The following is a 110,275-nucleotide window of genomic DNA, read 5'->3' as shown; positions in this document are numbered from 1 at the left end:
TACACACTGCTCGGATCCGTGGTCATGCTGCTCGGCCTGCTCCTGATCGGGATCAAGGCGGGCACGTTCGACATGATGGCACTCGCCACTGACAACGGCCGGTCACTGACCGCATCCGTGCAGGTCATCGCGGTTCTGGCGATCGGGATCGGGCTCGCCGTGAAGACGCCGATGTGGCCGCTGCACAGCTGGCTGCCCGACGCCCACACCGCCGCGCCCACCGTCGGTTCCGTCCTGCTGGCCGGCGTCCTGCTGAAGATGGGTACGTACGGATTCGTCCGGATCCTGCTCCCCATCGCACCGGACGGCTTCCGCACCTTCGCCCCCTACCTCGCCGCCCTGGCCGTCGTCGGCATCATCTACGGATCCCTCGCCTGCCTCGCCCTCGCCAGGCAGGGCGCGAAGGGCGACCTCAAGCGCCTCATCGCCTACTCCTCCGTCGGCCACATGGGCTTCGTGCTGCTCGGCATCGCCACGATGACCCCGACCGGCGTGAACGGCGCCCTGTTCGCGAACATCGCCCACGGCCTCATCACCGGCCTGCTCTTCTTCCTGGTCGGCGCCCTGAAGGACCGCACCGGCACCACCGACCTCGACACCCTCGCCGAGGAGACCGGCGCCGCCCTGTACGGCAAGGCCCCGCGCCTCGGCGGCCTCCTCGCCTTCGCCGCCGTGGCCTCGCTCGGCCTGCCGGGCCTGGCCGGCTTCTGGGGCGAGATGCTGGCCCTGTTCGGCGCGTTCCGGCCCGCCGAGGGCCTCAGCCGCCCCGCCTTCCTCACCTTCATGGCGATCGGCGCGTTCGGGACGCTGCTGACGGCCGCGTACCTGCTGATCGTGGTCCGCCGCGTCTGCATGGGCGCCCTGCCCGAGAACGCCCCCCGGCTCACCGACGTCCGCAGTTACGAGTTCGCGGCCTGGACCCCGCTCGTCGTCCTCACCGTCGTCGCGGGCCTGTGGCCCAAGGCCCTCCTCGGCCTGAGCGACCCGGCCGTCCAGCAGCTCCTCGCAGGAGGCACCCGATGAGCTCCCCGGCCCAGCCTCTGGCCGCCTCGCTCGTCCAGTCCGTCGACTGGCTCGCCATCGCGCCGCCCACCATCGCGGCGGTCGTCGCACTCGCCGTCCTGGTCGCCGACCTGTTCGTCGCCGAGCACCGCAAGGCGCTCCTCGGCTGGACGTCGGTGGCGGGCCTGGCCGCCGCCACGCTGATGCTGCTGCCCCTCCTGGACGGCGACCGCAGCACCTTCTGCCTGACCCGCGACGCCGCCGTGTGCAGCTACACGGCCGACCGCTTCACCCTGGTCATCCAGTTCCTGGTCCTGGGCGGCGCCCTCCTCGCCGCCCTGCTGTCGGTCACGGCCCTCAAGGACGCCCGCAAGACGCTGCCCGAGGGGGAGTACTGGTTCCTGTTGCTGTCCTCCGCGGCCGGCGCCGCCCTCCTGCCCGCCTCCCGCGACCTGGCCACCCTGATCGTCGCCCTGGAGGTCGCGTCCCTGCCCGCCTTCGCGCTGGTCGGCCTGAAGTACGGTGACCGGAAGTCCTCCGAAGCGGCCCTGAAGTTCTTCCTGTCCTCGGTCACCGCCACCGCCGTCAGCCTCATGGGCATCAGCTTCCTGTACGCCTCGACGGGCACCCTCCACCTGACCCAGGTCGCCGACCGCATCCAGCACGTCGACGGCCAGCTCCACACGCTCGCGGACACCGGCGTCGTCCTCACCCTCGTCGGCTTCGCCTTCAAGACCGCCGCCGTGCCCTTCCACTTCTGGGTGCCCGACACCTACGTGGGCGCGCCCCTGCCGATCGCCGCCTACCTGTCGGTCATCGGCAAGGCGGTCGGCTTCAGCGGCCTGATCCTCGTCACGGTCGTGGCCCTCCCGTCCTACGCCGACGTCTGGGGCCCGGCGCTGGCCGCCCTGGCCGCGTTCACCATGACCGTCGGCAACGTCGGAGCCCTCCGCCAGCAGGCCACGCGCGCGTACAGCGCGGTACGCCTGCTCGCCTGGTCGTCCGTCGGCCAGGCCGGCTACCTCCTGGTGCCGATCGCGGCCGCCGCGTACTCCGGGGACCCCGAGAAGTCGATCGGCTCCACCGTCGCCTACGCCCTGATGTACGGCGCCGTGAACCTCGGAGCCTTCGCCGTGGCCGCGCTCGTCGGCCGCACGAAGTCCCTCAACCGCGTCGCCGACTACCGCGGCCTCTACGCGTCGAACCCCCTGTCCGCGCTGCTCCTGGCGTTCTTCCTGCTCTGCCTCGCCGGGCTGCCGCCGGGCGTCATCGGCCTCTTCGCCAAGGTCACCGTCTTCTCGGCGGCCGTCGACGCCGGCCTCGGCTGGCTGGCCGTGATCATGGCCGTCAACGTCGTCATCGCGCTGTTCTACTACCTGCAGTGGACGGCCCTGCTCTTCCGCGCCGCCGTCGAGGGCGAGGCCGGGAAGCACCGGGTGCCCGCCCCCCTCACCGCAGCCCTCGCCCTGACCGGCGTCCTCGGCATCGTCCTGTCCGGGGCGCCCCAGCTGGTCCTGCGGTTCACGGACACCGGGCTCTTCTGAGCCCGGGCCGGGAAGCCCCCCCGAGTCGAGCGCCACGCCTGGACGGCACACCGGCACGCTTTCGCCACGCGCGTGTGGGCACTCGGCCCCGCACGCGTGCGTGGCGCGTCCGAGGCCGTCACCCGTACGGTCCACAGCCGTGCCCCGCGCGCACAAGGGAACTAGTGCCTCCCACCTGGCGTTGACCAGTACGGGAGGGTCCACTGGACGTGGCACCACGGCACCAGTGACACCGCAGCGCACCAAGCAAGGGTCCCCCTGCCGCACCACTTGGAGGGCGTACCGTGCACCGCCGGCACAACGGGCTCAGGACAGCAGTCCTCCTCGGAGGACTGTCCGCACTCATCATCGTCATCGGCAGCTTCTTCGGCCGCATGGGGCTCGTGATCGCCGTGCTGGTAGCGCTGGCCACCAACGCGTACGCGTACTGGAACAGCGACAAGCTGGCCCTCCGCGCGATGCGCGCCCGCCCGGTGAGCGAGTTCGAGGCCCCGGGCCTCTACCGCATGGTCCGCGAACTGTCCACGCAGGCCCGCCAGCCCATGCCGCGCCTGTACATCTCCCCGACGGAGGCGCCCAACGCCTTCGCCACGGGCCGCAACCCACGCAACGCCGCCGTCTGCTGCACCGACGGCATCCTGCGGCTCCTGGACGAGCGCGAGCTGCGCGGCGTCATCGGCCACGAGCTCAGCCACGTCTACAACCGCGACATCCTCATCTCGTCGGTCGCCGGCGCCCTCGCCTCCGTGATCATGTTCCTGGTCAACTTCGCCTGGCTGATCCCGATCGGTCGCTCCGACGACGATGACGGCCCCGGCCTGCTCGGCATGCTGCTGATCATGATCCTTGGCCCGCTCGCGGCCTCCGTCATCCAACTGGCCATCAGCCGCTCCCGCGAGTACCAGGCGGACGCCTCGGGCGCCCAGCTCACCGGCGACCCACTCGCCCTGGCCAGCGCCCTGCGCAAGCTCGATCACGGCACGAAGCAGCTCCCGCTGCCGCCCGAGCCGCGCATCGAGACCGCCAGCCACATGATGATCGCCAACCCGTTCCGCCCCGGCCAGGGCCTGTCGAAGATGTTCTCCACACACCCGCCGATGGCGGAACGCATCGCCCGGCTCGAGAAGATGGCAGGTGGGAATCAGTGAAGACCATCCTGAACGTCATATGGCTCGTCTTCAGCGGCTTCTGGCTGTTCCTCGCCTACATGCTGGCGGGCCTGCTCCTCTGCATCACCGTCATCGGCATCCCGTTCGGCGTCGCGGCCTTCCGCATCGGCGTCTACGCGCTGTGGCCCTTCGGGTACACCACGGTCGAACGCCGTGACGCCGGCGCGCCGTCCTGCGTCGGCAACGTCCTGTGGCTGGTCCTCGCGGGCTGGTGGCTCACCCTCGGCCACATCGCCACCGGCATCGCCCTGTGCGTCACGATCATCGGCATCCCGCTGGGCATCGCCAACTTCAAGCTCATCCCGGTCTCGCTGCTCCCGCTGGGCCGCGACATCGTGCGGACGAACGAGCCGTTCGCGGTGCGCTGACCGCGAGTCCCGAGCCCGGTCTCCCAAGCGGGGACGCTCCCTCATTCCCCCGGTTTCTCCACAGACCACGGTTATCCACAGGCCCGCCCGGCTGCCGTCGGCGGCCTGCATCATGAAGCCATGACCGCGACCGGGCAATCGCAGCCCCGACCGACAGCCAGCCCCCCAACAGCCGCCCGAGAGCCTCCGCTTCCCTACGTGAGCCCGCCGTCGCGATACGAGCATCCTGACCGGCACCAGCCGGGGCAACGGCAAGCGAGAAGCCGATAACAGGGGGAGGCCCTCCCCGCCAGGAGAAGCACCCGCACGCCCCTACGCCCGACCGGCCCCCGTCCGGGCCCGCACCCACCGCCGCACCCCGTAGGCGACAACCCCCACCAGCAGCACCCCCGCGCCCACCACCACGGAAACCCCCGGCAGCGAGAACGCCAGCCCCACGCACCCGACCAGCCCCACCACCGGCACCACCCGCGCCGCCGGTGCCCGATCCAGCGTCCAGGCCGAAGCGTTGGCCACCGCGTAGTACGCCAGCACACCGAAGGAGGAGAACCCGATCGCGCCCCGGACGTCCACCGTGGCGGCCAGGACCGCGACCACCGCACCCACGGCCAGCTCCGCCCGGTGCGGCACCTGGAAGCGGGGATGCACCGCCGCCAGTGATCCCGGCAGATGCCGGTCCCGGGCCATGGCCAGCGTCGTGCGCGACACCCCCAGGATCAGCGCGAGCAGCGAGCCCAGCGCGGCCACGGCCGCACCCACCCGCACCACCGGCACGAGCCAGGGCATCCCGGCCGCCCGCACCGCGTCGGCCAGCGGTGCCGTCGCCTCCCCCAGACCACCCGACCCCAGCACCGAAAGGACAGCCACCGCCACGCACACGTACACCACCAGCGTGATGCCCAGTGCCAGCGGGATCGCGCGCGGAATGGTGCGCGCCGGGTCCCGCACCTCCTCGCCGAGCGTGGCGATCCGGGCGTACCCGGCGAACGCGAAGAACAGCAGACCCGCCGCCTGCAGCACACCGCCCGCCCCGTCCGACGTCCCGATGGCCAGCCGGCCCGCGTCGGCCCCGTCGGACACCAGACACCCGACCACCACGAGAGCGAGGACCGCCAGGACCACCGCCACGATCACCCGCGTCAGCCAGGCGGACTTCTGGACGCCGCCGTAGTTCACCGCGGTCAGCGCCACCACGGCCGCGACCGCCACCGCGTGCGCCTGACCCGGCCAGACGTAGGTGCCCACGGTGAGCGCCATCGCCGCACAGGAGGCCGTCTTCCCCACTACGAACGACCAGCCCGCGAGATACCCCCAGAAGTCCCCGAGCCGCTCACGCCCGTACACGTACGTGCCGCCCGAGGCGGGATAACGGGCGGCGAGGCGGGCCGAGGACATGGCGTTGCAGTACGCCACCACGGCGGCGACGGCGAGCCCGATGAGCAGGCCGGAACCGGCCGCGTGCGCCGCCGGCGCGAGCGCGGCGAAGATGCCGGCCCCCACCATCGAGCCGAGTCCGATGACCACGGCGTCTCCGACACCGAGCGTGCGGCGCAGCGCGGGATCCGGGGAACCGGAGAAACCCGGGGCACCGGGGGAACCGGAGGCAGTCATGCGTCGCACCCTACTGATCAGCGCAACCGGCGCATGCAGCCAGGACGTCCTCCCGACCAAGGGGGGCGTGAACGGGTGCGGCAAGGACGACGCACCCGTTCAGGCCCGACGTACGACGCACGAGCCCGGCCTGCGGGGAGCGAGATCACAGGGCCGGGACAGTGCGGGCACAGCCTGAAAGGGCAGGTTCACGGCATGACCGTCATCAGCTGGCTCATCCTGGGGCTGCTGGCCGGGGCGATCGCGAAGTTCCTGCTGCCGGGACGCGACCCGGGCGGCCTCATCGGCACCACCCTGATCGGCATAGCGGGCGCGTTCATCGGCGGCTGGATATCGGCCCGCTGGATGGACCACCCGATCAGCAAGGACTTCTACGACGGCGCCACCTGGGCGGCGGCGATCGGCGGATCGCTCGTCCTCCTGGTCGCCTACCGCCTGCTGTTCGGCAACTCGCGCGACTGACCGCACCCAAGAGGCGCCACCCACGCGCGACCGACGCGCCCGCACACCGCGAACAGCAGCGAGAAGGGCGGGCACCGAACAGGCACCCGCCCCCTCTCACCACCCCTGCGGGCCTGTGCAGACCATGGAACCCAGGGGACCCGGCGGTCCTACCGGTAGTTCACGAACTGCATCGCGAAGTCGAAGTCCTTGCCCTTAAGCAGGGTGATGACGGCCTGCAGATCGTCACGGCTCTTGGAGCTGACCCGCAGCTCCTCGCCCTGCACCTGTGCCTTCACGCCCTTGGGGCCCTCGTCGCGGATGGTCTTGGCCACCTTCTTCGCGTTCTCCTGGGAGATGCCCTCCTTGATCGACGCGAAGATCTTGTACTCCTTGCCGGAGAGCTGGGGCTCGGCCGCGTCCAGGGCCTTCAGCGAGATGCCGCGCTTGATCAGCTTGAACTGGAAGACGTCGAGGATGGCCTTGACCCGGTCCTCGGAGTTCGCCTCCATGAGGATCTTCTCGCCGGACCACGCGATCGAGGCGCCCACGCCCTTGAAGTCGTAGCGCTGCGAGATCTCCTTGGCGGCCTGGTTCAGTGCGTTGTCGACCTCCTGCCGCTCGACCTTCGAGACGATGTCGAAACTGGAGTCGGCCATGTCCTGTGGCTCCTTGTATCGGGGTGCGTATCTGCGTACCGGCGTGCGGGGCGGCCGCGGGGCCCGTTCAGGCCCTGGCCGCATCCGGACAAGCCTAGCCACCCCCCGCCCTCCGGGCGCTGATCAATCGGGTGGCGAAGCACCCCTCCACATCAGGTATCGTTTACGTCGTTGCCACGGAGCACCGCCGAAAAAAGCGGTTCGACGGGCAGCAACCCCGGCGGTGTGCCCGAGCGGCCAAAGGGAGCAGACTGTAAATCTGCCGGCTCAGCCTTCCCAGGTTCGAATCCTGGCGCCGCCACACTGGGGAAGACCCCCTCTCAACTGCGGAGACGCAGCTGAGAGGGGGTCTTTCGTTGTACCCTCCGGGGAGGCCGGGTGATGTGTCTCACCCCACTCGCCCAGCACCCCCACTCGCCCAGCACCCCCCCACCCGCGAAGTGCGCCCTCACCCACACCGGCCCCACCACACCGGCCCCTCCCCGCGCCCGAGTCCCACGCCTCCGGCAGCGGCACCATGTGGTCGACGTCCATGGCCGCGGCAGAGGTGACCTGCTGGGCGTCGTAGTAGGGCGACCAGGTGCCGCCCCTCAGCTTGCAGCCGGGTCCGGTGGCCGGTGGTTCGCCCGCCTCGGCGATCAGCACCTCGGCGCGGGTGTCGCAGTCGTCGTCGGGGTTCGCGCCGGCGTTTCAGTGAGTGAACTTGGCGCCCTGTGACCGACGCGGGACTCGGCGGCCCGGGGCAGCGCGGCGACGGCTTGGTCCAGCGGCAGGGACTTCGCGGCGGCGTGGGCGGGGCAGGACAGGGCGAAGATGCAGGCGGTGCCCATCAGGGCGGCAGCACGGGCGCGTGCCGGAGAAGCGATCACGCCGAGCAGGATGGGCGACCCGTCGTCCACCAGGGCGGTCGGGCGCGCACGGAGATCACTCGGCAGCCGTATGCAGAAACGATGCCGCACCCGAACCGGTGTCAGCCTGGTGTTGACGGCGGCCGCGACGCGGCGCGTCGTGGGTGGGCTGTGACCACGACTTCTGCGGTCCGTTCCCCAACTCACCGATGGCATGGCCCGATTGTCGGCTTGATGCACGGTAGTAGGGCTGGTCCGGCCAAGTGATCTTTCGGCGGACGGTGCGGTGCGGCTTCGCGCGGCGAGCGGCCACAGATTGACTGAGACGGGTCACGCGGCAGCCCTTGCCGGCGCGGTTCCCCTTCGCAGTTCTGAGGAGCAGTACATGGCGCAGATCACCGGCCCAGCCCCGGTCAGCTCGTTCCCTCGTCTTGGCTGGGTCGACGACCTGCTGAACCCCGCCCTGCGGTCGGCCGTGGCCGCGCTGCCGGCCGCCGAGAGCCGGGTGGCGCGGTACCACCGCGGCTGGTGCGAGGCCGACGGCACACCGGTGGAGACCGCCGCCCGCACCGGCAAGACGGTCCGCCCGGCCCTGTCCCTGCTGTCCGCCGCGGCGGTCGGCGGCAGCCCGGAACTCGCCGTACCGGGCGCGGTGGCCGTGGAGTTGGTGCACGACTTCACGCTGCTGCACGACGATGTCATCGACGGCGACGCGCTGCGCCGCCACCGGCCGGCCGCCTGGTCGGTGTTCGGCACCCCGGCGGCGGTGCTGACCGGCGACGCGCTGCTCGTGTCGGCGCTGCGGGCGCTGGCCGACGTCCCCCCGCAGCGGGCGGCGGAGGCGGTGCAGGAACTGGTCACGACGCTGCTGGAACTGGTCGAGGGGCAGAGCCGCGATGTGGCGTTCGAGAAGGCGCCGGAGGTGTCGGTGGCCCAGTACCTCGCCATGGCGGAGGGCAAGACGGGCTCGCTGATCGGGTGTTCGTGCGCTCTGGGCGGCGTCCTGGCCGGAGCCGACGCCGAACGGGTGCGGGGACTGCGGGAGTTCGGGCGCCGGCTGGGCGTGGCCTTCCAGTGCGCCGACGACGTCCTGGGCATCTGGGGCCGCACGTCGAGCAGCGGCAAGCCGGTCGGCGCCGACCTCGCGGCACGGAAGAAGTCCCTGCCCGTCGTCGCGGCCCTGAGCGGTGAGGGCACGGCGGCCGAGCGGCTGCGCGCGCTGTACGCCGCCACGCACCCCCTCGACGAACGGGACGTCGCCCTGGCGCGTGCCCTCGTGGAGGAGGCCGGTGGCCGTGAGGCCGCCGAACAGGAGGCCCGCCGCCAGGTGTCGGCCGCGCTGCGGGCGCTGTCCTGGGCCCGGCCGACCCCCGACACCTACCGGCAACTCCAGGACATCGCCTGGGCGATGACCCACCGCGAGGCCTGACCGCCGCGGGCCACGGCGGGCCGTCCGAACGGGCGGGGACAAAAGCCGTGACTTCGGTCCAAGTGGGGCGTTGTCTGTGCGGCGGCCCATCGCCGCCGCGCCCCCACCTCCAGGCCGACCGCCTTGCCCCCCCACTTGGCCGACCGCCCTGACCCACCGCCGCAGCCAAGCCGGGCGGCGCCGCCCGGCGCCCCGGCCGCTGCGAGCGGAGCCGAACGTGACGAAACACAGTGGAGTCGTGCAGCAGACCGAGACCAGCCAAGCGCTGCCGGGGAACCTCCCCGCCGTGGCCGCCTACGGATTGACGGTGGTCCGCGGCCGCCACACGGTCCTGCAGGACGTCAGCTTCAGCGTTCCCCGCGGCTGCATCGTCGGCCTGCTCGGGCCGAGCGGCTGCGGCAAGACGACGCTGCTGCGGTCCGTGGTCGGCGTGCAGCAGGCCACGGCGGGCCACGTCCAGGTCCTCGGCTACGCGGCCGGCGCCGCCCCGTTGCGCACCCGCGTCGGCTACGTCACCCAGGCCCCGTCGGTCTACGCGGACCTGACCGTGCTGGAGAATTTGCGCTACTTCGCCGCCGCCCTCGGCATGCGGGGCTGGCGCCGGGAGGACGCCGTGGTCCGGGTGGTCAAGGAGGTCGACCTGGCCTCCTACGCGGACAAGCTGGTCGCCCGGCTGTCGGGCGGCCAGTACTCGCGGGTCTCTCTGGCCGTGGCGCTGCTGAACAAGCCTGACCTGCTCGTGATGGACGAACCGACCGTCGGGCTCGACCCCATGGTGCGCCGGGAGTTGTGGCTGGTGTTCCAGCGGCTGGCCGAGGAGGGCACCACCCTGCTGGTCTCCAGTCACGTCATGGACGAGGCCGACCGCTGTGACCGGCTGCTGCTGATGCGCGCCGGGCGGCTGCTGGCCGGAGCCGACCGGGAGACGCTCCTGGAGCACACCGGCTGCGACGGCGTGGAAGAGGCGTTCATGCACCTCGTGCAGGCCGCGACCGAGGCCGAGGAGCGCGCCCGGCGGCGGGCGGCGGCGCAGAGCCTGCTGCCCACGCTGCCCGACCTGCTCGACCAGGGCGGCGCACCCGGGGCGGAACGGGCCCACTTCGCCGCGGACACCGTGCGGTGAGCGGCCTCGGGCTGGCCGAGAGGCTGCCGTTCTCGCCCACCATCACCGGCGCGACCGCGGCCCGGGTGCTCCAGCAGATTTCCCGGGACAAGGGCAGCACCGCGCTGCTGCTGGGCATCCCGTGCATGCTCATGGTGCTGCTGAAGCTGATGTTCCACGACTCGGAGGCCAGCTTCGAGCGGGTCGGGCCGCAGGTCTTCGGGATCTTCCCGGTCATCGTGATGTACCTGGTGGCGTCCGTGTCGACGCTGCGGGAGCGCACCACCGGAACCGCCGAGCGACTGCTGACGATGCCCGTGCGACGGCTGGACATCGTGCTCGGCTACAGCCTGGCCTTCGCCTTCCTGGCCCTGCTCCAGGCGGTCTTGTCCACGCTGCTGTCCATCGGCCCGCTCGGCCTGGACATCAAGGGCCCCGCGTATCTGCTGATGGTCATCGCCATGCTCGGTGCCTTGCTCGGACTGGCCCTGGGGCTGCTGGTCAGCGCCTTCGCCCGCAACGAGTTCCAGGCGGTGCAGTTCCTGCCCGCCGGGGTGCTGCCGCAGTTCCTGGTGTGCGGCCTGTTCGTGCGGCGCGACGAGATGCACGGCGCCCTGTCGGCCGTGGCCAAGGCCATGCCGATGACGTACGCCGTCCAGGCCGCGGGCGAGGCCGCCGCGCACACCGGGGTCACCGGGCTGTTCGTCCGCGACGCGCTGCTCATCCTGGGATGCGTGGTCCTGGTCCTGGTCGCCAGCGCGACCACCCTGAAGCGCTGACCGGCCGGCCCGCCCCCCGGGAACGACCGAGGGCCGCCCCGCGGGGCGGCCCTCGGCACGGTCAGGTCCCGCTAGTCACGAACGCCCCAGGAGAAGCCGCCCGAGACGGAGCCGTAGCGGGGGAACTCGAACGGCCCGAAGTGCAGCGGCCGGTCGTGGCCGCCGCCCCCGAAACCGTCGGGGCCGGGGTTGCCGATGGCGGCTGCCGCCGGCTGCGCCGAAGCGGCGGCGGCCATCACCGTCCCGCCCGCGGTGAGAGCCAGTGCGGCGAGCGACACGACAGCGATGCGGCGAACCCGCAGCGACATGAGAAACCTCCACGAGAAAAAGAAGAGAAAGAGTGGGGAAGGGAAGAGTGAACGAGCGCGTCCCAGCCTAGTCGCGAAAGTCACCTGTGCCGGCGCGGGAAATGCCGTATTCCCCCGAAGGAACGGCTGGACCCGACAGCGGAATTGATTATCGGTACGGTGTGCACCGCACTTGGAACTCGACACTCCGCGGACGCCGCAGGACGCAGAGAAAAGAAAAGAGAGAAAAGATGACCGGGATGCGCAGGGCCGCGCTCGCCCTGGGAGGAACGCTCCTCGCGTGGACCCAACCGCCCGTGCCGCCGCCACCGCCGCACTACGAGGCACCCCCGTGGCCCCTGCCCGCGCCCGGGCCCGGCCCCGACAGGGCACCGCGGGACGGCGCGGCGTACGCCCTTCCGCAGCGGTCCCGCGACAGCGCGGCTGCCGAGGTCGTCGCCGCCGTCAACCGGCACCGCGTCCAGGCCGGCTGCCGTCCCGTGCGGCTGCGGGCCTCGCTCAACCGCGCCGCCCAGTGGCACAGCGCCGACATGGCCCGCAGGCAGCGCCTGACGCACACCGGAGGCGACGGCAGCAGCCCGGCCGACCGGATGCGGGCCGCCGGCTACGACCCCGGCCACACCGCCGAGAACATCACGGCGGGCGCGCGCACGCCCGAGGCCGCCGTCCGCACCTGGATCGACAGCCCCGGGCACCGGGCCATCATCCTGACCTGCCGGTACACCCACGCGGGGGTCGGTGTCGCGCCCGGCGGCGGCGGACCCTGGTGGACGCTGGACCTGGCCACGGGCCACTGAGCGGGCCTCAGGCCAGGTCGTCGTCCCACCACCAGGCCACGTCCGGGGCACCCTCCAGCGGGCCCGGCCGGGTGTCGGACGGCTCCTCCGCCCAGGTCAGCGCGGTGTCCTCCATGGCGTCGGGCCACCGTCCGAGACTGAGGTAGCGGGGCACGCGCAGCCCCCACTCGTTGTTGCCGCGGATGCCGTGGCGCAGCCCCTGCAGATAGGCGGCGAGCTCCGGGCCCGCCGTGGGGCGGACGCGGTCGTGCAGCCGCAGGAACCGCAGCAGCACGCGGTCCCGCAGTCCGTTCGCCGCCTCCACCGCCTGCTGCAGCGTCAGGTCCCGCTCGTGCATCAGGACGGTGTAGATGTTCTGGTCGGCCTGGCCCCGGGCCTGCTCCTTGGGCAGGGAGTGCCGGTCGTTGTCGAGCCCGGCCACCAGGATGGCCATCTCCTTCAGCGCCCGTACCGCCGGTCGGTACAGGTCCCGGTCGGGTACCTCGGCGCCGTTCGCGATCTCCAGCATCGCGAAGGTCGGCTCCCCGCCCGACGACAGCAGCCGCATCGTCAGGAAGTCGTTCAGGCCGGGCATCCGGCCCAGCGCCTGGTTGCCGACCTGCCAGGCCACGCCCGACAGCCAGGCCCGGTGCGCGTGCGCGAACCTGCCCACCTGCGCGGGCGTCCCGAGCGACCGGAACAGCCGCACGATGTCCCGCAGTGCGCCGATGTACCGGTCCGCGCCGGCCGCCGTGTCGTTCTCGCAGGCCCGCTGCACCTGACAGGCCAGCGCGTTGAACTGCGCCGGGCGCGTGCTCAGCGGCCCCCGGTCGCAGCGCGCGTCGTCGAAGCCGAAGCCCCAGTAGACCCACAGAGCCGTCGCGAGCAGCCGGTCGTCGTCGGCGCCCGGGACGAACCGGGCGTAGAAGTCGGTGCTGTGCGTCGCGACGACCCAGGCCAGCTCCTTTTGCGAAGCGCACATGCCGCTGCGCCCGATCCACTCCTCGGCGCGTTTCTCGATCCGCCGGGCACGCGGGTGGACGGCGGATTCCAGCGGACAGAAAAGAGGCGGCAGTTCCACCTCGGAAACTCGAGATCCCATGGGGAAGATCATCTGGGACGGTGGGGGTACGGGCCGGCGGGAACACCCGGTCACCGGAAAAGACAGACAGGCGGCCCAGCCGATAAGCGGAAAGAAAAGGGAGGAAAAGCAGAAAGGCAAGGAGATCGGATGCTCCCTGCCACTCTCAAGATATAGCGCACGGTGGGCCTTGCGGCAAGGCCCCCGTTGTGGCGCAGAATCCTCCGCCGGAGCCCGGAACGGGCGAAAAAACAGGGGGGCTGTCGTGTTCGATGTGATCATTGTCGGTGGTGGGCCGACCGGCATGATGCTGGCCGGCGAGCTGCGGCTGCACGGGCTGAACGTGGTCGTACTGGAGAGGCTCGCGGAGCCGACCGGGCAGACACGCGCGCTCGGCCTGCACGTGCGCAGCGTCGAGGTGCTGGACCAGCGAGGTCTGCTGGAGCGGTTCCTGCGGCTCGGCACGAGGCACGAGACCGGCGGGTTCTTCGCCGGCATCACCAGGTCCTGGCCCGACGGGCTGGACACGGCGCACGCGTACGTCCTCGGCATCCCGCAGACCGTCACGGAGCGCCTGCTGGCCGAGCACGCCGCCGAGGCCGGTGCCGAGATCCGGCGCGGCCACGAGCTGGCCGGACTGAGCCAGGACGACGACGGTGTGACGGCCGAGCTGTCCGACGGCACACGGCTGCGCTCGCGCTACCTCGTCGGCTGCGACGGCGGCCGCAGCACGGTGCGCAAGCTGCTCGGCGTCGGCTTCCCCGGCGAGCCCAGCAGGGTCGAGACGCTTCTGGGCGAGATGGAGCTGACCGCCTCACCGCAGGAGTTGGCGGCCGTGACGGAGAAGGTCCGCAGGACGCACTTCCGGTTCGGCGCCATGCCCACCGGGAACGGGCTGTACCGCGTCATCGTGCCGGCCGAGGGAGTGGCCGAGGACCGCACGGTCCCGCCGTCCATCGAGGAGTTCAGGCGGCAGCTGCGGACGTTCGCGGGCACCGACTTCGGGGTCCACTCACCGCGCTGGCTCTCCCGCTTCGGCGACGCCACCCGGCTGGCCGAGCGCTACCGCACCGGCCGGGTCCTGCTGGCCGGCGACGCCGCGCACATCCACCCGCCGACCGGTGGGCAGGGGCTCAACCTCGGTCTCCAGGACGCCTTCAACCTGGGCTGGAAACTGGCCGCGCAGGTGCGCGGCCGGGCGCCGGACGGCCTGCTGGACAGCTACCACGCCGAACGCCACCCGGTGGCCGCCGCCGTGCTGGACAACACCCGCGCGCAGATGCACCTGCTGGAGCCAGAGCCGGGGCCGCGGGCCGTGCGGCGGCTGCTGACGGAGCTGATGGGGTTCGAGGAGGTGAACCGGTACCTCATCGAGAAGATCACCGCCATCTCCGTCCGCTACGACTTCGGCGAGGGCCACGAACTGCTCGGCCGGCGGCTGCGGGACGTGCGCCTGGAGCGCGGGCGCCTCTACGAGCTGATGCGCGGGGGCCGCGGACTGCTGCTGGACCGGACCGGCGGGCGGCTGTCGGTGACGGGCTGGGAGGACCGGGTCGACCATGTCGTCGACGCCGGCGGGGAACCGGACGTCCCCGCGGTCCTGCTCCGCCCGGACGGCCATGTGGCATGGGTGGGCGAGGACCAGGCGGATCTGCTCGCCCGGCTGGCACGGTGGTTCGGGACGGCGGCGGACCGGTCGGCGGTGGGGTGACGGGCGGGCCCGGGCGAGCGTTCTCGCGGAACTGGTCCAGGTGGCGCTTGACCGCCTCGCCGGTCGGCGCCACGGCGAGCCAGTCGCCGGGGTAGGTTCGTCGGCGCGCTTCCGGGCCGTCTCCTGAGCCCGCTCCGCCGTCCGCTTCGCGGGGCGGCGGGCGGCCTCCCCGCGTACGCCACAGGCCGCCCGACGCCCACCGGGCCCGAGGACGCCGTCGCCGCCTCCCCGCGCCCGCGACAGACCGACCTACTCGCTCACCTGGGCCAGTTCGATGTCGTGGTCGTCACATCGGCGCCCGAGAGCGTCACGGAGACGACCCGCGGCGGGTACTTCCGGGACGACCGGGATCACGAGGGTCTGCGTCAGCGAGACCACGATCCCGCCGAAGGCAGCACCGCGACGACGGCACCGGCCCGCGGCGGCGCGGATCTCCTGGCCCCGCCGGGTCGGGCGAGGGCGTGGGACATGGCCGGGCCTCCGTAGGGGCTGAGAAGGGCAGCGCGACCCGACCAGAGCCACTTGATCGACTAAGCAACTGGATGGAGTGGTGGCGGCGCCCGTCACCGGGCAGGGCGTACCGGCGCCGCCCGCGCGGCACACTGGCCCCATGTCCTCCCGCCGCAGAACGTGCCCCGAGTGCCGCCGCGAGATCGCCGTCGTCGCCGGGCGGTACGCGCGCCACGACCCGCCCGGCGCCCGCGAGCACGGCGAACTCACCTCGTGCCCGGGCTCCCGCCGCCACGCCCGCCCCGGTCCCGAGCAGCCGTCCCTGGACGGCTACACGGTTCCGGACTTCCCGGGCCAACTGCCGCTGTTCTAGGCGGACCGGCCGGGCCGGGTCCCTCAGTTGCCCGCGACCGACTTCACGGCGACCGACACCGGCGCAGACCCGCTGATCAGCTCCAGCGTGAGCCCGGCCGTCGCCGGGGTGTCCACCAGCTCCGCGAGGACGGCGGCCACGTCGTCGCGCGGGATCGGTCCGCGGCCCGTGTGCGCCTCCAGGCGGACCAGGCCGGTACCGGCGTCGTCGGTGAGCTGGCCGGGGCGCAGGACCGTCCAGTCCAGGGCGTCCAGACCGCGCACGTACGCGTCGGCCTCGCCCTTGGCGCGCAGGTACACGTCGAAGATCCCGTCGCCCCGGTGCTCAGGGTCGGCGCCCATCGACGACACGATCACGAAGCGCCGCACGCCCGCCCTGACCGCCGCGTCCGCGAAGAGGACCGCCGCGGCCTTGTCCACCGTGTCCTTGCGGGCCGCCCCGCTGCCCGGGCCCGCGCCCGCCGCGAAGACCGCCGCGTCGGCGCCCCGGAGCCGCTCCGCGACCTCGTCCACGGACGCCGACTCCAGGTCGAGCACGACCGGTTCGGCACCGGCCTGCCGCAGATCGTCGGCCTGTTCGGCCTTGCGGATGATCCCCGCCACCTCGTCCCCGCGTCCGGCGAGCAACCGCTCCAGCCGCAACGCGATCTGACCATGACCACCAGCGATGACAATGCGCATGCTTTCGACCGTACGCCCGGACCGCCCCGTCCGCCGCACGACCCGGGTCACCTCCGGCGGCCCGCCCGGCCCTAGTACACCTGACCCCGCCCCTGGCGCGGCAGCCCCAGCTCCACCGAGGCGGCCGAACTGCAGTACTCCCGCACCGCGCTGGTCCGCGCCACCACCCGCCCCCGGTGCACGACCACCCGGCTGTAGGCCAGCGAGAGCGCCCCCGCCAGCCCGTCCCCGCGCACCGCGAGCAACTCGGCCGGGAAACCCGCCTCCACCCGCACCTCGGGCAGCCCCAGCACGACCCGCGCCGATGAACTCACCGCGTCGTACGCCTCCTCGGGCGACAGCCCGTGGCGCGAGGCCAGCAGGAAGGCGGCCTCCAGCGGATCGCCGCGCCCCACCGGGTTGGACACGTCCCGCAGCGCCCCGCTCCCGGCGGCCACCCGCACCCCGGCCGCACGCAGCAGCCGTACCGGAGCCGTGCCCCGCCGTTCGACGCCGCAGCAGCCGCCCTGCGGCAGGCACACCACCGCGACCCCGGCCGCGGCGAGCTGGTCCGCCGTCCGCGAGGCCACCTCGGAGGGCAAACTGCCGAGATCGCCGCACGGGCTGAGCGTCACCCCGGGGCGCAGTCCGCCCGCCATCGCCGCGAGCCGGGCCAGTCGCGCCGGATCCCCGGCGTCCGTGTGCAGGTCGACGGAACAGCCGTGCTCGGACGCCACCTCCAGGACCGCCTCCACGTAGCCCGCCGGATCCGGGTCCAGGTCGGGCCGGCCGCCCACCACGGAGGCGCCCATCTTCACGGCGTCCCGCAGCACCGCCAGCCCGTCCGCCCCGGCCACCCCGGTCAGCACCCGCGGCATGGCCACCGTCGTCAGCTCCGCCAGCCCCCGCAGCGCCCGCCGCGCCTGCAGTACCGCCGCCAGCGCGGACAGCCCCTGGACGTCCCCCACGCGCACATGCGCCCGCAGCGCCGTCGCCCCGTGCCCGAGCTGGAGCAGCGCGGCCTCGGTCGCCCGGCGCTGGACGTCCTGGGGCGCGGAGGAGACCGGGCCCTCGGTGTCGGCCGACAGGGCGGTGTCGGCGTGCGCGTGCGGCTCGGCCGGGGCCGGCAGCAGCAGGTAGCCCCGCAGATCGACCCGGGCCCCGCACGCGTGCGTGCCGCCCAGGCTGCCGGCCGTGCCGACCGCCTCGATGCGCCCCTCGCCCAGCCGCACGTCCACGGTCCTGCCGTCGGTGAGCCGCGCCCCGCACAGCAGCAACGACGACGGCTCCGCCGGGCCCGGCGAGGACGACGGGGGAGGTGGTGGCTGCGGCTGGCTGTCGGGCATCGCGCTCCAGGGGCTCGGGCTGTGCACGCGAGGACGCATGATCACTCAGAGTGAGACGAGCCTAGGACGGCCTCCCGCCCGTGGCGGGGAGGAGCGCAATAGTCGTACCGGCGTGGTCCGTCGCGCCGAACGGCGGGGACGCGGGGTGCGGGAGGCACGGGCGGGGCGGCCGGGAGGGCGGTGCGAGCGGAGCGGGCAGGTACCCCGAAACGGATTTGGGCGAACGGCGGGCGACCGTGTAATGTCTTCATCGCTCGCCCCAATAGCTCAGTCGGCAGAGCGTCTCCATGGTAAGGAGAAGGTCAACGGTTCGATTCCGTTTTGGGGCTCTGGTGTGACTGGTTCCGTCGCGAGGCGGAGCCGGACCACATCAAAGCGGTGTAGCTCAGTCGGTAGAGCAAGCGGCTCATAATCGCTGTGTCACCGGTTCAAGTCCGGTCACCGCTACTCTAAGTAGCCGATTGCGGGGTCGGTCCTTCGATCGGCTACTCTTCTTGCGTTAAACAGTCCATCCGTTCGTCTTAGGAGCACTCACGTGGCTGCCACCGACGTCCGCCCGAAGATCACGCTGGCCTGCGTGGAGTGCAAGGAGCGGAACTACATCACCAAGAAGAACCGGCGTAACAACCCGGATCGCCTTGAGATGAAGAAGCACTGCCCGCGTTGCAACGCGCACACCGCGCACCGCGAAACGCGATAAAAACAGGCTCGTACACGAGGCCGCTCCCGAGAGATCGGGGGCGGCCTCGCGTCGTTGAGTGACCCATACCGGTCAGTAGAGCTACCAGGAGGTGCCGAGCCATGGCGCTCGACCAGTCCTTCGTGGGGCGGACGTACCCGCCCACCGCGCCCTACGAGGTGGGCCGTGAGAAGATCCGTGAGTTCGCCGAGGCGGTCGGGGACGCCAACCCGGCGTACACGGACGCGGAGGCCGCCAAGGCGCTCGGCCATCCCGATGTGATCGCCCCGCCGACCTTCGTGTTCTCGATCACCTTCAAGGCCGCGGGCCAGGTCGTCCAGGACCCCCAGCTCGGTCTGGACTACAGCCGAGTGGTGCACGGCGACCAGAAGTTCGCCTACCGCCGCCCGGTCCGGGCCGGTGACCGGCTCACCGTCACCTCGACCATCGAGTCGGTCAAGTCCCTCGCGGGCAACGACATCCTGGACATCCGCGGCGAGGTCCACGACGAGGCCGGCGAGTACGTCGTGACCGCCTGGACCAAGCTCGTGGCCCGCGCGGCCGAGGAGGCGTGAGCGATCCCATGACGGCGAAGATCTCCTACTCCGACGTCGAGGTCGGCACCGAACTGCCGGCGCAGACCTTCCCCGTGACCCGCGCCACCCTCGTCCAGTACGCGGGTGCCTCCGGCGACTTCAACCCGATCCACTGGAACGAGAAGTTCGCCAGGGAGGTCGGCCTGCCGGACGTCATCGCCCACGGCATGTTCACGATGGCCGAGGCGATCCGCGTGGTGACGGACTGGGCCGGCGACCCGGGTGCCGTCGTGGAGTACGGCGTCCGCTTCACCAAGCCCGTCGTCGTCCCGAACGACGACCAGGGCGCCGTGATCGAGGTCGGCGGCAAGGTCGCGGCCAAGCTCGACGACAACACCGTCCGCGTGGACCTGACCGCGACCTGCGCCGGGCAGAAGGTGCTGGGCATGTCGCGGGCCGTCGTACGGCTGGCCTGAACCGAACGAAACACCAGGTGAGGGGCGTTTCCCGGATAAGGGCGCCCCTCACGGGTTTCTCCGGGCGTCCGACCGCTTGACTTGGTTAGTGAGTGAGCACTAACTTCGATGTATGGCCAGGATGAGTGCGGAAGAGCGGCGCGAGAGCGTCATCCGGGCGGCGACGACCGAATTCGCCCGGGGCGGCTACCACGGCACCTCGACCGAGGTGATCGCCCGCCGGGTCGGCGTCTCGCAGCCGTATCTCTTCCGGCTCTTCCCCGGCAAGAAGGCGATCTTCCTCGCGGCGGTCGAACGCTGCATCGAGGACACCATCCGCACCTTCCAGGAGGCGTCCGAGGGGCTGCACGGCGAAGAGGCCCTGCACGCCATGGGCAGCGCGTACACCACGGTCATCGAGGAGCACCCCGAGCGGCTCATGATGCAGATGCAGATGTACGTCGCGGTGAAGGCCGCCGAGGAGGAGGGCGACCACGAGTTCGGCGAGTCGGTGCGCGACGGCTGGATGCGGCTGTGGGACACCGTCCATCTGCCGCTCGGGGCGGACGCCGCCGAGACCACGCAGTTCATGGCGTACGGGATGCTCATCAACTGCCTGGTGGCCATGGGATTCCCGGCCGACCACCGCGTGTGGGAGGGCATGTACCCCTCGGCGCGCGCCAAGGGCCGGCTGGAGCACTGACCGGGAAGGGCGAAAATCCGGCGCCCTTCTGTGACCGCGAAAGTTAGTAATCAATAACTAATCGATCATCGCAGCGACACGCACACAACTCCTGGGGGAGCGATGTCACAGCAGACCGCACGCCGCGGGGGAGCCATATGGGCCCTCGTCATCACCAGCGTCGCCGGATTCATGGCGGCTCTCGACAACCTCGTCGTCACCACCGCCCTGCCCTCCATCCGCGAGGACCTCGGCGGCGGACTGCACGACCTGGAGTGGACGGTGAGCGCCTACACGCTCACCTTCGCCGTCCTGCTGATGTTCGGCGCGGCCCTCGGCGACCGCTTCGGCCGCCGCCGGCTCTTCCTCGCCGGGCTCGCCGTCTTCACCGGCGCCTCCGCCGCCGCAGCGCTGGCGCCCGGCATCGACTCCCTCATCGCCGCCCGCGCGGTCCAGGGCGCCGGCGCGGCCGTGATGATGCCGCTGACCCTCACCCTGCTGACCGCGGCCGTGCCCGCCGCCAAGCGGGGCATGGCGTACGGCATCTGGGGAGCCGTCAACGGACTCGCCGTCGCCTCCGGGCCGCTGGTCGGCGGCACCCTCACCGAACACATCTCCTGGCAGTGGATCTTCTGGCTGAACGTCCCGCTCGGCCTGGCCCTGCTGCCCCTCGCCCGCCTCCGTCTCGCCGAGTCCCACGGCACCGGAGCCCCGCTCGACCTCCCCGGCACCCTGCTCGCCAGCGGCGGTCTCTTCGGCATCGTCTACGGCCTGGTCCGCGGCCCCGCCGACGGCTGGACCGGCGGCATGGTCCTGCTGGGCCTGTTCACCGGCTCCGCGCTGCTCGTCGCCTTCGTCCTCTACAGCATCCGCGCCAAGAACCCCATGCTCCCCATGCGGCTGTTCCGCTCCCGCGCCTTCTCCGGCATCAACGCGGCGAGCCTGCTGATGTTCCTCGGCATGTTCGGCTCGATCTTCCTGCTCAGCCAGTACATGCAGGGCGTCCTCGGCTACTCGCCCACCGAGGCGGGCCTGCGGATGCTGCCCTGGACCGGCATGCCGATGCTCGTCGCCCCCGTCGCCGGCATCCTGGCCGACCGCGTCGGCGGCCGCCCGGTCGTCGCCGCGGGCCTCTTCCTGCAGGCCCTGGGCCTCGGCTACATGGCCGTCGTGGCCACCGCGGACGCCTCCTACACCGCCCAGCTGCCCGCCCTGATCATCAGCGGTATCGGCATGGCCCTGTTCTTCGCCCCCGCCTCCCACCTGGTCATGTCCAGCGTCCGGGCCCAGGAGCAGGGCATCGCCTCCGGCGCGAACAACGCCCTGCGCGAGGTCGGGGGAGCGCTCGGCATCGCCGTCATGGCGTCGATCTTCTCCGCCCAGGGCGGCTACGAGACCGGCCAGACCTTCGTCGACGGCCTGCGGCCCGCCCTGGTCACGGGCTCCGCGGTGGTCGCCCTGGCGGGCGTCGCGGCCCTGCTGATCCCGGGCCGCCGCCGCACCGGACCCCAGGCCGCCCCGGCCGGACCGGCACCGGTCCTGGAGACGGCCTCCCGCTGACCCCAGTATTCCGACAAGGAGAAACGGCCATGCCCACCCTCCCCTGGACCGTGCCGAACACCCCGCCCCGCGACGCCGAGGTGCACGTCTTCGCCTCCCGGTTCGAGACCCGCACCCTGTGGGGAGCGCTGAAGTTCCTCGCCGGCACGCCCGCCGTCTGGCGCCAGGTCCGCCGCAGCCCCGGCGCCTACGGGGCGACCCTGAAGGCCAAGCCCCTGAAGCGGACCTTCTGGACCCTGTCCGCCTGGGAGTCGAAGGACGCGCTCCACGCCTTCGCCCGCGCGGGGACCCACGGGCCCACCGCCCGGGGTCTCGCCCCGCAGATGAGGGACGCGACCTTCACCACCTGGCAGGCGAGCAGCGAGGACCTGCCGATCTCCTGGTCCGAGGCGCTGCGCCGGCTGCCCTGACGGCACCACGCGCGCATGCGGCCGACGTCCGCCCGACGGCTCTCCGCACACACGCGTGCGGAGAGCCGTCGGTACCGTCTCGTACTCTTGAGCCCGTGCAGGAACTCCACGACGCCCCCCTCGCCCCGCTGACCACCTTCCGGCTGGGCGGCCCCGCGACCAGGCTGGTCACCGCCACGACGGACGACGAGGTGATCTCCGTCGTCCGCGAAGCCGACGAGACGGGGACGCCCCTGCTGCTCATCGGCGGCGGCTCGAACCTGGTCATCGGCGACAAGGGCTTCGACGGCACCGCCCTCGTCATCGCCACCCGCGGCTTCTCCCTCGACGGCACGAGCCTGGAGCTGGCGGCCGGCGAGGTCTGGACCGACGCCGTCGCCCGCACGGTCGAGGCGGGCCTGGCCGGCATCGAGTGCCTGGCCGGCATCCCCGGCTCGGCCGGCGCCACGCCCATCCAGAACGTCGGGGCGTACGGCCAGGAGGTCTCCTCCACGATCACCGAGGTCGTCGCCTACGACCGCCGCTCCGGCGAGACGGTCACCCTCTCCAACGGCGACTGCGCCTTCTCCTACCGCCACAGCCGCTTCAAGTCCGACCCCGAGCGCTACGTGGTGCTGCGCGTCCGCTTCGCCCTGGAGGACGCCGACGGCCTCTCCGCGCCCCTCCGGTACGCCGAGACCGCCCGGGCCCTCGGCGTGGAGCCCGGCGACCGCGTCCCGCTCGCCTCCGCCCGCGACACCGTGCTCAAGCTGCGCGCCGGCAAGGGCATGGTCCTCGACCCCGAGGACCACGACACCTGGTCGGCCGGGTCGTTCTTCACCAACCCGATCCTCACGGACGCGGACTTCGAGACGTTCCGCGCCCGCGTGCGCGACCGGCTCGGCGACGGGGTGGAACCGCCCGCGTACCCGGCCGGCGAGGGCCGTACCAAGACCTCGGCGGCCTGGCTGATCGACAAGGCCGGCTTCGAGAAGGGCTACGGCGACGGTCCGGCCCGGATCTCCACGAAGCACACACTGGCGCTGACGAACCGCGGTGACGCGACGACGGAGGACCTCCTCGCCCTGGCGCGTGAGGTCGTGGCCGGTGTCCACGACGCGTTCGGCATCACGCTGGTGAACGAGCCGGTGACGGTCGGGGTCAGCTTGTAGGCGCGCGGCGTCAGCGCCGGGGCCGGGGTGTCACGCAACCCGGCGCGGCGGGGTGCGGCCGCGCCCACCCTCCCCCGAGCTCTCGGCTTCGCTCGAGCAGGGGGGAACCCCCATCGCCCTCAGCGGCACGACTGCCCGCAGCCCGGGCGGAAGCACGACGCGTCCGCACCCGCGGGACGGCGCGAGGGGCCGTGTCGGGGGGTGTCCGCCCGCAGCGGTTGGCGCGTCGACGGACAGTCGGTCGGCACGCAAGTCGATCGCGCCGTTCCGAGGACGGACACCCTCCGGCGCGGCCCCGACCTCCACCCCACCGTCAGGCGAAGAGGCGCACCCGTGCTACGACACCAGCCACGCGTCCACCCCCGCCAGCAGCTTCTCCTTCACCCCCTCCGGCGCCGCCGACCCCCGCACCGACTGCCTCGCCAGCTCCGCCAGCTCCGCGTCCGTGAAGCCGTGATGGACCCGCGCGATCTCGTACTGTGCCGCCAGCCTGGACCCGAACAGCAGCGGGTCGTCCGCGCCCAGCGCCATCGGCACCCCCGCCTCGAACAGCGTCCGCAGCGGCACGTCCTCCGGCTTCTCGTACACCCCCAGCGCCACGTTCGACGCCGGGCAGACCTCACACGTCACCTGCCGGTCCGCCAGCCGCTTCAGCAGCCGGGGATCCTCCGCCGCCCGCACGCCGTGCCCCAGCCGGTTCGCCCCCAGGTCGTCCAGACAGTCCCGCACCGACGCCGGCCCGGCCAGCTCACCCCCGTGCGGCGCCGACAGCAGCCCGGCCTCACGCGCGATCCCGAACGCCCGGTCGAAGTCCCGGGCCATGCCCCGCCGCTCGTCGTTGGACAGCCCGAACCCGACCACACCCCGGTCCGCGTACCGCACCGCCAGCCGCGCCAGCGTCCGCGCGTCCAGCGGATGCTTCATCCGGTTCGCCGCGACCAGCACCCGCATGCCCAGCCCGGTCTCCCGCGACGTCGTCTCCACCGCGTCCAGGATGATTTCCAGCGTCGGGATCAGCCCGCCCAGCCGCGGCGCGTACGACGTCGGGTCGACCTGGATCTCCAGCCACCCCGACCCGTCCCGCAGATCCTCCTCCGCGGCCTCCCGCACCAGCCGCTGGATGTCCTCCGGCGCCCGCAGGCACGAGCGCGCCGCGTCGTACAGCCGCTGGAAGCGGAACCAGCCCCGCTCGTCCGTCGCCCGCAGACTCGGCGGTTCCCCGCTGATCAGCGCCTCGCTCAGCGCGTCGGGCAGCCGGACACCGTACTTGTCGGCCAGTTCCAGCACGGTCGCGGGCCGCATCGACCCGGTGAAGTGCAGGTGCAGATGGGCTTTCGGCAGCTCAGAGACATCACGTACACGCTCCATCCCAGGATCCTGCCGTACGCCTCGGCCGTCCCGGTAGCCGTTTCCCCTTTCGTGGTCTTGCTCGCACAAACAAATGGGGCACATACCGAATTCGGTATGTGCCCCAGGCCCGGAGGGCCGGCGCGGCGAACGTCAGTCCCTGGCCTCCGCCAGCAGCTTCTGGATCCGGCTCACGCCCTCGACGAGATCCTCGTCACCCAGCGCGTACGACAGCCGCAGATAGCCCGGCGTGCCGAACGCCTCACCCGGGACGACCGCGACCTCGGCCTCCTCCAGGATCAGCGCGGCCAGCTCGACCGTGTTCTTGGGCCGCCTGCCCCGGATCTCCTTGCCGACCAGCTCCTTCACCGACGGGTAGGCGTAGAACGCGCCCTCCGGCTCCGGGCAGACCACGCCGTCGATCTCGTTCAGCATCCGCACGATCGTCTTGCGGCGCCGGTCGAACGCCTCGCGCATCGTCGCCACGGCGTCCAGGTCACCGGAGACGGCGGCGAGCGCCGCCGCCTGGGCGACGTTGGAGACGTTGGACGTGGCGTGCGACTGCAGGTTCGTCGCGGCCTTGACGACGTCCTTGGGGCCGATGATCCACCCCACGCGCCAGCCGGTCATCGCGTACGTCTTCGCGACACCGTTGACCACCACGCACTTGTCGCGCAGCTCGGGCAGCACCGCCGGAAGCGACACGGCGGAGGCGCCGCCGTAGACCAGGTGCTCGTAGATCTCGTCGGTCAGCACCCACAGGCCGTGCTCGACGGCCCAGTGGCCGATGGCCTCGGTCTCCTGCTCGCTGTAGACCGCGCCGGTCGGGTTCGACGGCGAGACGAAGAGCACGACCTTCGTCTTCTCCGTACGGGCCGCCTCCAGCTGCTCCACGGTCACGCGGTAGCCGGTCGTCTCGTCCGCGACGACCTCCACCGGGACGCCCCCGGCCAGCCGGATCGACTCCGGGTACGTCGTCCAGTACGGCGCGGGCACGATGACCTCGTCGCCCGGGTCGAGAATCGCGGCGAAGGCCTCGTAGATGGCCTGCTTGCCGCCGTTGGTGACGAGGATCTGCGAGGCGTCGACCTCGTAGCCCGAGTCGCGCAGCGTCTTCGCGGCGATCGCGGCCTTCAGCTCGGGCAGGCCGCCGGCCGGCGTGTAGCGGTGGAACTTCGGGTTCTTGCAGGCCTCGATCGCGGCCTCGACGATGTAGTCCGGGGTCGGGAAGTCGGGCTCACCGGCGCCGAAGCCGATCACCGGCCGCCCGGCGGCCTTGAGGGCCTTGGCCTTGGCGTCCACGGCGAGGGTGGCGGACTCGGAGATCGCGCCGACTCGGGCGGAGACCCGGCGCTCGGTGGGAGGGGTTGCAGCGCTCATGCGCCCCATCGTTTCAGACAGGAAACGCGGGCGGCACGGGGGTTTCACAGACTGAACAACGCCGGGCAAACCCCTGAACAACAGTCCGGACACCCCGCGTCGCCAGGTCGATCTTCAGCCGATATCCCGGGACGCGACGCCCTCCCGGCAGGCGATCTTCCGCCAACGTGCCCGTCCCGCGGTCCTATCTGTTCGACGACCGGCCCCGGACCACGTACACTCTCACCTCGTTGGCCTCCCGCAGGCCGCGCCCGTCCGGTGCACACCAGGCATCCGGACGGATGCGGTACGTTGGGGGACACGCAAAGGGTCGTAGCTCAATTGGTAGAGCACTGGTCTCCAAAACCAGCGGTTGGGGGTTCAAGTCCCTCCGGCCCTGCTACACACACCTTCGCCAGGATGTGTGCGCATGTACGTACAGCAATGCACCGCCGTGCGGCTCAGACCGGGCGCGGCACGGCCACGACCCGGAATCAGGTGAGGACGAGTGACGGACGCCGTGGGCTCCATCGACATGCCTGATGCCCAGGACGAGGCGCCGGAGTCCAAGAAGGCCCGCAAGGGCGGCAAGCGCGGAAAGAAGGGCCCGCTGAAGCGGCTCGCCCTCTTCTACCGCCAGATCGTCGCGGAGCTGCGCAAGGTCGTCTGGCCGAGCCGCAACCAGCTCACGACGTACACGACCGTGGTGATCATCTTCGTCGTCATCATGATCGGCCTGGTCACCGTGATTGACTATGGGCTCAGCCACGCCGCCAAGTACGTGTTCGGCTGAGCAGCCCGCGAAGAGCGCCGAGGTACCCGGCGCTCCTTTCGCATGTTCCACCCCCATGTATCCAGGAAGAAGCAGCCACCGTGTCTGACCCGAACGTGAACGACGCCATCGAGCCTGTCGAGTCCGTCGAGGACGAGCTCGACACCGTCGAGGGCGCGGACAGCGAGGACACCGAGACCTCCGCCGAGGTCGAGGCTGCCGACGCCGTCGCGGACGACGACGCCGCCGAGGCGGAGACCGAGACCGACGAAGAGGCGGCGGACGAGGCCGACGAAGATGTCGCGGACGAGGCCGAGGAAGAGCCCGAGGACGACCGTGACCCGGTCGAGAAGCTCCGCGAGGAACTGCGGGTCCTGCCCGGCGAGTGGTACGTCATCCACACCTACGCCGGCTACGAGAACCGCGTGAAGACCAACCTGGAGCAGCGCGCCGTCTCGCTGAACGTCGAGGACTACATCTTCCAGGCCGAGGTGCCGCAGGAAGAGGTCGTCCAGATCAAGAACGGCGACCGCAAGACGATCAAGCAGAACAAGCTCCCGGGCTACGTCCTGGTCCGCATGGACCTGACGAACGAGTCCTGGGGCGTCGTCCGCAACACCCCCGGCGTCACCGGCTTCGTGGGCAACGCCTATGACCCCTACCCGCTGACCCTGGACGAGATCGTCAAGATGCTCGCCCCGGAGGCCGAGGAGAAGGCCGCCCGCGAGGCCGCCGAGGCCGAGGGCAAGCCGGCTCCGCAGCGCAAGGTCGAGGTCCAGGTGCTGGACTTCGAGGTCGGCGACTCGGTCACCGTCACCGACGGCCCGTTCGCCACGCTGCAGGCGACCATCAACGAGATCAACCCCGACTCGAAGAAGGTCAAGGGCCTCGTGGAGATCTTCGGCCGCGAGACGCCGGTCGAGCTCTCCTTCGACCAGATCCAGAAGAACTAGATTTCTTCCGGACCCACCGCTTCCGCGCAGGTCAGGCGAACGCTCCGGCGCTTGCCTGACCTGCGCGGTTTTTGGCCGCGCATCCATACCCGTTATCGTTGTGCGGTATGCCTGCATCCGGGTGGTCCCCGGAGGTGGGCAGGACCCGAACCGAAAGGACCCGGAGAGCTATGCCTCCCAAGAAGAAGAAGGTCACGGGGCTCATCAAGCTCCAGATCCAGGCCGGTGCCGCCAACCCGGCCCCGCCGGTCGGCCCCGCGCTGGGTCAGCACGGCGTGAACATCATGGAGTTCTGCAAGGCCTACAACGCCGCGACCGAGTCGCAGCGTGGCTGGGTCATCCCGGTGGAGATCACGGTCTACGAGGACCGCTCCTTCACCTTCATCACCAAGACCCCGCCGGCCGCCAAGATGATCCTGAAGGCCGCGGGCATCGAGAAGGGCTCGGGCGAGCCGCACAAGACCAAGGTCGCGAAGATCACGCGTGACCAGGTCCGTGAGATCGCCACGACCAAGATGCCCGACCTCAACGCCAACGACCTGGACGCCGCCGAGAAGATCATCGCCGGCACCGCCCGTTCCATGGGCGTCACGGTCGAGGGCTGAGCCCCAACCTCCATCAGCAGAAGTGGCAGGGCCTGCTCGGCCCGGACCACGACTCCTAAGCATCCACAGGAGCAGTAGTGAGCAAGCGCAGCAAGTCCCTTCGCGCTGCGGACGCCAAGATCGACCGGGAGAAGCTCTACGCCCCGCTCGAGGCCGTCCGTCTCGCCAAGGAGACCTCCACGACCAAGTTCGACGGCACCGTCGAGGTCGCCTTCCGCCTGGGTGTCGACCCGCGCAAGGCCGACCAGATGGTCCGTGGCACCGTGAACCTCCCGCACGGCACCGGCAAGACCGCCCGGGTCCTGGTCTTCGCGACCGGTGACCGTGCCGAGGCCGCGCGTGCCGCGGGCGCCGACATCGTCGGCGCCGACGAGCTGATCGACGAGGTGTCGAAGGGCCGTCTGGACTTCGACGCCGTCGTCGCCACCCCGGACCTCATGGGCAAGGTCGGCCGTCTCGGCCGCGTGCTCGGCCCGCGTGGTCTGATGCCGAACCCGAAGACCGGCACCGTCACCCCCGACACCGCCAAGGCCGTCACCGAGATCAAGGGCGGCAAGATCGAGTTCCGCGTCGACAAGCACTCGAACCTGCACTTCATCATCGGCAAGACGTCGTTCGACGACACCAAGCTGGTGGAGAACTACGGCGCGGCGCTGGAGGAGATCCTCCGTCTGAAGCCGTCCGCCGCCAAGGGTCGCTACATCAAGAAGGCCGCCATCACCACCACGATGGGCCCCGGCATTCCGGTCGACCCGAACCGCACCCGCAACCTCCTCGTCGAGGAGGACCCGGCCGCGGTCTGAGCCGTCAGGCTCACCCAACCGGTCACGGGCCCCGCACCTGTCACAGGTGCGGGGCCCGTTCCCTTTTCCGGTACGCGCGTGCCCGGCCTGGGTTAACGTGCGGGAACCGGATGGGAACGGGGGACGTATGCAGGGCACGACCGTGCGCCGAGCGGGCCGGGTGCTCGCCGCGGCGACCGCGCTGGCGGGACTGGCCGCCTGCACCGCCCCGGACCCCGCCGACCGCCCCGGCGAGGACCACCGCGGCCCCCGCGGCGGCTCCCTGGCCGCCCTGCGCTCCGCCGAGCGCGCCACGGAACGCGCCGGATCCGCCCGGGTCGAGTCCACCACGACCATGGGCTCGCTGATGTCCATGACCGCCGACGGCACCCTCGGCTGGCGCGACGGCATCACCGGCACCCTGACGATCACGTACACCGGCGGCACGATCGCCGACACCATGCGCCGGCTCGGCACCACCTCCATGGAGGCCCGCTATCTGCCCGACGCGTACTACGCGCGCATGGGCGAGACGTTCGCCGAGAAGGCCGGCGGCAAGCACTGGATCCGGTACGGCTACGACGACCTCGAAGCCCTCGCCGGCGGCTCCGGCGCCCCCCTCGGCGACCAGCTGCGCTCCACCACACCGAACCAGTCCGTCAAGCTCCTGCTCTCCTCCGGGGACGTCCGCGAGGCCGGCCGGGAGACCGTGCGCGGCCGGCCCGCCACACACTGGTCCGGCACCGTGGACACCGCGGACGTCACCGACGCCGCCCTGAAGAAGCAGCTCACCGAGGCCGGCGTCACCTCCGAGACCGTCGACATCTGGGTCGACGAGCGTGATCTCCTGGTCAAGAAGGTGGAGAAGGCGCGGATGGCCGAGGGTCTGATGACCCAGACCGCGCACTACGGCGACTACGGCGTGCGGGTCCGTGCCGAGCGGCCCCCTCGGTCCGACACCGGGGACTTCGAGGACCTCGTGCGGCAGGGGGCCGGGACCTCCTGAGGCCCGGAATCCGGATAGATCACTTGTGCCCCCCTGGGATAGGCTCGCCGCCTTGCTGTGCAGCAAGCATGTATTCCTTGGGGGGAATCAATGAACAAGTCCATACCCGCCGCCGGTCTCGGTGCCCTGCTGCTCGCCGCCGGCGCGGTCGGTTGCGGAGCCGGGAAGTCGGAGTCGCCGGAGATGACGCCGGCCGCCGCCGTCGCCAAGGCGGCGAAGAACACGGAGGACATCACGTCCCTCCACTACCGCATGAGCGGTACGGCGCCGGAGTCCGGCAAGGTCAAGGGTGAGGCGTCCATGCGCCTGAAGCCCACGATCGCCATGAGCATGAAGGTCTCGGCGTCCGGCCAGGCGGCCGCCGCCGGGGAGACGGAGATCCGCCTCGTCGACAAGGCCATGTACATCGGTGGGGGAGCCGAGATGGCCAAGGAGATGGACGGCAAGACCTGGATGAAGTTCGACCTGTCCGGCTCGGAGGCCGGCAAGGAGCTGGACCAGCTGGGCTCTCCCAGCCAGGCCGAGCAGAACCCGGCCGCGGAGTCCACCTTCCTCACGGGCGCCAAGGACGTGAAGAAGGTCGGCACCGAGAAGGTCGACGGCGTCGAGACGACCCACTACTCGGGCACGGTCACCCTCGCCGACCTGCGCGCCTCCCTCAAGAAGGAGGACGCACAGACCCGCGAGCGGCGCGAGAAGAGCATCAAGCAGTACGAGAAGATGGGCGTCGACAAGCTCACGATGGACATGTGGATCGACGGTGACGACCACACCAAGCAGTTCCGCACCAAGGGCGACACCGACAAGGGCCCGCTCGACATGACCATCACCTTCCTCGACTACAACGAGCCGGTGGAGATCAAGGCCCCGCCCGCCAAGGACGTCGCCGACCTCGCCGACCTGTTCAAGGACCTCGACGCGAGCTGATGCTTCGGGTCCCGCCGATCCGCCGTAAGGGCGGATTTGCTTGACGGCGACCCGTTCCCGTACGCTCCTACAGAAGCCAAAGACCGCTGGTCGTTACCGCGCGCTCGTACGAGGGCGCGGTGGCCGAAGGATCCGCTGAACGGCGGACGACCCGCGCAGGTGACACAGGAGAAGCTCCCGGAGTCCGCCGCCCCGTGCGTGCGGGAAACCGGTCGAGCTACGCCCCGTGCGCTTGCGCCGGGGCGTTTCGTTTTCCCCAGTCCTCCTTCGGGTCCGCGCGGTCCGAATCACCCGGAAGGAGGCCGAGGCTCTATGGCGAGGCCCGACAAGGCTGCCGCGGTTGCCGAGCTGACGGACAAGTTCCGCAGCTCCAACGCCGCCGTGCTGACCGAGTACCGCGGTCTCACCGTGGCGCAGCTCAAGACGCTGCGTCGTTCGCTCGGTGAGAACGCCCAGTACGCCGTGGTGAAGAACACGCTGACCAAGATTGCGGCCAACGAGGCCGGGATCACGCTCGACGACCAGCTCTTCGCTGGTCCGACGGCCGTCGCCTTCGTCACCGGTGACCCGGTGGAGTCGGCGAAGGGTCTTCGTGACTTCGCCAAGGACAACCCGAATCTCGTCATCAAGGGCGGTGTCCTTGACGGCAAGGCGCTGTCCGCCGACGAGATCAAGAAGCTTGCGGACCTCGAGTCCCGCGAGGTTCTGCTCTCCAAGCTGGCCGGTGCCATGAAGGGCAAGCAGTCCCAGGCTGCCTCTGTCTTCCAGGCGCTGCCGTCGAAGCTCGTCCGCACCGTGGACGCGCTCCGTGCCAAGCAGGACGAGCAGGGCGGTGCCGAGTAACTCGGCTCGCATCCCGGTTGCCGCTGCCTGAACGCGGCGACCGTAGCGGGCCAGTAGTACGCCCGCCTCACATGTACATCCGGCACCTGCCGATTTAGTGGAAGGACCGCCAATCATGGCGAAGCTCAGCCAGGAAGACCTGCTCGCGCAGTTCGAGGAGATGACCCTCATCGAGCTCTCCGAGTTCGTGAAGGCGTTCGAGGAGAAGTTCGACGTCACCGCCGCCGCGGCCGCCCCGGTCGTCATGGCCGGTGGCGCCGGTGCCGCGGCCGGTGCCGAGGCCCCGGAGGAGAAGGACGAGTTCGACGTCATCCTCACGGGTGCCGGCGACAAGAAGATCCAGGTCATCAAGGTCGTGCGCGAGCTCACCTCCCTGGGCCTGAAGGAGGCCAAGGACCTGGTCGACGGTGCGCCGAAGCCGGTTCTGGAGAAGGTCAACAAGGAGGCCGCCGACAAGGCCAAGGAGTCCCTCGAGGGCGCCGGTGCCTCCGTCGAGGTCAAGTAAGACCTCCCGGATCCGACAGGATCCCCACACGTCCCGCCGGACGTGTAACGCGTAAGCGCCGAGGAGCGATCATCCATCCGGGTGGTCGCTCCTCGGCGTTCCCGGGGTGCGGCCACGGTTGCCTTGCAGCCTCCGTGGCGGGGGGTATGGTGATCTTCGTCGTGTCTCCGGGCGGCCCGGGTTCGGGGGCAGGGGGGCCTTGACGAACCGCACGCAGCGCGCAATTCTCAGGACGCGTCGTCACAGGATCCGAATCCGAGGCATGGATCGGCGACGAAGAGGGCAGTATCAACGTGCGTTGAGGGCAGGGCCTTGTCGCAGGAGTGGAACAACGAGGGTGAACACGGGTTCCAGAACCCGCACTGGACATCAGTGTGCCGACTGGCTACACTGACCCTTTGCGCTGCCTGTTAGCTGTCCCCTGCCCGTCACCAGGGGTCTGCCCTCGCCCGAGCATCGATGACAAGACATGCCTGACCTGGCCTTTCGGCCCTGTGGGCACAGCTTGTCTCCGTGTACGGGAGAGGGGCCGGTACGCGCGTAGTGAGTCCGAGCCCTCGGAAGGACCCCCTCTTGGCCGCCTCGCGCAACGCCTCGACCGCGAATACGAACAACGCCGCCAGCACTGCCCCGCTGCGCATCTCTTTTGCAAAGATCAAGGAGCCTCTTGAGGTTCCGAACCTGCTCGCGCTGCAGACCGAGAGCTTCGACTGGCTGCTCGGCAACACCGCCTGGCAGAGTCGGGTCGAGGAGGCTCTCGAGAACGGTCAGGACGTCCCCACCAAGTCCGGGCTCGAGGAGATCTTCGAGGAGATCTCCCCGATCGAGGACTTCAGCGGGTCGATGTCGCTGACCTTCCGCGACCACCGCTTCGAGCCGCCGAAGAACTCCATCGACGAGTGCAAGGAGCGCGACTTCACGTACGCGGCCCCGCTCTTCGTCACCGCCGAGTTCACCAACAACGAGACCGGCGAGATCAAGTCCCAGACGGTCTTCATGGGCGACTTCCCGCTCATGACGAACAAGGGCACCTTCGTCATCAACGGCACCGAGCGTGTCGTGGTGTCGCAGCTCGTCCGTTCCCCCGGTGTCTACTTCGACTCCTCCATCGACAAGACGTCCGACAAGGACATCTTCTCCGCCAAGATCATCCCGTCCCGGGGTGCCTGGCTGGAGATGGAGATCGACAAGCGCGACATGGTCGGTGTGCGCATCGACCGCAAGCGCAAGCAGTCCGTCACCGTCCTGCTCAAGGCGCTCGGCTGGACCACCGAGCAGATCCTGGAGGAGTTCGGCGAGTACGAGTCCATGCGCGCCACCCTGGAGAAGGACCACACCCAGGGCCAGGACGACGCGCTGCTCGACATCTACCGCAAGCTGCGTCCGGGCGAGCCCCCCACGCGTGAGGCCGCGCAGACGCTCCTTGAGAACCTCTACTTCAACCCCAAGCGCTACGACCTGGCCAAGGTCGGCCGCTACAAGGTCAACAAGAAGCTGGGCACGGACACCCCGCTGGACGCCGGGATCCTGACCGTCGAGGACATCATCGCGACGATCAAGTACCTGGTGAAGCTGCACGCCGGCGAGACCGAGACGGTCGGTGACAACGGCACCTCCGTGGTCGTCGAGACCGACGACATCGACCACTTCGGCAACCGCCGCCTGCGCAGCGTCGGCGAGCTCATCCAGAACCAGGTCCGTACGGGTCTGGCGCGTATGGAGCGTGTCGTCCGCGAGCGGATGACGACCCAGGACGTCGAGGCGATCACGCCGCAGACCCTGATCAACATCCGGCCGGTCGTCGCCTCCATCAAGGAGTTCTTCGGCACCAGCCAGCTGTCCCAGTTCATGGACCAGAACAACCCGCTGTCCGGGCTGACGCACAAGCGGCGTCTGTCCGCGCTCGGCCCGGGTGGTCTGTCCCGTGAGCGGGCCGGCTTCGAGGTCCGTGACGTGCACCCCTCGCACTACGGCCGCATGTGCCCGATCGAGACGCCCGAAGGCCCGAACATCGGTCTGATCGGCTCGCTCGCCACCTACGGCCGGGTCAACGCGTTCGGTTTCGTCGAGACCCCGTACCGCAAGGTGTTCGAGGGCCAGGTCACCGACCAGGTCGACTACCTCACGGCCGACGAGGAGGACCGCTTCGTCATCGCGCAGGCCAACGCGCCGCTGACGGACGACATGCGGTTCGCCGAGGCCCGGGTGCTCGTCCGCCGCAAGGGCGGCGAGGTCGACTACGTCGGCCCCGAGGACGTGGACTACATGGACGTCTCGCCGCGCCAGATGGTGTCGGTCGCGACCGCCATGATCCCCTTCCTCGAGCACGACGACGCCAACCGTGCCCTCATGGGCGCGAACATGATGCGTCAGGCCGTGCCGCTGATTAAGTCCGAGTCCCCGCTCGTCGGCACCGGCATGGAGTACCGCTCCGCGGTCGACGCCGGCGACGTGGTCAAGGCCGAGAAGCCCGGTGTGGTCCAGGAGGTCTCCGCGGACTACATCACCACCGCCAACGACGACGGCACGTACATCACGTACCGGCTGGCCAAGTTCGCCCGCTCCAACCAGGGCACCTCGGTCAACCAGAAGGTCATCGTCAACGAGGGCGACCGGATCATCGAGGGCCAGGTCCTGGCCGACGGTCCGGCCACCCAGAACGGCGAGATGGCGCTGGGCAAGAACCTGCTCGTGGCGTTCATGCCGTGGGAGGGTCACAACTACGAGGACGCGATCATCCTGTCGCAGCGCCTCGTGCAGGACGACGTCCTCTCCTCGATCCACATCGAGGAGCACGAGGTCGACGCCCGTGACACCAAGCTCGGCCCCGAGGAGATCACCCGGGACATCCCGAACGTCTCCGAGGAGGTCCTCGCCGACCTCGACGAGCGCGGCATCATCCGCATCGGCGCCGAGGTCATCGCCGGTGACATCCTCGTCGGCAAGGTCACGCCCAAGGGTGAGACCGAGCTGACGCCCGAGGAGCGCCTGCTGCGCGCGATCTTCGGCGAGAAGGCCCGTGAGGTCCGTGACACCTCGCTGAAGGTGCCGCACGGCGAGACCGGCAAGGTCATCGGCGTCCGCGTCTTCGACCGCGAGGAGGGCGACGAGCTTCCCCCCGGTGTGAACCAGCTGGTGCGCGTCTACGTCGCGCAGAAGCGCAAGATCACCGACGGTGACAAGCTCGCCGGCCGCCACGGCAACAAGGGCGTCATCTCGAAGATCCTGCCGATCGAGGACATGCCGTTCCTGGAGGACGGCACCCCGGTCGACATCATCCTCAACCCGCTGGGTGTGCCGTCCCGAATGAACCCGGGACAGGTGCTGGAGATCCACCTCGGCTGGCTCGCCAGCCAGGGCTGGGACGTCTCCGGCCTGGCGGAGGACTGGGCGCAGCGCCTGCAGGCCATCGACGCCGACCAGGTCCCGCCGCGGACCAACGTCGCGACGCCGGTCTTCGACGGTGCCCGCGAGGACGAGCTGGCCGGTCTGCTGGAGCACACCATCCCGAACCGCGACGGCGAGCGCATGGTGCTCCCGTCCGGCAAGGCGCGGCTGTTCGACGGCCGTTCCGGTGAGCCGTTCCCGGAGCCGATCTCGGTCGGCTACATGTACATCCTCAAGCTGCACCACCTGGTCGACGACAAGCTGCACGCCCGGTCGACCGGTCCGTACTCGATGATCACCCAGCAGCCGCTGGGTGGTAAGGCCCAGTTCGGTGGCCAGCGGTTCGGCGAGATGGAGGTGTGGGCACTCGAGGCGTACGGCGCCGCCTACGCGCTCCAGGAACTGCTGACCATCAAGTCCGACGACGTCACCGGCCGCGTGAAGGTCTACGAGGCCATCGTCAAGGGCGAGAACATCCCCGAGCCCGGCATCCCCGAGTCCTTCAAGGTGCTCATCAAGGAGATGCAGTCCCTGTGCCTCAACGTGGAGGTGCTGTCCTCGGACGGCATGTCCATCGAGATGCGCGACACCGACGAGGACGTCTTCCGCGCTGCGGAGGAGCTTGGCATCGACCTGTCCCGGCGCGAGCCGAGCAGCGTCGAAGAGGTCTGACGGGAGTTCGGAGGCCTTCGTCATGAAGGCCTCCGGCCCCAGGACCCCCGTATCAGACCCCATGACTTACAACCCTGAGAGGGATTGACGCATAGTGCTCGACGTCAACTTCTTCGACGAGCTCCGGATCGGTCTGGCTACCGCTGACGACATCCGTCAGTGGAGCCACGGCGAGGTCAAGAAGCCCGAGACGATCAACTACCGCACGCTCAAGCCCGAAAAGGACGGACTCTTCTGCGAGAAGATCTTCGGTCCGACCCGGGACTGGGAGTGCTACTGCGGCAAGTACAAGCGCGTCCGCTTCAAGGGCATCATCTGTGAGCGGTGTGGCGTCGAGGTCACCCGCGCCAAGGTGCGCCGTGAGCGGATGGGCCACATCGAACTGGCCGCTCCCGTCACGCACATCTGGTACTTCAAGGGCGTTCCGTCGCGGCTGGGCTACCTGCTCGACCTCGCCCCGAAGGACCTGGAGAAGGTCATCTACTTCGCGGCGTACATGATCACGTACGTCGACGAGGAGCGCCGCACCCGCGACCTGCCCTCGCTGGAGGCCCACGTCTCCGTCGAGCGCCAGCAGATCGAGCAGCGCCGCGACGCCGACCTGGAGGCCCGCGCCAAGAAGCTCGAGACCGACCTGGCCGAGCTGGAGGCCGAGGGTGCCAAGGCCGACGTGCGCCGCAAGGTGCGCGAGGGTGCCGAGCGCGAGATGAAGCAGCTGCGCGACCGTGCGCAGCGCGAGATCGACCGCCTCGACGAGGTGTGGAACCGGTTCAAGAACCTCAAGGTCCAGGACCTGGAGGGCGACGAGCTGCTCTACCGCGAGCTGCGTGACCGCTTCGGCACGTACTTCGACGGCTCGATGGGTGCCGCGGCGCTGCAGAAGCGCCTGGAGTCCTTCGACCTCGAGGAGGAGGCCGAGAAGCTCCGCGAGATCATCCGTACCGGCAAGGGCCAGAAGAAGACCCGTGCGCTCAAGCGCCTGAAGGTCGTCTCCGCGTTCCTGCAGACCAGCAACAGCCCCAAGGGCATGGTGCTGGACTGCGTGCCGGTCATCCCGCCGGACCTGCGTCCGATGGTGCAGCTGGACGGTGGCCGCTTCGCGACCTCCGACCTGAACGACCTGTACCGCCGTGTGATCAACCGCAACAACCGCCTGAAGCGCCTTCTCGACCTCGGTGCGCCCGAGATCATCGTGAACAACGAGAAGCGCATGCTCCAGGAGGCCGTCGACGCGCTGTTCGACAACGGCCGCCGCGGTCGCCCGGTCACCGGTCCCGGCAACCGCCCGCTGAAGTCCCTCAGCGACATGCTGAAGGGCAAGCAGGGCCGCTTCCGCCAGAACCTGCTCGGCAAGCGTGTGGACTACTCCGCGCGTTCCGTGATCGTCGTCGGTCCGCAGCTGAAGCTGCACCAGTGCGGTCTGCCCAAGGCGATGGCGCTGGAGCTGTTCAAGCCGTTCGTGATGAAGCGCCTGGTCGACCTGAACCACGCGCAGAACATCAAGAGCGCCAAGCGCATGGTCGAGCGCGGCCGCACGGTCGTGTACGACGTGCTGGAAGAGGTCATCGCGGAGCACCCGGTTCTGCTGAACCGTGCGCCCACGCTGCACCGCCTCGGCATCCAGGCCTTCGAGCCGCAGCTGGTCGAGGGCAAGGCCATCCAGATCCACCCGCTCGTGTGCACCGCGTTCAACGCGGACTTCGACGGTGACCAGATGGCCGTGCACCTGCCGCTGTCCGCGGAGGCGCAGGCCGAGGCCCGCATCCTGATGCTGTCCTCGAACAACATCCTCAAGCCCGCCGACGGCCGTCCGGTGACGATGCCGACCCAGGACATGGTCCTCGGTCTGTTCTTCCTCACGACCGACGGCGAGATGCGCGAGCTCAAGGGCGAGGGCCGTTCCTTCGCCTCGGTCGCCGAGGCGATCATGGCCTTCGACGCGGGCGAGCTGTCGCTCCAGTCGAGGATCGACGTCCGCTTCCCGGTCGGCACCATCCCGCCGCGCGGCTGGACCCCGCCGGCGCGTGAGGAGGGCGAGCCCGAGTGGCAGCAGGGTGACAGCTTCCGGCTGAACACCACGCTGGGCCGCGCGCTCTTCAACGAGCTGCTGCCCGAGGACTACCCGTTCGTCGACTACGAGGTCGGCAAGAAGCAGCTCTCCGAGATCGTCAACGACCTCGCCGAGCGCTACCCGAAGGTCATCGTGGCGGCGACGCTCGACAACCTGAAGGCGGCCGGCTTCTACTGGGCCACCCGTTCCGGCGTCACCGTCGCCATCTCCGACGTCGTCGTTCCCGAGGCGAAGAAGGAGATCGTCAAGGGCTACGAGGCGCAGGACGAGAAGGTCCAGAAGCAGTACGAGCGCGGTCTGATCACCAAGGACGAGCGCACGCAGGAGCTCATCGCGATCTGGACCAAGGCGACCAACGAGGTCGCCGAGGCGATGAACGACAACTTCCCGAAGACCAACCCGATCTTCATGATGGTGAACTCGGGTGCACGAGGCAACATGATGCAGATGCGTCAGATCGCCGGTATGCGTGGTCTGGTGTCGAACGCGAAGAACGAGACGATCCCGCGTCCGATCAAGGCGTCCTTCCGTGAGGGTTTGTCCGTGCTGGAGTACTTCATCTCCACGCACGGTGCCCGTAAGGGTCTGGCGGACACCGCTCTGCGTACCGCCGACTCGGGTTACCTCACGCGTCGTCTGGTCGACGTCTCCCAGGACGTCATCATCCGCGAGGAGGACTGCGGCACCGAGCGCGGTCTGCGTCTGAAGATCGCCGACCGCAACGCCGAGGGCACGCTGATCAAGGCGGAGGACGTCGAGACGTCCGTGTACGCGCGCTGCCTCGCCGAGGACATCGTCGTCGACGGGCAGGTGCTGGCCCCGGCCGGCACCGACCTGGGCGACGTCCTCATCGAGGAGCTCGTCTCCCGCGGCGTCGAGGAGGTCAAGACCCGCTCGGTCCTGACCTGCGAGTCCGCCGTCGGCACCTGCGCGATGTGCTACGGCCGTTCGCTGGCCACCGGCAAGCTGGTCGACATCGGTGAGGCGGTCGGCATCATCGCCGCCCAGTCCATCGGTGAGCCCGGCACCCAGCTGACGATGCGTACCTTCCACACCGGTGGTGTGGCCGGTGACGACATCACCCAGGGTCTGCCGCGTGTCGTCGAGCTCTTCGAGGCCCGTACCCCGAAGGGTGTCGCCCCGATCTCCGAGGCCTCCGGCCGCGTGCGGATCGAGGAGACCGAGAAGACCAAGAAGATCGTCATCACGCCGGACGACGGCAGCGACGAGACGGCCTACCCGATCTCGAAGCGTGCCCGTCTCCTGGTCAGCGAGGGCGAGCACGTCGAGGTGGGCCAGAAGCTCACCGTGGGTGCCACCAACCCGCACGACGTGCTGCGCATCCTGGGCCAGCGTGCCGTCCAGGTCCACCTGGTCGGCGAGGTCCAGAAGGTCTACAACTCGCAGGGTGTGTCGATCCACGACAAGCACATCGAGATCATCATCCGGCAGATGCTCCGCCGCGTGACGATCATCGAGTCCGGCGACGCCGAGCTGCTGCCCGGCGAGCTGGTCGAGCGCTCGAAGTTCGAGCACGAGAACCGTCGTGTGGTCCAGGAGGGCGGTCACCCGGCCTCCGGTCGTCCGCAGCTGATGGGTATCACCAAGGCCTCGCTGGCGACGGAATCCTGGCTGTCGGCCGCCTCCTTCCAGGAGACGACCCGAGTCCTGACGGACGCGGCGATCAACGCCAAGTCCGACAGCCTCATCGGCCTCAAGGAGAACGTCATCATCGGTAAGCTCATCCCGGCCGGTACGGGTCTGTCCCGCTACCGCAACATCCGGGTCGAGCCGACCGAGGAGGCCAAGGCCGCGATGTACTCGGCCGTCGGCTACGACGACATCGACTACTCGCCGTTCGGCACGGGCTCCGGCCAGGCCGTTCCGCTGGAGGACTACGACTACGGTCCGTACAACCAGTAAGCGAGTCGCTTGAACGGAGGGCGGTCATCCTTTGGGGTGGCCGCCCTTCTGCGTGTCAGCGCCGGTTCTCCAGGTGGGCCTGCAAGTGGTGGATCCGGGTGTGGACGTCGGGGTGGGAGTCGAGCAGCCGCGCGACCAGCCCCTCCCTGGTCAGGGCCGTGCCGAGGGCAGGGACCGTGGCCCGGCAGGCCTCCTCCCGGTCGCACTCCTGGCGCAGTACCGCCATCAGCTGGGGCGCGAAGCCGAGGCCGGCGGCGTGTTCGTCGGCCCGCAGTTCGGACCGTCGGGAGACCGCGGCCACCAGATACGGCGTGACCAGGGGGAGGAAGATCAGCCCGTAGGTGGCGGTCGCCAGCGCGACCAGCGCCGCGCCGCACACACCGATCACCACGGCCGCGACGCCGGCCGGGAGCCTCCCCAGCAGGGCGGCCAGCCGGAGCAGCACGCGCCAGGCGATCCGGGCCGGCAACGCGTACCAGAGGGACAGCAGGGTGGCCCACGCGTGCCCGCGCGTGTGGTGTCCCAGTTCGTGGGCGAGGACGCCGCCGAGTTGCGCGGGCGTCAGCGTCCGCAGCGAATGGCTGGTCACACCGACGATGTGGCCGGCCGCCGCCATGGCGTTGATCTCGTCGCTCTCCTCTATCCACAACTGGTAGCTGTGCGCGTCCACGCCACCTCGGGCGGCGACCTCGCGCCAGACCGGCCGCAGCCGGCCGTCTTCCTCCGGGGTGGGGTAGCGCAGGCCGAACAACCACCGGGCCAGGAGCCGCTCGCACGGCCCGTGGAAGAGCAGGGCGCCGCTGACGACCCAGCAGCCGAGGAGAATCCACCACGGCAGCTCGGTCAGCCGGCCCAGGGCGTACGACACGGTGAAGACCACGGCGAGGCTGGCGACCCCGAGGGGAAGGTGGAGGGCGAGCGAGCCGAGGGCGGTGACGTCCGCACCGCGCGAGCGGGCGGCGATGTGGACACGGCCGGTGCGGTGGGGCAGGTCGGTGTCGCGGTCCGACGAGGAAGAGTCCGATGGCCGCGGTGCCCCGGACTCGTACGGCATGGGCATGGGCATGGGAAGTCCTTTCCGTGCGGGTACAGGGCGGAGAGGTCAGGCGAAGAGCATCGATCCAGGCAGCAGGGCCGCCGCACAGCCGAAAGACACGAGCCCGGTCCGGATCCAGAAGTGTTTGCGGGCGGCGATTGCGCTGGTCTCGGCGAGGGCAAGCAGGAGGCCGCGAGCTGGGTCGCGGCCGGTGTCCATGAGAGCCGCGGAGAGCAGGCCGCTCCGCGCGGCCCGGTGTACGTCACCGAAGTACGTGAGTGGACGGCCGGGTGCCCAGCGGCTCCTCCCGTACCGGGGGAGTACGGCGAGCAGGAGCGCGAACAGGGCGACGATCAAGGACGTCGCCCCGGCCCACCACAGCAGGGCGGCGAGCACTGGGAGCCGGGTGGGACTCCAGCCGCGGTTGGTGAGGAGTGCCGCCAGCATGCCTCCCGAGATGCCGAGTGCGCCGACCAGAACGGTCGCCTTGGTGTCGGCGCGGGCGATCTCGCAGCGAAGGTCGGCGAGCAACTGGTTGCCCGTTCGCATCTCCGGGCCTTCAGGCGCGGTCATGAGCCGGGCTCAGGGTCGCCCTCGGGCGGGGCGGACGGGTCCGTGGTCCGCAGGATGGCCTTCATCCGCTCGGCAATGAGCTCATGGGGCTTGGCGAGGTGGAAGTCCTCCAGACGCTTGCTCTCCAAGGCCTGGTTGATCAGGCTCACCTGGGTGCCCAGAAGTCTGTGCTGCCCCGACTGGAGATGCTCCAGGACGAGCTGCGTCTCGTCGGGGTGTGCCGCCAGGTGCAGGGCGAGGGCTGCGGTACCGCCCCGGGCCAGGGTGACTTCGTAGAACCTGATCTGCTCGGCCCTGCGCTCTGCCTCGTACCTCTCTCGGAGAAGGGCCGCCGAGTGCTCCGGTTTCGCGGCCTCCACCTCGTGCCGGGCAGTGCGCAGGCGGGCCTGATGGGAGCGCTCGGTGGCGTCCCGGCGCAATCGTACGGAGCAGGTGACGCGCAGGCCCTGGGCCCGACCGAGCCAGGTCGCCTCCTGCACGGCACGCTGCACGGCCCGCTCCGCCTCGGCGCTCGCGTCGATGGGGTGAAGACGGCCGGCCTCTCGCATCACCGGCAGGAGTTCGCGTGTGAGGAGACCGGGCACGTCCCGTTCCTGGCTGCGGACGAACACCGCCGGATGTGCCACTCGCCAGCTGACGTCGACCGTGACCTCGAACTCGAAGCTGTCGACCTGGCTGGGCAGCGGCACGTTCAGCTGGAAGGCGTGCGGGTCCGTGCTCACCTCGTACACGGCGACGAAACGCCGCACTGACGTGGGACGGTCGGGTGGCAGGAAGGTCTCGTACGCTCCCTTCCGCGTCACGCAGACCAGAGCGTGGTCGATGCGCCCCGTGAATCGCCGGCCGCCGAGGTGGAAGCGTGGCAGATGCCGGACCGTGCGGACCGGGTCGGACTCGGTGTGCGGGTCGGTGGGGGGCAGCGGCTGCTGCCGGAACCAGTCCAGCTGCTCGTGTTGCGCGGGCTCGGGGTGTTCCATGGTTCAGCCTCCGGAATTGGGTCAGTCGAGGGCAAGACGTTTGCTCAGCCGTGCGGCGGCCGGCGAACGGGATCCCCTGGACTCGGTGTCGAGCAGGTGGCCGACGCGCCGGCGATTGGTGGGTGTGGTGACGAGGGCGCCGAGCAGTGAGGCAAGTGCCGACTCGGTTTCGGGGTCGTCGTCGGCTCCGCGCACCCAGCTGCGCAGCACGCCGAGGGCCGTCCGGTTGTGCGTGCGGTCGGTGAGCAGCGCGTCCCAGAACACGACCAGGTGCCGGGCGGCCGTCGGGTCCTCGCCTGCGGCGGCCTCGGCGTACCAGTCGAGGACGGGCGGGCGGTCGCTGTCGTCCCCGTTCGTCTGCCGGCACGCCTGCAGGAAGGCGAGCAGAGCGTGCGGGCGGACCACGCGGTCCGTCGTGAGGAGTTCGGTCAGCGCGGTGAGTACGGGTTCCCGGACGGCGAGGAGCAGGAGTTCGAGGGCGTCGGCGAGCTGCCGGGCCTCCTCGGGTACCTCGTCGTCCTCGGGGCCGGTCTCGGTTTCGGCGGCGGGTGGCGGCCGGTGCATGGCGTCCACCAGGGCCGCCAGGGTTTCCTCGTGGTGCACCGGGCCCAGGAGGCCGTAGGCGCGGATGGCCGTCCAGCGGCGGCTCTCGACCTCGCCGATGCACCAGTCGTGCAGGATCCGGGAGACGGCCGATACGTCCAGCAGCTGGGTCATGGTGAGCGCGTTGGCCGCGGTCAGCCAGGTGTGCGGCTGACGGCCGTCCGCCCAGGGCTCGATGAGATGGGCCATGGCGGACGACAGATCGGCGGTGGCGAGCAGCGCGGCAGCCGACGCCGCCCGGGTCCGCACCAGAGGGCGCCGGTCGTCGGCCAGTTCGCGGATCCACTCCCCGAGGGCCGGGCGGGCGGACGGGTGGAGGTTCCACACCTCCTCCAGCAGCAGCGGAGCCGTCCGCTCGTCCCGGAAGCGGGCGCAGAACCTGCCCTTCAGGGGACCCCACTCGGTGACCTCCGTGGTCACGTACCCGTCGGCGTGCGCGAGCCGTAGCCGGTCCTCCCGGGAGCTGCCGAAGACGGGGATGGGGGGCGGGAGGCCCGGCTCCTGGAGGGCGTGCAGGCGGACGAACAGGCTGTCGGAGAGTTCGGCGGTCACCGCGTACGGCGCCTTGTCGAACACGGCGAGCGAGACGAGGAACGCCTTGTCGCGCAGCTCGGGCTTCTCCTCCGTCAGCCAGCGGGACACCTGGGTCTGCACGGCCGTCTCACCCCAGGCTGCCAGTTCGGCCTTGTCGATCTCGCCGCGGTGATGCGCGACGAGTTGCAGCGCGAACTGCTTGATCTCCTGCGGCCGGTGGTGGCGGGTGAGGAACTCCTGCACCGCCGTGATGGCCAGCAGGTCGGGCCAGACGTCTGCACCGGTGGCGGGCGTGACGTGAGCGTGCAGCATGTCCTCGGCAGACGGCGGCTCCCACCGTACGGACGGGACGCCGCCGAGTGCTGCCGAGGGCTCGACAGTGATCACCAGATGCGCCCGGCTGCGTTCCAGCTGCTCCCTCAGTGCCAGAAGCTGAGCCTCGACCAGGGGGCGGTTCCGGCTGACGGCCAGATCGCACAGGACGTATCCCGCCGAAGTGTCCACCTGGTCGGACAGCGCCGGGAAGGACGCGGGAGGAATCAAGGAGCGCATGCTGTCGACGCCCAGCCGGCGCAGCAGCATCAAGGCGGCGGAACGGCGGCCGGTCTCACGTCCGCCGGACAGGATGACCACCCGGTCGTCCCGCAGCCGGTTCAGGGCCTCGTCGAAGCTGGCGCAACCCCGGAAAACGCCCGCCAGTTCGTCGATCTCCGCCCGCGGGATCGGTCCGGACAGGGCAGGCGCTGGCTCCGCCCGGCTGCCGATGTGGTAGTGCTTGTCGCCGTAGTGGTAGCCGCCCGTCTGGCCGAATTGGTCGCGGGCGACGAGGGTGGAGACGAAGTCCGGGCCGTGCGCGATCAGGTCCCGGCGAGCGGCCCACGCCTCCTGCCTCGGCTGTTCCCCTGCTGTCTCCTCCTGCTTCTTCTCGCCGTCCTGCGCGGCTTCCTCGGACGGTTTCGTCGCCCCGGCGGCCGCAGCCTCCTGGCTCATCGGCGCTCGTCCCGGGCACGGCCGGTGAAGTCGAAGTACTGGCTGCCGTTCAGCGTGCCGCCCGCCTGACCGTACTGGTCGCCCTGGATGTGCACCGAACCGTGCCGAGGAGCGGTCGCGTCCGCGCCCGGGACAGCGGCTTCGGGGGATCCGGGAGTCCCCGGCTCCCCGTGCACCCATGCGACCGTTGGCCCCTCCTTCGTCTCCACCGTCACGCGGTGGAACTCCTCGGGCCGCACTCCCAGCGGCCCGTGCCGCACCACGCCTCGGTAGACGTCGTCCGACACGCACAGCACGCAGTCGGCCTCGCGCTGCTTCAGCGCGTCGCGCAGGGCGTCGGAGTTCAGGAGGCGGACCGCGTGGTTGAGATCCGAGCCGACCCAGCCATCGAGTTCGTCCACGGCGACGTAGCCGGAGGCCAGGACGATGCGCAGGCGCATGCGTGCGCTGGTGGCGAGGAGGCGGTTCTTGTTGTGGAGGAGGGCGGGCGTCTCGGTCAGAAGGGTTTTCACCAGAACCGGCACCGGCGTCGCGGTGTCGACGAGCTCCATCACGGAGTCGCCGCGGTCGGCGCGCAGCCGGGTTGTCTCGTCGACCGAGGCGGTCAGCAGCGTCGTGTCGACGACGTCGTAGAGGACCCGGCGCAGGAATGCCTGTTCCACGTTGTCGCGTGCGCCGTACTGCTCGATGTCGAAGAGGAGGATCGTGCGGTACACGGGGTCGGTCATAGCTGCCTCTCGCGCGTCGGGGTTCGTCGGACAGCACGATGGCGGCCCGCGAGTGAGCGGTGGAGGGCTGATGACACGGATGAACTGTGACCGTGTGCACAGACGCAAGCGCGGGGGTGTGCCTCAGGCCGGGCCGTCGACCGCGATGCGACGCAGCACGTCGGGCCGGAGAATGACGATCCGGCGCCGACGGGTGGCGACGACGTTCCGGTCCCGCAGCTCCTTGAGAAGCCGGGCCACCGCCTCGCGCGAGGATCCGACCGAGCCCGCGAACTCCTGCTGGCTGAGCCCGATCGTCAGCTCAATGCCCTCGTCCGTCCGGCTGCCGTGGGTGCGGACCAGCTCCAGCAGGAGGACGGCCAGGCGCTCCCGCACGCTCAGGGCCGCCCACTCCAGCCGGCGGCGGTCGGTCGAGCGCTGCCGGTCCGTGGACAGGCTCAGCAGGTGCAGCGCCACACCGGGGTGGTTCGACACGAACGTCGTGAAGCGGCCCTGGTCGATCACGACCGCCTCGACAGGCTCCAGCGCCGTCACCTTCGCCGAACGGCCGCGGCCACTGAGCGCGGCGCCCTCACCGATGATGTCGCCGGGACCGCGCAGAGCGAGCAGAGCCTCGTAGCCGTTGACCGCGGTGGCCGTCACCTTGGTCCAACCGTGCAGTAACAGCAGGACATGGGTGGAGGGCTCGTCCTGGTTCAGAATGACGCCGCGAGCCGGGTAGCGCAGGGGGCGGCCGATGGCGAGCAGGGCGGCACGGTCCTCGCGCTCCAGCCGGGCGAGGAACGGCACGCCGTCGTCGTCCCACGCCCGTGCTTGCCCCCCGGTCATCCCGCGACCTCCGCGTTGCTCCGTGCCGATGCGTGCCGATGCGTGCCGTGTACAGGCGTCAACGTACTTGAGATGACCATGGAAACAACGGGCGGTCTTCGGCCGCCCTGGCCGACACGCCGGGTCCGTCCGGTACGACCCGGTGCCGGAAACGCTGCTTCGGCGCATCATGGAAGGACTCCGGCTCCGGGGGAGGTGCTCCGTGTCGCAGCCGTCCTATCCGTCCTGGCAACCCTGGCAGGGTCACAGCGTGCCGTCGATGCTGGCCTCGCACGCCGATCGGGAGCGGGCCGTGGACGTGCTCAGAGCGGGGTACGGCGAGGGGCGGATGGAGCACGCCGAGTTCGAGAAGCGGGTGGCGCGTGCGTACGCGGCGCGGACCGTGGGGGAGCTGGCGCTGCTTGTCGCCGATCTGCCGCAGGGGCCGGTGCCGCAGTCCCTGCCGGCCGTGACCGTGCCGCCGGTGTTCCTGCCGGCGCCGCGGCCACAGACCAACGGCAAGGCCGTGGCCGCCGCCGTGTGCGGGCTGTTGTGCGTGCCGACCATGGGGCTGACCGGCATTCCGGCCGTCGTACTGGGGCATGTGGCGCGGTCCGAGATCCGCAGCCGAGGCGATCTCGGGGACGGGCTGGCCCTGACCGGGCTCGTGCTCGGCTGGTTGTCCACCGCCGGCTGGGCACTCGTGCTGGTGTTGCTGACCCTGGTGTCGCTCGCGGCCGGCTGACAGCCGGCCGGGGCACCGGTAATGTATGCAAATCGGACAGCTGCCGCTGAATTGAACATCGACAACGGCCCAAGGCCTTGACATGTCCCGCATGGCGATGCGGGCGGTGCCCATTTGTTTTGACCGCAGCGAATGCGATAGGTACGCTCAGACCTTGTGCCTGGGGTGTGCCCTGGCTCTCGTGCGTGCCATCAACCGCACGTCGAGTCGTAAGCGGCCACCGTAATCTGCGCTTAATTCTGCCTGGCGGCGGGAGTCCGCGGGATTCGACACACCCGACCGCGTGGGTCGGCGACGTTCCAGGTTAGCTGTACCCATCGGCACACAGAAACCGGAGAAGTAGTGCCTACGATCCAGCAGCTGGTCCGGAAGGGCCGGCAGGACAAGGTCGAGAAGAACAAGACGCCCGCACTCGAGGGTTCCCCTCAGCGCCGTGGCGTCTGCACGCGTGTGTTCACGACCACCCCGAAGAAGCCGAACTCGGCCCTCCGTAAGGTCGCGCGTGTGCGTCTGACCAGCGGCATCGAGGTCACGGCCTACATTCCGGGTGAGGGACACAACCTGCAGGAGCACTCCATCGTGCTCGTGCGCGGCGGCCGTGTGAAGGACCTGCCGGGTGTTCGCTACAAGATCATCCGCGGCTCGCTCGACACCCAGGGTGTCAAGAACCGCAAGCAGGCCCGCAGCCGCTACGGCGCCAAGAAGGAGAAGTAAGAATGCCTCGTAAGGGCCCCGCCCCGAAGCGCCCGGTCATCATCGACCCGGTCTACGGCTCTCCTCTGGTGACCTCCCTGATCAACAAGGTGCTGCTGAACGGCAAGCGCTCCACCGCCGAGCGCATCGTCTACGGCGCCATGGAGGGCCTGCGCGAGAAGACCGGCAACGACCCGGTCATCACGCTGAAGCGCGCTCTCGAGAACATCAAGCCGACCCTCGAGGTCAAGTCCCGCCGTGTCGGTGGTGCCACCTACCAGGTCCCGGTCGAGGTCAAGCCCGGCCGTGCCAACACCCTGGCGCTGCGCTGGCTCGTCGGTTACTCCCGCGCCCGTCGCGAGAAGACCATGACCGAGCGTCTGCTCAACGAGCTCCTCGACGCCAGCAACGGCCTCGGCGCCGCTGTGAAGAAGCGCGAGGACACGCACAAGATGGCCGAGTCCAACAAGGCCTTCGCGCACTACCGCTGGTAGTCGCAGACCCCATCGCGACCGAGAGAAGACTGAAGCCTTATGGCTACCACTTCGCTTGACCTGGCCAGGGTCCGCAACATCGGGATCATGGCCCACATCGACGCGGGCAAGACGACCACCACCGAGCGGATCCTGTTCTACACCGGCGTTTCGTACAAGATCGGTGAGGTCCACGACGGCGCTGCCACCATGGACTGGATGGAGCAGGAGCAGGAGCGTGGCATCACGATCACCTCTGCTGCCACCACCTGCCACTGGCCGCTGGAGGACGTCGACCACACCATCAACATCATCGACACCCCGGGGCACGTCGACTTCACCGTCGAGGTGGAGCGCTCCCTGCGCGTGCTCGACGGTGCCGTGACGGTGTTCGACGGCGTCGCCGGCGTCGAGCCCCAGTCCGAGACGGTGTGGCGTCAGGCGGACCGCTACGGCGTTCCGCGTATCTGCTTCGTCAACAAGCTGGACCGCACCGGCGCCGAGTTCCACCGCTGCGTGGACATGATCTCGGACCGCCTGGGCGCGCAGCCGCTGGTCATGCAGCTGCCGATCGGCGCGGAGGCGGACTTCAAGGGCGTCATCGACCTCGTGACGATGAAGGCCCTGGTCTGGTCGGCCGAGGCGACCAAGGGCGAGATGTACGACACCGTCGACATCCCGGACACCCACCGCGAGGCTGCCGAGGAGTACCGCGGCAAGCTGCTCGAGGCCGTCGCCGAGAACGACGAAGAGCTGATGGAGCTGTACCTGGAGGGCACCGAGCCCACCGTGGAGCAGCTCTACGCCGCGATCCGTCGCATCACCATCGCGTCCGGCAAGGGCGGCGGCACCACCGTCACCCCCGTGTTCTGCGGCACCGCGTTCAAGAACAAGGGCGTCCAGCCCCTGCTCGACGCCGTCGTGCGCTACCTGCCGTCGCCGGTCGACATTGAGGCCATCGAGGGCCACGACGTCAAGGACCCGGAGAAGGTCATCGCGCGCAAGCCGTCGGACGACGAGCCGCTCGCCGCGCTGGCGTTCAAGATCATGAGCGACCCGCACCTCGGTAAGCTCACCTTCGTCCGGGTCTACTCGGGCCGCCTGGAGTCCGGCACCTCGGTGCTGAACTCCGTCAAGGGCAAGAAGGAGCGCATCGGCAAGATCTACCGCATGCACGCCAACAAGCGTGAGGAGATCGAGTCGGTGGGCGCCGGCGACATCGTCGCCGTCATGGGCCTGAAGCAGACCACCACCGGTGAGACGCTGTCCGACGACAAGAACCCGGTCATCCTGGAGTCCATGGACTTCCCGGCCCCGGTCATCCAGGTCGCCATCGAGCCCAAGTCGAAGGGCGACCAGGAGAAGCTCGGCGTCGCGATCCAGCGCCTGGCCGAGGAGGACCCGTCCTTCCAGGTCCACTCGGACGAGGAGACCGGCCAGACCATCATCGGTGGTATGGGCGAGCTGCACCTCGAGGTGCTGGTCGACCGTATGCGCCGTGAGTTCAAGGTCGAGGCCAACGTCGGCAAGCCGCAGGTCGCCTACCGCGAGACGATCCGCAAGGCCGTCGAGAAGGTCGAGTTCACCCACAAGAAGCAGACGGGTGGTACCGGCCAGTTCGCCCGCGTCATCATCGCGATCGAGCCGATCGAGGGCGGCGACGCCTCGTACGAGTTCATCAACAAGGTGACCGGTGGCCGTGTGCCGAAGGAGTACATCCCTTCGGTGGACGCCGGCGCGCAGGAGGCCATGCAGTTCGGCATCCTCGCCGGTTACGAGATGACCGGTGTCCGCGTGACGCTGCTCGACGGTGCCTACCACGAGGTCGACTCCTCCGAGCTCGCGTTCAAGATCGCCGGTTCGCAGGCCTTCAAGGAGGCCGCGCGCAAGGCCAGCCCCGTACTCCTTGAGCCGATGATGGCCGTCGAGGTCACCACGCCCGAGGACTACATGGGTGAGGTCATCGGTGACATCAACTCCCGCCGTGGCCAGATCCAGGCCATGGAGGAGCGGGCCGGTGCCCGCGTCGTGAAGGGCCTCGTGCCCCTCTCGGAGATGTTCGGCTACGTCGGCGACCTGCGCAGCAAGACGTCCGGCCGTGCGAGCTACTCCATGCAGTTCGACTCCTACGCCGAGGTTCCGCGGAACGTCGCCGAGGAGATCATCGCGAAGGCCAAGGGCGAGTAACGCACCGCGTCTACACGCCGTAGGCTTGACTCCGGAGCCTTGAGGGGCATTCCACCGCAATCGTGGTGAGAGTGCCCCGGGGCCCGGGCTTTCCAGCAAAGATCACCTGGCGCCGATGAAGTAAGGCGTACCAGAACCACTCCCAGGAGGACCCCAGTGGCGAAGGCGAAGTTCGAGCGGACTAAGCCGCACGTCAACATCGGCACCATCGGTCACATCGACCACGGTAAGACGACCCTCACGGCCGCCATTACCAAGGTGCTGCACGACGCGTACCCGGACATCAACGAGGCCTCGGCCTTCGACCAGATCGACAAGGCTCCTGAGGAGCGCCAGCGCGGTATCACCATCTCCATCGCGCACGTCGAGTACCAGACCGAGACGCGTCACTACGCCCACGTCGACTGCCCCGGTCACGCGGACTACATCAAGAACATGATCACGGGTGCGGCGCAGATGGACGGCGCCATCCTCGTGGTCGCCGCCACCGACGGCCCGATGCCGCAGACCAAGGAGCACGTGCTCCTGGCCCGCCAGGTCGGCGTTCCGTACATCGTCGTCGCGCTGAACAAGGCCGACATGGTGGACGACGAGGAGATCCTGGAGCTCGTCGAGCTCGAGGTCCGTGAGCTCCTCTCCGAGTACGAGTTCCCGGGCGACGACGTTCCCGTCGTCAAGGTCTCCGCTCTGAAGGCCCTCGAGGGCGACAAGGAGTGGGGCAACTCCGTCCTCGAGCTCATGAACGCCGTCGACACCGCGATCCCGGAGCCGGAGCGCGACGTCGACAAGCCGTTCCTCATGCCGATCGAGGACGTCTTCACGATCACCGGTCGCGGTACGGTCGTCACCGGCCGTATCGAGCGTGGTGTCCTGAAGGTCAACGAGACCGTCGACATCATCGGCATCAAGACCGAGAAGACCACCACCACGGTCACCGGCATCGAGATGTTCCGCAAGCTGCTCGACGAGGGCCAGGCCGGTGAGAACGTCGGTCTGCTCCTCCGTGGCATCAAGCGCGAGGACGTCGAGCGCGGCCAGGTCATCATCAAGCCGGGCTCGGTCACCCCGCACACCGAGTTCGAGGCGCAGGCCTACATCCTGTCCAAGGACGAGGGTGGCCGCCACACGCCGTTCTTCAACAACTACCGCCCGCAGTTCTACTTCCGTACGACGGACGTGACCGGCGTGGTGACCCTCCCCGAGGGCACCGAGATGGTCATGCCGGGTGACAACACCGAGATGAAGGTGGAGCTCATCCAGCCCGTCGCCATGGAGGAGGGCCTGAAGTTCGCCATCCGTGAGGGTGGCCGGACCGTGGGCGCCGGCCAGGTCACCAAGATCACCAAGTGAGTCCTCGGACTGGCTTGAGGGTCGACTGACCTGAGTGGCTCGGAGGGGCCCGTACGACTTCGGTCGTGCGGGCCCCTTTGCCGTGTCCGGGGGGGCCGAGGGCCGAGGGCCGGGGGCCGGAGGAGCGGGGGCCGGAGGAGGCGGGGGAGCGGAGACGGCGACGCCCCCGGCTCGCGGGGGAGCCGGGGGCGTCCGTGTGGGGGGTGGCGTGGGGGGTGGGCCGTGGGGTGCCGTCGGGGTCAGGGGGTCAGCCGACGGGCGTCAGGGGTCAGCCGACCGTCCACTTCTGGTTGGTGCCGCCGGTGCACGTCCAGATCTGCAGGGGAGTGCCGTCGGCCGAGGAGTTGCCCTTGGCGTCCAGGCACTTGTCCGCGCCGACGTTGACCAGGTCGCGTGCCGCGGTGTGGACCCACTGCTGGGCCTTGGTGCCGTTGCAGGTGTAGAGCTGCACCGCGGCTCCGTCTGCGGTGGAACCGTCGCGCACGTCGAGGCACTTGCCGAGGGCGCGTACGGTGCCGTCGGCGCCGACAGTCCACTTCTGGGCGTCGACGCCGGTGCAGTTGTGGAGCTGGATGGGCGTGCCGTCGGCCGTCGAGGCGCCGGCGACGTCGGCGCACATGCCGCCGATGCCCTTGATGGCGCCGGTGGTGCCGCCGGAGCCGCCGCCGTCGGAGGTGGAGACGCGGACGTAGTCCACGGTCATCGTCTGCGGGAACTGGGTGTTCCCGTCCGGGCTGCCGGGCCAGTTGCCGCCGACGGCGAGGTTCAGGATCATGAAGAAGGGGTGGTCGTAGACCCACTTCTTGCCGCCGAGGTCGGCCGTGGTGCGCGTCTGGTAGGTCTGTCCGTCGACGGACCACGTGATCTTCCCCGGCGTCCAGTCGACGGCGAAGACGTGGAAGTCGTCGGCGAAGGCCCGGCCGCCGGAGAGGGTGTAGGCCGCGCCGATGCCGCCGCTGCCGGAGTAACCGGGGCCGTGCAGGGTGCCGTGGACGGTGCCGGGCTCGTTGCCGACGTTCTCCATGATGTCGATCTCGCCGCTGTTGGGCCATCCGACGCTGCCCAGGTCGTTGCCGAGCATCCAGAACGCGGGCCACATGCCCTGGCCGCGCGGCACCTTGATCCGGGCCTCGAAGTGGCCGTACGCCTGCGTGAAGGTCCGGGCGGTGTTGAGCCGGGCGGACGTGTACTGACAGGTGCCGTACCAGCACTGGAGTCCGGGGTCGGTGTTCTTGCGGGCGGTGATGACCAGGTTGCCGTTGCCGTCGAGGGCAACGTTGTCTCTGTTGTTCGTGTAGTACTGCAGCTCGTTGTTGCCGTTGCCGGAGCCGCCGGTCTCCACGGTCCACTTGGCCGGGTCCGGGGCGCTGCCAGCGGCGCCGTTGAACTCGTCCGACCAGGTCACGGCGGCGGCCGCGGCATCACCCTGTGCGGCGGCATCGGCCTGTGCGGCGGAGGGGCCGAGAGTGGTCAGGGCGAACGCGGCGGTGACTGAGGCGCAGACCAGCGGGACGAGCCCGCCGAGCCGCCGACGGCGTGTGCGATGAGCAGTCATGGCTGAACACACCTTGTCTGTGGGGGATGGGGGGAGTGGGCCGACGCTGTCGGCCGTGGAGGGATGGTACGAACGGTTTACCGCACAACCAACTGCCCGATTGGTCCGTCAACCCCGCCTGAACTGGGCTGAGTTGGAGCCGACCGGCTGACCTCCGGATCGCTTAAAGCCCACTTAAGGCGGCGTTAAGGGAGCCGGGGCCGGTCAGAGGTCGATCTCGGCCCACACGGTCTTGCGGGGCGGAGGGCCCGGGGTGACGCCCCAGCGGTCGGCGAGCGCGTCGACGAGGAGCAGACCGCGACCGGGCTCGGCGTCCGGGCAGGGGATACGGGGCGCCGGTTGCCGGTCGTCGCGGGTGTCGGTCACCTCGATGCGGAGGGTGCCGGCGGCGACGTGGAGGGACAGGTGGAAGTCGCGGCCGGGGACGCGGCTGTGCGTGACGGCGTTGGCCGACAGCTCGGCGACGACCTGCGGCGTCCGGTCCAACGGCAGTCCCCAGGAACGCAGTTGCTCGGTGGCGAGGAGCCGGGCGAGGCGGGCGCCGCGGGGGGTGGGGGAGAGCTGGAGGCTGAAGTCGCCGCGCTGCGTGGCCGCTTCGGGCCCGGGGAAGTTCTGCTTCACGTCACCCAGCGTGGCCGTCGGCGCCTACCGTGAACAGTGACTCAGCGGGTGCGTACGGTGACTGTCCGGAGCTTGTCCGGTGGTGTCCGGGCTGTCGGTGCCGGGCGTACGGGTAGGGCGCTGAGACAAGGGGCGTACGACGGAAGGGCGCGGGGAGACGGCCGGGGCGGCGGAGACGGGATGGCTCAAGAGCGAGGCGGAGGAGCCGGGTTGGGAGGTCGACCCCGACGACGAGTGGGGTGTCGCCGTCATCGCCACGGTGGGGCGGCAGCTGAAGCTGCGGCGGGAGGCGGTGGGGATGCGGGCCGCTGAGTTCGGGGCGGCGGTGGGGTACGGGGAGGACCTGGTCTACAAGATCGAGGGCGGGAAGCGGATTCCCCGGCAGGAGTACCTCGCGGCGGCGGACCGGGTGCTGGGGGCGGGTGGGCTCATCGCGGCGACGTGGGAGGACGCCGTCGGACCGGCCCACCGCGGTACCGTCCCCGAACTTCAGCACCTCGATCCTCCCGTTCAGACCGGGGTGGGCCTCACTGCTCGTCGGCATCACCTGGAGCCTGACGTTGCGCAACCGGCCCACCTCCAGCAGGCGCTCAAGCTGCTGCCGCCAGACCATTGTGCCCCCGACCGGGCGCCGCAGCGTGGCCTCCTCCTGGACGAAACTGAGCGACGGGGCAGGCGACCGCTCGAACACCGACCGGCGAGCCATGCGCGCGGCCACCAGTTGTTCCACTTCGTCCGGTGAATACGTGCCTTCAACGGCCGACCCACCACTGACCCGGAACAAATCCAGATCCTCGAACTGCGGTATGGCAGCATCCGGGCTCAGGCCCTTCCCCCACGGGAGTCGCTGACCTTCATTGAGCAACTGCTGGGAGAGACATGATCCGCAACGCTGAACTGACGTCGTTCGAGAGCAGCTACAGCAGTGGCACGGACGGCAACTCCTGCGTCGAGATCGCGATAGCGCCGGACACCGCGACCGTCCACGTCCGGGACTCCAAGCACACGCAGGGTCCTCGGCTGACCCTCTCGTCCACGGCGTGGGCAGGCTTCGTATCGAGTCTTGCCGCATGACGTCGGATCCCGCCACCGACGACCTCGACCTGGACGCGATCGAGGAACTGTGCGCGGTCGCCACTCCCGGCCCCTGGTTCGTCAGGAATCTGGACGACGAGCACGCGATGAACCTGGTCGCCGTCAGCACGGTGGAGGACACCGGCCGTACCGAGCGCTGGCCCGGCTTCGACCACGGGGAGCTGATCGCGGCGACGCTCGTACAGCAGCCGCGCTACGTCGACTGCGCCGACGAACGCTGGGAGGAGAACGCCGCGTTCATCGCCATGGCACGTGACGCCCTGCCGCGACTCGTGGCCGAGGTGAAGCGGCTGCGCCTGCTCGTGGAGTACGGGGCGTGCCCGACGGCCGGCGCCACGGACACGGAGTTCGTGATTTCGCTGGACGAAGAGCCACTCGCCTTCTACCGGGAGATGGTGAACGTGCTGGTGGACCGTTGTGGCGTGTCCCGGGCGGAGGCGGTGGCCCGGATCAACGCGACGTACGGGACCGCGGACGGCGTGTGGATCATGCTGCACGAGATGCCCGAGTACTGGGCCTACGGGGCGTACTACCAGGCGGATCACCGGGTCCGGCTTCCGGTCGGGGACCCGGTCGTGGACGCGGACATCGACTTCGACACGCTCACCGTGCGCCCGGCCCCGCCGAAGGACTCGCCCTTCTGGACGGTCGAGGAGGGCGGGGGGACGGCCGAGGGGTGAGGGACCTCCCGCCCTCGTGCGATGGGACGATGAACGCACGAGTGATCGAGAGAACGGGGAGGCCGGCGTCATGGCCCGGTACATGGAGACCCTGACCGTCGAGCGGGGCGGTTTCCGGATCAAGGTGCCGGAGTCGTGGTGGGAGTTCGACGTCCGGCCGGAGTCGCGGGACGACTCGATCCGGCGGATGGTGACCGAGCGGGTGCGGCAGCGGCCGGAGCTGGAGCAGTACCGGGACACGTACGTCGACTTCCTCCGCAAGGCCGCGGCGGACGCGTGGAAGTCGGGCGCGCTGTACTGCGGCTGCATGGCGGAGAACTTCGGCGGCGACACCCCGATCACGGGGTCCGTGACCGTCTCCCTGGTCGGCGGCCGCAACGAGCGCGGTGAGCCGCTGTCCAACGACCCGGCGGCCATCGCGAGCCAGCTCGCGGTCAAGGAGGCCAGGCGGGAAGGCGACGCCTGGCGCAAGGTGACGACCATCGACATCCCGGGCGTCGGCCCGGCGGCGCGCACGTACGGCATCGAGGACATCGTCGTACCGGGCGACGAGCTCAACCGCACGGTCCGGGCCGTGCTGATGCAGACGTACATCCCGGTGCCGGGTCAGGAGGGCAAGGTCGCCCTGGTCGCGGGCAGCAGCCAGGTGCTCGACCTGGCGGACTCGTTCTTCGACATCTTCGACGCGATCACGTCGACGTTCCGGTTCACGGCCTGATGCCGGTCGCGGCCACGCTGTCTGCGGGCCCTGCCTTCTCCCCGAACAACTCTGCCTTGTAAGTTCACGTGTGCATACGGGTGTTGACGTGGGTGCGGGCGTGACGGGGGTTGCGGTATGGCGGGGCACAGGCCTACGGACTGGCATGTCCTGGATCTGGACAAGGACCCGACCCCCGGTGATCCGCAGCGGGTGCGCACACTCGCGAAGCAGTTGCACGACTTCGCCGACGACGTCTCCGACGCGCTGCGTCTGGTCAAGGGCATGGCGGGCGAGGGCACGCTGCTGGAGTGGGCGGGCAAGTCGGCCGACGTTTTCAAGGAGGACTTCGCCGACGTCCCGAAGAACCTCAAGAAGCTGAGGAAGTCCTATGAGATGTGCGGGGACGCGCTGGCGGACTTCTGGCCGAAGCTGGAGCGCGCGCAGTCTCTGGCGGACAAGGCCCTGCGCAAGGGCCGCGAGGCCCGCGACAACCTCTCCTCCGCCCAGTCCCGCCTCGCCTCCGCCGACTCGTGGATGACGCGGGCGACCAAGGAAGCGGACAAGTACAAGGACGACCCGACCGGCAGCAAGTCCGACGCGGACAAGCCGGACGAGGCGAAGGTGCGCGCCGCGACGCGGGACGTGCAGCACGCGAAGTCCGCCCAGACCAAAGCCCAGTCGGACGTCTCCGACGCTCAGGACGCGCTCGCCGCGGCGAAGAAGATGGCCGAGGACGCGCGCAAGATGCGCGAGGAGGCCGCGCGGGAGGCGAAGTCGAAGATCGACGAGGCCTCGGACGCCGGCATCCAGAACCGGTCGTGGTGGGAGGAGGTCGGCGACTGGTTCGTCGACAACTGGGACACCATCGTCGCGGTGTGCAAGGTCGTCGTGGCCGTGGTCGGCATCGTCGCGATGATCATCGGCGGGCCGATCCTGGGCGCGATCGTGCTGATCGCGGCCGCGGTCGTGCTCGCCGACACGCTCTACAAATACAGCAAGGGCCGAGCGTCCCTATGGGATGTGGGGCTGGCGGCTCTGGACTGCATCCCGGGCATGAAGGGTCTGACCACGCTTGGCGGGCTGGCCAAGGGCCTCAAGGGCGGCATGGCCGCCGTGCAGGGGCTCAGGGGTGGGCTGAAGGGCATGGGGCTCGCCGTCCGCGGCCTCGGCAAGAGCGCTCGTCGCATGATCGCGGACGGAGCCAAGGGCGCACACAACCGGGTCAAGAGCGTCGTACGGTCCAAGGGCAGTGACCCGGTCGACATGGCCACGGGCAAGATGTTCCTCCCACAGACCGACGTGGAACTTCCGGGGCTGCTGCCCTTGGCCTTCCAGCGTCGGGTGGAGTCGGGATACGCCACGGGCTGGTGGTTCGGTCCCACCTGGACCTCCACCTTGGACCAACGGCTGGAGATCGACGAGGAAGGCGTCGTCTTCGTCACCGAAGACGGGCTGCTGCTCGCCTACCCGCACCCTCAAGATCCGGCGTCACCGGAGCTGCCGGAAGTCGGCCCACGCTGGCCCCTGACCCGGTTGGACGACGGCGGCTACACGGTGACCGACCTCGTCACCGGGCAGATCCGGACCTTCGGCAGACCATGTGACGGCCTGGCACTGCTGGAGCGGATATCCGACCGCAACGGTCACACTATCGAATTCCGTCATGACAGTGCCGGGACTCCGACCGACATCAGGCACTCGGGCGGCTACCACCTGAAGTTCACCGCCGAGGACGGCCTGATCACCTCGCTGGCCTTGGCCGAAGCGGCCGACGACGGTTCCGACATCACCGTCAAGCGATATGGCTACACCGACGGTAACCTCACGGAGGTCGTCAACTCCTCGGGTGCGGCGCTTCGTTTCACCTACGACGAGCGTCTGCGCGTCACCTCCTGGACCGACAGCAACGGCAGCCGATACGAGTACACCTACGATGCGCTGGACCGCTGCACGGCCGAGGGTGGAGAGGCCGGCCACATCGCCATCACCCTGGCCTACGACGGCACGCACGCCGACTGGCCGGACCTCGCGGTCACGACCCTGACCACCTCCGAGCACGCGGTGAGCCGATTCCTGGTCAACGACCGTTGCCAGGTGGTGGCCGAGATCGATGCCAACGGCGACACCACGCGCACCGAGTCCGACGACAACCACCATGTGCTGGCCCACACCGACGCACTGGGCCACACGACACGGTTCACCTACGACTCGGCGGGCCGGCCACTCACCATCGCCCACCCGGACGGCGAAGTCACCCGGTACACGTACAACGACCTCGGGCTTCCCACGGCCGTTGTCCTGCCCGAAGCCGCTCGTTGGCAGCGGGAGTACGACGACCGTGGCAACTGCACCGCGGTCACCGATCCCACCGGGGCGACGGTTCGGTACACCTACGACGACGCCGGCCGTGTCACGGCGGTCACCGACGCGCTCGGAGAGACCACTCACGTCCGCTGCACAGCTGCCGGCTTGGTGACCGAAGTGACCGATCCGCTGGGCAACCGCTTCACCGAACACCATGACGCGTTCGGCCGGACCCACCTGATCACGGACCCACTGGGAGCGCAGACCCGTCGCTGGTGGACCGTGGAGGGGCATCTCGCTCGCACACTCGGTCCGGACGGCGCGGAACAGTCGTGGGAGTACGACGGGGAAGGCAACTGCATTCGCCACACGGACGCTGATGGCCGCGACTCCACCTTCGAGTACACACACTTCGACCTGCTGACTGCGCGGACAGGCCCCGACGGAGCTCGCTACGAGTTCGAGCACGACTCCTCGCTACGGCTGACCAAGGTCACGGCTCCCAGCGGCCTGACCTGGAGATACGAGTACGATCCCGCTGGCCGGCTCGTCGCGGAGAAGGACTTCGACGGCCGTCGTGTCACCTACCGGCACGATGCGGCGGGCCGCCTGGTGGCCCGCACGAACCCGTTGGGACAGTCGGTCGAATACGAGTACGACGAGTTGGGTCGACTCACGACGAAGCGCGTGGACGGTGCCGTCACGACGTACGAGTACGACCGTCTCGGCAGGAGGCTGCGCCTGTCGAGCCCTGACTGTGCGATGGCCTGGCAGCGCGACGCGTCGGGGCGGCTCGTCTCCGAATCGGTGAACGGACGCACGCTGCGGTTCGGCTACGACGCGGCGGGTCGGCGTACGGAGAGGACGACGCCCACCGGTGCCCGCGCCGCCTACCGATACGACGCGGTGGGCCGCACGGCTTCGCTGGTCAGCTCGGGGCATGCCGTGCACTTCAGCTACGACGCCGCAGGCCGCGAGGTGCGTCGCCTGGTCGGTGACTCGCTCACCATTTCCCAGGGGCGAGACATCGCGGGGCGGCCGACGGACCTGAGGGTGACCACGCCGGAAGGGCTGGTGCAACACCGTTCCTACTCCTTCCGTCCGGACAGCGCCCTCGTCGGTATCGACGACCCCTCGCACGGCCCCGTGGCGTTCGGCCTGGACGACGCCGGCCGTGTGACGGAAGTCAGGGCCCGGGAGTGGACCGAGTCCTATGCCTACGACGCGACAGGCAACCAGACCCGAGGCTCCTGGCCTCCGCACCACCCGGGCCAGGAGGCACAGGGAGAGCGGGACTACACCGGAAACCGCCTCACACGGGCGGGTTCCGTCCGGTACGAGTACGACGCAGCGGGACGCATCGTGGTGCGGCGCAAGGTCCGCCTGTCGCGAAAGCCCGACGTATGGCGTTACGAGTGGGACGCCGAGGACCGTCTCATCTCGGTGATCACCCCTGACGGGACGACCTGGCGTTACCGCTACGACCCCTTCGGCCGCCGGACAGCGAAGCAACGCCTCGCCGCGGACGGCGTGACGGTCCTGGAGGAAACGCACTTCACCTGGGACGGGCAGACGGTCACGGAGCAGACCACCACCGCTTCCCACCTGCCGCACCCGGTGACCCTCACGTGGGATCACGACGGTCTGTTCCCCCTGACGCAGACCGAGCGCCTCACCGACGCATCCCTCCAGGAGGAGATCGACTCCCGCTTCTTCGCCATCGTCACCGACCTCGTGGGGACACCCACGGAACTCATCGACGAGTCCGGCGGTGTCGCGTGGCGGTCACGCAGCACCCTCTGGGGTCTCACCACGTGGCCGACGGAAAGCACCGCGTACACACCGCTGCGATTCCCCGGTCAATACCACGACCCCGAGACCGGTTTCCACTACAACTACCTTCGTTACTACGACCCGGAGACGGCCCGGTACGCCTCCCCCGACCCTCTGGGCATCGAACCCGCGCCCAACCCCACCGCTTACGTCCACAACCCCCATACCTGGGCGGACCCGCTCGGCCTCGCTCCGTACAACAGGAACTTCGACACACGGCAAGAGGCCTTCAACGCCGCCAAGGACCGGGCGGGTGTTCCGCGCAGTCAGCCGCCCACCCGTCAGTGGACGGTCGGTGACGATCCGGCCATGCGGCACAGGACGAGCAACTACGTGTATGACGAGAGCCCCGGTTCCCATGGGCGGTACTACCAGTACGAGACACCTGAGGGCACACGCGTCGTCGTCAACCACACCAATGACCCCAACGCACCGCATCCGCACTTCCATGCCGGACAGCCCAAGGGCGGGGGCAGAAACGTCGACATGATGGGGCAGCGCTACCAGCAGGTCGGGGACAAGCACCACTTCTATTACCCGGAAGGTACCTAGTGCCGAGCGAAGAACTGCGCAAGAAGCTTCAGAGGCGCAAGGAAGAGGCAGAAGCGGCATGGCTCCTGGAGCGACTCGGCGGCGTGCGCACCCTGGGATACCGCCAGGACGACGAGATGCCCGACTGGCCCGCGAGCGCCCTGGCCGCATTTCAGCGGACCGACTCGGTACCGGCCTCGCGGATCGGGGACGAGGCGAGTGACGGCGAGGTGGACCGCTGGATCGAAGAATTCGCCGCAGAAGCGGGCATCGGCTCGAGGTTCTATGTGCGCACCAGGATGGAGCTCTTCCCGTGGCTCGACTGTGCCGTCACCCGCCCGGGGTGGGCCGGATCACTGCGTCAGGTGTTGGGCAGCGATCTCGTCTTCCTGTCCCACGACGCGCGGGCACTGGTCGTGATCTTCGAAGAGGAGTACGACTACCAAGCCTTTCGTCACCCTCCGCACGCGCCGCGGCCGCTCGGCGAGGAATCCTGACAAGCAGCGCCCCCCCGGTCCTGTGTTTGACCTTCGTCACCCTCGGGGTATTCTCTCCGGCTCGATTGGCGTCGGCCTTGCCCCGTATGGCAGACTGTCCGAGTTGCTCGGTCGAGTGTTGATGCTGCGCGCCTCCCGCCGGGAGGACCGGAAGCGAGTCCCACAGTACTCGTCGTCCTAACTGCCACCACGGCAGCGCTGGGGCGGACGTACGGGAATCTTTCGGGAAGCAAGGTGCGGCACCGGCCAGGCACCCGGTGGGCCTTCCGCCCCCGGCTCGCGGTTTCCGGAAGGGCCGTGTGCAATCCCGCAGGGATGTTCGAACAAGGGGCATCTGTGTCAGCGGGAGCGCGACACGCCCGACCGCGTGGGTCGGAGAACGAAGGCAGCAGAAGGAATCCGCCGGGTTCCAGAGCGTGAGAAGAGACAGGACTACTGAGTAGCCATGGCGGGACAGAAGATCCGCATCCGGCTCAAGGCCTACGACCACGAGGTCATCGACAGCTCGGCGAAGAAGATCGTCGAGACGGTGACGCGTACTGGTGCGTCGGTCGCGGGCCCGGTGCCGCTGCCCACTGAGAAGAACGTGTACTGCGTCATCAAGTCGCCGCACAAGTACAAGGACTCGCGCGAGCACTTCGAGATGCGCACGCACAAGCGCCTGATCGACATCCTCGACCCCACCCCCAAGACCGTTGACTCTCTGATGCGACTCGACCTCCCGGCCGGTGTCGACATCGAGATCAAGCTCTGAGGCCGGTGATCTGAGAGATGGCTAAGCAGATCAAGGGCATCCTGGGCGAGAAGCTCGGCATGACGCAGGTGTGGGACGCGAACAACCGCGTCGTCCCGGTCACCGTCGTCAAGGCCGGCCCCAACGTCGTCACCCAGGTCCGCACGAACGATGTCGACGGCTACGAGTCCGTCCAGATCGCCTTCGGCGAGATCGACCCGCGCAAGGTGAACAAGCCCCTCAAGGGCCACTTCGCCAAGGCCGACGTCACTCCCCGTCGCCACCTCGTCGAGATCCGCACCGCGGACGCCTCCGAGTACACGCTGGGCCAGGAGATCACCGCTGAGGTGTTCGAGGCCGGCGTGAAGGTCGACGTGACCGGCAAGAGCAAGGGCAAGGGCTTCGCCGGTGTCATGAAGCGCCACAACTTCCGTGGCCTCGGCGCCGGACACGGCACCCAGCGCAAGCACCGCTCCCCCGGTTCCATCGGTGGCTGCGCCACCCCGGGCCGTGTGTTCAAGGGCCTCCGCATGGCGGGTCGCATGGGCAACGAGCGGGTCACCACCCAGAACCTGACCGTCCACGCCGTTGACGCGGAGAAGGGTCTGCTGCTCATCAAGGGCGCGGTTCCCGGTCCGAACGGCGGCCTCGTCCTGGTCCGCACCGCGGCCAAGGGGGCCTGAGGTAATGAGCACTGTTGACATCCTTTCGCCGGCGGGCGACAAGGCCGGTTCCGTCGAGCTCCCCGCGGAGATCTTCGGCGTTGAGAAGGTCAGCATTCCGCTGATCCACCAGGTCGTCGTCGCACAGCTGGCCGCTGCCCGACAGGGCACGCACAAGACCAAGACCCGTGGCGAGGTCCGCGGCGGTGGCAAGAAGCCGTACCGCCAGAAGGGCACCGGTCGCGCCCGTCAGGGTTCGACCCGCGCGCCGCAGTTCGCCGGTGGTGGCGTCGTGCACGGTCCCGTGCCGCGTGACTACTCGCAGCGGACCCCGAAGAAGATGAAGGCTGCCGCGCTGCGTCACGCCCTCACCGACCGGGCCCGCCACAACCGCATCCACGTCGTCTCCGGCGTCGTCGAGGGCGACAGCCCGTCGACGAAGGCCGCCCGGACGCTGTTCGGCAAGATCTCGGAGCGCAAGAACCTGCTCCTGGTCGTCGACCGCGCCGACGAGGCCGCGTGGCTGTCCGCCCGCAACCTGCCCCAGGTCCACATCCTGGAGCCGGGCCAGCTGAACACGTACGACGTTCTCGTCTCGGACGACGTGGTCTTCACCAAGGCCGCTTTCGAGTCCTTCGTGTCGGGCCCGAAGGCCAATGACACCGAAGGGAGCGAGGTCTGATGGCTATCCGTCACCCCGCTATCGCCTCGAAGGCCGCGAAGAAGGCCAAGGAGGCTCGCGTCAAGAAGGCGCGTCGCCACGCCACCGAGGGCAAGAACACGGTCGAGACCCCGCTGAGCAAGTCCTTCACGGACCCCCGTGACGTGCTGCTCAAGCCGGTCGTCTCCGAGAAGAGCTACGCGCTCCTCGACGAGGGCAAGTACACGTTCATCGTCGACCCGAACGCCAACAAGACCCAGATCAAGCAGGCCGTCCAGGCGGTCTTCTCGGTCAAGGTCACCGGGGTCAACACGATCAACCGCCAGGGCAAGCGCAAGCGGACCCGCACGGGCTTCGGCCAGCGTGCGTCCACCAAGCGCGCGATCGTGACCCTCGCCGAGGGCGACCGTATCGACATCTTCGGCGGTCCGACCGCGTAAGCGGGTCGGATCGTCCGATATCGGACGAGGACTGAGAAATGGGAATCCGCAAGTACAAGCCGACTACGCCGGGCCGTCGCGGCTCGAGCGTCGCCGACTTCGTCGAGGTCACGCGGTCCACGCCGGAGAAGTCGTTGGTCCGCCCCCTGCACAGCAAGGGTGGCCGTAACAACTCCGGTCGTGTGACCGTCCGCCACCAGGGTGGTGGCCACAAGCGCGCCTACCGCGTGATCGACTTCCGTCGTCACGACAAGGACGGCGTGCCGGCGAAGGTCGCGCACATCGAGTACGACCCCAACCGCACCGCGCGCATCGCGCTCCTGCACTACGCGGACGGCGAGAAGCGCTACATCCTCGCGCCGCGTGGCCTGAGCCAGGGCGACCGCGTCGAGAACGGTCCCGGGGCCGACATCAAGCCGGGTAACAACCTCGCCCTGCGCAACATCCCGGTCGGTACCACGCTGCACGCCATCGAGCTGCGTCCGGGCGGCGGCGCGAAGTTCGCCCGCTCCGCCGGCGCCTCGGTGCAGCTGCTCGCGAAGGAGGGCCAGATGGCCCACCTCCGTATGCCGTCCGGTGAGATCCGCCTGGTCGACGTGCGCTGCCGCGCCACCGTCGGCGAGGTCGGCAACGCCGAGCAGAGCAACATCAACTGGGGCAAGGCGGGCCGTAAGCGGTGGCTGGGCGTTCGCCCGACCGTCCGTGGTGTGGTCATGAACCCGGTTGACCACCCGCACGGTGGTGGTGAGGGCCGGACCTCCGGTGGTCGCCACCCTGTGTCCCCGTGGGGCAAGAAGGAAGGCCGTACTCGTTCGCCCAAGAAGGCGTCGAACAAGTACATCGTCCGCCGCCGCAAGACGAACAAGAAGCGCTAAGGACGGGTTGAGATGCCTCGTAGCTTGAAGAAGGGGCCCTTCGTCGACGACCACCTGATGAAGAAGGTGGACGCCCAGAACGAAGCGGGCACCAAGAACGTCATCAAGACCTGGTCCCGTCGCTCGATGATCGTGCCGGCCATGCTCGGCCACACGCTCGCGGTGCACAACGGCAAGACCCACATCCCGGTGTTTGTCACCGAGTCGATGGTCGGCCACAAGCTCGGCGAGTTCTCGCCGACCCGCACCTTCCGGGGCCACGTCAAGGACGACCGGAAGTCGAAGCGCCGCTAGTCGGCGGGGTGCAATCGACCATGACAGACACTGAAGGGACAACCATGGAAGCCAGGGCCCAGGCGCGGTACATCCGCGTCACGCCCATGAAGGCCCGCCGCGTGGTGGACCTCATCCGTGGCATGGACGCCACGGAGGCTCAGGCGGTCCTGCGTTTCGCCCCGCAGGCCGCGAGCGTGCCGGTCGGCAAGGTGCTGGACAGCGCCATCGCCAACGCCGCGCACAACTACGACCACACCGATGTCGACAGCCTCTACATCTCCGAGGCCTACGTCGACGAGGGCCCGACCCTGAAGCGGTTCCGGCCGCGCGCCCAGGGCCGTGCCTACCGGATCCGCAAGCGGACCAGCCACATCACCGTGGTCGTCAGCAGCAAGGAAGGAACCCGGTAATGGGCCAGAAGGTAAACCCGCACGGGTTCCGGCTCGGTGTCACGACCGACTTCAAGTCGCGTTGGTACGCCGACAAGCTGTACAAGGACTACGTCAAGGAAGACGTCGCCATCCGTCGGATGATGACGTCCGGCATGGAGCGCGCCGGCATCTCCAAGGTCGAGATCGAGCGCACCCGTGACCGCGTGCGTGTGGACATCCACACCGCTCGTCCGGGCATCGTCATCGGCCGCCGCGGCGCCGAGGCCGACCGCATCCGCGGCGACCTCGAGAAGCTCACCGGCAAGCAGGTCCAGCTGAACATCCTCGAGGTCAAGAACCCTGAGACCGACGCTCAGCTGGTCGCCCAGGCCGTCGCCGAGCAGCTCTCCTCCCGCGTCTCCTTCCGCCGTGCCATGCGCAAGAGCATGCAGTCGGCGATGAAGGCCGGCGCCAAGGGCATCAAGATCCAGTGCGGTGGCCGCCTCGGTGGCGCCGAGATGTCCCGCTCGGAGTTCTACCGCGAGGGCCGCGTGCCCCTGCACACGCTCCGCGCGAACGTGGACTACGGCTTCTTCGAGGCCAAGACGACCTTCGGCCGCATCGGCGTGAAGGTCTGGATCTACAAGGGCGACGTCAAGAACATCGCCGAGGTCCGCGCCGAGAACGCCGCTGCCCGCGCCGGCAACCGCCCGGCCCGTGGTGGCAACGACCGCCCGGCCCGTGGTGGCCGCGGTGGCGAGCGTGGCGGGCGCGGTCGCAAGCCGCAGCAGGCTGCCGGCGCCGAGGCCCCCAAGGCCGAGGCTCCCGCCGCCGCTCCGGCTGAGAGCACCGGAACGGAGGCCTGACCGTCATGCTGATCCCCCGTAGGGTCAAGCACCGCAAGCAGCACCACCCCAAGCGCAACGGCATGTCCAAGGGTGGCACGCAGGTTGCGTTCGGCGAGTACGGCATCCAGGCGCTGACCCCGGCGTACGTCACGAACCGCCAGATCGAAGCGGCTCGTATCGCCATGACCCGTCACATCAAGCGTGGCGGCAAGGTCTGGATCAACATCTACCCGGACCGCCCCCTCACCAAGAAGCCGGCCGAGACCCGCATGGGTTCCGGTAAGGGTTCGCCGGAGTGGTGGGTGGCCAACGTCAAGCCCGGACGCGTGATGTTCGAGCTGTCGTACCCCAACGAGAAGATCGCGCGCGAGGCCCTGACCCGTGCGGCTCACAAGCTGCCGATGAAGTGCAAGATCGTCAAGCGCGAGGCAGGTGAAGCGTGATGTCGGCCGGTACCAAGGCGTCTGAGCTGCGCGAGCTGGGCAACGAGGAGCTTTTGAACAAGCTCCGCGAGGCCAAGGAAGAGCTGTTCAACCTCCGCTTCCAGGCGGCGACGGGCCAGCTCGAGAACCACGGGCGGCTCAAGGCCGTCCGCAAGGACATCGCGCGGATCTACACCCTGATGCGTGAGCGCGAGCTGGGCATCGAGACGGTGGAGAGCGCCTGATGAGCGAGAGCAGCAACGTGACTGAAGAGACCAAGACGGACCGCGGTTTCCGCAAGACCCGTGAGGGTCTGGTCGTCAGCGACAAGATGGACAAGACCGTCGTCGTCGCCGTCGAGGACCGCGTCAAGCACGCGCTGTACGGCAAGGTCATCCGTCGTACGAACAAGCTCAAGGCCCACGACGAGCAGAACGCCGCGGGTGTCGGCGACCGCGTCCTCCTGATGGAGACCCGGCCGCTGTCCGCGACCAAGCGCTGGCGCGTCGTCGAGATCCTCGAGAAGGCCAAGTAATTCCTGCGGGGCAAACCCCGCAGGTCAGTTCCGCCAGGCTCCGGGGGACCGCTCGGTGAGCGGCCCCCGGGGAACCGGCAGACGATCAGGAGATAGACGTGATCCAGCAGGAGTCGCGACTGCGTGTCGCCGACAACACGGGTGCGAAGGAGATCCTCTGCATCCGTGTGCTCGGCGGCTCCGGTCGCCGCTACGCGGGTATCGGTGACGTCATCGTCGCCACCGTCAAGGACGCGATCCCCGGTGGCAACGTGAAGAAGGGTGACGTCGTCAAGGCGGTCATCGTTCGCACCGTCAAGGAGCGCCGCCGTCCGGACGGCTCGTACATCCGCTTCGACGAGAACGCCGCCGTCATTCTCAAGAACGACGGCGACCCTCGTGGCACCCGTATCTTCGGCCCGGTCGGCCGTGAGCTGCGCGAGAAGAAGTTCATGAAGATCATCTCCCTCGCGCCGGAGGTGCTGTGAGCATGAAGATCAAGAAGGGCGACCTGGTCCAGGTCATCACCGGTAAGGACAAGGGCAAGCAGGGCAAGGTCATCGCGGCCTTCCCCCGTGAGGACCGTGTCCTGGTCGAGGGTGTCAACCGGGTCAAGAAGCACACCAAGGCCGGTCCGACGGCTCGCGGTTCGCAGGCCGGCGGCATCGTCACCACCGAGGCGCCGATCCACGTCTCCAACGTCCAGCTGGTCGTGGAGAAGGACGGCAAGAAGGTCGTGACCCGCGTCGGTTACCGCTTCGACGACGAGGGCAACAAGATCCGCGTTGCCAAGCGGACGGGTGAGGACATCTGATGGCTACCACCACCACTCCGCGTCTGAAGCAGAAGTACCGCGAGGAGATCGCGGGCAAGCTGCGTGACGAGTTCAAGTACGAGAACGTCATGCAGATCCCCGGCCTCGTCAAGATCGTGGTCAACATGGGTGTGGGCGACGCCGCCCGCGACTCCAAGCTGATCGAGGGCGCCATCCGCGACCTCACCACGATCACCGGTCAGAAGCCGGCCGTCACCAAGGCCCGCAAGTCCATCGCGCAGTTCAAGCTGCGTGAGGGTCAGCCGATCGGTGCCCACGTCACGCTCCGTGGCGACCGCATGTGGGAGTTCCTGGACCGCACCCTGTCGCTGGCGCTCCCGCGCATCCGCGACTTCCGCGGCCTGTCCCCCAAGCAGTTCGACGGCCGTGGCAACTACACCTTCGGTCTCACGGAGCAGGTCATGTTCCACGAGATCGACCAGGACAAGATCGACCGCGTCCGGGGTATGGACATCACCGTGGTCACCACGGCGACCAACGACGCTGAGGGCCGCGCGCTCCTCCGTCACCTCGGCTTCCCCTTCAAGGAGGCGTGAGCGAGATGGCGAAGAAGGCTCTGATCGCGAAGGCTGCTCGCAAGCCCAAGTTCGGCGTGCGTGCGTACACCCGCTGCCAGCGCTGCGGTCGTCCGCACTCCGTGTACCGCAAGTTCGGCCTGTGCCGCGTGTGCCTTCGTGAGATGGCTCACCGTGGCGAGCTGCCGGGCGTGACCAAGAGCTCCTGGTAATCCCCACTTCAGGGATTCCGGAAGACTCTCGGTAAGCATCTGGGTGGACAGGGGCCCGCTCCGCATGGCTTAGGCTTGTGGGGTTGGGCGCCTGTCGCCGCCCGTACGACTTACTACGCCGTAGGTCCACCGCGCCGCACCCGTCCCGTCTCGGATCGGGGAGAGGGATGGCGCACCAGGAAACCCCGGCGAGAGAGGCCGAAGGCCAATTCATGACCATGACTGATCCGATCGCAGACATGCTTACGCGTCTGCGGAACGCGAACTCGGCGTACCACGACTCGGTGTCGATGCCGCACTCCAAGATCAAGTCTCACATCGCGGAGATCCTCCAGCAGGAGGGCTTCATCACGGGCTGGAAGGTCGAGGACGCCGAGGTCGGCAAGAACCTCGTCCTGGAGCTGAAGTTCGGCCCCAACCGTGAGCGCTCCATCGCGGGCATCAAGCGGATCTCCAAGCCCGGTCTCCGGGTGTACGCGAAGTCCACCAACCTGCCGAAGGTGCTCGGCGGCCTCGGCGTGGCGATCATCTCCACGTCGCACGGGCTCCTCACCGACAAGCAGGCCGGCAAGAAGGGCGTGGGTGGGGAAGTCCTCGCCTACGTCTGGTAGCGGAAGGGAACGGAGGAAACAGCTATGTCGCGCATCGGCAAGCTCCCCATCGCGGTTCCCGCCGGCGTGGACGTCACCATCGACGGCCAGACGGTCTCGGTCAAGGGCCCCAAGGGCACGCTGACCCACACCGTCGTGGCGCCGATCGAGATCGCCAAGGGTGAGGACGGCGTCCTGAACGTCACCCGCCCCAACGACGAGCGTCAGAACAAGGCCCTGCACGGCCTGTCCCGCACGCTGGTGGCGAACATGATCACCGGCGTGACCCAGGGTTACGTGAAGAAGCTCGAAATCAGCGGTGTCGGTTACCGCGTTGTCGCCAAGGGTTCGAACCTGGAGTTCTCCCTCGGTTACAGCCACCCGATCCTGATCGAGGCGCCCGAGGGCATCACCTTCAAGGTGGAGGCCCCCACCCGCTTCTCGGTCGAGGGCATCGACAAGCAGAAGGTCGGCGAGGTTGCGGCCAACATCCGCAAGCTGCGCAAGCCGGACCCGTACAAGGCCAAGGGCGTCAAGTACGAGGGCGAAGTCATCCGCCGCAAGGTCGGAAAGGCGGGTAAGTAAGCCATGGCATACGGGCAGAAGATCCTCAAGGGCGACGCCTACAAGCGCGCCGCGATCAAGCGCCGTCACATCCGGATCCGCAAGCGGATCAACGGTACGGCGGAGCGTCCCCGTCTGGTCGTGACCCGCTCCAACCGCCACATCGTGGCGCAGGTGATCGACGACCTGAAGGGTCACACCCTGGCGTCGGCGTCCACCCTGGACAGCTCGATCCGCGGTGGCGAGGGCGACAAGTCCGCGCAGGCCAAGCAGGTCGGCGCCCTGGTCGCCGAGCGTGCCAAGGCCGCCGGTGTCGAGACCGTCGTGTTCGACCGTGGTGGCAACCAGTACGCCGGGCGCATCGCCGCCCTGGCGGACGCCGCCCGCGAAGCCGGGCTCAAGTTCTGAGCCGCTTGTAGCTAGCGGAAAGAGAGAGGTAATCCAATGGCTGGACCCCAGCGCCGCGGAAGCGGTGCCGGTGGCGGCGAGCGGCGGGACCGGAAGGGCCGTGACGGCGGCGCTGCTGCCGCCGAGAAGACCGCGTACGTTGAGCGCGTCGTCGCGATCAACCGCGTCGCCAAGGTTGTGAAGGGTGGTCGTCGCTTCAGCTTCACCGCGCTGGTCGTGGTGGGCGACGGTGACGGCACCGTGGGTGTCGGCTACGGCAAGGCCAAGGAGGTGCCGGCCGCCATCGCCAAGGGTGTTGAGGAGGCCAAGAAGCACTTCTTCAAGGTCCCCCGTATCCAGGGCACCATCCCGCACCCCATCCAGGGTGAGAAGGCTGCCGGCGTCGTGCTCCTCAAGCCCGCGTCCCCGGGTACCGGTGTTATCGCCGGTGGTCCGGTGCGTGCCGTGCTCGAGTGCGCCGGTATCCACGACGTGCTGTCGAAGTCGCTCGGCTCCGACAACGCGATCAACATCGTGCACGCGACCGTGGCGGCCCTGAAGGGCCTGCAGCGTCCCGAGGAGATCGCGGCCCGCCGTGGTCTGCCCCTGGAGGACGTCGCCCCCGCGGCTCTGCTGCGCGCTCGTGCCGGGGCGGGTGTGTGATCATGGCGCAGCTCAAGATCACGCAGGTCAAGTCCTACATCGGCAGCAAGCAGAACCACCGTGACACCCTGCGCTCCCTTGGTCTCAAGGGGATCAACACGCAGGTCGTCAAGGAGGACCGCCCCGAGTTCCGCGGCATGGTGCACACCGTCCGCCACCTCGTGACGGTCGAGGAGGTCGACTGATCATGGCGGAGCAGAACCCGCTCAAGATCCACAACCTCCGTCCCGCCCCCGGCGCCAAGACCGCGAAGACCCGTGTCGGTCGTGGTGAGGCGTCGAAGGGTAAGACGGCCGGTCGTGGTACCAAGGGCACCAAGGCCCGCTACCAGGTTCCGGAGCGCTTCGAGGGCGGGCAGATGCCCCTCCACATGCGTCTCCCGAAGCTGAAGGGCTTCAAGAACCCGTTCAAGACCGAGTACCAGGTCGTGAACCTCGACAAGCTGGCCGCGCTCTACCCCGAGGGTGGCGAGGTCACCGTCGAGGGTCTGGTGGCCAAGGGCGCCGTTCGCAAGAACGCGCTCGTCAAGGTCCTCGGCCAGGGCGAGATCTCCGTGGCGCTGCAGGTGACGGTCGACGCCGTCTCCGGCTCTGCCAAGGAGAAGATCACCGCCGCCGGCGGTTCCGTCACCGAGCTCGTCTGAACTCCACAGGCGTCTCGATGACCTGAGCGATCCCGACCGGGGATACCCCACAAATGGGGTATCCCCGGTTGGTCGTTCCTAGGGCGGCAGTCTCGCCGGTAAGGTGGCCTGCACTGCCCTCTTTACACAGGGTGCTGCACTTCCGGCACTCTGAGCGGCAGTTGACCGTTACCTATTCGTCGAACCTCAAGACCGTCACCCTTGACGCAGTTGCGCGGGGGTCGCAGGAGGCACCGTGCTCACCGCGTTCGCCCGGGCGTTCAAGACGCCCGACCTGCGCAAGAAGCTGCTCTTCACGCTCGGCATCATCGTGGTCTACCGGGTCGGTACGCACATCCCGATCCCAGGCGTCGACTACCGGAACGTCCAGACCTGTATCGACAACGCCCAGGCCAACCAGGGTCTCTTCGGCCTGGTCAACATGTTCAGCGGTGGCGCGCTGCTGCAGATCACGATCTTCGCGCTGGGCATCATGCCGTACATCACGGCGAGCATCATTCTGCAGCTGCTGACCGTGGTGATCCCGCGCCTGGAAGCCCTGAAGAAGGAGGGCCAGGCCGGTACGGCGAAGATCACGCAGTACACCCGTTATCTGACGATCGCCCTCGCCATCCTCCAGGGCACCGGCCTCGTCGCCACCGCCCGCAGCGGCGCGCTGTTCCAGGGCTGCCCGGTGGCCAGCCAGATCGTCCCGGACCAGTCGATCTTCGTCACGATCACCATGGTCATCACCATGACCGCCGGTACGGCCGCCGTGATGTGGCTCGGTGAGCTCATCACCGACCGCGGCATCGGCAACGGCATGTCGATCCTGATGTTCATCTCGATCGCCGCCACGTTCCCGTCCGCCCTGTGGGCCATCAAGGAGCAGGGCTCGCTGGCCGACGGCTGGATCGAGTTCGGCACCGTCATCGCGGTCGGCCTCGTCATGGTCGGCCTGGTCGTCTTCGTCGAGCAGGCCCAGCGCCGGATCCCGGTGCAGTACGCCAAGCGCATGATCGGCCGCCGTTCCTACGGCGGTACGTCGACCTACATCCCGCTCAAGGTGAACCAGGCGGGTGTCATCCCCGTCATCTTCGCCTCGTCGCTGCTCTACATCCCCGCGCTGATCGCGCAGTTCGCCGGAGGCAACTCGGGCTGGAAGACCTGGATCGAGCAACACTTCGTCAAGGGCGACCACCCGTACTACATCATCACGTACTTCCTGCTGATCGTTTTCTTCGCGTTCTTCTATGTGGCGATCTCCTTCAACCCCGAAGAAGTCGCCGACAACATGAAGAAGTATGGTGGCTTCATCCCGGGCATCCGGGCTGGCCGACCGACCGCTGAGTACCTGAGCTACGTGCTCAACCGGATCACCTGGCCGGGTTCGCTGTACTTGGGGCTGATCGCTCTCGTGCCGACGATGGCGTTGGTTGGTTTCGGGGCAAACCAGAACTTCCCGTTCGGCGGCACCAGCATCCTGATCATCGTGGGTGTGGGCCTGGAGACGGTGAAGCAGATCGAGAGCCAGCTCCAGCAGCGCAATTACGAAGGGTTCCTCCGCTGATGCGAATCGTCCTCGTCGGGCCGCCGGGCGCCGGTAAGGGAACGCAGGCCGCGTTCCTGGCCCAGAACCTGTCGATCCCGCACATCTCCACGGGCGACCTGTTCCGGGCCAACATCAGCCGGCAGACGGAACTCGGCAAACTGGCGAAGTCCTACATGGACGCGGGCAACCTCGTGCCCGACGAGGTCACCATCGCCATGGCGAAGGACCGCATGGAGCAGCCGGACGCCGAGGGCGGTTTCCTGCTGGACGGCTTCCCGCGCAACGTCTCGCAGGCCGAGGCTCTCGACGAGCTGCTGGAGACCGAGAGCATGCAGCTCGACGCGGTGCTCGACCTGGAGGTCCCCGAGGACGAGGTGGTCAAGCGGATCGCCGGCCGCCGCATCTGCCGCAACGACTCGTCGCACGTGTTCCACGTGACGTACAAGCAGCCGGCCAAGGACGGCGTCTGCGACGTCTGCGGCGGCGAGCTGTACCAGCGGGACGACGACTCCGAGGAGACGGTCCGCACGCGGCTGGAGGTCTACCACACCCAGACCGAGCCGATCATCGACTACTACAAGGCCCAGGGCCTGGTGGTCACGATCTCGGCGCTCGGCAAGGTGGAGGACGTCACGCGGCGCGCCATGGAGGCGCTCAAGCGTGGTGAGGACGACAAGTAGTCGTTCGTACGCAGCTACGGCCGCGGTTCCCCTCGGGGACCGCGGCTGCTGTGTGGGCGGGGCCGTCGCCCGGCCCCGTATCGTTGAAGGCGTTCACCGTCGCCACAAGGTCCAGAAAGGCCGTAGCCCCCATGGTGCAGATCAAGACCCCCGAGCAGATCGCCAAGATGCGTGAGGCGGGGCTGGTCGTCGCCGCCATCCACGCGGCGACCCGTGAGGCCGCCGTCCCCGGGGCCACCACCAGGGATCTGGACCAGGTCGCCCGCAAGGTGCTCGCCGAGCACAACGCCAAGCCGAACTTCCTCGGCTACGGCGGCTTCCCCGCGACCATCTGCACGTCGGTGAACGAGGTCGTCGTCCACGGCATCCCCTCCGACGACGTCGTCCTCAAGGACGGGGACGTCATCTCCATCGACTGCGGCGCGATCATCGACGGCTGGCACGGCGACGCGGCCTTCACGGCCTTCGTCGGCTCCGGTCACGCCCCGGAGCTGATCGAGCTCTCCCGGGTGACCGAGGAGTCGATGTGGGCCGGCATCGCCGCGATGAAGCAGGGCAACCGGCTGGTGGACATCTCCCGGGCCATCGAGACGTACATCCGCCGCCAGCCCAAGCCGGGCGGCGGCAAGTACGGGATCATCGAGGACTACGGCGGCCACGGCATCGGCACCGAGATGCACATGGACCCGCACCTGCTGAACTACGTCGACCGGCGGCGCGGCAAGGGCCCCAAGCTGGTGCCCGGGTTCTGCCTGGCGATCGAGCCGATGGTGTCGCTGGGGACGCCGCGGACGGAGGTCCTGGAGGACGACTGGACGGTCGTCACCACGGACGGCACGTGGTCGTCGCACTGGGAGCACTCCGTCGCGCTGACGGAGGAGGGGCCGCTCGTGCTGACGTCTCCCGACGGGGGCAAGGCGAAGCTCGCCGAGCTGGGCATCCAGGCCGCGCCGGATCCGCTGGGCTGAGCGCCGTGCGCGTCCGCGCCCCGGTCGGGGCCGTTCGCGCGGTTCCCCGCGCCCCTCAGGGGCGCGCTTAAAGCTCTTGTGGGCCGGGCAGACTCTCTCGATTCGTTTTTCCGAGGGGCCTGACGTAGACTGACTCGTCGGCTCTTGTGTACCCGCATGCCTGCATGCGGCCCGCACGGAGTCGATCAAGGTAGTCGATTCGAAGGGCGAAGCGTGGCCAAGAAGCAAGGTGCCATCGAGATCGAGGGCACTGTCGTCGAGTCTCTTCCGAACGCCATGTTCAAGGTCGAGCTCCAGAACGGCCACCAGGTCCTGGCACACATCAGCGGCAAGATGCGTATGCACTACATCCGCATCCTCCCTGACGACCGGGTCGTGGTGGAGCTGTCTCCGTACGACCTGACGCGTGGCCGGATCGTCTACCGCTACAAGTAGATCTTGCCTGTGTCCCGGCGCCTCGTGCGTCCGGGCTGCCGGCACTGACCCGGAGAACCTCACCCCATGAAGGTCAAGCCGAGCGTCAAGAAGATCTGCGACAAGTGCAGGGTGATCCGCCGTCACGGCCGGGTCATGGTCATCTGCGAGAACCCGCGCCACAAGCAGCGCCAGGGCTGACGCACGACCGATCCCTCTGCATCCATCGCAGAGATTCGCGCGACGCAAGCTGAATAGTTCATACGCAGGACCCAGGCGGACACCGAGCCGCCTGACACCCCCGGTCGGAGGCCGGGGACCCAGTTCGTACCTGGTACGGCGGCTGGGAGTCGGTTCTGTGGAAGACCTCCGACAAGCAACTGGAGCCATTGAATGGCACGCGTTTCCGGTGTTGACATCCCGCGCGACAAGCGCGTGGAGATCGCCCTCACCTACGTGTTCGGCATCGGCCGGACCCTCTCGCAGCAGACGCTGGCCGCCACCGGCGTCGACCCGAACACCCGCGTTCGCGACCTCTCCGAGGAGCAGCTCGTCGCGATCCGCGAGTACGTCGACAACAACATCAAGACCGAGGGTGACCTCCGTCGTGAGATCCAGGCCGACATCCGCCGCAAGGTGGAGATCGGTACCTACCAGGGTCTGCGTCACCGTCGTGGTCTGCCCGTCCGCGGTCAGCGCACCAGCACCAACGCGCGTACCCGCAAGGGCCCGCGTCGCGCCATCGCCGGCAAGAAGAAGCCGGGCAAGAAGTAGTCCACAGCGGACGCCTGTCCACGGTCTTCGCTGTAGGACCGACCACCTCCCGTAGGAGTTAGAGATGCCCCCCAAGGGTCGTCAGGGCGCTGCCAAGAAGGTGCGCCGCAAGGAAAAGAAGAACGTCGCTCACGGCCACGCGCACATCAAGAGCACGTTCAACAACACGATCGTCTCGATCACGGACCCGTCCGGCAACGTGATCTCCTGGGCCTCCGCCGGCCACGTCGGCTTCAAGGGTTCCCGGAAGTCCACGCCGTTCGCCGCGCAGATGGCCGCCGAGTCGGCTGCCCGCCGCGCCCAGGAGCACGGCATGCGCAAGGTCGACGTGTTCGTGAAGGGCCCGGGTTCCGGTCGTGAGACCGCGATCCGCTCCCTGCAGGCCACGGGCCTCGAGGTCGGCTCCATCCAGGACGTCACCCCGACCCCGCACAACGGCTGCCGTCCGCCGAAGCGCCGCCGCGTCTGACGCGTCGCCTTCGGGTTCACGGTTTTCGGGCGGTACGGCTCCGTGAAAGGGCCGTATCGCCCGTACCCTTGCAGTACCCGCTTCTTCTTTGTCGGAGGCGGTTCAAGTCGGGCGTCAAATAGCGGGCGCCCCCGACTGAAGGATCTGATCCACACATGCTGATCGCTCAGCGTCCCTCGTTGACCGAAGAGGTCGTCGACGAGTTCCGCTCCCGGTTCGTGATCGAGCCGCTGGAGCCGGGCTTCGGCTACACCCTCGGCAACTCCCTGCGCCGGACCCTCCTCTCCTCGATCCCGGGTGCGGCGGTCACGTCCATCCGCATCGACGGCGTGCTGCACGAGTTCACCACCGTGCCGGGCGTCAAGGAGGACGTCACCGACCTGATCCTCAACATCAAGCAGCTGGTCGTCTCCTCGGAGCACGACGAGCCGGTCGTGATGTACCTGCGCAAGCAGGGCCCGGGTCTGGTCACCGCCGCCGACATCGCGCCCCCGGCCGGTGTCGAGGTGCACAACCCCGACCTCGTCCTCGCCACGCTCAACGGCAAGGGCAAGCTGGAGATGGAGCTGACGGTCGAGCGCGGCCGCGGTTACGTCTCCGCCGTGCAGAACAAGCAGGTCGGCCAGGAGATCGGCCGGATCCCGGTCGACTCGATCTACTCGCCGGTGCTCAAGGTCACGTACAAGGTCGAGGCCACGCGTGTCGAGCAGCGCACCGACTTCGACAAGCTGATCGTCGACGTCGAGACCAAGCAGGCCATGCGTCCGCGTGACGCCATGGCGTCGGCCGGCAAGACCCTGGTCGAGCTGTTCGGTCTCGCCCGTGAGCTGAACATCGACGCCGAGGGCATCGACATGGGTCCGTCCCCGACGGACGCCGCCCTCGCCGCCGATCTGGCGCTGCCGATCGAGGAGCTGGAGCTCACCGTTCGGTCGTACAACTGCCTCAAGCGTGAGGGCATCCACTCCGTGGGTGAGCTCGTCGCGCGGTCCGAGGCGGACCTGCTCGACATCCGCAACTTCGGTGCGAAGTCGATCGACGAGGTCAAGGCGAAGCTGGCGGGTATGGGCCTGGCGCTCAAGGACTCGCCTCCCGGGTTCGACCCGACCGCTGCCGCGGACGCCTTCGGCGCCGACGACGACGCGGACGCCGGTTTCGTGGAGACCGAGCAGTACTGATCCGGCTGCCGGTCCGTTGTGGCTGGTCGCGCAGTTCCCCGCGCCCCTTACGGGGCGCGGATCCTCCGGGGCGTCGAAAGGCGCCCCGGATCTCCGACGGGCGACCGCCTGCTCGGATACTGACCTCGGTACCTGATACGGCCGGGGCAGACACCTAGGAGAAACACCATGCCGAAGCCCACCAAGGGTGCCCGTCTGGGCGGCAGCGCCGCGCACGAGAAGCTGATGCTCGCGAACCTCGCGAAGTCGCTGTTCGAGCACGGTCGTATCACCACCACCGAGGCGAAGGCTCGCCGCCTGCGCCCGTACGCCGAGCGTCTGGTCACCAAGGCGAAGAAGGGCGACCTTCACAACCGCCGTCAGGTGCTCCAGGTCATCACGGACAAGAGCATCGTCCACACGCTCTTCACCGAGATCGGCCCGCGCTACGAGAACCGTCCGGGTGGCTACACCCGCATCACCAAGATCGGCAACCGCCGTGGCGACAACGCGCCCATGGCCGTCATCGAGCTGGTCGAGGCGCTGACGGTGGCGCAGGAGGCGACCGGCGAGGCCGAGGCCGCGACCAAGCGCGCCGCGAAGGACGCCGAGGCTGCCGAGGCCCAGGTCGACACGACCAAGGCCGAGGACGCCCAGGAGTCCAAGGACGCCGAGGAGTCCAAGGACGCCTAGCCGTCTGCCGGGGGCTGTCCGCGGGCGGCTTGCGGTTCGTCGTGGCTGTCCGCGCAGTTCCCCGCGCCCCTGAAAGGGCGTTGTCGGCGGGCCCGTTCCCTTTTCCGGGGGGCGGGCCCGCCTTCGTGTGGGTGAGAGGATCCTGGGGTGAGTGACGAAGCAGAGGCCGGGCGGGTCCGGGTCCGGCTCGACCTGTCGTACGACGGCACCGAGTTCTCCGGGTGGGCCAAGCAGGCCGGGGGACGGCGGACCGTGCAGGGGGAGATCGAGGACGCCCTGCGGACCGTGACGCGGTCCGGGGAGACGTACGAACTGACCGTGGCCGGGCGTACGGACGCCGGGGTGCACGCCCGGGGGCAGGTCGCGCACGTCGATCTGCCGCGCGAGGTGTGGGCCGAGCACCACCAGAAGCTGCTCAAGCGGCTCGCCGGGCGACTGCCCCGGGACGTGCGGGTCTGGGCGCTGCGGGAGGCGCCCAGCGGGTTCGACGCCCGCTTCTCGGCGGTGTGGCGGCGGTACGCCTACCGGGTCACCGACAACCCCGGCGGTGTCGACCCGCTGCTGCGCAACCACGTGCTGTGGCACGACTGGCCGCTCGACGTGGACGCCATGAACGAGGCCGGCCGCGGACTGGTGGGCGAGCACGACTTCGCCGCCTACTGCAAGAAGCGGGAGGGGGCCACCACCATCCGCACGCTGCAGGAGCTGAGCCTGGTGCGCGGCGACGACGGGATCGTCACGGCCACCGTGCGGGCCGACGCCTTCTGCCACAACATGGTGCGCTCGCTCATCGGGGCGCTGCTGTTCGTGGGAGACGGGCACCGGCCGCCGGACTGGCCCGCGAAGGTGCTGGCGGCCGGCGTGCGGGACTCGGCCGTGCACGTCGTGCGGCCGCACGGGCTGACGCTGGAGGAAGTCGGCTACCCGGCCGACGAGTTGCTCGCCGCGCGCAGCAAGGAGGCGCGGAACAAGCGGTCGTTGCCGTCGGCCGGGTGCTGCTGAGGCCCGGTCACTCGTTCGCCGCGGCCGAGGCCTGGGCCTCGCCGCGGCGGCGGATCTGGTTGAACGTGAACTGCTGGAGGTCGCCGCTGGTGCGGAAGACCTCGGTGTCCTTCGTGGTGACATCCTTGCCGCTGGTGAAGCCCGCGTTGGCGAAGTAGGCGTAGCGGCCGAAGGAGTTGCTCGTCGTGTTGCAGATGGCGGACTCGCAGAAGCCCTTCACACCGCCGCCGGAGAGCGACTTCACGAAGCTCTTCTTGTCGGTCTGGCTCTTGGCCTTGAGCGCCTGGGCCTCCGTGTCGAAGACCGCCACGCCCATGGTGACCGCGATGCCGCCCTTGACGTAGGTCACGCGTATCAGACGCGTGCAGTCGTTGGCGGTGAGGACCTTGGGGAGGGTGCCGCCGGCGGCCGAGGCGCAGCTCCTGGTGTCGGCGGTGGGGCCCTTCTTGTAGACCGTGTCGCCCATCGTCAGCTGGGTGCCGGGGAAGAGCGTCTCCGGACTGAGCGGGGCCTTGTCCTTCTTCGCGCTGGCGATGAAGTCCTTCGGGTCCAGCGGGGGCGGGGCGCTGGTCGGGGCGAACGACGGGGCCGAGGCCGTGCCGCTGGGGATGTCCGCCGAGGGCAGGGAGGCGGGGCTGTCCGTCCGGCCGTCGCCGCCCGCCGAGACCACGGCCACCGCGACGGCGGTGCCGATCGCGACCGTGGCGAGCGCACCGCCGCCGACGAGCAGCAGACGGCGTCGCTTGTTGCGGGCCTCGGAGGCTTCAGCGAGCGCTGCCCAGTCGGGAGACCGGCCGCCCCCGCTGCTCCAGGGCTGCTGCGACTGCGGTTTCCAGGGATCCCACTGGGACTGAGGTCCCCCCTGCCCAAAGCTCATGGGGCGCATCTTAGACGGGACATGGGGCGTGCTGGTCCGCCTGGACGGGCTCCGCAGCCCCTAGCGTTCCTCCCATGCGCACGGGCAAAGGCGACATCTGCGGGTGGTTGGGGCGACTGCTGCCGGCCGTGGTGCTGCTGGTGTGCCTGTCGGTCTGGCCGGCCGCCGCGGTCGGGATCTGGCCGTCCGTCGTGGTCGGGGCGGTGCGGGCGGGCCGCCGGGCGCGCGGGGGCGGCTCCGTGGCGCGGTGGTGCGCCGGGGTGCTGGCCGATGTGGTGCTCTCGTCGGTGTTCCCGTACGTGCGGCCGGTCCGGTGGCGGGGAATGCGGCGGACGGCGCGCAGGGTGGTGACGCTGTGTGCCGCGCTGTGCACACCGGGGAGCATTCGGCGCCGGTGATCCCGCGTTTTGACCCTTGTCGAACACCCCGGTATTCTGCTTGTTCGTTGTGTATTGGCTTGCTCATTCTCACGGGACGGGCCCTTACACCGGTCCACCGGGCCGATGACCAGCGACCAGCACGCGGTTTGCGTCACCGCAGTGCGGTCAAGGCTGTCGTGATCGTTTCGGTGACCTGTTCAGGACCATTCACTCGAAGCGAAGGCTACGAACCGTGCGTACGTACAGCCCCAAGCCCGGCGATGTGACGCGCCAGTGGCACGTCATTGACGCTCAGGACGTCGTCCTGGGCCGTCTCGCCTCCACCGCAGCGACCCTTCTCCGGGGCAAGCACAAGCCGATCTACGCGCCGCACGTCGACGCTGGTGACTTCGTCATCATCATCAACGCCGACAAGGTGCACCTCTCCGGCAACAAGCGCACCCAGAAGATGGCGTACCGCCACTCCGGCTACCCGGGTGGTCTGCGCTCCGTCCGTTACGACGAGCTGCTCGACAAGAACCCCGAGAAGGCCATCGAGAAGGCCGTCAAGGGCATGCTCCCCAAGAACACTCTGGGCCGTCAGATGCTCTCGAAGCTGAAGGTCTACAAGGGTGACCAGCACCCGCACGGCGCGCAGCAGCCGCAGCCGTACGAGATCACCCAGGTCGCGCAGTAAGTCCGGCCACCCCCTAAGACTGAAGAGAATCTGAGGAGAATCGTGGCCGAGACCACTGCCGAGCAGCCGCTCGAAGAGCTTGACATCGACAGCTACACCACCGAGTCCGAGGTCCCCGTCGAGGGCGAGTACACCTCGGAGTCCATGGCGTCCCGCTTCGGCGAGCCCCAGCCGGCCGCCGGCCTGGGCCGTCGCAAGAACGCCATCGCCCGCGTCCGGATCGTCCCGGGCACCGGCAAGTGGAAGATCAACGGTCGCACCCTCGAGGACTACTTCCCGAACAAGGTGCACCAGCAGGAAGTCAACGAGCCGTTCAAGGTCCTCGAGCTCGAGGGCCGCTACGACGTCATCGCCCGCATCGCCGGTGGCGGTGTCTCCGGCCAGGCCGGTGCGCTCCGTCTCGGTGTCGCCCGCGCGCTGAACGAGGCCGACGTCGACAACAACCGCGGTCCGCTGAAGAAGGCCGGTTTCCTCCGCCGTGACGACCGCGCGGTCGAGCGCAAGAAGGCCGGTCTGAAGAAGGCCCGCAAGGCTCCGCAGTACAGCAAGCGCTAAACGCGACGCCCGTCCTCGCGACTGGCTTCGCCTCGATCGCCCCGGCGGCACGGTTGTGCTGCCGGGGCGGTTCGTTTACACAACCCCTACCGGCCCCGGACAGTCTCAGGGGAGGTACGCGGGAATGTGAGCCGCATTCTCTTCAGCAATACGGAGGACACCACAGTGGGACGACTCTTCGGCACGGACGGCGTGCGCGGTGTCGCCAACGCGGATCTCACGGCGGAGATGGCCCTGGGCCTGTCCGTGGCCGCGGCGCACGTACTGGCCGAGGCGGGCACGTTCGAGGGGCACCGGCCCACCGCGATCGTCGGACGTGACCCCCGCGCCTCCGGGGAGTTCCTGGAAGCCGCCGTGGTGGCGGGCCTGGCCAGCGCCGGTGTGGACGTCCTGCGTGTCGGTGTGCTGCCGACGCCCGCCGTGGCGTTCCTGACCGGGGAGCTCGGCGCCGACCTGGGTGTGATGCTCTCCGCGAGCCACAACGCCATGCCGGACAACGGCATCAAGTTCTTCGCCCGCGGCGGCCACAAGCTCGCCGACGAGCTGGAGGACCGCATCGAGTCCGTCTACGAGGAGCACCGCACCGGCGCCCCGTGGGACCGGCCGACCGGCGCCGGGGTGGGCCGGGTGCGCGACTACGACCAGGGCTCCGACCGGTACGTCGCCCATCTGCTGGGTGTCCTGCCGAACCGGCTCGACGGGCTGAAGGTCGTCCTGGACGAGGCGCACGGCGCCGCCGCCCGGGTCTCGCCCGAGGCGTTCCGGCGGGCCGGTGCCGAGGTCGTCACGATCGGGGCCGAACCGGACGGGCTCAACATCAACGACGGGTGCGGCTCCACGCACCTGGACCTGCTCAAGGCCGCCGTCGTCGAGCAGGGGGCCGACCTCGGCATCGCGCACGACGGCGACGCCGACCGGTGCCTCGCCGTGGACCACACCGGCGAGGAGGTGGACGGCGACCAGATCCTCGCCGTGCTCGCCCTGGCCATGCGGGAGCAGTCCACGCTGCGGTCCGACGCGGTCGTGGCGACCGTGATGTCCAACCTGGGCTTCAAGCTCGCCATGGAGCGCGAGGGCATCCGGCTCGTCCAGACGGCGGTAGGGGACCGGTACGTGCTGGAGGAGATGAAGGAGCACGGGTTCGCCCTCGGGGGTGAGCAGTCCGGGCACGTGATCATCCTCGACCACGCGACCACGGGTGACGGCACCCTGACCGGGCTGCTGCTGGCCGCGCGGGTCGCGCAGAGCGGGCGTCCGCTGCGGGAGCTGGCGTCCGTGATGGAGCGGCTGCCGCAGGTGCTGGTGAACGTGCCCGACGTGGACAAGTCGCGGGTCCGTACGAGTGCGGAGCTTGCGGCGGCGGTGGCGGACGCGGAGCGGGAGCTCGGGGAGACCGGGCGGGTGTTGCTGCGGCCTTCGGGGACCGAGCCGTTGGTGCGGGTGATGGTCGAGGCCGCGGACATCGAGCAGGCTCGGTCGGTGGCCGGGCGGCTCGCCGATGTCGTGAAGTCGGCGTTGGGATAGGGCGGGATTCGTCCCGGGTCCGGGGCGGGGTGCTGTGGGCGGCCTGCGGGTCCGTCGTGGCTCGTCGCGCCGTTCCCCGCGCCCCTAGGTGCGCTGCCGTTGGCGTTGCCAGAGCCACTTCTGGGTCAGCAGGGTCAGGGTGCCGGCCAGGATGATGCCCAGCAGGTTGAGCAGGAGCTGTTCCGTCGAACCCCAGGTCTGCTTCATATCGCCGTAGCTGAGGGCCACCGCCGCGTTGGCGGCGGCCGGGACCGTGGTCACCGAGATCGCGACGCCGACCAGCGCGCCGGACTTGGCAGAGGTCAGGGAGAGCGTGCCCGCGGCGCCGGCGAGGACCGCCACGACGAAGGAGAACCAGTCGGGGGCGTAGATGAAGCTGGTGTTGGGGCGGTCGCTCTCCAGCTTCCCCTCGCTGAACAGGTTCACCGCGTCCATGAAGTGGCTGAAGCCGACCGTCACCGCCATCGCCACGGCGAAGCCCACCAGCAGGGCGGTCAGCGAGCGCAGCGCCAGGCGGGGCGCGCGCTGCACCACCGCCGTGCAGATGCCCGCGAGCGGGCCGAACTCCGGGCCCACCGCCATCGCGCCCACGATCAGGATGGCGTTGTCCAGCACCACACCGCAGGCCGCGATCATGGTGGCCAGGATGAGGAACGCCAGGTAGGTGACCGACAGCGTGGACTCCTCGTGCGTGGCGTCGGTCAGGTGCTCCCACAGCACCGCGTCCGCGCCCTCGCCCGGCGCGTCGGCCTCCGCCTCGTCGGCGCGCTTCGACAGCGACAGGTCGATGTTCTCGACGGAGATCGAGCCGCAGTCCTCCAGGTCCAGTTCCCGCAGGCGGCCGAGGAGTTCGTCGCCCGCCTCCCGGGCCACGTCGCACATCACGACGTCGCCGGCGGGGTCGCGGGCCGCGCCCGGCAGCACGACGAGATGCGTGGTACCGACCGTCCCCTCGATCAGACGGACCACGTCACCGCTCTTCTCGGACGGCGTGATCAGGCGCAGATGCAGCATGGCGGCAGCGTAACGGTCACAGCTTGCGCAGGCTCAGGCGCTGCACCTTGTGGTCGGGGCCCTTGCGCAGGACGAGGGTGGCGCGGCCGCGGGTGGGGGCGATGTTCTCGACCAGGTTGGGCCGGTTGATCGTGCGCCACATCGTGCGGGCGTAATCGAGGGCCTCCTCCTCGGAGACCTGCGTGTACTTGCGGAAGTACGAGGACGGGTTCTGGAAGGCGGTCGCGCGCAGCTTGCGGAAGCGGCTGAGGTACCAGCGCTCGATGTCCTCGACGCGGGCGTCCACGTAGACGCTGAAGTCGAAGTAGTCGGCGAGGCCGACCCGGGTGCGGCCGTCCTTGCCGGGCAGGGCGGGCTGCAGGACGTTCAGGCCCTCGACGATCAGGATGTCGGGGCGGCGGACCGTGAGGCGCTCGTCCGGGACGATGTCGTAGATCAGGTGGGAGTAGACCGGGGCCGTGACCTCGTCCTTGCCGGCCTTGATGTCGGCGACGAAGCGGGTCAGGGCGCGGCGGTCGTAGGACTCCGGGAAGCCCTTGCGGGACATCAGGCCGCGGGCCTGGAGGTCCCGGGTGGGCAGCAGGAAGCCGTCGGTGGTGACCAGTTCCACACGAGGGTGCTCGGGCCAGCGGGAGAGCAGGGCCTGCAGCAGGCGGGCGACCGTCGACTTGCCGACGGCGACCGAACCGGCGACCCCTATGACGAACGGGGTGCCGGACTGGGAGCCCTGCTCGCCGAGGAACGTGTTCAGCGCCCCTCTCAGGCCGTCCGTGGCGCCGACGTAGAGGTTGAGGAGCCGGGACAGCGGGAGGTAGATGTCCCGCACCTCGTCCAGGTCGATCACGTCACCGAGACCGCGCAGCTTCTCGACCTCCTCGGCCGTCAGGGGCAGCGGCGTCTTGTCACGCAGCGCGCTCCATTCGGCTCGGGTGAGGTCGACGTAGGGAGTCGCCTCCGGGCGGGGCCGGTGGGCGCTCCGGGGCATCGAGGAGACCGGGGAGATCACAGTCCATTGTTACGGGCGCACGAACGGACGGTGAGGTGGGATCCGTCACGCGGGTCTTTTGGGCCGCTCTCAGGGGAGAAATCCGGCCAAGGGGAGGGTCCGGCGCTCAGGACCGACAGGGGCAGCCGGGTCGTTCGTACCACGGTGGGAATTTCCGATTCCGGGCACGCAACGGCCGGTTCGGCACGGGAATCGACCCTAAGCTGCCGCCCATGTGTGGAATCGTGGGATACGTGGGGCCGCAGTCGGCGCTCGAGGTCGTGATGGCCGGGCTGAAGCGGCTGGAGTACCGGGGCTACGACTCGGCGGGCGTGGCCGTCCTGGCCGACGGAGGGCTCGCGACGGCCAAGAAGGCCGGCAAGCTCCTCAACCTGGAGAAGGAACTGGACGGCAGGCCGCTGCCGACGGGCACGACGGGCATCGGCCACACCCGGTGGGCCACCCACGGCGGACCGACCGACGCCAACGCCCACCCGCACATCGACAACGCGGGCCGGGTCGCGGTCGTCCACAACGGCATCATCGAGAACTTCGCCGCACTGCGCGCCGAACTCCAGGAGCGCGGCCACGAGCTGTCCTCCGAGACCGACACCGAGGTCGTCGCCCATCTGCTCGCCGAGGAGTTCTCCTCCTGCGCGGACCTGGCCGAGGCGATGCGGCTGGTGTGCCGGCGGCTGGAGGGCGCGTTCACGCTGGTCGCGGTGCACGCCGACGAGCCGGACGTGGTGGTGGGCGCCCGGCGGAACTCGCCGCTGGTGGTGGGCGTCGGCGAGGGTGAGGCCTTCCTCGCCTCGGACGTCGCCGCGTTCATCGAGCACACCCGGTCCGCGATCGAGCTGGGCCAGGACCAGGTGGTGGAGCTGCGCCGGGACGGCGTGACGGTGACGGGCTTCGACGGCCGGCCGGCCGACGTGCGCTCCTACCACGTCGACTGGGACGCCTCGGCCGCGGAGAAGGGCGGCTACGACTACTTCATGCTCAAGGAGATCGCCGAGCAGCCCAAGGCGGTCGCCGACACCCTGCTGGGCCGGATCGACGGCTCCGGCTCGCTGACCCTGGACGAGGTGCGGATCCCGCCGCGGGTGCTGCGCGAGATCGACAAGGTCGTCATCGTCGCGTGCGGTACGGCCTTCCACGCCGGGATGATCGCCAAGTACGCCATCGAGCACTGGACGCGCGTGCCGTGCGAGGTGGAGCTGGCCAGCGAGTTCCGCTACCGCGACCCGATCCTGGACGCGCAGACGCTGGTCATCGCCATCTCCCAGTCCGGCGAGACCATGGACACGCTGATGGCCCTGCGGCACGCCCGCGAGCAGGGTTCCAAGGTGCTGGCGATCTGCAACACCAACGGCTCGACGATCCCGCGCGAGTCCGACGCCGTGCTGTACACGCACGCCGGGCCGGAGGTCGCCGTCGCCTCCACGAAGGCGTTCCTCACGCAGCTCGTCGCCTGCTACCTGGTCGCCCTGTACCTCGGCCAGGTCCGGGGCACCAAGTGGGGCGACGAGATCCGGGCGGTGATCCGGGACCTGTCGTCCATCTCCGGCGCGGTGGAGCGGGTGCTCGGGACGATGGAGCCGGTGCGGGAGCTGGCGCGCACGCTGGCCTCGAAGAACACGGTGCTCTTCCTCGGCCGGCACGTCGGCTACCCGGTGGCCCTGGAAGGCGCGCTGAAGCTGAAGGAGCTCGCCTACATGCACGCCGAGGGGTTCGCGGCGGGCGAGCTGAAGCACGGGCCGATCGCGCTGATCGAGGAGGACCTGCCGGTCGTCGTGGTCGTGCCGTCACCGCGCGGGCGGTCGGTGCTGCACGACAAGATCGTGTCCAACATCCAGGAGATCCGGGCGCGGGGCGCGCGGACGATCGTCATCGCCGAGGAGGGCGACGAGGCGGTCGTGCCGTACGCGGACCATCTGATCCGGATCCCGGTCACGCCGACCCTGCTGCAGCCGCTGGTGGCCACCGTGCCCTTGCAGGTGTTCGCGTGCGAACTGGCGACGGCTCGCGGCAACGAGGTGGACCAGCCGAGGAACCTGGCGAAGTCGGTGACCGTGGAATGAGCGAAGGGGGCGAACGGCCGCGGCCGTTCGCCCCCGCTTCATCCGGTGGGGCGGGTGGTCACCAGTTGATGCAGGTCTTGGGGACCCAGCCGTTGACCTTGTCGCCGCCGTAGTACCAGAGGTTGCTCTTCTTGCCGCAGGCCGTGTACGAGCCGCCCTTGTAGGCCTTGCCGTCGTTGCAGATGGCGCCGCGCTTGCCCTTGCCCCAGATGCCGAGGGCCGTGGCGGAGGTCTTCGGCGCGGTGCGGACCTTGACGGTCTCCTTGGCCTTGACGTTCACGATCGCCTTGCTGCAGTCCTTCGGCGGGGCCGCGGCGGCGGTGCCGGCGGTGGCCACGGTGCCGGTGAGGGCCGTGGCGAAGAGAGCTATCGAAGTGGCCGCGGTTCGAAGCGACTTGAACTTCATGGTGGTGCGTTCCTCCCGTTGCGTGCGATGCCGTGTGCACATCGCGGTCATCGCGAACTGTACAAGGGGGAGGGGGAGTTCAAGATCAGGGGTTCGGTACGGGCAGGTCCGGGGCGGGGGTGGCGTCGCAGCAGCGGCCGGTGCGCTCCCTCGGCGTCGCGTGGAAGTGGCGCGCTCCAACCCATCGGCCGGAGTGGGCAGTTGCCGGACCCCGACCGGCGAATCCGCTGCGGCTGCCGGGGCGGGCGAGGGCGACCCGCTCGGGATGCTCCGCCGGCTCCCCGAACACGCCGTCCCAGGCGGCGTCCCGGGCCAGGCGGCGTCCCGGGCCAGGCGGCGTCCCGGGCCAGGTCGGCGAACCGGTCCCGCTCCTTCAGGTACCAGTCCCCGTAGCGCTCGCGGTCGGTGCGGCCGTCCCGTTCCATGCCGGTCGTGCCAGGCGGCGTGGACGGGGCCGGTGCCGGTGGGGAACGTCCCGCCCGGACCGTAGGGTGCTGGGCATGAGCATCATCGGGGTCGGGATCGACGTCGCCGAGATCGACCGGTTCGCGGCGGCACTGGAACGTACGCCGGCGCTGGCCGAGCGGCTGTTCGGGGAGCGTGAGTTGCTGCTGCCCGGCGGGGAACGCCGGGGGGTCGCCTCCCTGGCCGCCCGGTTCGCCGCCAAGGAGGCCCTGGCCAAGGCGCTCGGCGCCCCGGGCGGGCTGCTGTGGACCGACGCCGAGGTGTACGTCGAGGACAGCGGGCAGCCCCGGCTGCGGGTGACCGGGACGGTGGCCGCGCGGGCCGCCGAGCTGGGGGTGCGGTCCTGGCACGTGTCCCTGAGCCATGACGCCGGGGTCGCCTCGGCCGTCGTGATCGCCGAGGCGTGACACGGGCCGGCGGGTCAGCACATCGCGTCCAGGAGGGTGACGGAGCCGAGGAGACCCGTCGCGCCCGGCACGGTGCAGGTCGCCGCCGTCCACCTCCGGCCCGTGCCCTCGCGGGCGTGGTGCATGCCCGTCGCGCCGAAGGCGACGGCCGGCGCCCCGGCCGGTACCGATCAGGGGAACAGGAACGCCCACGTCAGGAGGCGCGGCATGGTCACGGTGAAGGGTGTCGACACCCGAGGCGGGCGGCACTCGCGAGACGACGGCGCTGGGAGTGCTTCCGCGGCACCAGGGCATCGACCTGTCCGAGCCGATGCGCTTCGGCCTCGGCTCCGGTCTGTCCTTCGTCTACTGGGACAGCAGGACCATGGACTTCCCGTTCCTCGGGGGGCGGGTCAAGCCCTTCGCACTCACCCGGAACCTGGCCCGCGCCCTCGGGCTGGAGCTCGTGGTCCGGGAGACCGCCTCCGCCCGCAAGGGGTGGGAGAACGTGACGGCGGCCCTCGACGCCGGGCAGCCCGTCGGGCTCCAGCTCGACAGCTACCACCTGGACTACTTCACGTCCAGGGTGCACTCGTGCGGGCGGGTTCCGTGCTCTTCGACCTCGCCCGCATCGAGCGCGAGGCCATGGAGGCGCTGAGCCGCCTGCGCGCGTGAAGCCCTCGCCGGGAGCGGGGCGAGGGCCTCGCGGCACGGCGGGGGGTCAGCAGACCGACTGGCTGCTGTTGACCCGGGTGATGTTGCGGAACGTCGTGTTCTCACCGCACGGACTCTCCCTGATGGCCGAGTTGGTGACCGTCAGGTTCTGGATGGTGATGTCCTTGTTGTTCGGGAACTCCGAGCGCGCGGCCAGGCGCAGTTCGCCGCCGCCGGTGATCGTGCCGCTCTGGGCGGCCAGGCTGACGTTGTAGCAGTTCTCGATCAGGACCGAGTTGTTGCCGGTGTTCGACAGCGTCACCCGGTCGATGACGGCCCCGCCGCTCTCCGAGACGCAGAACACGCCGCGTCCGCCGCCGCGTGCGACGACCTCGCCGACCCGGATGTTGGTGGGGTAGCCGCTGCCGATCCGGCCGTTGCGGTTGGCCATGCGGAAGGCGGCGTAGCCGGTGCCCGTGCCCGCGTTCTCCGCGTCCACCTTGCCGACGGTGGCGTTGACGGTCTGGTTGAGCAGCAGGCCGGACTCGCCGACGTTGCGGGCCGTCACCGTGCCGACGGTGAGGCCGTCCACGCCGTACGTCTCGACCGCGTGGCTGGAGGCGCCGGAGACGTAGACGTTGTCGATGCGGACGTTGCGGGTCCACTGGCTGGTGTCGCCGCGGTTGTCGATGCGCACGCCCAGCCCGGCCGACAGGCGCATGTCGATCTGGCCGAGCACGACGTTCTGCACGTTGCGCAGGAAGATGCCGTACAGCGGGGTGCCCGTGAGCTTGAGGTTCTGCACCTCCACGTCACGCGTGCCGCGCGAGTAGACCGGCGCCTGGTCGCCCGAGCCGCTGCCGGTGACGTCGATGGTGCCGCAGACGTCGAGGACGGTGTAGCTCGGCAGCGAGATGCGGGAGCCCGCCGGGACGGAACCCGAGCCGCGGACCACGACCCGCTCCTTCGCGGTGCGGCCCGGCGTCAGGCTGTTGACGGCCGCCTGCACGGCGGCGCGCATGTCGGTGCCGGTGTGGACCGTGCTGCCGCCGCGCCGTACGGTCCAGGTGCTGCCGCTCTGCACGGCCTCGGCCTGGAAGGAGCCGTCTCCGCAGGCCAGGGCGCGGCTGGGGGCGGCGGTGGCGGGGGCGTTCACGCTGCCGGCGGCGGTGAGGAGGGCGGTGGCACCGGCGGCGGCCAGTAATGCGGCTCTGCGTCCCATGGGGGCCTCGGTTTCGTCGAAACGTGGGGGGTGTGCAAGCGCTTTCTGTGCGGCGGGAGTCTGGCAAAGGCACGGCGGAGCGTCAATGGATGCGACACGGGGAGGAGTTGCGCCGGGTGCGCGGGAGTGGCCGGGGGGCCGTACGGGAAACTCGACCTCCATGCGGAGTGCGTACAGCGTGGACACGGTCAGGACCGCCGAACGGGAGCTGATGGCCCGGCTGCCGGAGGGGGCGCTGATGCAACGCGCCGCCGCCGGGCTCGCCGCGGCCTGTGCCGACCTGCTGGGGCGGGTGTACGGCAGCCGGGTGGTGCTGCTGGTCGGCAGCGGGGACAACGGCGGTGACGCCCTGTACGCCGGGGCGCGGCTGGCCCGGCGCGGGGCCGGGGTCACGGCGGTGCTGCTCGCGCCGGAGCGGGCGCACGCGGCGGGGCTGGCGGCGCTGAAGCGGGCCGGGGGGCGGGCCGTCGGGGTCGGTGACGCGGCCGGGGGCGGTGGCGCGGGAGGCGGTGGCGCGGGAGGCGGTGGCGCCGAGGAGCTGATCGAGCGGGCCGATCTCGTGGTCGACGGCGTCGTCGGGATCGGTGGGAAGGGCGGGCTGCGGCCGGAGGCGGTGCCGCTGGCGGCCGCTGCCGAGCGGTCGCGGGCGGCTGTCGTCGCCGTCGATCTGCCGAGCGGGGTGGACGCCGACACCGGGGAGGTGCGGGGTGTCGCGGTCCGGGCCGATCTGACGGTGACGTTCGGGACGCACAAGCCGGGGCTGCTGATCGATCCGGCGCGGGAGTACGCCGGGTCGGTACGGCTGGTCGACATCGGCCTCGAACTGCCCGCTGAACCGGAGCTGGAGGCGCTGCAGCACGTGGACGTGGCCCGGCTGCTGCCGGTGCCGCGGGCGGAGAGCGACAAGTACCGGCGGGGCGTGGTCGGGATCGCGGCCGGGTCGGCCCGGTACCCCGGGGCCGCGGTGCTCGCGGTCTCGGGGGCGCTGCGGGGCGGGGCCGGGGCCGTGCGGTACGTCGGGCCGGCCGGGGACGCGGTGATCGCGCGGTTCCCCGAGACGCTCGTGTCGGACCGGGGGCCCAGGCACGCCGGCCGGGTGCAGGCGTGGGTCGTCGGACCCGGCGCGGGGGACGACGCGGCGACGGTGGGGGAGGTGCTGGCGGCGGAGGTGCCGGTGCTGGTCGACGCGGACGGGCTGCGGCTGGCGGACGCGGAGGCCGTGCGGGGGCGCCGGGCGCCGACGCTGCTGACGCCGCACGCGGGCGAGGCGGCGGCGCTGCTGGGGGTGGAACGCCGGGAGGTCGAGGAGGGGCGGCTGGCCGCGGTGCGGGAGCTGGCGGCGCGGTACGGGGCGACCGTGCTGCTGAAGGGGTCGACGACGCTGGTGGCCGACCCGGGGGGCGGGGCGGTGCGGGTGAATCCGACGGGGACGTCGTGGCTGGCCACGGCGGGCAGTGGGGACGTGCTGTCGGGGCTGGCCGGGTCGTTGCTGGCGGCCGGGCTGTCGGCGGCGGACGCGGGCAGTGTGGGGGCGTACGTGCACGGGCTGGCCGGGCGGCTGGCGGCGGAGGGGGCGCCGGTGGGGGCGCATGATGTGGCCGCGGCGATTCCTCAGGCCTGGCGGAACGTGCTGGGGTGAGGGCTGATGCCCTGGCCGGGGGAGGGGCAGGGGCAGGGGCAGGGGCAGGGGGCCGGGGCAGGGGGCCGGGGTAGGGGGCCGGGGTAGGGGGCCGGGGCCGGCGCCCGCGGCTCCGAGTCCGGGGGTTGCTGCCCGCAGCCCTGAGTCCGGGGGTTGCCGGCTTCCGTGCCGAGCCCGGGGGTTGCTGCCCGCAGCCCTGAGTCCGGGGGTTGCCGCCCTCGGGCTGAGAGTCCGGGGGTTGCCGGCTTCCGTGCCCAGTCCGGGGGTTGCCGCCCTCGCGCCGAGTCCAGGGCTGCCGCCCTCCGGCCCGGAGCCCAGGGCTGCCGCCCTCCGGCCCGGAGCCCAGGGATTGCCGCCCTCCGGCCCGGAGTCCACGGATTGCCGCCCTCCGGCCCGGAGTCCAGGGATTGCCGCCCTCCGGCCCCGAGTCCAGGGATTGCCGCCCTCCGGCCCCGAGTCCAGGGGCTGCCCCCCCCCCCGCACACCGCCGTCGGATCCATGGGCTGCGTCGACCTCACCGTAGGGGACGCGCGGGGGCTGTGGGGGGCGTGCGGAAGAAGGGCAGCGGGTGTTCGTGCGGGGGTGGCGGACCGGGACGTAGCCGGACGGCCGGCGGGGCCGGTGCCCCGGGCGGGACGGGGCCCTCTGAGACACTGGGCGCGATGAGCGAGAGAACAGCCCCGCGGACCGCGCCCCTGCGGGCCCGCGCCGAGATCGACCTGGCCGCCCTGCGGGCCAACGTGAGGGCCCTGCGTGCCCATGCCCCGGGCGCGGCCGTGATGGCCGTGGTGAAGTCCGAGGCGTACGGCCACGGGGCTGTGCCGTGCGCCCGTGCCGCCGTCGAGGCGGGAGCGAACTGGCTGGGCACGGCCACGCCCGAGGAGGCCCTCGCCCTGCGGGCCGCCGGACTGCCGGGCCGCATCATGTGCTGGCTGTGGACGCCCGGCGGGCCCTGGCGCGAGGCGATCGAGGCCGACCTGGACGTCTCCGTCAGCGGCCTGTGGGCCCTGCGGGAGGTCACCGAGGCGGCCCGGGCGGCCGGCCGGCCCGCCCGGGTGCACCTCAAGGCCGACACCGGCCTCGGGCGCAACGGCTGCCAGCCTGGGGAGGACTGGGCCGCCCTGGTCGGCGAGGCCCGGCGCGCGGAGGCCGAGGGGCTGCTGCGCGTCACCGGCCTGTGGTCGCACTTCGCCTGCGCCGACGAGCCCGGGCATCCTTCCATCGCCGCCCAGCTGGACCTGTTCCGCGAGATGGTCGCCCACGCCGAGGGCCAGGGCGTGCGGCCCGAGGTCCGGCACATCGCCAACTCCCCGGCCACGCTCACGCTGCCCGAGAGCCACTTCGACCTGGTCCGCACCGGCATCGCCACCTACGGCATCTCGCCCAGCCCCGAGCTGGGCACCCCGGCCGACTTCGGACTGCGCCCGGTGATGACGCTGTCCGCCTCGCTCGCCCTGGTCAAGCAGGTCCCGGGCGGGCACGGCGTCAGCTACGGGCACCGGTACGTCACGCCCGGCGAGACCACCCTCGGCCTCGTCCCGCTCGGCTACGCGGACGGCATCCCGCGCCACGCCTCCTCGGCGGGCCCGGTGCTGATCGAGGGCAAGTGGCGGACGATCGCGGGGCGCGTCGCCATGGACCAGTTCGTCGTCGACCTGGGCGGCGACGTGCCGGCGGAGGGCACCGAGGCGGTCCTCTTCGGGCCCGGGGACCGCGGGGAGCCCACCGCCGAGGACTGGGCGCAGGCGGCCGGAACCATCGCCTACGAGATCGTGACCCGGATCGGAACGCGCGTTCCGCGCGTCTATGTGAATGAGGAACGGGACGGGTAACTCGCACCGGTAGGACGGTCACGCGAGGAACGAAAGGCCCCCCGGTCACAGGGGCACCATCTGTCACACGGCATCATCCGGCCCGGTGAGTCACCCGATCGGCAGCCCGGCGAAGAGGAGCGGTACGTGAGCGAGAGCAGTGCGGAGGTCGTCGCGGACGTCGCCTCCGCGGCCGTCGCGGCCTCCGCCGCGGGGGCGGCGGGCGGCTGGCGCCGGGCGACGGGTCTCGCCGGCGTCGCGATAGGCGTGGTGGCCGCAGGCGCGGCCGCCGGGGTCGCCCTGGAGCGGATGACGGTCGGCCGGGGCATGCGCCAGAAGGCCCGGCTCGCCCTCGACTCGGCGGGGCCCTACGGCTCGCTGCGCGGCATGCCCGGCAAGGCGTTCGCCGACGACGGCACGGAGCTGTACTACGAGGTCGACGAGGTCGACCCGGAGGCCGCCCCGGCCATCGGGCCGCGCCGCCGCAGGCTCTTCGGCCGCAAGGCGCCCGCGCCCGTCACCGTCGTCTTCAGCCACGGCTACTGCCTCAGCCAGGACTCCTGGCACTTCCAGCGGGCGGCCCTGCGGGGCGTCGTGCGGACCGTGCACTGGGACCAGCGCAGCCACGGCCGCTCGGGGCGGGGTGCGGCGCAGGCACGGGGCGAGTCGGTCACCATCGAGCAGCTGGGCCGCGACCTGAAGGCCGTCATCGACGCGGCCGTGCCCGAGGGGCCGATCGTGCTGGTCGGGCACTCCATGGGCGGCATGACGGTGATGGCGCTGGCCGACCAGTTCCCCGAGCTGATCCGTGAGCGGGTCGCCGGGGTCGCGTTCGTGGGCACGTCCTCGGGTCGCCTCGGCGAGGTCAACTACGGGCTTCCCGTGGCAGGGGTCAACGCCGTGCGACGGGTGCTGCCGGGGGTGCTGAAGGCGCTGGGGCAGCGGGCCGAGCTGGTGGAGAAGGGGCGGCGGGCCACCGCGGAACTGTTCGCCGGGATCATCAAGCGGTACTCGTTCGCCTCCCGGGACGTCGACCCGGCCGTGGCGCGGTTCGCCGAGCGGATGATCGAGAGCACGCCGATCGACGTGGTCGCCGAGTACTACCCGGCGTTCAACGACCACGACAAGACCGAGGCGCTCGTCCACTTCGCCGACCTGCCGGTCCTCGTCCTGGCCGGGGTGCAGGACCTGGTCACGCCGAGTGAGCACAGCGAGGCCATCGCCGATCTGCTGCCGGACGGGGAGCTGGTGCTGGTGCCGGACGCGGGACACCTGGTGATGCTGGAGCACCCGGAAGTGGTCACCGACCGCCTCGCCGACCTGCTCACCCGCACGGGTGCCGTGCCCGCAGGGGCTACCGTGAAGGGCTATGGAAGCACCAGCAGCACCCCACAACCCGGCTGAGCCCGGATCGTCCGTCCAGATCGTCGTCACCTCCCCCGAACAGATGCGGGAGCTGGGCCGCCGGCTCGCGAAACTGCTGCGCGCGGGTGACCTGGTGATGCTGAGCGGGGAGCTCGGCGCGGGCAAGACGACGCTGACCCGTGGACTGGGCGAGGGGCTCGGCGTGCGCGGGGCCGTCACCTCGCCGACGTTCGTGATCGCCCGGGTGCATCCCTCGCTGGGCGACGGGCCGCCGCTGGTCCACGTCGACGCGTACCGGCTCTCCGGCGGTCTCGACGAGATGGAGGACCTCGACCTCGACGTCTCCCTGCCCGAGTCCGTGGTCGTCGTGGAGTGGGGCGAGGGCAAGGTCGAGGAGCTGACCGAGGACCGCCTCCAGGTCGTCATCCACCGCGCGGTGGGCGACACGACGGACGAGGTCCGGCACATGACGGTCACCGGCCTGGGCGAACGCTGGACATCGACGGACCTGAACGCGCTGACGGCGTGAACCGCGTTCACCCCGCGTGTGGTCCCGGCACCGCGACTCGCCCCGGCGGCCCGGGACCTGCTGAGCCGCCCGCGACCCGCCGCCGGGCCGGGTGCCGTCGGGTCAGGCGGCCCCGCGCCCGTCGCGGCCGCGGGGCCGGGACGCGGTTGCCGTGCGGCAGCGGTGGGCCCGTTCTGGCCGGGGCGTGAGCCGGGCTGCTCGGCTGGCGGCCCGGCCGGGGTCGGCTGTGGGGAAGCCTGCCGTTCGGGTCAGGCCGCCTCGCGGTGGTCCTCCACCGGCACCGACAGCTCCGGCTCGGGCGCGCGCGGCGGCGTGGAGATCAGCGCCGCCGCCTCGCCCGCCGCCAGCAGCTCACGCATGGACACCCCGGCGACCGCGAACGGCAGCGGCTGCCCCTTGCTCTCCGTAGCCGACATGGACGCCTCCTGATGGCCGGGGGCGGGCGTAGTTAGGTGAACCTAACTACGGACTGGATACCATGTGACCACGGACAAGACACCGAATGCAACATCTTGCCGACGCCTTGTCGGAACGTTCACCACATACCCGCACCCCCGCACCGCGACCGGGCCGAAGGGCTGCGCCCTGACCAGGGCTCCGCAGGCCCTAGCGGACCACGACCACCGTGCGGCCGATCGTCGCGAACGTCCACATCGCCATGCCGTCCGCGCGTGACTCCCGGATGCCGCCCGTGCGGTTCCCCGGGTCGGGCGCGGCCCTCCTGGCGTCCACGGCCGAGCTGAAGCCGACCGCGACACCGTCCACGCTGGTGAACCGCACGACGTGCTCGACGGGGACGCCGTCGGAGCCGGTGACCGAGTTCGAGCGGGACGTGACCGCGTACCGGCCCGGCGCGGGGTCCACCGCACTCGGGTCGACCTCGAACGTCCGGGTCACCTTGCCGGTCGCGCCGACCAGCCACACCCGGTCCCGGCCCAGCGAGTACACGACCCGTGCGCCCTCGCCCGACCCGTCGGGCAGCGCGGTCGGGTCCTTCCTGGCCGGGGGCGCCTTCGAGGTGCCGGGTGCGGGGGTGACCCCCGTCTGGGCCCGGCCCGGCCCTGCGGGGAGGCTCGTGGACGCCTGGTGGGCGAGGTAGCCGACCGTCGCGAGGGCCGCGGCGGTGAGCCCGGCCACGATCGTCGAGCTGCTGACAGCCACCGGCGGCCACCTCCGGGTCGAGCGTCTCTGCGTACATGTCTCGTGACGGTAGGTGACGGTAGCAGCAGGCGGCGACCCGGCGGGCGCGGCCGTGCCGGGGCCCGGGGAGCCGTAGGCTGTTTGCGTGCTCTTGCTCGCTCTGGATACCGCCACACCCGCCGTCACCGTCGCGCTGCACGACGGACACGACGTCATCGCCTCGTCGAGCCAGGTGGACGCCCGGCGGCACGGGGAACTGCTGCTGCCCGCGATCGACCGGGTGCTCGCCGAGGCCGGCCTGCGCCTCGACGCCGTCACGGGGATCGTCGCCGGGATCGGCCCGGGCCCGTACACGGGGCTGCGCGTCGGCCTCATGACCGCGGAGACGTTCGGGCTCGCGCTCGGCGTCCCCGTGCACGGCGTGTGCACGCTGGACGGCCTGGCCTGCGCCGCCGACCTGGAGGGCCCGTTCGTCGTCGCGACCGACGCCCGCCGCAAGGAGGTCTACTGGGCGCGCTACGCCGACTCCCGCACCCGCCTCACCGACCCGGCCGTCGACCGGCCCGCCGACATCGCCGAGCAGGTCGCGGGCCTGCCCGCGGTGGGCGCAGGCGCGCTGCTCTACCCGGACACCTTCCCCGAGGCGCACGAACCCGAGCACGTGTCCGCCGCGGCCCTGGCCGGCCTGGCCGCGGAGCGGCTGGCGGCCGGCGAGGAGCTGCCGGCGCCGCGGCCGCTCTACCTGCGCCGCCCCGACGCCCAGGTCCCCAAGAATTACAAGGTGGTCACCCCCAAGTGACCGATGCCGTGACGTGTGCGCTGCGCGAGATGCGCTGGTGGGACATCGACCCCGTGCTGGAGCTGGAGCGGGCCCTGTTCCCCGACGACGCCTGGTCGCGGGGCATGTTCTGGTCCGAGCTGGCCCACGCCCGCGGGCCCGAGGCCAACCGGCGGTACGTGGTCGCCGAGGCCGGCACCCGGATCGTCGGGTACGCCGGTCTGGTCTCCTCCGGTGAGCAGGCCGACGTCCAGACCATCGCCGTCGCCCGCGACCTGTGGGGCACCGGCCTCGGTGGCCGGCTGCTGGCCGAACTGCTGCGCGCGGCCACCGCCTTCGAGTGCGCCGAGGTGATGCTGGAGTGCCGCGTGGACAACGTGCGCGCGCAGAAGCTGTACGAGCGGTTCGGCTTCCAGCCCATCGGTGTCCGGCGGGGCTACTACCAGCCGGGCAACGTGGACGCCCTGGTGATGCGCCTGACCGCCCCCGAGAACTCCGTACAAGGAACCGAGATCCATGGCTGACGAACCCCTCGTTCTGGGGATTGAGACCTCCTGCGACGAGACCGGCGTCGGCATCGTCCGGGGCACCACCCTGCTGGCCGACGCCGTCGCCTCCAGCGTCGACGAGCACGCCCGCTTCGGCGGCGTCGTCCCGGAGGTCGCGAGCCGCGCCCACCTGGAGGCGATGGTCCCGACCATCGACCGCGCGCTGAAGGAGGCGGGCGTCAGCGCCCGCGACCTCGACGGCGTCGCCGTCACGGCCGGCCCCGGACTCGCCGGCGCCCTGCTGGTCGGCGTCTCCGCGGCGAAGGCGTACGCGTACGCGCTGGGCAAGCCCCTCTACGGCGTGAACCACCTCGCCTCGCACATCTGCGTGGACCAGCTGGAGCACGGCCCGCTGCCCGAGCCGACGATGGCGCTGCTGGTCTCCGGCGGCCACTCCTCGCTGCTGCTGTCCTCGGACATCACCTCCGACGTCCGCCCGATGGGCGCCACCATCGACGACGCGGCCGGCGAGGCCTTCGACAAGATCGCCCGGGTGCTGAACCTCGGCTTCCCCGGCGGCCCGGTCATCGACCGCTACGCCAAGGAGGGCGACCCGGACGCGATCGCGTTCCCGCGCGGCCTGACCGGCCCGCGCGACCCCGCCTACGACTTCTCCTTCTCCGGGCTGAAGACCGCCGTGGCCCGCTGGATCGAGGCCAGGCGGGCGGCGGGTGAGGAGGTGCCGGTGCGGGACGTGGCGGCCTCCTTCCAGGAGGCGGTCGTGGACGTGCTGACCCGCAAGGCCGTCCGGGCCTGCAAGGACGAGGGCGTCGACCACCTGATGATCGGCGGCGGCGTGGCCGCCAACTCGCGGCTGCGTGCCCTGGCCCAGGAGCGCTGCGAGGCCGCCGGGATCCGGCTGCGGGTCCCGCGGCCCAAGCTGTGCACGGACAACGGCGCGATGGTCGCCGCGCTCGGCGCCGAGATGGTGGCCCGCAACCGGGCCGCGTCGGGCTGGGACCTGTCGGCCGACTCCTCGCTGCCGGTGACGGAGCCGCACGTGCCGGGCCACGACCACGACCACGTGCACGAGGTCAGCAAGGAGAACCTGTACTCGTGACGGTCGCCCTGATGTGGGAGGCGCGTGCCGTGCCCGGGCGGGGCGAGGACCTGCTCGCCTGGGCCCGCGCCCAGGCGCTGGCCCGCGAGCCGCTGCGCCGCGAGACCCTGCGCGCCCCGCAGGACCGGGTCCTCGTCATCACCTGGTGGGACGCCCCGTACGACGCCGAGCTGCCCGAACTGCCCGAGCCGGACGGCGAGCTGGTCACCCGGGCCGTGCACCGCTGGCGGTTCGAGTCGCTGGACGGCGGCTGACCGAGAGCTCCCACGGCCTGCTCGCGACCCGGCCGCGCCACAGCAGCAGGCCGTTCCGGCGCTCCCAGTGGGCGACCAGCGCGGCCTGGCCCGCCCAGTCCAGGGCCGGCCAGAAGAGCACGCCCAGCGCCCACGGCTCCCAGAGGGCCGTACCCGTCCCGAGGGCCAGGTACGGCACGAACAGCCGCAGGGCGAACGGCCGGTCGCGCAGCAAGCGGTCGGTGGGCAGAGCCCCCTCGGCGCCCTCCGAGGGCACGGCCCGCTCGAAGTCCCGCACCTGACTGAACCACTTGATCCTGGTCGCCTTCAGGAGGGTCCACCCGACCAGGAGAGCCAGCAGGCCGCCCAGGTACAGCGCCAGTGCGCCGGGCCTTTCCGGTGCGGAGAACCCGCGTACGAGGCCCAGCGCCGTCAGGGCGAGGGCCAGGGCCGCGAAGGCCGACAGCACGGCCCGCAACTCGTGGTGCAGCAGCCTGTCCATCGCGCCCCCCGACGCTCACCCCACCCCCGACACCTCCGTCTCGCACCGCAGCCGCCGGTCCGTCCCGGCGACCCGGACCGGACCCGTGAGCGTCAGACGCGTCGTGTGGCGCACGTCGGTGCTGGACGCCGCCAACCGTAGTTCCAGGGCGCCCGGCTCGACCACCCTGCGGCCCGAACGGTCGGTGAACGCCGAGAGGTCCGTGTGGAAACGGAACGTCACCCGCGCGGCCTCGCCCGGAGAGAGCGCCACGCGCTGGTAGCCGACCAGCCGGACGTCGGGGCGGGTCACCGACGCCACCGGGTCGTGCAGATACAGCTGCACGACCTCCGCGCCCTCGCGGTCGCCGGTGTTGCGGATCGTCACGGACAGGTCGCAGGCCCCGTCGGTGCCGATCCGCGCCGCGCCGCCCGTGACGTCCTCCCAGGCGAACGCCGTGTAGGAGCGGCCGTGGCCGAAGGCGTAGAGGGGTGTCGGGTCGAGGTTGCTGACCTCGCCCGCCAGGCCGAGGGGCGGCTGGAGGTAGGTCCAGGGCTGTCCGCCGGGCTCCCGCGGCACGCTCACCGGGAGGCGGCCGGACGGGTTCACACGGCCCGACAGCACGCCCGCCACCGCCGGGCCGCCCTCCTCCCCCGGGAAGAAGGCCTGGACGACCGCGCCCAGGCGGCCCTGCCAGCGGCCGAGGGCGTAGGGGCGGCCGGTCAGCAGGACCAGCACCACCGGCACGCCCGTGGCGACCAGCGCGTCCAGCAGCTCGCCCTGGACGCCCGGCAGGCCGAGGTCGCTGGCGTCACAGCCCTCGCCCGAGGTGCCGCGGCCGAACAGGCCCGCCCGGTCGCCGAGCACGGCCACGCACACGTCCGCCTCGGCGGTGCGGGCGATGGCCTCCTCGAAGCCCGCGGTGTCCGGGTCCGTCACGTCGCACCCCTGCGCGAACGTCACCTTCGCGTCGGGCAGTTCGGTGCGCAGCGCGTCGAGGAGGGTCGGAATCTCGATGCCGGCCGGCACGCCGGGGTGGTGGGTGAGCACGTGGGACGGGAAGGAGTAGCAGCCCAGCATGGCCAGGGCGTCGGCCGCCCGGGGGCCGACCACCGCGATCCGGGTGTCGGGGGCCAGCGGGAGCAGCCCGTCGGGGTTGTCGAGCAGGACCACCGACTCCTCGGCCAGGCGGCGGGCCAGGATCCGGTTGCCCGTGGAGTCCAGGGCGACGGGACCGGTGGGCTCGGGGGTCCAGTCCTCGTCGAGCAGGCCCAGTTCGCACTTCTGCAGCAGCACCCGGCGGGCCGCGCGGTCCACCAGCTCCTCGGGGACCCGCCCGGCGCGGACCGCGTCCAGCAGCGGCTGTCCGTAGCACCTGACGGTGGGCAGCTCGACGTCGATGCCGGCGGCGAGGGCCGCGTGGGCCGCCTCGGCCGGGGTGCCGGCGACGCGGTGCAGGGTCTGCAGGAAGGCGATGCCGAAGTAGTCGGCGACGACCGTGCCGGTGAAGCCCCACTCCTCGCGCAGCAACCGGGTCAGCAGCTCGGGGTCGGCGGAGGCCGGGACGCCGTCGGTCTCGTTGTACGCCGCCATCACCGAACGGGCCCCGCCCTCGCGCACCGCCATCTCGAAGGGCGGCAGGGTGACGTCCGTGAACTCCCGGATCCCCGCCCGCACGGGGGCGAGGTTGCGGGCGCCGGCCGAGGAGGCGTACCCGGCGAAGTGCTTGAGCGTGGCGACGACCCCGGCCGACTCCAGGCCCCGCACATAGGCCGTGCCGATCGTGCCGACCAGGTACGGGTCCTCGCCGATCGTCTCCTCCACCCGGCCCCAGCGCGGATCGCGCACGACGTCCAGGACGGGGGCGAGGCCCTGGTGGACGCCGACCGAGCGCAGGTCCTCGCCGATGCGCCGGGCCATCTCCTCGACCAGCGGGGGGTCCCAGGCCGCGCCCCAGGCCAGCGGGACCGGGTAGGCCGTGGCCCGCCAGGCGGTGAAGCCGGCCAGACACTCCTCGTGGGCGACCGCCGGGATGCCGAAGCGGCCCGCCTCGGCGATCCGGCGCTGGGCGCGGGCCAGGGCCCGCGCGCCGAGCGCCGGGTCCACGGGGGCGGTGCCGAAGGAGCGGGTGAGCTGGCCCAGGCCGCGGGTGATCAGCTCGGCCCACTCCTCGTCGGAGTGGTCGACGCTCATGTCGTGCTGGTGCGGGGCGACTCCGTCGCCGTCCGTCGCGGCGCCCACCCACACGCCGTACAACTGGGCGGTCTTCTCCTCCAGGGTCATCCGGGAGAGCAGGTCGTCGACGCGGGCGGCGGCGGGCAGGGCGGGGTCACGCCAGGGCGCGGTGGTCATGAAGCTCCTGTCGGGTGGACGGGACGGCCCTCACGAGTGGTGCCGACGAGCGCGTGAACAGCGGTGTCCCGCGCCCCTTTCTACGAATGTTTCGATATCGATGTCGAATGTTCCGGGAACCTATGGCGCGACGAGGACTTCGTCAAGGGGGCCCGCAGGGATACGATCGCCGCCATGACATCCCCGGAGCCCGTTGAAAGCCGGACGCAGATCCGGACGCAGGGGCGCACCGCGCAGACCGCCACGCTCGCCGAGATCGCCCGCGAGGCCGGCGTGTCGGCCCCGACTGTTTCGAAGGTCCTCAACGGCCGGGCCGACGTCGCCCCCGCCACCCGCGCCCGCGTCGAGGCACTGCTGCGCGCCCACGGCTACCGCCGCCGCCGGGCCGAGGCGACCCGTTCGCCCCTCATCGACCTGGTCTTCCACGAGCTGGAGAGCGCCTGGGCGATGGAGGTCATCCGGGGCGTGGAGAACGTGGCCCGGGACGCGGGCCTGAGCGTGGTGCTGTCGGAGAGCGCGGGGCGGCTCACGCCCGGGCGGACCTGGGCCGACCAGGTCGCCGCCCGCCGCCCGCACGGCGTCGTGCTCGTGCTGTCGGGCCTCGACGAGTCGCAGCGGGCGCTGCTGACCAGCCGCTCCATCCCGTTCGTGGTGATGGACCCGGCCGGCGACCCCGGCGCCGACGTCCCCTCGATCGGCGCGACCAACTGGCAGGGCGGCCTCGCGGCCACCCGGCACCTGGTCGAGCTGGGGCACCGCCGGATCGGCGCGATCAGCGGGCCCTCGCAGATGATGTGCAGCCGTGCCCGCGTCGACGGTTACCGGGCCGCGCTGGAGACCGCCGGGCTGCCGGTGGACCCCTCGCTGATCGCGAACGGCGACTTCCACCACGAGGCCGGCTACCGGCGGGGCCTGGAACTGCTGCGCCACCCGGACCGGCCCACCGCCGTCTTCGCCGGCAACGACCTCCAGGCGCTGGGGCTGTACGAGGCGGCGCGCGAGCTGGGGCTGCGCATCCCGGAGGACCTGAGTGTGGTCGGGTTCGACGACCTGCCGGTGGCCCCCCTGGTCGGACCGCCGCTGACGACCGTGCGGCAGCCGCTGACCGAGATGGCCGAGGCGGCGGCGAAGCTGGTCCTCGACCTCGGACGGAACGAGGAGACCCCGGCGGCGACCCGGGTGGAGCTGGCCACCAGCCTGGTGGTCCGCAGCAGCACGGCCCCGCCCGCGTGAGACGCCGAAGCCGGTCGGTTGGGTTGTCGAAACTTTCGAACGGCCGGGGCGACCTTCGCGCAACCCCCGCCGGCCCCGGCACGGCACAACCCCCGCGCGCCCCGGCGCGAGGTCCAACGCCTCGCGGAATGGGAGCACTTCGGTGCCTGGGGTGCGCCTGAGGTGGGTCCAGGCCACGAAGTCTGAGAATTTCCGAAGAAAACGCGTCCTGAAGCCCCTGCCCGTAATAATTCGGACTTATGTTCCTGTCTGTGACGGGAGACGACGCGAACGGGGACGAGGGCGCGAGGCCGGGCCGGCGGTCGATCGCCCTGCGGACCGCCGGCCTGACTCTGGCGGGACTGCTGGTGCTCGCCGCCGGTGCCGCCGGCTGGGCCTACTGGCACCTGAACAGCAACATCACCAGTGTCGACATCGACCACGCGCTCGGCGACAACCGCCCGCCGAACCCGGTGACCACGCCGTCGCCCTCGGCACCGGACCTGCCCGGCGAGGCGCTCAACATCCTGGTGCTGGGCTCGGACTCACGCAGCGGCGAGGAGAACCGCAGGCTCGGCGGCGGCGACAGCGACGGTGCCCGCTCCGACACGGCGATGGTCGTCCACCTCGACGCCGGGCGGACCAGCGCGACGGTGGTGAGCATCCCGCGCGACACCCTGGTCACCCGCCCGTCCTGCCCGCGCTCCGGCGGCGGTTCGACGGTGGACTCCCAGCGGTCCATGTTCAACAGCGCCTACGCGGTCGGGGGCCCCGTCTGCGCGGTGAAGACGGTCGAGTCGATGACCGGCGTCCGCATGGACCACTACATCGAGATCGACTTCTCCGGCTTCGCGAAGCTCGTCGACGCGCTCGGCGGGGTCACCGTCACCACGGACGAGGACATAGCCGACGACGACAGCCATCTGCACCTGAAGGCCGGCACCCACCACCTGGACGGCACCCAGGCGCTGGGCCTGGCCCGCACCCGGCACGGCATCGGCGACGGCAGCGACCTCGGCCGCATCGGCCTGCAGCAGAAGCTGGTGAAGGCCCTGCTGGACCGCATCGCCGCCCAGGACCTGCTCACCGACCCGGCCAAGCTGTACCGGGTCGCGGACGCGGTGACGGCCGGCCTCACCACCGACACCGGCCTGGACTCCCTGAGCGAGCTGACCGGCCTCGGCCAGAGCCTGCAGGGCCTGTCGTCGAGCCGGGTCCGGACGGTGATGATGCCGGTGGTGCGGGCGCCGTCGGACCCCAACCGGGTGGTGGCCGACGAGCCCGAGGCGCGCAAGCTGTGGGAGTCGCTGCGCTGACCTGCACGGATGCCGCCCGGAAAAATGCTTGAAGAAAATCTGTCGCGGGTGTCGATCCGGCGGTCCGCTGTTCGACGCAGGGGTGAGAGCGGGGACGGACCCCGCTCCGCGAGGCCCGAGGAGCCACCATGCCGCGCTTCATGACCCTGATCCGCATCGACGAGAAGAACGCCCCCGCCGAGGGCCCGAGCCCCGAGCTGCAGGAGCGGATGGGCAAGCTCCTGGAGGAGATCACCAAGGCCGGGGTCATGCTCGACACGGCCGGTCTCGCCCCGACCTCCGACGGCACGCGGGTGACCTGGGAGGGCGGGCGGCTGTCCGTCACCGACGGGCCGTTCACCGAGACCAAGGAGGTCATCGGGGGCTACTCGATCAGCCAGTGCAAGGACAAGGCCGAGGCCATCGAGTGGACCAAGCGGTTCCTGTCCCTGCACGAGGACTACTGGACGATCACCGCGGAGGTCCGGCAGATCGCCGAGGGCTGACCGGCCCCGCTTGGCGGGGAGGTGCCAGGGGTGTCTGATGGTGGGCTGTGACACCGCAGCCCACCGCCACACCCGGCGCCTCCCGGACCGCCCGGGCGATCGAGACCGTCTTCCGCATGGAGTCGCCCCGGATCATCGCCGGCGTCACCCGGGTCGTCCGGGACGTCGGCATCGCCGAGGAGCTCGCGCAGGACGCGCTGGTCGCCGCGCTGGAGCAGTGGCCGCGCGACGGCGTGCCGGACAACCCGGGCGCCTGGCTCATGGCCACCGCCCGCAACCGCGCCGTCGACCTGGTGCGCCGCCGGGAGAACTACGCCCGCAAGCTCGCGGAGATCGGCCGTGACCTGTCGGCCACCCCGCCCCCGGAGGAACCCGCCGACCCCGACGACATCGACGACGACCTGCTCCGCCTGGTCTTCACCGCCTGCCACCCGGTGCTGTCCACGGAGGCCCGCACGGCCCTGACGCTGCGTCTGCTGGGCGGCCTGACCACGGCCGAGATCGCCCGCGCCTTCCTCGTCCCGGAGGCGACGGTGGCGCAGCGCATCGTGCGGGCCAAACGCACCCTGGCGACGCGGAACGTCGCCTTCGAGGTGCCCCGCGGTCCCGACCGCGAGGCCCGTCTCGGCTCGGTCCTCGACGTCATCTACCTGATCTTCAACGAGGGGTACGCCGCCACGGCCGGGGACGACTGGCTCCGCCCGGGCCTGTGCGAGGACGCCCTGCGCCTGGCCCGGGTGCTCGGCGCGCTCATGCCGAAGGAGCCCGAGGTCCACGGCCTGACCGCGCTCCTGGAGTTCCAGGCGTCCCGTACGGCGGCCCGTACCGGGCCCTCCGGCGAACCGGTCCTCCTCAAGGACCAGAACCGGGCCCGCTGGAACCGCATGCTCGTCGCCCGCGGCATCGACGCGCTGGGCCGGGCCGAAGCCGCCTCTTCCGGCGGCCCGGGGCCGTACACCCTCCAGGCCGCCATCGCCGCCTGCCACGCGTACGCCCACACCTACGAGGAGACCGACTGGGCGCGCATCGCCACCCTCTACGGACTGCTGGCCGCCATGTCCCCGTCGCCGGTCGTGGAGCTGAACCGCGCGGTGGCCGTGTCGATGGCCGCGGGCCCGGGGGCCGCCCTGCCCCTCGTCGACGCCCTGGCCGGTGACGCCGCCCTGCGCGACTACCACCTGCTGCCCAGCGTGCGCGGCGACCTGCTCGCCCGCCTCGGCCGGGCCGCCGAGGCCCGGGCGGAGTTCGAGCGGGCGGCGTCCCTGACCCGCAACGCACGGGAGCGGGAGCTGCTGCTGCGACGGGCGGCGGAGCAGTCCTGACCGTCAGGCCGGGTGCCCGACCAGCATCGCCGGAGCGCCCGCGACCCGGGTCAGGAACACCGTCGCCGCGTGCGGCCCCTGCGGCTTGACCTTCCTGCGCAGTTCCTCCGGCTCGACCGCCGAGCCGCGCTTCTTCACCGTCAGCGTGCCGACCTCGCGCTCCCGCAGCAGGGCCTTCAGCTTCTTGACGTTGAAGGGCAGGTGGTCGGTGATCTCGTAGGCGGTGGCGTACGGCGTCGGCCGCAGGGCGTCGGCCGTGACGTACGCGATGGTCGCGTCGAGGAGTCCGCCGTCGACCTGGTCGGCGACCTCGGCGACCAGGTGGGCGCGGATGACGGCGCCGTCGGGCTCGTACAGGTAGCGGCCGGGCGGGCGGACGCCGGGGTCGGGCAGGCCGCGGGAGAGCAGGGTGCGCGGGCCCGGCAGCAGGGTGGCCCGGACGGCGCCCGGCTCGGTGCCGAACCACAGCACCGCCTCCTTCACGTCCCCGCCGTCGGAGATCCACTCGGCCTCGGCCTCCTCGGGGACCGCCTCGTGCGGGATGCCCGGGGCGAGCTTCAGCGCGGCGCGCGGGGCCCGGCGCGCGGCCGACACCGCCCAGGACAGCGGGGGCGAGTAGGCCTCGGGGTCGAAGATCCGGCCCCGGCCGCCGCGCCGCGCGGGGTCGACGAAGACGGCGTCGTAGCCCGCCGTGTCCACCTCCGTGACGTCCGCTTCCCGGACCTCGATCAGGTCCGCCAGCCCCAGCGCGCCGGCGTTCGCCCGGGCCGCCGCGGCCGTGAGCGGGTCCCGGTCCACGGCCAGCACCCGGATCCCGGCGCGGGCCAGCGCGATGGCGTCACCGCCGATGCCGCAGCACAGGTCGGCCACCGAGGTCACGCCCGAGTCGGCCAGGCGCCGCGCCCGGTAGGCCGCCACGCTCGCCCGCGTCGACTGCTCCACCCCGTTCGGCGTGAAGAACATCCGCCCCGCGTCCTCGGCGCCGAACTTCACCGCCGCCCGCTGCCGCAGCCGCGCCTGCCCCAGTGCCGCCGACACCAGCTCGGCGGGGTGCTCGCGGCGCAGCCGGGTCGCGACGGCCAGCTCCCGCGCCGGGTCGGTGTCGCGCACCTCGTCGAGGAGGGCGCGGCCTTCGGGGGTGAGGAGGAGGGCGAGGTCGTTCACCCGGTCATTGTCGGCCACGGCGTGCCGGGGCGGTGCGTGTGGGCCAGTCGGTGGACGCGGGCCCGCCGGCCGCTGTGTCGGGACGGGATCGCCCGGGCGGGCTGCGAGGATCCGGCACCATGCGAGCAGTCGTACAAAATGACAAAAGTCGGGCCTCGGGCGGTGCGCGGATCGGCCTGGCCGTGCTCGCCCTCGCCGCCATCGCCTCGGGCTGTGCGCAGGGCGGGGGCAGCGACCAGGTCACCCCGGCCGGCGGACAGCAGCCCCTGGACGCGCCCCCGGCCCGCGCGCTCGACTCCTACGCCTCCAAGCTGCGCGCCGCGCACGCCGCCCGGGTCGCCGCCGCGCACCGCTGGGAGCTGAAGAGGGTCCCGCTGCCCGCCCCGCCGGCCCCCGAGCGCAAGCCCAGGATCAAGACCCGCAAGGGCTTCCAGGTGGCCGGTCACCGGCAGTCCGGTCTCCCGCCCGTCTTCACCCGGATCCCCACCCGGGACAAGGTCGTCTTCCTCACCATCGACGACGGTGCCGAGAAGGACCGGGCGTTCCTGCGGATGATGAGCGACCTGGACGTGCCCTACACCGCGTTCCTCAGCGGCTACCTGGTCAAGGACGACCCCCGCTACTTCAAGAAGATGCAGGCCAGGGGTGTGGTGCTGAACAACCACACCCTGCACCACCCCTACCTGCCGGGCCTGTCCTACCGCGCCCAGAAGCGCGAGATCTGCGGCATGCAGCGCTACCTGCAAAAGCGCTTCGGCAAGCGCCCCAGCCTCTTCCGCCCGCCCTACGGCGGCTACAACCGCGCGACCCTGCGCGCCGCCAAGGCCTGCGGCATCGCCTACGTCCCGCTCTGGAACGAGGAGGTCTTCGCCGACCGCTGGGAGTACCGCGAGGCGGACCGCGAACTGCGCCCGGGCGACATCGTCCTCACGCACTTCCGCGGCCCGGGGGAGTGGAAGGGCACCATGCCGGACATGATCCGCCGCTTCCTGAACAAGGTCACGGCCGAGGGCTACGCGGTGGGGCGGCTGGAGGACTACCTGTGAGGCGGCCGGCCGCCGCCCTGCTCTGCGCGCTGCTGGTCCTGCTGGCCGGCTGCGCGGGCACGGCGGGGGAGCGGCCGGGCACCGCCGACGGCCGGGCCCGGGACCCGGCCCCCGCCGCCCGCCGCCTGCCACCCGTCGTCGACCGCGTCCCCACCCGCGACCCGGTCGTCTTCCTCACCTACGACGACGGCGCCGAACGCGACCCCCGCTTCGTCGGCCTGGTCCGCGCACGGCGCCTGCCGGTCAGCATGTTCCTCACCGACAGCGTCGTGGGGCCCGGCTACGGCCACTTCGCCCGGCTGCGCGCGGTCGGCGCGTCCCTGCAGAACCACACCCTCGACCACCCGGCCCTGCGCGGCCTGCCCTACGCCGGCCAGCGCGCCGAGATCTGCGGCCAGCAGCACAAGCTCCACGCCCGCTTCGGCATCCGCCCGCGCCTCTTCCGCCCGCCCTACGGCGCCTACGACACCACGACCCTGCGCGCCGCCGCCGACTGCGGCATCACGGCGGTCGTGCTGTGGCGCGCCTCCCTGGGCGCCGGCGGCGACCTGACGTTCACCCGCGGCGAGCCCGGGCTGCGCGCCGGCGACATCGTCTCGGTGCCGTCGGGGGACGCCTCCCTGACCCTGACGGAACGGACGGCGGGGTTGCTGCGGGAGATCGAGGGGAAGGGCCTGCGGGTGGGGCGGCTGGAGGACTATTTGTAGGCGCAGCGGACCCCGCGGACGGAATCTCCTGGCCGACGCGCCGCGGCCGATTAGCAGTCCGCTTGACCGAGTGCTAATCGCGGTCATAGTCTCGGCTCTGGCACTCGACACAGGAGAGTGCCAACACAGCGACGGGCAGGTCCGGCACCCGCGACGACGGATCCACCTGG

At 70.4% G+C, this 110,275-nt stretch carries 115 protein-coding genes, 4 tRNA genes and 4 pseudogenes (1 of these 123 cut by a window edge); 96 read left to right on the top strand and 27 right to left on the bottom strand.

Annotated elements, in window-relative coordinates; all coding sequences use genetic code 11:
* The 4 genes from ABTZ58_RS16295 to ABTZ58_RS16280 all read left to right on the top strand — a co-directional run.
* Positions 1–1,023, top strand: partial view of a complex I subunit 4 family protein gene (locus ABTZ58_RS16295; RefSeq protein WP_351356119.1) — the 3' portion only. 552 nt of this gene lie to the left of the window's left edge; the window shows 1,023 of its 1,575 coding nt (coding positions 553–1,575); its start codon lies beyond the left edge, outside the window; the stop codon is at positions 1,021–1,023.
* Positions 1,020–2,546, top strand: a complete 1,527-nt coding sequence (locus ABTZ58_RS16290; RefSeq protein ID WP_351356116.1) for an NADH-quinone oxidoreductase subunit N — start codon at positions 1,020–1,022, stop codon at positions 2,544–2,546. Before ABTZ58_RS16295 ends, ABTZ58_RS16290 begins: the two co-directional genes overlap by 4 nt.
* Before the next feature lie 284 nt (positions 2,547–2,830).
* On the top strand, positions 2,831–3,694 hold the full coding sequence (htpX, locus tag ABTZ58_RS16285) for a zinc metalloprotease HtpX (RefSeq protein WP_309097661.1): 864 nt from the start codon (positions 2,831–2,833) through the stop codon (positions 3,692–3,694).
* Positions 3,691–4,083 carry a YccF domain-containing protein gene (locus ABTZ58_RS16280; protein ID WP_309097660.1) on the top strand — a complete coding sequence of 131 codons (393 nt, stop codon included), beginning with the start codon at positions 3,691–3,693 and terminating at the stop codon, positions 4,081–4,083. Before htpX ends, ABTZ58_RS16280 begins: the two co-directional genes overlap by 4 nt.
* Before the next feature lie 312 nt (positions 4,084–4,395).
* Here the strand turns inward: ABTZ58_RS16280 and ABTZ58_RS16275 are convergent, their stop codons facing one another.
* Positions 4,396–5,694 carry an APC family permease gene (locus ABTZ58_RS16275; RefSeq protein ID WP_351356111.1) on the bottom strand — a complete coding sequence of 433 codons (1,299 nt, stop codon included), beginning with the start codon at positions 5,692–5,694 and terminating at the stop codon, positions 4,396–4,398.
* 195 nt (positions 5,695–5,889) lie between these two features.
* Between ABTZ58_RS16275 and ABTZ58_RS16270 the strand changes: the two genes are divergently transcribed.
* A complete protein-coding gene (locus tag ABTZ58_RS16270; RefSeq protein WP_351356108.1) occupies positions 5,890–6,156 on the top strand; it encodes a GlsB/YeaQ/YmgE family stress response membrane protein in 267 nt (88 codons plus the stop codon).
* 149 nt (positions 6,157–6,305) lie between these two features.
* On the opposite strand, the gene ABTZ58_RS16265 is transcribed toward ABTZ58_RS16270, so the two are convergent.
* Positions 6,306–6,794, bottom strand: coding sequence for a YajQ family cyclic di-GMP-binding protein (locus ABTZ58_RS16265; RefSeq protein ID WP_351356105.1), 489 nt, complete (start codon positions 6,792–6,794; stop codon positions 6,306–6,308).
* Between the two features lie 219 nt (positions 6,795–7,013).
* Here ABTZ58_RS16265 and ABTZ58_RS16260 point away from each other — a divergent pair.
* The 4 genes from ABTZ58_RS16260 to ABTZ58_RS16245 all read left to right on the top strand — a co-directional run bounded on the left by ABTZ58_RS16260 (position 7,014) and on the right by ABTZ58_RS16245 (position 10,952).
* Positions 7,014–7,095, top strand: a tRNA-Tyr gene (locus ABTZ58_RS16260).
* A 932-nt stretch (positions 7,096–8,027) separates the two neighbouring features.
* Positions 8,028–9,071 (top strand): polyprenyl synthetase family protein, encoded by a 1,044-nt coding sequence (locus tag ABTZ58_RS16255; RefSeq protein WP_351356102.1) that lies wholly within the window; start codon positions 8,028–8,030, stop codon positions 9,069–9,071.
* Between the two features lie 238 nt (positions 9,072–9,309).
* On the top strand, positions 9,310–10,194 hold the full coding sequence (locus ABTZ58_RS16250; RefSeq protein WP_351356099.1) for an ABC transporter ATP-binding protein: 885 nt from the start codon (positions 9,310–9,312) through the stop codon (positions 10,192–10,194).
* Positions 10,191–10,952, top strand: coding sequence for an ABC transporter permease (locus tag ABTZ58_RS16245; RefSeq protein ID WP_351356096.1), 762 nt, complete (start codon positions 10,191–10,193; stop codon positions 10,950–10,952). The genes ABTZ58_RS16250 and ABTZ58_RS16245 overlap by 4 nt, the downstream gene beginning before the upstream one ends.
* Before the next feature lie 71 nt (positions 10,953–11,023).
* Here the strand turns inward: ABTZ58_RS16245 and ABTZ58_RS16240 are convergent, their stop codons facing one another.
* Entirely contained in the window at positions 11,024–11,260 is a 237-nt protein-coding gene (locus ABTZ58_RS16240; RefSeq protein ID WP_351356093.1) for a hypothetical protein, read from the bottom strand.
* A 230-nt stretch (positions 11,261–11,490) separates the two neighbouring features.
* Here ABTZ58_RS16240 and ABTZ58_RS16235 point away from each other — a divergent pair, with 230 nt between their 5' ends.
* Positions 11,491–12,057, top strand: a complete 567-nt coding sequence (locus ABTZ58_RS16235; RefSeq protein WP_351356090.1) for a CAP domain-containing protein — start codon at positions 11,491–11,493, stop codon at positions 12,055–12,057.
* Positions 12,058–12,064: 7 nt separating this feature from the next.
* On the opposite strand, the gene ABTZ58_RS16230 is transcribed toward ABTZ58_RS16235, so the two are convergent.
* Positions 12,065–13,138: a terpene synthase family protein gene (locus ABTZ58_RS16230; RefSeq protein WP_351356087.1), complete on the bottom strand. Its 1,074-nt coding sequence runs from the start codon at positions 13,136–13,138 to the stop codon at positions 12,065–12,067.
* A gap of 244 nt (positions 13,139–13,382) precedes the next feature.
* Between ABTZ58_RS16230 and rox the strand changes: the two genes are divergently transcribed.
* Together rox and ABTZ58_RS16220 are read left to right on the top strand one after the other, a co-directional pair.
* Positions 13,383–14,828, top strand: coding sequence for a rifampin monooxygenase (gene rox / locus ABTZ58_RS16225; protein WP_351356084.1), 1,446 nt, complete (start codon positions 13,383–13,385; stop codon positions 14,826–14,828).
* 610 nt (positions 14,829–15,438) lie between these two features.
* Complete coding sequence (locus ABTZ58_RS16220) at positions 15,439–15,651, top strand: hypothetical protein (protein ID WP_309096481.1); 213 nt, start codon at positions 15,439–15,441, stop codon at positions 15,649–15,651.
* Between the two features lie 23 nt (positions 15,652–15,674).
* Here the strand turns inward: ABTZ58_RS16220 and ABTZ58_RS16215 are convergent, their stop codons facing one another.
* Positions 15,675–16,331 (bottom strand): NAD(P)H-binding protein, encoded by a 657-nt coding sequence (locus ABTZ58_RS16215; RefSeq protein WP_351356080.1) that lies wholly within the window; start codon positions 16,329–16,331, stop codon positions 15,675–15,677.
* Positions 16,332–16,402: 71 nt separating this feature from the next.
* Positions 16,403–17,656, bottom strand: a complete 1,254-nt coding sequence (locus ABTZ58_RS16210) for an amidohydrolase family protein (RefSeq protein WP_351356077.1) — start codon at positions 17,654–17,656, stop codon at positions 16,403–16,405.
* Between the two features lie 256 nt (positions 17,657–17,912).
* Here ABTZ58_RS16210 and ABTZ58_RS16205 point away from each other — a divergent pair.
* The 9 genes from ABTZ58_RS16205 to ABTZ58_RS16165 all read left to right on the top strand — a co-directional run bounded on the left by ABTZ58_RS16205 (position 17,913) and on the right by ABTZ58_RS16165 (position 23,129).
* A tRNA-Thr gene (locus ABTZ58_RS16205) sits at positions 17,913–17,985 on the top strand.
* Positions 17,986–18,030: 45 nt separating this feature from the next.
* Positions 18,031–18,103 (top strand) — tRNA-Met (locus tag ABTZ58_RS16200).
* Between the two features lie 88 nt (positions 18,104–18,191).
* Positions 18,192–18,356, top strand: a complete 165-nt coding sequence (gene rpmG, locus ABTZ58_RS16195) for a 50S ribosomal protein L33 (protein WP_003948671.1) — start codon at positions 18,192–18,194, stop codon at positions 18,354–18,356.
* Positions 18,357–18,457: 101 nt separating this feature from the next.
* Positions 18,458–18,910 (top strand): FAS1-like dehydratase domain-containing protein, encoded by a 453-nt coding sequence (locus ABTZ58_RS16190; RefSeq protein WP_351356074.1) that lies wholly within the window; start codon positions 18,458–18,460, stop codon positions 18,908–18,910.
* An 8-nt stretch (positions 18,911–18,918) separates the two neighbouring features.
* Complete coding sequence (locus ABTZ58_RS16185) at positions 18,919–19,347, top strand: MaoC family dehydratase (RefSeq protein ID WP_309096495.1); 429 nt, start codon at positions 18,919–18,921, stop codon at positions 19,345–19,347.
* 112 nt (positions 19,348–19,459) lie between these two features.
* A complete protein-coding gene (locus ABTZ58_RS16180) occupies positions 19,460–20,029 on the top strand; it encodes a TetR/AcrR family transcriptional regulator (RefSeq protein ID WP_351356071.1) in 570 nt (189 codons plus the stop codon).
* A gap of 102 nt (positions 20,030–20,131) precedes the next feature.
* The gene (locus ABTZ58_RS16175) at positions 20,132–21,568 is read left to right on the top strand and encodes a DHA2 family efflux MFS transporter permease subunit (RefSeq protein WP_351356068.1); all 1,437 of its coding nucleotides are present in this window, start codon (positions 20,132–20,134) and stop codon (positions 21,566–21,568) included.
* A gap of 29 nt (positions 21,569–21,597) precedes the next feature.
* Positions 21,598–21,978 carry a DUF3291 domain-containing protein gene (locus ABTZ58_RS16170; protein ID WP_309096486.1) on the top strand — a complete coding sequence of 127 codons (381 nt, stop codon included), beginning with the start codon at positions 21,598–21,600 and terminating at the stop codon, positions 21,976–21,978.
* A 95-nt stretch (positions 21,979–22,073) separates the two neighbouring features.
* Positions 22,074–23,129, top strand: coding sequence for a UDP-N-acetylmuramate dehydrogenase (locus tag ABTZ58_RS16165; protein WP_351356064.1), 1,056 nt, complete (start codon positions 22,074–22,076; stop codon positions 23,127–23,129).
* 336 nt (positions 23,130–23,465) lie between these two features.
* Here the strand turns inward: ABTZ58_RS16165 and ABTZ58_RS16160 are convergent, their stop codons facing one another.
* Positions 23,466–24,497 carry an adenosine deaminase gene (locus tag ABTZ58_RS16160; RefSeq protein WP_309096488.1) on the bottom strand — a complete coding sequence of 344 codons (1,032 nt, stop codon included), beginning with the start codon at positions 24,495–24,497 and terminating at the stop codon, positions 23,466–23,468.
* Positions 24,498–24,629: 132 nt separating this feature from the next.
* A complete protein-coding gene (locus tag ABTZ58_RS16155; RefSeq protein ID WP_351356060.1) occupies positions 24,630–25,856 on the bottom strand; it encodes a pyridoxal phosphate-dependent aminotransferase in 1,227 nt (408 codons plus the stop codon).
* Positions 25,857–26,162: 306 nt separating this feature from the next.
* On the opposite strand from ABTZ58_RS16155, the gene ABTZ58_RS16150 reads away from it, so the two are divergent.
* The 11 genes from ABTZ58_RS16150 (at position 26,163) to ABTZ58_RS16100 (ending at position 40,281) form a co-directional block, all read left to right on the top strand.
* Positions 26,163–26,235 (top strand) — tRNA-Trp (locus tag ABTZ58_RS16150).
* Between the two features lie 108 nt (positions 26,236–26,343).
* Complete coding sequence (secE, locus tag ABTZ58_RS16145) at positions 26,344–26,628, top strand: preprotein translocase subunit SecE (protein WP_351356057.1); 285 nt, start codon at positions 26,344–26,346, stop codon at positions 26,626–26,628.
* Between the two features lie 80 nt (positions 26,629–26,708).
* Positions 26,709–27,560, top strand: coding sequence for a transcription termination/antitermination protein NusG (nusG, locus tag ABTZ58_RS16140; RefSeq protein ID WP_351356054.1), 852 nt, complete (start codon positions 26,709–26,711; stop codon positions 27,558–27,560).
* A 170-nt stretch (positions 27,561–27,730) separates the two neighbouring features.
* On the top strand, positions 27,731–28,165 hold the full coding sequence (rplK, locus tag ABTZ58_RS16135) for a 50S ribosomal protein L11 (protein WP_003992325.1): 435 nt from the start codon (positions 27,731–27,733) through the stop codon (positions 28,163–28,165).
* Positions 28,166–28,242: 77 nt separating this feature from the next.
* Positions 28,243–28,968: a 50S ribosomal protein L1 gene (gene rplA / locus ABTZ58_RS16130; protein ID WP_351356051.1), complete on the top strand. Its 726-nt coding sequence runs from the start codon at positions 28,243–28,245 to the stop codon at positions 28,966–28,968.
* Positions 28,969–29,095: 127 nt separating this feature from the next.
* Positions 29,096–29,953 carry an SCO4651 family lipoprotein gene (locus tag ABTZ58_RS16125; RefSeq protein WP_351356048.1) on the top strand — a complete coding sequence of 286 codons (858 nt, stop codon included), beginning with the start codon at positions 29,096–29,098 and terminating at the stop codon, positions 29,951–29,953.
* A gap of 90 nt (positions 29,954–30,043) precedes the next feature.
* On the top strand, positions 30,044–30,880 hold the full coding sequence (locus ABTZ58_RS16120; RefSeq protein WP_351356045.1) for an SCO4651 family lipoprotein: 837 nt from the start codon (positions 30,044–30,046) through the stop codon (positions 30,878–30,880).
* 312 nt (positions 30,881–31,192) lie between these two features.
* Positions 31,193–31,723 (top strand): 50S ribosomal protein L10, encoded by a 531-nt coding sequence (gene rplJ, locus ABTZ58_RS16115; RefSeq protein WP_142193707.1) that lies wholly within the window; start codon positions 31,193–31,195, stop codon positions 31,721–31,723.
* Positions 31,724–31,838: 115 nt separating this feature from the next.
* Complete coding sequence (rplL, locus tag ABTZ58_RS16110) at positions 31,839–32,228, top strand: 50S ribosomal protein L7/L12 (protein ID WP_274818425.1); 390 nt, start codon at positions 31,839–31,841, stop codon at positions 32,226–32,228.
* Positions 32,229–32,801: 573 nt separating this feature from the next.
* Positions 32,802–36,287 (top strand): DNA-directed RNA polymerase subunit beta, encoded by a 3,486-nt coding sequence (gene rpoB, locus ABTZ58_RS16105; RefSeq protein ID WP_351356040.1) that lies wholly within the window; start codon positions 32,802–32,804, stop codon positions 36,285–36,287.
* A gap of 94 nt (positions 36,288–36,381) precedes the next feature.
* Entirely contained in the window at positions 36,382–40,281 is a 3,900-nt protein-coding gene (locus ABTZ58_RS16100; RefSeq protein WP_351356036.1) for a DNA-directed RNA polymerase subunit beta', read from the top strand.
* A gap of 55 nt (positions 40,282–40,336) precedes the next feature.
* Here the strand turns inward: ABTZ58_RS16100 and ABTZ58_RS16095 are convergent, their stop codons facing one another.
* From ABTZ58_RS16095 to ABTZ58_RS16070, 6 genes are all read right to left on the bottom strand, one after another.
* Positions 40,337–41,341: a M48 family metalloprotease gene (locus tag ABTZ58_RS16095; protein WP_351356161.1), complete on the bottom strand. Its 1,005-nt coding sequence runs from the start codon at positions 41,339–41,341 to the stop codon at positions 40,337–40,339.
* A 42-nt stretch (positions 41,342–41,383) separates the two neighbouring features.
* Positions 41,384–41,890: a Pycsar system effector family protein gene (locus tag ABTZ58_RS16090; protein WP_351356033.1), complete on the bottom strand. Its 507-nt coding sequence runs from the start codon at positions 41,888–41,890 to the stop codon at positions 41,384–41,386.
* A complete protein-coding gene (locus tag ABTZ58_RS16085; RefSeq protein ID WP_351356030.1) occupies positions 41,887–42,867 on the bottom strand; it encodes a hypothetical protein in 981 nt (326 codons plus the stop codon). The genes ABTZ58_RS16090 and ABTZ58_RS16085 overlap by 4 nt, the downstream gene beginning before the upstream one ends.
* A gap of 21 nt (positions 42,868–42,888) precedes the next feature.
* Complete coding sequence (locus ABTZ58_RS16080) at positions 42,889–44,994, bottom strand: hypothetical protein (protein WP_351356027.1); 2,106 nt, start codon at positions 44,992–44,994, stop codon at positions 42,889–42,891.
* Positions 44,991–45,722, bottom strand: coding sequence for a hypothetical protein (locus ABTZ58_RS16075; protein ID WP_351356024.1), 732 nt, complete (start codon positions 45,720–45,722; stop codon positions 44,991–44,993). The genes ABTZ58_RS16080 and ABTZ58_RS16075 overlap by 4 nt, the downstream gene beginning before the upstream one ends.
* A 123-nt stretch (positions 45,723–45,845) precedes the next feature.
* On the bottom strand, positions 45,846–46,550 hold the full coding sequence (locus ABTZ58_RS16070; protein ID WP_351356021.1) for a Crp/Fnr family transcriptional regulator: 705 nt from the start codon (positions 46,548–46,550) through the stop codon (positions 45,846–45,848).
* A 202-nt stretch (positions 46,551–46,752) separates the two neighbouring features.
* Here ABTZ58_RS16070 and ABTZ58_RS16065 point away from each other — a divergent pair, with 202 nt between their 5' ends.
* From ABTZ58_RS16065 to tuf, 5 genes are all read left to right on the top strand, one after another.
* Positions 46,753–47,274: a DUF1707 and DUF4190 domain-containing protein gene (locus ABTZ58_RS16065; protein ID WP_502996074.1), complete on the top strand. Its 522-nt coding sequence runs from the start codon at positions 46,753–46,755 to the stop codon at positions 47,272–47,274.
* 342 nt (positions 47,275–47,616) lie between these two features.
* Positions 47,617–47,988 (top strand): 30S ribosomal protein S12, encoded by a 372-nt coding sequence (gene rpsL / locus ABTZ58_RS16060; RefSeq protein WP_003948652.1) that lies wholly within the window; start codon positions 47,617–47,619, stop codon positions 47,986–47,988.
* Between the two features lie 2 nt (positions 47,989–47,990).
* Entirely contained in the window at positions 47,991–48,461 is a 471-nt protein-coding gene (gene rpsG / locus ABTZ58_RS16055; protein WP_003998848.1) for a 30S ribosomal protein S7, read from the top strand.
* Between the two features lie 39 nt (positions 48,462–48,500).
* Complete coding sequence (gene fusA / locus ABTZ58_RS16050) at positions 48,501–50,627, top strand: elongation factor G (RefSeq protein WP_351356015.1); 2,127 nt, start codon at positions 48,501–48,503, stop codon at positions 50,625–50,627.
* 156 nt (positions 50,628–50,783) lie between these two features.
* The gene (tuf, locus tag ABTZ58_RS16045) at positions 50,784–51,977 is read left to right on the top strand and encodes an elongation factor Tu (RefSeq protein WP_351356012.1); all 1,194 of its coding nucleotides are present in this window, start codon (positions 50,784–50,786) and stop codon (positions 51,975–51,977) included.
* Positions 51,978–52,245: 268 nt separating this feature from the next.
* On the opposite strand, the gene ABTZ58_RS16040 is transcribed toward tuf, so the two are convergent.
* Together ABTZ58_RS16040 and ABTZ58_RS16035 are read right to left on the bottom strand one after the other, a co-directional pair.
* Positions 52,246–53,532 (bottom strand): family 16 glycosylhydrolase, encoded by a 1,287-nt coding sequence (locus ABTZ58_RS16040; protein WP_351356009.1) that lies wholly within the window; start codon positions 53,530–53,532, stop codon positions 52,246–52,248.
* Between the two features lie 204 nt (positions 53,533–53,736).
* Positions 53,737–54,153 (bottom strand): ATP-binding protein, encoded by a 417-nt coding sequence (locus tag ABTZ58_RS16035; RefSeq protein ID WP_351356006.1) that lies wholly within the window; start codon positions 54,151–54,153, stop codon positions 53,737–53,739.
* Positions 54,154–54,337: 184 nt separating this feature from the next.
* Between ABTZ58_RS16035 and ABTZ58_RS16030 the strand changes: the two are divergent.
* Positions 54,338–54,608, top strand: a pseudogene (locus ABTZ58_RS16030) (helix-turn-helix domain-containing protein); the annotation flags it as partial.
* Here the strand turns inward: ABTZ58_RS16030 and ABTZ58_RS16025 are convergent.
* A pseudogene (locus tag ABTZ58_RS16025) lies at positions 54,598–54,898 on the bottom strand (DUF5753 domain-containing protein); the annotation flags it as partial. The pseudogenes ABTZ58_RS16030 and ABTZ58_RS16025 overlap by 11 nt on opposite strands.
* A 3-nt stretch (positions 54,899–54,901) precedes the next feature.
* Here ABTZ58_RS16025 and ABTZ58_RS40180 point away from each other — a divergent pair.
* From ABTZ58_RS40180 to truA, 37 genes and pseudogenes are all read left to right on the top strand, one after another.
* Positions 54,902–55,036, top strand: a pseudogene (locus ABTZ58_RS40180) (transcriptional regulator); the annotation flags it as partial.
* Positions 55,033–55,227, top strand: coding sequence for a DUF397 domain-containing protein (locus tag ABTZ58_RS16020; RefSeq protein WP_351356003.1), 195 nt, complete (start codon positions 55,033–55,035; stop codon positions 55,225–55,227). The pseudogene ABTZ58_RS40180 and the gene ABTZ58_RS16020, both read left to right, overlap by 4 nt.
* Positions 55,224–55,928, top strand: a complete 705-nt coding sequence (locus ABTZ58_RS16015; RefSeq protein ID WP_351356000.1) for a hypothetical protein — start codon at positions 55,224–55,226, stop codon at positions 55,926–55,928. Before ABTZ58_RS16020 ends, ABTZ58_RS16015 begins: the two co-directional genes overlap by 4 nt.
* A gap of 70 nt (positions 55,929–55,998) precedes the next feature.
* Positions 55,999–56,646 (top strand): hypothetical protein, encoded by a 648-nt coding sequence (locus tag ABTZ58_RS16010; RefSeq protein WP_351355997.1) that lies wholly within the window; start codon positions 55,999–56,001, stop codon positions 56,644–56,646.
* Positions 56,647–56,763: 117 nt separating this feature from the next.
* Positions 56,764–61,317, top strand: coding sequence for a DUF6531 domain-containing protein (locus ABTZ58_RS16005; protein ID WP_351355994.1), 4,554 nt, complete (start codon positions 56,764–56,766; stop codon positions 61,315–61,317).
* Positions 61,317–61,793, top strand: a complete 477-nt coding sequence (locus ABTZ58_RS16000) for a hypothetical protein (protein WP_351355991.1) — start codon at positions 61,317–61,319, stop codon at positions 61,791–61,793. The genes ABTZ58_RS16005 and ABTZ58_RS16000 overlap by 1 nt, the downstream gene beginning before the upstream one ends.
* Positions 61,794–62,238: 445 nt before the next feature.
* On the top strand, positions 62,239–62,547 hold the full coding sequence (gene rpsJ, locus ABTZ58_RS15995) for a 30S ribosomal protein S10 (RefSeq protein WP_003948644.1): 309 nt from the start codon (positions 62,239–62,241) through the stop codon (positions 62,545–62,547).
* A gap of 17 nt (positions 62,548–62,564) precedes the next feature.
* Positions 62,565–63,209, top strand: coding sequence for a 50S ribosomal protein L3 (gene rplC, locus ABTZ58_RS15990; RefSeq protein ID WP_010036739.1), 645 nt, complete (start codon positions 62,565–62,567; stop codon positions 63,207–63,209).
* Positions 63,210–63,213: 4 nt separating this feature from the next.
* Positions 63,214–63,870, top strand: a complete 657-nt coding sequence (rplD, locus tag ABTZ58_RS15985; RefSeq protein ID WP_311680330.1) for a 50S ribosomal protein L4 — start codon at positions 63,214–63,216, stop codon at positions 63,868–63,870.
* Positions 63,870–64,289, top strand: coding sequence for a 50S ribosomal protein L23 (gene rplW / locus ABTZ58_RS15980; RefSeq protein ID WP_351355986.1), 420 nt, complete (start codon positions 63,870–63,872; stop codon positions 64,287–64,289). Before rplD ends, rplW begins: the two co-directional genes overlap by 1 nt.
* 38 nt (positions 64,290–64,327) lie before the next feature.
* Complete coding sequence (rplB, locus tag ABTZ58_RS15975) at positions 64,328–65,164, top strand: 50S ribosomal protein L2 (RefSeq protein ID WP_006130778.1); 837 nt, start codon at positions 64,328–64,330, stop codon at positions 65,162–65,164.
* 12 nt (positions 65,165–65,176) lie between these two features.
* Complete coding sequence (gene rpsS, locus ABTZ58_RS15970; protein ID WP_053759516.1) at positions 65,177–65,458, top strand: 30S ribosomal protein S19; 282 nt, start codon at positions 65,177–65,179, stop codon at positions 65,456–65,458.
* A 44-nt stretch (positions 65,459–65,502) separates the two neighbouring features.
* The gene (gene rplV, locus ABTZ58_RS15965; protein ID WP_028420772.1) at positions 65,503–65,850 is read left to right on the top strand and encodes a 50S ribosomal protein L22; all 348 of its coding nucleotides are present in this window, start codon (positions 65,503–65,505) and stop codon (positions 65,848–65,850) included.
* Complete coding sequence (gene rpsC, locus ABTZ58_RS15960) at positions 65,850–66,677, top strand: 30S ribosomal protein S3 (protein WP_311680329.1); 828 nt, start codon at positions 65,850–65,852, stop codon at positions 66,675–66,677. The genes rplV and rpsC overlap by 1 nt, the downstream gene beginning before the upstream one ends.
* Before the next feature lie 5 nt (positions 66,678–66,682).
* Entirely contained in the window at positions 66,683–67,102 is a 420-nt protein-coding gene (gene rplP, locus ABTZ58_RS15955; protein WP_004984526.1) for a 50S ribosomal protein L16, read from the top strand.
* Complete coding sequence (rpmC, locus tag ABTZ58_RS15950; RefSeq protein ID WP_010036720.1) at positions 67,102–67,326, top strand: 50S ribosomal protein L29; 225 nt, start codon at positions 67,102–67,104, stop codon at positions 67,324–67,326. Before rplP ends, rpmC begins: the two co-directional genes overlap by 1 nt.
* Positions 67,326–67,616 carry a 30S ribosomal protein S17 gene (gene rpsQ, locus ABTZ58_RS15945; protein ID WP_338782541.1) on the top strand — a complete coding sequence of 97 codons (291 nt, stop codon included), beginning with the start codon at positions 67,326–67,328 and terminating at the stop codon, positions 67,614–67,616. Before rpmC ends, rpsQ begins: the two co-directional genes overlap by 1 nt.
* 98 nt (positions 67,617–67,714) lie before the next feature.
* The gene (rplN, locus tag ABTZ58_RS15940; RefSeq protein ID WP_003998823.1) at positions 67,715–68,083 is read left to right on the top strand and encodes a 50S ribosomal protein L14; all 369 of its coding nucleotides are present in this window, start codon (positions 67,715–67,717) and stop codon (positions 68,081–68,083) included.
* Positions 68,084–68,085: 2 nt separating this feature from the next.
* Positions 68,086–68,409: a 50S ribosomal protein L24 gene (gene rplX / locus ABTZ58_RS15935; protein WP_010036713.1), complete on the top strand. Its 324-nt coding sequence runs from the start codon at positions 68,086–68,088 to the stop codon at positions 68,407–68,409.
* Positions 68,409–68,966, top strand: coding sequence for a 50S ribosomal protein L5 (rplE, locus tag ABTZ58_RS15930; RefSeq protein ID WP_016434630.1), 558 nt, complete (start codon positions 68,409–68,411; stop codon positions 68,964–68,966). Before rplX ends, rplE begins: the two co-directional genes overlap by 1 nt.
* A 5-nt stretch (positions 68,967–68,971) precedes the next feature.
* Complete coding sequence (locus ABTZ58_RS15925; protein ID WP_003956452.1) at positions 68,972–69,157, top strand: type Z 30S ribosomal protein S14; 186 nt, start codon at positions 68,972–68,974, stop codon at positions 69,155–69,157.
* 212 nt (positions 69,158–69,369) lie between these two features.
* Entirely contained in the window at positions 69,370–69,768 is a 399-nt protein-coding gene (gene rpsH, locus ABTZ58_RS15920) for a 30S ribosomal protein S8 (protein WP_014674378.1), read from the top strand.
* Between the two features lie 24 nt (positions 69,769–69,792).
* A complete protein-coding gene (gene rplF, locus ABTZ58_RS15915; RefSeq protein ID WP_351355979.1) occupies positions 69,793–70,332 on the top strand; it encodes a 50S ribosomal protein L6 in 540 nt (179 codons plus the stop codon).
* A gap of 3 nt (positions 70,333–70,335) precedes the next feature.
* Positions 70,336–70,719: a 50S ribosomal protein L18 gene (gene rplR, locus ABTZ58_RS15910; protein WP_351355976.1), complete on the top strand. Its 384-nt coding sequence runs from the start codon at positions 70,336–70,338 to the stop codon at positions 70,717–70,719.
* Between the two features lie 36 nt (positions 70,720–70,755).
* Entirely contained in the window at positions 70,756–71,361 is a 606-nt protein-coding gene (gene rpsE, locus ABTZ58_RS15905) for a 30S ribosomal protein S5 (protein ID WP_094054455.1), read from the top strand.
* Between the two features lie 2 nt (positions 71,362–71,363).
* Positions 71,364–71,546 (top strand): 50S ribosomal protein L30, encoded by a 183-nt coding sequence (gene rpmD / locus ABTZ58_RS15900; RefSeq protein ID WP_003974250.1) that lies wholly within the window; start codon positions 71,364–71,366, stop codon positions 71,544–71,546.
* A 2-nt stretch (positions 71,547–71,548) separates the two neighbouring features.
* Positions 71,549–72,004 (top strand): 50S ribosomal protein L15, encoded by a 456-nt coding sequence (gene rplO, locus ABTZ58_RS15895; protein WP_094054456.1) that lies wholly within the window; start codon positions 71,549–71,551, stop codon positions 72,002–72,004.
* Positions 72,005–72,239: 235 nt separating this feature from the next.
* A complete protein-coding gene (gene secY, locus ABTZ58_RS15890; RefSeq protein ID WP_309095769.1) occupies positions 72,240–73,553 on the top strand; it encodes a preprotein translocase subunit SecY in 1,314 nt (437 codons plus the stop codon).
* The gene (locus tag ABTZ58_RS15885) at positions 73,553–74,215 is read left to right on the top strand and encodes an adenylate kinase (protein ID WP_351355971.1); all 663 of its coding nucleotides are present in this window, start codon (positions 73,553–73,555) and stop codon (positions 74,213–74,215) included. Before secY ends, ABTZ58_RS15885 begins: the two co-directional genes overlap by 1 nt.
* Positions 74,216–74,346: 131 nt before the next feature.
* The gene (gene map, locus ABTZ58_RS15880) at positions 74,347–75,183 is read left to right on the top strand and encodes a type I methionyl aminopeptidase (protein WP_351355968.1); all 837 of its coding nucleotides are present in this window, start codon (positions 74,347–74,349) and stop codon (positions 75,181–75,183) included.
* Positions 75,184–75,396: 213 nt separating this feature from the next.
* The gene (infA, locus tag ABTZ58_RS15875) at positions 75,397–75,618 is read left to right on the top strand and encodes a translation initiation factor IF-1 (protein ID WP_003948620.1); all 222 of its coding nucleotides are present in this window, start codon (positions 75,397–75,399) and stop codon (positions 75,616–75,618) included.
* A 66-nt stretch (positions 75,619–75,684) separates the two neighbouring features.
* The gene (gene rpmJ / locus ABTZ58_RS15870; RefSeq protein ID WP_003998809.1) at positions 75,685–75,798 is read left to right on the top strand and encodes a 50S ribosomal protein L36; all 114 of its coding nucleotides are present in this window, start codon (positions 75,685–75,687) and stop codon (positions 75,796–75,798) included.
* 192 nt (positions 75,799–75,990) lie between these two features.
* Complete coding sequence (gene rpsM, locus ABTZ58_RS15865) at positions 75,991–76,371, top strand: 30S ribosomal protein S13 (RefSeq protein ID WP_010036675.1); 381 nt, start codon at positions 75,991–75,993, stop codon at positions 76,369–76,371.
* A gap of 64 nt (positions 76,372–76,435) precedes the next feature.
* Positions 76,436–76,840: a 30S ribosomal protein S11 gene (gene rpsK, locus ABTZ58_RS15860; RefSeq protein WP_003956432.1), complete on the top strand. Its 405-nt coding sequence runs from the start codon at positions 76,436–76,438 to the stop codon at positions 76,838–76,840.
* A gap of 155 nt (positions 76,841–76,995) precedes the next feature.
* Positions 76,996–78,018: a DNA-directed RNA polymerase subunit alpha gene (locus ABTZ58_RS15855; RefSeq protein ID WP_003966937.1), complete on the top strand. Its 1,023-nt coding sequence runs from the start codon at positions 76,996–76,998 to the stop codon at positions 78,016–78,018.
* A 168-nt stretch (positions 78,019–78,186) separates the two neighbouring features.
* The gene (gene rplQ, locus ABTZ58_RS15850) at positions 78,187–78,690 is read left to right on the top strand and encodes a 50S ribosomal protein L17 (RefSeq protein ID WP_351355964.1); all 504 of its coding nucleotides are present in this window, start codon (positions 78,187–78,189) and stop codon (positions 78,688–78,690) included.
* A gap of 147 nt (positions 78,691–78,837) precedes the next feature.
* On the top strand, positions 78,838–79,692 hold the full coding sequence (gene truA, locus ABTZ58_RS15845; protein ID WP_351355961.1) for a tRNA pseudouridine(38-40) synthase TruA: 855 nt from the start codon (positions 78,838–78,840) through the stop codon (positions 79,690–79,692).
* A gap of 7 nt (positions 79,693–79,699) precedes the next feature.
* Here the strand turns inward: truA and ABTZ58_RS15840 are convergent, their stop codons facing one another.
* Complete coding sequence (locus tag ABTZ58_RS15840) at positions 79,700–80,569, bottom strand: hypothetical protein (RefSeq protein WP_351355958.1); 870 nt, start codon at positions 80,567–80,569, stop codon at positions 79,700–79,702.
* A 74-nt stretch (positions 80,570–80,643) separates the two neighbouring features.
* On the opposite strand from ABTZ58_RS15840, the gene ABTZ58_RS15835 reads away from it, so the two are divergent.
* From ABTZ58_RS15835 to glmM, 4 genes are all read left to right on the top strand, one after another.
* Positions 80,644–80,967, top strand: coding sequence for a hypothetical protein (locus ABTZ58_RS15835; protein WP_351355955.1), 324 nt, complete (start codon positions 80,644–80,646; stop codon positions 80,965–80,967).
* 214 nt (positions 80,968–81,181) lie between these two features.
* Positions 81,182–81,625 carry a 50S ribosomal protein L13 gene (gene rplM, locus ABTZ58_RS15830; RefSeq protein ID WP_019754543.1) on the top strand — a complete coding sequence of 148 codons (444 nt, stop codon included), beginning with the start codon at positions 81,182–81,184 and terminating at the stop codon, positions 81,623–81,625.
* Between the two features lie 42 nt (positions 81,626–81,667).
* Complete coding sequence (rpsI, locus tag ABTZ58_RS15825; protein WP_019526966.1) at positions 81,668–82,180, top strand: 30S ribosomal protein S9; 513 nt, start codon at positions 81,668–81,670, stop codon at positions 82,178–82,180.
* A 165-nt stretch (positions 82,181–82,345) separates the two neighbouring features.
* Entirely contained in the window at positions 82,346–83,704 is a 1,359-nt protein-coding gene (glmM, locus tag ABTZ58_RS15820; RefSeq protein ID WP_351355951.1) for a phosphoglucosamine mutase, read from the top strand.
* Between the two features lie 84 nt (positions 83,705–83,788).
* On the opposite strand, the gene ABTZ58_RS15815 is transcribed toward glmM, so the two are convergent.
* Positions 83,789–84,718, bottom strand: a complete 930-nt coding sequence (locus tag ABTZ58_RS15815; RefSeq protein WP_351355948.1) for a DUF389 domain-containing protein — start codon at positions 84,716–84,718, stop codon at positions 83,789–83,791.
* Positions 84,719–84,734: 16 nt separating this feature from the next.
* Positions 84,735–85,703: a type I pantothenate kinase gene (coaA, locus tag ABTZ58_RS15810; RefSeq protein WP_502996075.1), complete on the bottom strand. Its 969-nt coding sequence runs from the start codon at positions 85,701–85,703 to the stop codon at positions 84,735–84,737.
* 233 nt (positions 85,704–85,936) lie between these two features.
* On the opposite strand from coaA, the gene glmS reads away from it, so the two are divergent.
* Complete coding sequence (gene glmS / locus ABTZ58_RS15805) at positions 85,937–87,784, top strand: glutamine--fructose-6-phosphate transaminase (isomerizing) (RefSeq protein ID WP_351355942.1); 1,848 nt, start codon at positions 85,937–85,939, stop codon at positions 87,782–87,784.
* A gap of 58 nt (positions 87,785–87,842) precedes the next feature.
* On the opposite strand, the gene ABTZ58_RS15800 is transcribed toward glmS, so the two are convergent.
* Entirely contained in the window at positions 87,843–88,190 is a 348-nt protein-coding gene (locus ABTZ58_RS15800) for a hypothetical protein (protein WP_351355940.1), read from the bottom strand.
* 500 nt (positions 88,191–88,690) lie between these two features.
* On the opposite strand from ABTZ58_RS15800, the gene ABTZ58_RS15795 reads away from it, so the two are divergent.
* Both ABTZ58_RS15795 and ABTZ58_RS15790 read left to right on the top strand, forming a co-directional pair.
* Entirely contained in the window at positions 88,691–89,062 is a 372-nt protein-coding gene (locus tag ABTZ58_RS15795) for a holo-ACP synthase (RefSeq protein WP_351355937.1), read from the top strand.
* Positions 89,063–89,269: 207 nt separating this feature from the next.
* A pseudogene (locus ABTZ58_RS15790) lies at positions 89,270–89,648 on the top strand (BtrH N-terminal domain-containing protein); the annotation flags it as partial.
* A gap of 114 nt (positions 89,649–89,762) precedes the next feature.
* Here the strand turns inward: ABTZ58_RS15790 and ABTZ58_RS15785 are convergent.
* The gene (locus tag ABTZ58_RS15785) at positions 89,763–90,917 is read right to left on the bottom strand and encodes a hypothetical protein (protein WP_351355934.1); all 1,155 of its coding nucleotides are present in this window, start codon (positions 90,915–90,917) and stop codon (positions 89,763–89,765) included.
* Positions 90,918–91,077: 160 nt separating this feature from the next.
* Between ABTZ58_RS15785 and ABTZ58_RS15780 the strand changes: the two genes are divergently transcribed.
* The 4 genes from ABTZ58_RS15780 (at position 91,078) to tsaE (ending at position 96,261) form a co-directional block, all read left to right on the top strand.
* Positions 91,078–92,556 carry an NAD(P)H-hydrate dehydratase gene (locus tag ABTZ58_RS15780; RefSeq protein WP_351355931.1) on the top strand — a complete coding sequence of 493 codons (1,479 nt, stop codon included), beginning with the start codon at positions 91,078–91,080 and terminating at the stop codon, positions 92,554–92,556.
* A gap of 662 nt (positions 92,557–93,218) precedes the next feature.
* Positions 93,219–94,388: an alanine racemase gene (gene alr, locus ABTZ58_RS15775; RefSeq protein WP_351355928.1), complete on the top strand. Its 1,170-nt coding sequence runs from the start codon at positions 93,219–93,221 to the stop codon at positions 94,386–94,388.
* Positions 94,389–94,514: 126 nt separating this feature from the next.
* Positions 94,515–95,771 (top strand): alpha/beta fold hydrolase, encoded by a 1,257-nt coding sequence (locus ABTZ58_RS15770; protein ID WP_351355925.1) that lies wholly within the window; start codon positions 94,515–94,517, stop codon positions 95,769–95,771.
* Positions 95,737–96,261, top strand: coding sequence for a tRNA (adenosine(37)-N6)-threonylcarbamoyltransferase complex ATPase subunit type 1 TsaE (tsaE, locus tag ABTZ58_RS15765; RefSeq protein WP_309095749.1), 525 nt, complete (start codon positions 95,737–95,739; stop codon positions 96,259–96,261). The genes ABTZ58_RS15770 and tsaE overlap by 35 nt, the downstream gene beginning before the upstream one ends.
* 248 nt (positions 96,262–96,509) lie before the next feature.
* On the opposite strand, the gene ABTZ58_RS15760 is transcribed toward tsaE, so the two are convergent.
* Together ABTZ58_RS15760 and ABTZ58_RS15755 are read right to left on the bottom strand one after the other, a co-directional pair.
* Positions 96,510–96,677: a hypothetical protein gene (locus ABTZ58_RS15760; protein WP_351355921.1), complete on the bottom strand. Its 168-nt coding sequence runs from the start codon at positions 96,675–96,677 to the stop codon at positions 96,510–96,512.
* A gap of 190 nt (positions 96,678–96,867) precedes the next feature.
* Positions 96,868–97,422 (bottom strand): hypothetical protein, encoded by a 555-nt coding sequence (locus ABTZ58_RS15755; RefSeq protein WP_351355918.1) that lies wholly within the window; start codon positions 97,420–97,422, stop codon positions 96,868–96,870.
* A gap of 124 nt (positions 97,423–97,546) precedes the next feature.
* Between ABTZ58_RS15755 and tsaB the strand changes: the two genes are divergently transcribed.
* The 4 genes from tsaB to ABTZ58_RS15735 are packed head-to-tail and all read left to right on the top strand — an operon-like array spanning position 97,547 to position 100,041.
* The gene (gene tsaB, locus ABTZ58_RS15750) at positions 97,547–98,200 is read left to right on the top strand and encodes a tRNA (adenosine(37)-N6)-threonylcarbamoyltransferase complex dimerization subunit type 1 TsaB (RefSeq protein ID WP_351355915.1); all 654 of its coding nucleotides are present in this window, start codon (positions 97,547–97,549) and stop codon (positions 98,198–98,200) included.
* A 29-nt stretch (positions 98,201–98,229) separates the two neighbouring features.
* The gene (rimI, locus tag ABTZ58_RS15745) at positions 98,230–98,703 is read left to right on the top strand and encodes a ribosomal protein S18-alanine N-acetyltransferase (RefSeq protein WP_351356158.1); all 474 of its coding nucleotides are present in this window, start codon (positions 98,230–98,232) and stop codon (positions 98,701–98,703) included.
* The gene (gene tsaD / locus ABTZ58_RS15740) at positions 98,696–99,787 is read left to right on the top strand and encodes a tRNA (adenosine(37)-N6)-threonylcarbamoyltransferase complex transferase subunit TsaD (RefSeq protein WP_309097444.1); all 1,092 of its coding nucleotides are present in this window, start codon (positions 98,696–98,698) and stop codon (positions 99,785–99,787) included. Before rimI ends, tsaD begins: the two co-directional genes overlap by 8 nt.
* Positions 99,784–100,041, top strand: a complete 258-nt coding sequence (locus ABTZ58_RS15735) for a hypothetical protein (protein ID WP_351355911.1) — start codon at positions 99,784–99,786, stop codon at positions 100,039–100,041. Before tsaD ends, ABTZ58_RS15735 begins: the two co-directional genes overlap by 4 nt.
* Here ABTZ58_RS15735 and ABTZ58_RS15730 read toward each other — a convergent pair.
* Both ABTZ58_RS15730 and ABTZ58_RS15725 read right to left on the bottom strand, forming a co-directional pair.
* Positions 99,992–100,522 carry a hypothetical protein gene (locus tag ABTZ58_RS15730; protein ID WP_351355908.1) on the bottom strand — a complete coding sequence of 177 codons (531 nt, stop codon included), beginning with the start codon at positions 100,520–100,522 and terminating at the stop codon, positions 99,992–99,994. The genes ABTZ58_RS15735 and ABTZ58_RS15730 overlap by 50 nt on opposite strands.
* Before the next feature lie 15 nt (positions 100,523–100,537).
* On the bottom strand, positions 100,538–102,853 hold the full coding sequence (locus ABTZ58_RS15725) for a beta-xylosidase/alpha-l-arabinosidase (protein WP_351355905.1): 2,316 nt from the start codon (positions 102,851–102,853) through the stop codon (positions 100,538–100,540).
* 174 nt (positions 102,854–103,027) lie between these two features.
* On the opposite strand from ABTZ58_RS15725, the gene ABTZ58_RS15720 reads away from it, so the two are divergent.
* The 4 genes from ABTZ58_RS15720 to ABTZ58_RS15705 all read left to right on the top strand — a co-directional run bounded on the left by ABTZ58_RS15720 (position 103,028) and on the right by ABTZ58_RS15705 (position 107,188).
* Positions 103,028–104,086 (top strand): LacI family DNA-binding transcriptional regulator, encoded by a 1,059-nt coding sequence (locus ABTZ58_RS15720; RefSeq protein ID WP_351355902.1) that lies wholly within the window; start codon positions 103,028–103,030, stop codon positions 104,084–104,086.
* A 239-nt stretch (positions 104,087–104,325) separates the two neighbouring features.
* Positions 104,326–105,381, top strand: coding sequence for an LCP family protein (locus tag ABTZ58_RS15715; protein ID WP_351355899.1), 1,056 nt, complete (start codon positions 104,326–104,328; stop codon positions 105,379–105,381).
* A gap of 128 nt (positions 105,382–105,509) precedes the next feature.
* Complete coding sequence (locus ABTZ58_RS15710; protein WP_351355896.1) at positions 105,510–105,866, top strand: YciI family protein; 357 nt, start codon at positions 105,510–105,512, stop codon at positions 105,864–105,866.
* 47 nt (positions 105,867–105,913) lie between these two features.
* Entirely contained in the window at positions 105,914–107,188 is a 1,275-nt protein-coding gene (locus ABTZ58_RS15705; RefSeq protein ID WP_351355893.1) for an RNA polymerase sigma factor, read from the top strand.
* Positions 107,189–107,191: 3 nt separating this feature from the next.
* On the opposite strand, the gene ABTZ58_RS15700 is transcribed toward ABTZ58_RS15705, so the two are convergent.
* Positions 107,192–108,352 (bottom strand): class I SAM-dependent methyltransferase, encoded by a 1,161-nt coding sequence (locus ABTZ58_RS15700; RefSeq protein ID WP_351355890.1) that lies wholly within the window; start codon positions 108,350–108,352, stop codon positions 107,192–107,194.
* Positions 108,353–108,471: 119 nt separating this feature from the next.
* Here ABTZ58_RS15700 and ABTZ58_RS15695 point away from each other — a divergent pair, with 119 nt between their 5' ends.
* On the top strand, positions 108,472–109,398 hold the full coding sequence (locus ABTZ58_RS15695; RefSeq protein WP_351355887.1) for a polysaccharide deacetylase family protein: 927 nt from the start codon (positions 108,472–108,474) through the stop codon (positions 109,396–109,398).
* Positions 109,395–110,105, top strand: a complete 711-nt coding sequence (locus ABTZ58_RS15690; protein WP_351355884.1) for a polysaccharide deacetylase family protein — start codon at positions 109,395–109,397, stop codon at positions 110,103–110,105. Before ABTZ58_RS15695 ends, ABTZ58_RS15690 begins: the two co-directional genes overlap by 4 nt.
* Positions 110,106–110,275: the final 170 nt, after the last annotated feature.

It is taken from the genome of Streptomyces sp. NPDC094143, assembly GCF_040303825.1.
In the GTDB taxonomy this organism is placed as follows: Bacteria; Actinomycetota; Actinomycetes; order Streptomycetales; family Streptomycetaceae; genus Streptomyces.
The sequence above is the reverse complement of the archived record's forward strand: the minus strand, read 5'-3'. Positions and strand labels throughout refer to the sequence as shown.

What these genes read in the sequence shown, in the direction of transcription:
- ABTZ58_RS16290 (WP_351356116.1), top strand. Translation starts at nt 1,020, where the DNA reads ATGAGCTCCCCGGCCCAGCCTCTGGCCGCCTCGCTCGTCCAGTCCGTC.
- ABTZ58_RS16275 (WP_351356111.1), bottom strand. Translation starts at nt 5,694, where the DNA reads ATGACTGCCTCCGGTTCCCCCGGTGCCCCGGGTTTCTCCGGTTCCCCG.
- ABTZ58_RS16270 (WP_351356108.1), top strand. Translation starts at nt 5,890, where the DNA reads ATGACCGTCATCAGCTGGCTCATCCTGGGGCTGCTGGCCGGGGCGATC.
- ABTZ58_RS16265 (WP_351356105.1), bottom strand. Translation starts at nt 6,794, where the DNA reads ATGGCCGACTCCAGTTTCGACATCGTCTCGAAGGTCGAGCGGCAGGAG.
- ABTZ58_RS16255 (WP_351356102.1), top strand. Translation starts at nt 8,028, where the DNA reads ATGGCGCAGATCACCGGCCCAGCCCCGGTCAGCTCGTTCCCTCGTCTT.
- ABTZ58_RS16240 (WP_351356093.1), bottom strand. Translation starts at nt 11,260, where the DNA reads ATGTCGCTGCGGGTTCGCCGCATCGCTGTCGTGTCGCTCGCCGCACTG.
- ABTZ58_RS16235 (WP_351356090.1), top strand. Translation starts at nt 11,491, where the DNA reads ATGACCGGGATGCGCAGGGCCGCGCTCGCCCTGGGAGGAACGCTCCTC.
- ABTZ58_RS16230 (WP_351356087.1), bottom strand. Translation starts at nt 13,138, where the DNA reads ATGGGATCTCGAGTTTCCGAGGTGGAACTGCCGCCTCTTTTCTGTCCG.
- ABTZ58_RS16220 (WP_309096481.1), top strand. Translation starts at nt 15,439, where the DNA reads ATGTCCTCCCGCCGCAGAACGTGCCCCGAGTGCCGCCGCGAGATCGCC.
- ABTZ58_RS16215 (WP_351356080.1), bottom strand. Translation starts at nt 16,331, where the DNA reads ATGCGCATTGTCATCGCTGGTGGTCATGGTCAGATCGCGTTGCGGCTG.
- ABTZ58_RS16210 (WP_351356077.1), bottom strand. Translation starts at nt 17,656, where the DNA reads ATGCCCGACAGCCAGCCGCAGCCACCACCTCCCCCGTCGTCCTCGCCG.
- ABTZ58_RS16190 (WP_351356074.1), top strand. Translation starts at nt 18,458, where the DNA reads ATGGCGCTCGACCAGTCCTTCGTGGGGCGGACGTACCCGCCCACCGCG.
- ABTZ58_RS16185 (WP_309096495.1), top strand. Translation starts at nt 18,919, where the DNA reads ATGACGGCGAAGATCTCCTACTCCGACGTCGAGGTCGGCACCGAACTG.
- ABTZ58_RS16180 (WP_351356071.1), top strand. Translation starts at nt 19,460, where the DNA reads ATGGCCAGGATGAGTGCGGAAGAGCGGCGCGAGAGCGTCATCCGGGCG.
- ABTZ58_RS16175 (WP_351356068.1), top strand. Translation starts at nt 20,132, where the DNA reads ATGTCACAGCAGACCGCACGCCGCGGGGGAGCCATATGGGCCCTCGTC.
- ABTZ58_RS16170 (WP_309096486.1), top strand. Translation starts at nt 21,598, where the DNA reads ATGCCCACCCTCCCCTGGACCGTGCCGAACACCCCGCCCCGCGACGCC.
- ABTZ58_RS16160 (WP_309096488.1), bottom strand. Translation starts at nt 24,497, where the DNA reads ATGGAGCGTGTACGTGATGTCTCTGAGCTGCCGAAAGCCCATCTGCAC.
- ABTZ58_RS16155 (WP_351356060.1), bottom strand. Translation starts at nt 25,856, where the DNA reads ATGAGCGCTGCAACCCCTCCCACCGAGCGCCGGGTCTCCGCCCGAGTC.
- rplK (WP_003992325.1), top strand. Translation starts at nt 27,731, where the DNA reads ATGCCTCCCAAGAAGAAGAAGGTCACGGGGCTCATCAAGCTCCAGATC.
- ABTZ58_RS16125 (WP_351356048.1), top strand. Translation starts at nt 29,096, where the DNA reads ATGCAGGGCACGACCGTGCGCCGAGCGGGCCGGGTGCTCGCCGCGGCG.
- ABTZ58_RS16120 (WP_351356045.1), top strand. Translation starts at nt 30,044, where the DNA reads ATGAACAAGTCCATACCCGCCGCCGGTCTCGGTGCCCTGCTGCTCGCC.
- rplJ (WP_142193707.1), top strand. Translation starts at nt 31,193, where the DNA reads ATGGCGAGGCCCGACAAGGCTGCCGCGGTTGCCGAGCTGACGGACAAG.
- rplL (WP_274818425.1), top strand. Translation starts at nt 31,839, where the DNA reads ATGGCGAAGCTCAGCCAGGAAGACCTGCTCGCGCAGTTCGAGGAGATG.
- ABTZ58_RS16095 (WP_351356161.1), bottom strand. Translation starts at nt 41,341, where the DNA reads ATGCCCATGCCGTACGAGTCCGGGGCACCGCGGCCATCGGACTCTTCC.
- ABTZ58_RS16090 (WP_351356033.1), bottom strand. Translation starts at nt 41,890, where the DNA reads ATGACCGCGCCTGAAGGCCCGGAGATGCGAACGGGCAACCAGTTGCTC.
- ABTZ58_RS16085 (WP_351356030.1), bottom strand. Translation starts at nt 42,867, where the DNA reads ATGGAACACCCCGAGCCCGCGCAACACGAGCAGCTGGACTGGTTCCGG.
- ABTZ58_RS16080 (WP_351356027.1), bottom strand. Translation starts at nt 44,994, where the DNA reads ATGAGCCAGGAGGCTGCGGCCGCCGGGGCGACGAAACCGTCCGAGGAA.
- ABTZ58_RS16075 (WP_351356024.1), bottom strand. Translation starts at nt 45,722, where the DNA reads ATGACCGACCCCGTGTACCGCACGATCCTCCTCTTCGACATCGAGCAG.
- ABTZ58_RS16070 (WP_351356021.1), bottom strand. Translation starts at nt 46,550, where the DNA reads ATGACCGGGGGGCAAGCACGGGCGTGGGACGACGACGGCGTGCCGTTC.
- rpsG (WP_003998848.1), top strand. Translation starts at nt 47,991, where the DNA reads ATGCCTCGTAAGGGCCCCGCCCCGAAGCGCCCGGTCATCATCGACCCG.
- fusA (WP_351356015.1), top strand. Translation starts at nt 48,501, where the DNA reads ATGGCTACCACTTCGCTTGACCTGGCCAGGGTCCGCAACATCGGGATC.
- ABTZ58_RS16040 (WP_351356009.1), bottom strand. Translation starts at nt 53,532, where the DNA reads ATGACTGCTCATCGCACACGCCGTCGGCGGCTCGGCGGGCTCGTCCCG.
- ABTZ58_RS16020 (WP_351356003.1), top strand. Translation starts at nt 55,033, where the DNA reads ATGATCCGCAACGCTGAACTGACGTCGTTCGAGAGCAGCTACAGCAGT.
- ABTZ58_RS16015 (WP_351356000.1), top strand. Translation starts at nt 55,224, where the DNA reads ATGACGTCGGATCCCGCCACCGACGACCTCGACCTGGACGCGATCGAG.
- ABTZ58_RS16010 (WP_351355997.1), top strand. Translation starts at nt 55,999, where the DNA reads ATGGCCCGGTACATGGAGACCCTGACCGTCGAGCGGGGCGGTTTCCGG.
- ABTZ58_RS16005 (WP_351355994.1), top strand. Translation starts at nt 56,764, where the DNA reads ATGGCGGGGCACAGGCCTACGGACTGGCATGTCCTGGATCTGGACAAG.
- rpsJ (WP_003948644.1), top strand. Translation starts at nt 62,239, where the DNA reads ATGGCGGGACAGAAGATCCGCATCCGGCTCAAGGCCTACGACCACGAG.
- rplC (WP_010036739.1), top strand. Translation starts at nt 62,565, where the DNA reads ATGGCTAAGCAGATCAAGGGCATCCTGGGCGAGAAGCTCGGCATGACG.
- rplD (WP_311680330.1), top strand. Translation starts at nt 63,214, where the DNA reads ATGAGCACTGTTGACATCCTTTCGCCGGCGGGCGACAAGGCCGGTTCC.
- rplW (WP_351355986.1), top strand. Translation starts at nt 63,870, where the DNA reads ATGGCTATCCGTCACCCCGCTATCGCCTCGAAGGCCGCGAAGAAGGCC.
- rplB (WP_006130778.1), top strand. Translation starts at nt 64,328, where the DNA reads ATGGGAATCCGCAAGTACAAGCCGACTACGCCGGGCCGTCGCGGCTCG.
- rpsS (WP_053759516.1), top strand. Translation starts at nt 65,177, where the DNA reads ATGCCTCGTAGCTTGAAGAAGGGGCCCTTCGTCGACGACCACCTGATG.
- rplV (WP_028420772.1), top strand. Translation starts at nt 65,503, where the DNA reads ATGGAAGCCAGGGCCCAGGCGCGGTACATCCGCGTCACGCCCATGAAG.
- rpsC (WP_311680329.1), top strand. Translation starts at nt 65,850, where the DNA reads ATGGGCCAGAAGGTAAACCCGCACGGGTTCCGGCTCGGTGTCACGACC.
- rplP (WP_004984526.1), top strand. Translation starts at nt 66,683, where the DNA reads ATGCTGATCCCCCGTAGGGTCAAGCACCGCAAGCAGCACCACCCCAAG.
- rpmC (WP_010036720.1), top strand. Translation starts at nt 67,102, where the DNA reads ATGTCGGCCGGTACCAAGGCGTCTGAGCTGCGCGAGCTGGGCAACGAG.
- rpsQ (WP_338782541.1), top strand. Translation starts at nt 67,326, where the DNA reads ATGAGCGAGAGCAGCAACGTGACTGAAGAGACCAAGACGGACCGCGGT.
- rplX (WP_010036713.1), top strand. Translation starts at nt 68,086, where the DNA reads ATGAAGATCAAGAAGGGCGACCTGGTCCAGGTCATCACCGGTAAGGAC.
- rplE (WP_016434630.1), top strand. Translation starts at nt 68,409, where the DNA reads ATGGCTACCACCACCACTCCGCGTCTGAAGCAGAAGTACCGCGAGGAG.
- ABTZ58_RS15925 (WP_003956452.1), top strand. Translation starts at nt 68,972, where the DNA reads ATGGCGAAGAAGGCTCTGATCGCGAAGGCTGCTCGCAAGCCCAAGTTC.
- rpsH (WP_014674378.1), top strand. Translation starts at nt 69,370, where the DNA reads ATGACCATGACTGATCCGATCGCAGACATGCTTACGCGTCTGCGGAAC.
- rplF (WP_351355979.1), top strand. Translation starts at nt 69,793, where the DNA reads ATGTCGCGCATCGGCAAGCTCCCCATCGCGGTTCCCGCCGGCGTGGAC.
- rplR (WP_351355976.1), top strand. Translation starts at nt 70,336, where the DNA reads ATGGCATACGGGCAGAAGATCCTCAAGGGCGACGCCTACAAGCGCGCC.
- rpsE (WP_094054455.1), top strand. Translation starts at nt 70,756, where the DNA reads ATGGCTGGACCCCAGCGCCGCGGAAGCGGTGCCGGTGGCGGCGAGCGG.
- rpmD (WP_003974250.1), top strand. Translation starts at nt 71,364, where the DNA reads ATGGCGCAGCTCAAGATCACGCAGGTCAAGTCCTACATCGGCAGCAAG.
- rplO (WP_094054456.1), top strand. Translation starts at nt 71,549, where the DNA reads ATGGCGGAGCAGAACCCGCTCAAGATCCACAACCTCCGTCCCGCCCCC.
- ABTZ58_RS15885 (WP_351355971.1), top strand. Translation starts at nt 73,553, where the DNA reads ATGCGAATCGTCCTCGTCGGGCCGCCGGGCGCCGGTAAGGGAACGCAG.
- map (WP_351355968.1), top strand. Translation starts at nt 74,347, where the DNA reads ATGGTGCAGATCAAGACCCCCGAGCAGATCGCCAAGATGCGTGAGGCG.
- rpmJ (WP_003998809.1), top strand. Translation starts at nt 75,685, where the DNA reads ATGAAGGTCAAGCCGAGCGTCAAGAAGATCTGCGACAAGTGCAGGGTG.
- rpsM (WP_010036675.1), top strand. Translation starts at nt 75,991, where the DNA reads ATGGCACGCGTTTCCGGTGTTGACATCCCGCGCGACAAGCGCGTGGAG.
- rpsK (WP_003956432.1), top strand. Translation starts at nt 76,436, where the DNA reads ATGCCCCCCAAGGGTCGTCAGGGCGCTGCCAAGAAGGTGCGCCGCAAG.
- ABTZ58_RS15855 (WP_003966937.1), top strand. Translation starts at nt 76,996, where the DNA reads ATGCTGATCGCTCAGCGTCCCTCGTTGACCGAAGAGGTCGTCGACGAG.
- rplQ (WP_351355964.1), top strand. Translation starts at nt 78,187, where the DNA reads ATGCCGAAGCCCACCAAGGGTGCCCGTCTGGGCGGCAGCGCCGCGCAC.
- ABTZ58_RS15840 (WP_351355958.1), bottom strand. Translation starts at nt 80,569, where the DNA reads ATGAGCTTTGGGCAGGGGGGACCTCAGTCCCAGTGGGATCCCTGGAAA.
- ABTZ58_RS15835 (WP_351355955.1), top strand. Translation starts at nt 80,644, where the DNA reads ATGCGCACGGGCAAAGGCGACATCTGCGGGTGGTTGGGGCGACTGCTG.
- ABTZ58_RS15815 (WP_351355948.1), bottom strand. Translation starts at nt 84,718, where the DNA reads ATGCTGCATCTGCGCCTGATCACGCCGTCCGAGAAGAGCGGTGACGTG.
- coaA (WP_502996075.1), bottom strand. Translation starts at nt 85,703, where the DNA reads ATGCCCCGGAGCGCCCACCGGCCCCGCCCGGAGGCGACTCCCTACGTC.
- glmS (WP_351355942.1), top strand. Translation starts at nt 85,937, where the DNA reads ATGTGTGGAATCGTGGGATACGTGGGGCCGCAGTCGGCGCTCGAGGTC.
- ABTZ58_RS15800 (WP_351355940.1), bottom strand. Translation starts at nt 88,190, where the DNA reads ATGAAGTTCAAGTCGCTTCGAACCGCGGCCACTTCGATAGCTCTCTTC.
- ABTZ58_RS15795 (WP_351355937.1), top strand. Translation starts at nt 88,691, where the DNA reads ATGAGCATCATCGGGGTCGGGATCGACGTCGCCGAGATCGACCGGTTC.
- ABTZ58_RS15785 (WP_351355934.1), bottom strand. Translation starts at nt 90,917, where the DNA reads ATGGGACGCAGAGCCGCATTACTGGCCGCCGCCGGTGCCACCGCCCTC.
- ABTZ58_RS15780 (WP_351355931.1), top strand. Translation starts at nt 91,078, where the DNA reads ATGCGGAGTGCGTACAGCGTGGACACGGTCAGGACCGCCGAACGGGAG.
- alr (WP_351355928.1), top strand. Translation starts at nt 93,219, where the DNA reads ATGAGCGAGAGAACAGCCCCGCGGACCGCGCCCCTGCGGGCCCGCGCC.
- tsaE (WP_309095749.1), top strand. Translation starts at nt 95,737, where the DNA reads ATGGAAGCACCAGCAGCACCCCACAACCCGGCTGAGCCCGGATCGTCC.
- ABTZ58_RS15760 (WP_351355921.1), bottom strand. Translation starts at nt 96,677, where the DNA reads ATGTCGGCTACGGAGAGCAAGGGGCAGCCGCTGCCGTTCGCGGTCGCC.
- rimI (WP_351356158.1), top strand. Translation starts at nt 98,230, where the DNA reads ATGCGCTGGTGGGACATCGACCCCGTGCTGGAGCTGGAGCGGGCCCTG.
- tsaD (WP_309097444.1), top strand. Translation starts at nt 98,696, where the DNA reads ATGGCTGACGAACCCCTCGTTCTGGGGATTGAGACCTCCTGCGACGAG.
- ABTZ58_RS15730 (WP_351355908.1), bottom strand. Translation starts at nt 100,522, where the DNA reads ATGGACAGGCTGCTGCACCACGAGTTGCGGGCCGTGCTGTCGGCCTTC.
- ABTZ58_RS15725 (WP_351355905.1), bottom strand. Translation starts at nt 102,853, where the DNA reads ATGACCACCGCGCCCTGGCGTGACCCCGCCCTGCCCGCCGCCGCCCGC.
- ABTZ58_RS15720 (WP_351355902.1), top strand. Translation starts at nt 103,028, where the DNA reads ATGACATCCCCGGAGCCCGTTGAAAGCCGGACGCAGATCCGGACGCAG.
- ABTZ58_RS15715 (WP_351355899.1), top strand. Translation starts at nt 104,326, where the DNA reads ATGTTCCTGTCTGTGACGGGAGACGACGCGAACGGGGACGAGGGCGCG.
- ABTZ58_RS15710 (WP_351355896.1), top strand. Translation starts at nt 105,510, where the DNA reads ATGCCGCGCTTCATGACCCTGATCCGCATCGACGAGAAGAACGCCCCC.
- ABTZ58_RS15695 (WP_351355887.1), top strand. Translation starts at nt 108,472, where the DNA reads ATGCGAGCAGTCGTACAAAATGACAAAAGTCGGGCCTCGGGCGGTGCG.